Here is a 114267-nt window from a genome sequence, read left to right as displayed (position 1 = left end):
TCCGAGTCCGGCATGGTCACCGACCCGATCACGGTCCACCCCGATGCCACGCTCGCCGAGGCCGACGCCCTGTGCGCCAAGTTCCGAATCAGCGGAGTGCCGGTCACGGATGCCAACGGCAAGCTGCTCGGCATCGTCACCAACCGCGACATGGCCTTCGAGACGGTCCGTACGCGCCAGGTGCGCGAGGTCATGACCCCGATGCCGCTGGTCACCGGCAAGGTCGGCATCTCCGGCGTGGACGCCATGGAGCTGCTGCGCCGCCACAAGATCGAGAAGCTTCCGCTGGTCGACGACGCGGGCATCCTCAAGGGCCTGATCACGGTCAAGGACTTCGTCAAGGCCGAGCAGTACCCGAACGCGGCGAAGGACGCCGAGGGCCGGCTGCTCGTCGGCGCGGCCGTCGGCGCCAGCCCGGAGGCCCTGGAGCGGGCCCAGGCGCTGGCCGGCGCGGGCGTCGACTTCCTGATCGTCGACACCTCGCACGGGCACAACAGCAACGCCCTCGACTGGATGGCGAAGATCAAGTCGAGCGTCGGCGTCGACGTCATCGGCGGCAACGTGGCCACCCGCGACGGCGCCCAGGCCCTGATCGACGCGGGCGTGGACGGCGTCAAGGTCGGTGTCGGACCCGGCTCCATCTGCACCACCCGGGTGGTCGCCGGCATCGGCGTCCCGCAGGTCACCGCGATCTACGAAGCGGCGCTGGCCGCCCGGGCGGCGGGCGTCCCGGTCATCGGCGACGGCGGCCTGCAGTACTCCGGCGACATCGGCAAGGCCCTCGCGGCCGGCGCCGACACGGTCATGCTGGGCAGCCTCCTCGCCGGCTGCGAGGAGTCCCCCGGCGAGCTGCTCTTCATCAACGGCAAGCAGTTCAAGTCGTACCGGGGCATGGGTTCGCTCGGCGCCATGCAGTCGCGCGGCCAGGGCCGCTCGTACTCCAAGGACCGCTACTTCCAGGCCGAGGTGGCCTCCGACGACAAGCTCGTCCCCGAGGGCATCGAGGGCCAGGTGCCCTACCGCGGCCCGCTCTCCGCGGTGCTCCACCAGCTGGTCGGCGGTCTGCGCCAGACCATGGGCTACGTCGGAGCGGCCACCGTCGACGAGATGGAGAGCAAGGGCCGGTTCGTGCGGATCACCTCGGCGGGTCTCAAGGAGAGCCACCCGCACGACATCCAGATGACGGTCGAGGCGCCGAACTACAGCAGGAAGTAGTCCGACACGTGCCAGGGGCGGTCTCGGGGGTTGCCGGGGCCGCCCCTCACGTGTGCGTCGGGGATACTGGTAGCGCACTGGCGCAGATGCAGAAGGAAAGGCCACACACGTGACTGAGATCGAGATCGGGCGCGGCAAGCGCGGCCGCCGGGCGTACGCGTTCGACGACATCGCCGTCGTACCGAGCCGGCGTACGCGGGACCCGAAGGAGGTCTCGATCGCCTGGCAGATCGACGCCTACCGCTTCGAGCTGCCCTTCCTGGCCGCTCCGATGGACTCCGTGGTCTCCCCGCAGACCGCCATCCGGATCGGCGAGATGGGCGGCCTGGGCGTACTGAACCTCGAGGGCCTGTGGACCCGGTACGAGGACCCGCAGCCGCTGCTCGACGAGATCGCCGAGATGGACGAGGCGAACGCCACCCGCAGGCTGCAGGAGATCTACGCGGCTCCCATCAAGGAGGAGCTGATCGGGCAGCGCATCAAGGAGGTGCGCGACTCCGGTGTCGTCACCGCCGCCGCGCTCTCCCCGCAGCGCACCGCGCAGTTCTCGAAGGCCGTCGTCGACGCGGGCGTCGACATCTTCGTCATCCGCGGCACGACCGTCTCCGCCGAGCACGTCTCCGGCGCCGCCGAGCCGCTGAACCTGAAGCAGTTCATCTACGAGCTCGACGTCCCGGTCATCGTCGGCGGCTGCGCCACGTACACCGCGGCGCTGCACCTGATGCGCACCGGCGCGGCGGGTGTCCTGGTGGGCTTCGGCGGCGGCGCCGCGCACACCACCCGCAACGTGCTGGGCATCCAGGTCCCGATGGCGACCGCCGTCGCCGACGTGGCCGCGGCCCGCCGCGACTACATGGACGAGTCCGGCGGCCGGTACGTGCACGTCATCGCGGACGGCGGCGTCGGCTGGTCCGGCGACCTGCCGAAGGCGATCGCCTGCGGCGCCGACGCGGTCATGATCGGCTCGCCGCTGGCCCGCGCCACGGACGCGCCGGGCAAGGGCCACCACTGGGGCATGGAGGCCGTCCATGAGGACGTGCCGCGCGGCAAGCTGGTGGACCTGGGCATCGAGGGCACCACGGAGGAGATCCTCACCGGTCCCTCACACACCCCGGACGGTTCGATGAACTTCTTCGGCGCCCTGCGCCGCGCGATGGCGACGACGGGCTACAGCGAGCTCAAGGAGTTCCAGCGCGTCGAGGTCACGGTGGCGGACTCGCAGCACAGCCGCTGACGCCGTTGGCAGTCAAGGGGCCTGATGCACCGCCAGGTGCGTCGGGCCCCTTCGTGCTGCTCCGGCGGCCGCCGGCAGGACGCGCACGAGTGGGGCCCGGCATCGTCCGATGCCGGGCCCCACTCGGTTCGCAGGGTCAGCCCGCGACCTTCTTGGTGATGGTGTAGCCCGCGACACCCGAGATGCCGAGGAAGAGGTAGGTCATGGCCTCCGCCTCTTCCTTCCAGCCTTCGATCAGGTCGCCGAGGTTCGACGTCAGGATCTCGGTGACGGTCAGCGGGTCGGGCGATGCCTCCGACCACCAGCTGATCATCAGGGCGAAGCCGAAGAGCTGGCCGCAGAAGACGGCGACCAGCGCCAGCGGGACTCCGATCAGCGGCAGGATCGGGTTCCGGCCGCCGACCTTGCCGAGCGCGAAGCCGACGAGCGCGCCGACGGCGAGGGCCGCGTAGCCGATCTCCGTGTAGCTGCCGTCCTCGTTCGCCAGCGCGCGCATCACGCCGCCGTAGGCGAGGGCGCCGACGACGGCGGCTGCGAGGCCGGCTGCGAGGCCGAGGCCGAGGTTGTTGCGGACGGGGGCCGGCGGCGGGGCGGGTGCGAACTGGTCGCCACCGGCGAACGGGTTGCCGGACGGCGGCGGGACGGGCTGGCTCATGGTGGAATTCCCCCTGGGATCGAGCGCGTCGCACGATCGTGCGAGCGGCGGTCCCGGAGACTAGCAGTCCGGTCCGACAGAGCGATATTCGGTTGTATGGCCGGTGTGAGGGCGGCGTCAGGTTCCGAAAGGGCGTCAGAGGCGGTGCGCCGCGCCCGCCGGAGTCGCCCCCCTTGTGTCCAGCAGGAGTTGGGCCTTCACGGCGAGGCCCTGGAGATCGTAGGTGCGGTGGTGCTGCACCAGGACCGTCAGGTCCGCGGCGGCGGCCGCCTCGTACAGCGAGTCGGCGCGGGGGACGGGGAGTTCGCCGACGCGCCAGTCCGGGACGTAGGGGTCGTGGTAGCTGACGGACGCGCCCAGATCCATCAGGCGGCGGGCGATCTCGGTGGCCGGGGAGCCCTGCAGGTCGGCGAGGTCCGGCTTGTAGGTGACGCCGAGGAGCAGGACGCGGGCGCCGCGGGCCGACTTGCCGTGTTCGTTGAGGAGGGTGGCGCAGCGGCGGACGACGTACTGCGGCATCCGGGCGTTGATCTCCTGGGCGAGGCCGACCATGCGCAGGGCGCGGCCCGGGGCATGGCCGGGGTCGAGGGGGACGCCGTGGCCGCCGACGCCGGGGCCCGGGCGGAAGGCCTGGAAGCCGAAGGGCTTGGTCTCGGCACAGCGGATGACGTCCCAGAGGTCGACGCCGAGGTCGTGGCAGAGCACCGCCATCTCGTTGACCAGCGCGATGTTGACGTGCCGGAAGTTGGTCTCGAGGACCTTGACGGTCTCGGCCTCACGCAGCCCGCGCGCGCGGACCACCTTGTCGGTCAGCCGGGCGTAGAACGCGGCCGCGGACTCCGTGCAGGCGGGGGTCAGTCCGCCGATGACCTTCGGGGTGTTGGCGTGGCCGTGGGTCCGGCGGCCGGGGTCGGTGCGGCTGGGGGAGTAGGCCAGGTGGAAGTCCCGGCCCGCGCGCAGTCCGGAGCCCTCTTCGAGAAGGGGCCGCAGGAAGTCCTCCGTGGTGCCGGGCTCGACGGCCGACTCCAACAGGACCGTGGTGTGCGGCCGCAGCCGGGACGCGAGCGCCCGTGCGGCGTCGGCGAGCGGCGTCAGGTCCAGCGCGCCGTCCGCGCCCATGGGCGTGGGCGAGCAGATGACGGCGGTGCGTACGCGGCCGAGTTCGGCCGGGTCGGTGACGTTGCGGAATCCGCCGGAGAGCATGCGCCGGATGTCGGCGGCCGTCACTCCGGCGGTGGGTTCCGTGAGCCGGCGTGGGTCGGGGTCGTAGCCGATGGTTTCGATGCCTGCGGCCACGGCGGCCTGGGCGAGCGGCAGGCCGAGGTGGCCGAGTCCGATGACGGCGAGATCGGCGGGCATGGCTGTGGCCGTCCTTCCCGTAGCCGATGGGGACAGTGAGCGCAAGCCCTGTGGGCAGAACGGGCGGGCGCAATGTCAGACTAGGCGTAAATATGACCGTTCTGTCGGATTGCGGGCTCGTGGCCGTCCGAGTGTTATCCACAGGCGGTGGCTGAAGTCGGCGACTGCGGACAGAATCGACGTGTGAGTTCGACGTTGTGAGACCGACCGCAGGAAAAGCACGGGGGCGACGGGAGGCAGCAGTGAGGACAGCGACACTGGGACCCGCGGAGCGCGCGGAAGCGCTGGCCGGGATGGCCGAGCGGGAACTGGACGTGCTGGTGGTGGGCGCCGGCGTGGTCGGGGCCGGCACCGCGCTCGATTCCGCGACACGAGGGCTTCTCACCGGTCTGGTGGAGGCGCGCGACTGGGCGTCCGGCACCTCCAGCAGGTCGAGCAAGCTGATCCACGGCGGCCTGCGCTATCTGGAAATGCTCGACTTCGCCCTGGTCAGAGAGGCGCTCAAGGAGCGCGGCCTGCTGCTGGAGCGGCTGGCCCCGCATCTGGTCAAGCCGGTGCCGTTCCTCTATCCGCTCCAGCACAAGGGCTGGGAGCGGATGTACGCGGGCTCGGGCGTCGCGCTGTACGACGCGATGTCGGTGTCCTCGGGCCACGGGCGGGGGCTGCCCGTCCACCGCCACCTCTCCCGACGGCGCGCCCTGCGCGTCGCGCCCGCCCTGAAGAAGGACGCCCTGGTCGGCGCCCTGCAGTACTACGACGCCCAGATGGACGACGCGCGCTTCGTCACGACCCTGGTGCGTACGGCCGCGAGTTACGGGGCGCAGGTCGCCAGCCGCGCCAGGGTGGTCGGCTTCCTGCGGGAGGGCGAGCGGGTCGTAGGGGCCCGGGTGCTCGACGTCGAGGCCGGGGGGGAGTACGAGATCCGGGCCCGGCAGATCGTCAACGCCACCGGCGTGTGGACGGACGACACGCAGGCGCTGATCGGGGAGCGCGGGCAGTTCCATGTGAAGGCGTCCAAGGGCATCCATCTGGTCGTGCCCAAGGACCGGATCCACTCCACGACCGGGCTGATCCTGCGGACCGAGAAGTCCGTGCTGTTCGTCATCCCGTGGGGACGGCACTGGATCGTCGGCACCACGGACACCGGCTGGGACCTCGACAAGGCGCATCCGGCCGCCTCCAGCGCCGACATCGACTATCTGCTGGAGCACGTCAACGAGGTGCTGGCCGTGCCGCTCACCCGGGACGACGTCGAAGGGGTGTACGCGGGGCTGCGGCCGCTGCTCGCCGGCGAGTCGGACGCGACGAGCAAGCTGTCGCGCGAGCACACGGTGGCGCACCCCGTGCCGGGCCTCGTGGTCGTGGCCGGCGGCAAGTACACGACGTACCGGGTGATGGCGAAGGACGCCGTGGACGCGGCGGTGCACGGCCTCGACCAGCGGGTGGCCGAGTGCGTCACCGAGGACACGCCACTGCTCGGCGCCGAGGGGTACCGCGCCCTGTGGAACGCCCGGGCGAGGATCGCCGCGCGGACCGGCCTCCATGTGGTGCGGGTGGAGCACCTGTTGAACCGCTACGGCGCACTGGCCGAGGAACTGCTCGCCCTCGTCGCCGAGGATCCGACGCTCGGCGACCCGATCGCCGGAGCGGACGACTATCTGCGGGCCGAGATCGTCTACGCCGCGTCGCACGAGGGGGCCCGGCACCTGGACGACGTGCTGACGCGGCGCACGCGCATCTCGATCGAGACGTTCGACCGGGGGACGCGCAGCGCCCGTGAGTGCGCCGAGTTGATGGCTCCGGTCCTCGGCTGGGAGAACGCGCAGATCGAGAAGGAGGTCGAGCACTACGAGAAGCGGGTGGAGGCGGAACGGGAGTCGCAGCGGCAGCCGGACGACCTGACCGCGGACGCGGCCCGGCTGGGGGCGCCGGAGATCGTGCCGCTCTGACCGGGGCCCGTCGACGCCGGGGCCGTGCGGGTCCCGGCGTGGTCCTGGTGTCCCGCGCAGGCGGCCGGGCACGGTCCTCCGCCGACCCTGATACGGCGTAAACCGGCCCGGTGCGGGTCCTGTTGGGCGAACCGGGCAGAGCCCCGACCAGTACGGGGGTGGGTTTCACCCGGGGTGACGGCGTGGTGGGTGGCGCACCCGTGCGCGTCCCGGGTGCCACTGGGTGGACCCGGACGACGTACCGGTCCCGGAGTGAGAGACAATGGGCGCTCTTCCAGGGCGGGTTACCGCATCGCGCGGAGAGCGGCAGGCGCGGGCGAAGATCAGGGATCGCAGAGGGGACGCATGTCGGAGGCTGAGCAGTCGCGGGAGCCCCAGCGGGGGGCCGGCTTCACCGGCGGGGATGCGGGTTCTGCCGCGGGCGCGGAAGCCGGCCCGGCCGGTGGGGGCGCCGGTTCCGGCTCGGGCGGGGCAGCCTCGGGCACGGCCGTCTCCACCTCGGCCCCGAAGGCGGTGCGCGAGGACGAGGACGCTGTGGCCGCTGCGGAGGCCACGGGAGCCGGCAGCACGGACCGCGCCGAGGAATCGGGCCCGGACGCGGGTGCTGCCGCGGCTCCGGACACGAGTGTCGACGTCTCCTCGGACAAGGGCGCTTCGGAGCTTGGTGCGTCGGACGCGAAGGGCAGCGACGACGGGGCCGAGGGCGGTTCTGCCGGCGGGAGCGTGACAGAGGCTCAGGACGCCACTGAGGCGCCCGGGACGTCGGCGCGCGAGGCGCCCGCCGCGCGCGCCTCGGCCACCTCCGGCGACGCGCCGGGTGCCGTGGCGGCGCCGGGCAAGGGCACGGCCCCGACGGACGACGCAGCGGTGGCCGGAGTACAGCCTTCCGCGGCGGGCGGCGAGGAGCCGCAGGACGCGAAGCCGGCCTCGCAGCAGGCTTCAGACGTGAAGCCGGTCGGCCCGAAGCCGGTCGGCCCGAAGCCGGTCGGCCCGAAGCCGGCCTCCCCGAAGCCGGTCGGCCAGGCGTCGGAAGACGCCAAGCCTGCCGCCCCGGAGCCGCAGGACGCCAAGCCGGTTCTGGCGAAGGCGGCTTCGGCGGAGCAGCCGGGCCGTGCCGGGCGCGCGGCCGCGGTCGCTGCCGCGAGTGGTGGCAAGGCGCGCGGGGCCACCGGGAGCGACGGGCGGCTGCTCGCCGGACGTTACCGGCTCGGCGGCGTTCTCGGGCGCGGCGGCATGGGCACGGTGTGGCGGGCGGTCGACGAGACCCTCGGCCGCACGGTCGCCGTCAAGGAGTTGCGCTTCCCCAACAGCATCGACGACGACGAGAAGCGCCGGCTCATCACGCGCACCCTGCGCGAGGCCAAGGCGATCGCCCGTATCCGCAACAACAGTGCCGTGACCGTCTACGACGTCGTCGACGAGGACGACCGCCCGTGGATCGTCATGGAGCTCGTCGAGGGCAAGTCCCTCGCCGAGGTCGTACGGGAGGACGGCATCCTCACGCCGCGCCGGGCCGCCGAGGTCGGCCTGGCGATACTCGACGTGCTGCGCTCCGCGCACCGCGAGGGCATCCTGCACCGCGACGTGAAGCCGTCCAACGTGCTCATCGGACGCGACGGCCGTGTCGTGCTCACCGACTTCGGCATCGCCCAGGTCGAGGGCGACCCGTCGATCACCTCGACGGGCATGCTCGTCGGCGCCCCGTCGTACATCTCGCCCGAGCGGGCCCGCGGCCACAAGCCCGGCCCGGCGGCGGACCTGTGGTCGCTCGGCGGTCTGCTCTACGCGAGCGTCGAGGGCACCCCGCCGTACGACAAGGGTTCGGCGATCGCGACGCTGACCGCCGTGATGACCGAGCCGCTCGACCCGCCGAAGAACGCGGGCCCGCTGGAGGAGGTCATCTACGGCCTGCTCGCCAAGGATCCCGCCCTGCGGCTGGACGACGCCGGTGCCCGCGCTCTGCTGACCCAGGTGGTGAACGCGCCGGAGCCGCCCGCGGTGCCCGAGCCGTCGCCCGAGGCGACGCGTGTCGTACCGCTGCCGCCCCCGCCCGCGGCGGCCCCCGCCGTTCCGAAGGACCCGGCCGCCGACCGGCTGCGGGGCGCGCTCCGTTCCGTACGCAACGCGGCCGCCGCCGTGAAGACGGAGTCGAAGCAGGAGCCCGCCCCGGCCGGCAGGCCCGCCCCGGCGCGCGCTCCGCTCACCGACGTCGTGCCGCGCCGCACGCTGGTGATCATCGCGGTCGTGGCCGTGCTCGCCGTACTGTCCACGGTGCTGGTCTTCGCCTTCAACGGTGACGACGACCCGGCGAACCAGGGCAAGGGCAAGGACGACACGGCCGCGTCCGCCGGCTCCACCGCCGGTGGTGGGGAGGACAAGGCCACCGCGGGTACGGGCAGCGACGCGAGCCCCGGCGGCGACGACGACACCGGCGAGGACGACGACGCGGGCAAGGACGACTCGGACGGCGGCACCGGTTCGCCCGACGGCACGCCGTCCGGCAAGCCCAAGGGCGACGACACGGTCGGCGGCGGCGCCCTGCCGGCCGGCTATGTGATGGTCTCCAACGACCGCTGGCACTTCACCATGGCCATGCCCAAGAACTTCAAGCTCACGGGTGTGGCGGGCCAGAACTCGGGCGGCAAGTTCAGCGTGGACGGCGGGACCCCGCGGGTCCAGGTGGACTTCAACAACAGCCCGAAGGACGACGCGGCCGCCGCATGGTCGGCCGCGGTCGCCGGTGTGAGCGCCACGAGCAACGGCTACAAGCACCTCGGCATAGGCCCGGTCGAGTACAAGGGCTATCCGACCGTCGCGGACTGGAAGTTCGAGCGCAACGAGAACGGCCAGCGGGTACGTATCCTCAACAGGGGCTTCAAGGTCGACGCGCGGCGCGGCTACTCGATCATGGTCACGTGCAAGGCGAGCGAGTGGGACGGCGAGGCGTGCAGGACGCTGCGTGAGACGGCGTTCGCCACGTTCAGCCCCAAGGATTGACCGAGGGCACGTATCGTGAGAGGTCGCGGACGGTACGCAGCCACAAGGGGCCGCTGAGCGACCGGAATTGACGGCTTCGTGCGTGGTTCCGGTTCCGACCGGGACAGCGCGCTGGTGGGGAGGCGTCGTGGAGGACTATGCGGGCAGGGTGCTGGCCGACCGCTACCGCCTGCCGTTGCCGCCCTCCGACGCGTACGAGTTCGCGGAGACCCGTGCGTTCGACACGTACAGCGGGCACGAAGTCCTGGTGCGGCAGGTCCCGTTGCCCGAGGTCGTGGACGCGGAGGTGCTCGACGGGGACGGCCTCGCCCAGGCCGCCGTGCCCCGGCAGGCCCGGGGCGGCGGCAGAGGCGGCACGACGCGCCGGCCCACGGACCCGGCGGTGCTGCGGGCCGTCGAGGCGGCGCAGGCGGCCGCGCAGATCCCCGACCACCCCCGGCTGGACCAGGTCTTCGACGTCTTCGCCGAGGACGGCTCGCTGTGGATAGTGAGCGAGCGGGTCTCGGCCCGGCCGCTGGCCGCACTGCTCGCGGAGAAGCCCCTCACCCCGTACCGGGCGGCCGAGATCGCCTCCGACGTGCTGACCGCGCTGCGCGTCCTGCACGCGCACGGCTGGACCCACCGCAACATCACCGTCCGCACGGTGCTCGTCTGCGACGACGGACGCGTCGTGCTGACCGGGCTGGCGTCCGGCGCGGCGGAGGAGGCGCTCTGCGGGTACTCGCCCGTGCCGGAACCCGAGCCGGAACTGGAGCCGGAGCCCGAACCGGCGGCTGAGTTCGCGGACGCCGCCGACGTTGTGGCCGAGCCCGGCGGCGGCCCGGCTCCCGGGGGCTCCGGGCATCTGGAGCTGCCCCAGCAGGGCCGACCGCAGGCCGGGGTGCCGGACGTGCGCGCCGCCCGGGCCGGCGCGATCGCGGCGTACCGCGCCGGGGCGCGGGCCGGGGCGCGTACGGGCGAGGACCGGCGCCACGCGGAGGACCCGGACGCGGCGCGCCGCCGCGACCCTCTGGAGCAGGACGGCCTCGACCCCGACTGGTGGGCGCGCCGGCCCGACGAGGGGCGCCGCGGCCTGCTCGGGCTCGGGGTTCCGGACGAGGACGACGACGCGGAGTTCGAGGAGCCGGACTTCGGCGTCCCGCGTCGGACCGACGCTGCCGACGCGGGCCGTGAGGACCACGACCGGTACGACAGCGACCACGACCGGTACGACCCCGACGACCTGTACCGCCACGACGGCCGGCCGGCCCGCGACCCCGGCGCCGAGGGCCGCGACGACCCGGACGGGCAGGGCTCCGGCCGGGCCCGGCTCGCGGGCACCTGGCACGACGCGCCCTTCCCCGGCCGCGAGGGCCCCGGCTCCCTGCCCGTCGCGGGCGGCGGCGGCCCCCGTGGCATCGGCGCCCGGCCCGCGCTGCCGGGTGCGCGCGACCACGACCCGTACCGCGACGACCCGTACGGCGTGCGCCGGGCGGACAGCGAGCGCGGCGGCGTGCGGCCCGCGCTGCCCGTCGCCCGCGCCGACAGCGGCCCCGGCAACAGGCACTCGGGCGGACCACGGCCCGCTCTCCCCCCGGCGCGTACGGAGAGCGCGGCCGGCGGGAGCTGGCACGGCAGCGGTGACGCCATGCGCGCCGACGCGCAGCGCCGTCCCGTGGCCGGCAGCGCGGCGCCCTCCGGCCACTGGGACGGTGCCGTCGCCGGCGACGGCCCGCCCGCGTACAGCGGCCCCGCCACCCCGCTGGCCGCCGAGCGCGCCCGCCAGGCGCGGATCACCGTCGTCGGCGCCGTCACCGAGCGGTGGGCGCCCGAGCAGGCCGGGCCGGTGCACGAGAACTGGCAGCTCGCCGCGCCGGTCGGCCCGGCCACCGACCTGTGGGCGCTGGGTGCGCTGCTGTACCGGGCCGTACAGGGCCACGCGCCCTATCCGGAGGAGAGCGCGGCCGAGCTGGTCCAGCTGGTGTGCGCCGAGCCGCCCGCGTTCGCCGAGGAGTGCGGCCCGCTGCGGCCGGTCGTCGAGTCGCTGCTGCGCCAGGACCCCACGGAACGCCCGGACTTCGAGGAACTGCGCGGCTGGCTGCGTTCACTGGTGCGCTCCGCCCCGGAGCCGGAGGCGGGGATGGACGTCGTGCCGCTGCCGGCCGGGGCGGTCGACGGATCACGGCTGCCGATCGTGCGCCGGCGGGGCGAACTCGTCCGCAGACGCCGGTCCGGCAGGGCGGACACGGCGCACGGCCGCCACCGCCACAAGAAGCCGAAGGGGCGCGAGCGCGGCGGGGCCCGCGCCGAAGTCCCTCCGCCCGCACGGGCGTACGAGGAGCCGTACGAGGTGCCGCCGCGCGACACGCCGTACCGGGAGCCGTACGGGAATCCGGGACGGCGGCCGCGCGCCCTCGGCCGTACGCTCCTGCTGCTGATCCTGCTCGCCCTGGCGGCCGCGGTCGCCTACGCGGTGCTGTTCATGCCGAAGTCCGGCGAGGAACAGCAGCCGCAGGAGCAGAACACGGGCGGGCAGCCGTCGCAGGCCGGTCCGAGTCCCGGCCGCACGGGCGGCGAGGACAGTCCCGCGCCCACTCCCAGCGGCACCCCCGGTTCGCAGCAGCCCCAGACGTCCGCCCCGGCCGGCGACCTCCCCGACGGGTATGTGCTCCGCGACGACCCGGAGGGCTTCCGGATCGCCGTCGACAAGACCTGGCAGCGCCGGCCGATCAACGACGCCGGTCAAGTCCGCTACACCGGCGGCGACTTCGCCTTGATCGTGGTTCCCGGCCGGGACACCGTGCAGGCGAACGGCGACGACCCGCTGGCCTATCAGCGGGACAAGGAGCCGGAGCTCCAGCCCTTCCGCGACTCGTCGTGGGCCAGCGCGAGCGGGCTGCGCCGTATCGAGGTGGGCGGAAGGACCATGGCGGAGGGGCAGTTCACCTGGCAGGACAGCAACGGCCGCGAGGTGTACGTGCGCAACTTCGCGTTCGCCGTCGACGGCTCGTACCACGTGGTCCAGGTGATCGGACCGGACGCGGAGCGTGACAAAGTGACCGAGATCTTCGAGCAGGCAACCGGCAGTTACCGCCCCGGCCCCTGAGTACGCGGCCGCGCACACAACGCGCATCACAGTGCGGTCACTTGAGGCGCCCGAGGTTCCGTGGCCGTACCCCCCGTCCGTAATCTGGCACTCCAAGGAACGGGGCGGGGTACGTGGAACACACTCGAAGTTCAGGCACCGGTCTGCTGCTCGCCGGGCGCTACCGGCTGGGCGAGACCCTCGGACGCGGCGGGATGGGCAAGGTCTGGCGCGCCCATGACGAGGTGTTGCACAGGGTGGTCGCCGTCAAGGAGCTGACGGCGGGGTTGTACGTGTCCGAGGCCGACCGGGCCGTCATGCACGCCCGGACCCAGAAGGAGGCGCGGGCGGCGGCGCGCATCAGCCATCCGGGGGTCGTCACCGTCCATGACGTGCTCGAGCACGACGCGCGGCCGTGGATCGTCATGCAGTACGTGGACGGGCCCTCGCTGGCGGACGCCGTCAAGGAGCCGGGGCGGATCGACGAGCGGGAGGCGGCGCGGATCGGTCTCGACGTCCTGCGGGCGCTGGGCGCCGCGCATGCCGCCGGGGTGCTGCACCGGGACATCAAGCCCGCCAACGTACTGCTGGCCAAGGACGGCCGGGCGCTCATCACGGACTTCGGGATCGCGGCCATCGAGGGGGACTCGACGATCACCAGGACGGGCGAGATCGTCGGGTCGATCGACTATCTCGCGCCCGAGCGGGTACGGGGCCACGACCCGGGTCCCGCCTCCGATCTGTGGTCGCTGGGTGCGACGCTGTTCACCGCGGTGGAGGGGACGTCGCCGTTCCGGCGTTCGTCGCCGCTGGCGACGATGCAGGCCGTGGTGGACGAGGAGCCGCCGGCGCCCGTGCGCGCGGGGCGGCTCGGGCCGGTGATCATGGCGCTGCTGCGCAAGGACCCGGCCGCGCGGCCTTCCGCGGCGGAGGCCGAGCGGATGCTGACCGAGGCCATGGAGGGGCGGGCGCCAGACGCCACGGAGGTGGTGCGCCACCCGGTGCGGGTGCCGACGCAGCGGATGGCGCAGCCGGCTCCTCCGCAGCCGCAGCAGCAGTCGGGCACGGCACCGGGGTTCGGTACGCCGCAGTTCCGGACGGAGCCGCTGGGCGGGCCCGGCACCGGCCGTCGCGGCGGCCGGATACGCACGGCGCTGATCGTCGTGGTCCTGGCGGCCGTGGTCGGCGGCGGCGCGGGCCTGGCGATGCAGTACGCGGGCAAGGACGCCGGGGACGGCGGCAACCGGTCGGCGGACAAGCCTTCGGCCGACAAGCCCAGGCAGAGCCCGGGCACGGACGCGTCCGGACTGCCGGAGGGCTGGGAGCGCGTCGACGACCCGGAGGGCTTCGCCCTCTGGGTGCCCGACGGCTGGCGGCGCCAGATGGACGGCAACCAGATCGACTACACGCCGGACAACGGCCGGCACCGCATCCGCATCAGCATCGATCCGGCACCCGACCACGAGAACCCGTACATGCACATGCTCGACATGGAGAAGAGCCTGGAGAAGCGGCTGCCGGACTACGGCCGTGTGCTGCTGCACCCCAACACCTTCCGGGACCAGCCGCTCTCCGCACTCTGGGAGTTCACCTGGACGGAGGGCACCGAGCACCCCGGCCCGCGGCGGGCGATCGACCAGATGTACTACGAGGACGACGGCACGGAGTACGCCCTCTACATGTCCGGCCCCGCGCAGGACTGGACGACGACACGTGAGCAGTTCGACATCATGCTGCGCGGATGGCGGCCTCCGAGCACTGGATAGGCCCTGATCAGGGCTTATGTGCCAGTGATCGCTGGCGCGGTCGTGCACACCTGGTGAAAAGGTGTTACCGACGGGTACCCAAAGTGCTTCGCTACGCCTACTCTCGCCCCCATGACGGACTCGCAGGCCACCGCCACCGCCCTGGGCACCAACCCGACCGCCGCCGCCCCGGCCGGCGCGCGCACCGCCGCCGACGTGGTGACCCCGGAAGTGGTCGCCCGGCTCACCAAGGGCGTCACCGGCTCCGGCCGCACCGCCAACCACACGCCGTTCACCGGCGAACGACTGGCCGAGCTCCCCGAGTCGACGCCCGAGGACGTGGCCGCGGCCTTCGCCCGCGCCCGCGCCGCGCAGACGGCGTGGGCCGCCACCCCGGTCCGGGCCCGTGCGGCCGTCCTGCTGCGCTTCCACGACCTGGTCCTCGCCCGCCAGGCGGAGGTCCTCGACCTGATCCAGCTCGAGACCGGCAAGGCCCGGCTGCACGCCCACGAGGAGGTGTTGGCCGTCGCCGTCGCCGCCCGCCACTACGGGCGCAAGGCCCCCTCGTACCTGAAGCCCAAGCGGCACACCGGCGTGGTCCCCGTGCTCACCAGGACGACCGAACTGCGCCACCCGCGCGGTGTGGTGGGGCAGATCGCGCCCTGGAACTACCCGCTGGAGCTGTCCGTCGGTGACGCGCTGCCCGCGTTCGTCAGCGGCAACGCCGTCGTCATGAAGCCCGACACCGAGACGGCGCTCACCGCCCTGTGGGCGCGCGACCTGCTGATCGAGGCGGGCCTGCCCGCAGACGTGTTCCAGGTCGTCCTCGGCGAGGGCCCGGTCGTCGGGCCCGAGGTCGTGAAGCACGCCGACTACGTCTCCTTCACCGGCTCCACCCGCACCGGCCGCGAGGTGGCGCAGGGCGCGGCCGCCCGCCTGGTGGGCGTCTCCCTCGAACTGGGCGGCAAGAACGCCATGCTGGTGCTCCACGACGCCGACGTGGAGAAGGCCGCCGCCGGCGCCGTACGCGCCTGCTTCTCCTCCGCGGGCCAGCTCTGCATCTCCATCGAGCGGCTGTACGTGCACGAGTCGATCGCCGACGACTTCATCGAGCGGTTCGCCGCCCGTACGAAGGCCATGCGGCTCGGCAACTCCCTCGCCTACGGCGCCGACATGGGCTGCCTCGTGGGCGAGCGCCAGCTCGAGACCGTCACCCGCCATGTCGAGGAGGCCGTCGCCAAGGGCGCCAGGCTCGTCGCGGGCGGAGTCGCCCGCCCCGACATCGGTCCGCTCTTCTACGAGCCCACCATCCTCGACGGCGTCGAGGCGCCGATGGCCGTCTGCACGGAGGAGACCTTCGGCCCGGTCGTCGCCGTCTACCGCTTCACCGACGAGGACGACGTCATCGAGCGGGCCAACGCCACTCCGTACGGCCTCAACTCCAGCGTCTGGACCAAGGACGGCCGGCGCGGTCACGCCGTCGCCGCCCGGCTGCGCTCCGGCACCGTCAACATCAACGAGGGCTACGCACCGGCGTACGGCAGCGTCCAGTCCCCGATGGGCGGCATGAAGGACTCCGGCCTCGGCAGGCGCCACGGCTCCGAGGGCATCCTCAAGTACACGGAGGCGCAGACCGTGGCCCAGCAGCGGCTCATGCCGCTGGCCCCGTCGTTCGGCATGGACGACGAGAAGTACGCCGCGTTCATGAGCACCAGCCTCAGGGCGATGAAGGCTTTGCGCCTGCGCTGACAGGCCCGTCCCCCGCTGACCCGCCGCCCCCCGTCCCCTGACGCCCGCACATTTCACGAGGAGAGCCATGTCAGAGGTACCCCCTGCCCGGAACCAGGACGCGGGCGCCGGCGAAGCGTACGACTACGACGTGCTCGTCGTGGGCTCCGGCTTCGGCGGCTCCGTCTCGGCGCTGCGCCTCACCGAGAAGGGCTACCGGGTCGGCGTGCTCGAGGCCGGCCGGCGCTTCACCCGCGAGTCCCTGCCGAAGAACTCCTGGGACCTGCGCAACTACCTCTGGGCCCCGGCCCTCGGCCTGTTCGGCATCCAGCGCATCCATCTGCTCGGCAAGGTGATGGTGCTGGCCGGAGCGGGCGTCGGCGGCGGTTCGCTCAACTACGCCAACACGCTCTACGTCCCGCCCGCGCCGTTCTTCAACGACCCGCAGTGGAAGGACATCACCGACTGGCAGGACGAGCTGAAGCCGTACTACGACCAGGCCCGGCGGATGCTCGGCGTGCGGCTCAACCCGACGACGACGCCCTCCGACGTGCATCTGAAGGCGACCGCGGAGGCGATGGGCGTCGGCGACAGCTTCCACATGGCCCCCGTCGGCGTGTTCTTCGGCGACGGCGAGGACGCCGACGGCACGGTGAAGGCGAGGCCCGGAGAGGAGGTCGCCGACCCGTACTTCGGCGGCGCGGGCCCCTCCCGCACGGCGTGCAGCGAGTGCGGCGAGTGCATGACCGGCTGCCGGCGCGGCGCGAAGAACACCCTCAACGAGAACTATCTGTACCTCGCGGAGAAGGCGGGCGCCGTCGTCCACCCGATGACGTCCGTCGTCGCCGTCACCGAGGACTCCCGTGGCGGCTTCGCGGTCCGGACCCTGCCGAGCGACAACCGGCGCAAGGGCAAGGGCCGTACGTTCACCGCCCGCCGGGTCGTCATCGCCGCCGGCACGTACGGCACGCAGACGCTGCTGCACCGGATGAAGGACGGCGGGATGCTGCCGCATCTCTCGTCACGGCTCGGCGAGCTGACCCGCACCAACTCCGAGGCGCTGGTGGGCGCGCAGACCGACAACCGGCGCTACCGCAAGCGCCACGGCGCGGACAAGGTCGACTTCACCCGGGGCGTGGCCATCACCTCGTCCATCCACCCCGACGAGAACACCCACATCGAGCCCGTCCGCTACGGCAGGGGCTCGAACGCGATGGGCGGCATGACCGTCCTCCAGGTCCCCTACCGGGTCAAGGGCCGGGTCGCCGGCTGGCTCGGCAACATGGCGAGGCACCCCTGGCTCGCGATGCGCGCGCTCTCCAACCGGCGCTGGTCGGAGCGGACCATCATCGGTCTGGTCATGCAGTCCCTCGACAACTCGCTGACCACGTACCGCAAGCCGAAGGGCATCGGAAAGGGCCTGCTCACCGCCCGCCAGGGCCACGGCGCGCCGAACCCGACCCAGATCCCCGAGGCGACGCGGGCGGCCTCGCTGCTCGCCGAGGAGATCAACGGCTTCGCCGGCTCGAACATCGGCGAACTGATGGGCACCCCGCTCACCGCGCACTTCCTGGGCGGCTGCCCGATCGGCGACTCCCCGCAAACCGGCGTGATCGACCCGTACCACCGGCTGTACGGGCACCCGGGCATCTCGGTCGTCGACGGCGCCGCGGTCTCGGCGAACCTGGGCGTCAATCCGTCGCTGACCATCACCGCCCAGGCGGAGCGGGCGATGTCCTTCTGGCCCAACAACGGCGAGGAGGACCCGCGCCCGGCGCAGGACGCGCAGTACCGGCGGCTGTCCCCGGTCGCACCGAAGTCCCCGGCCGTTCCGGACGAGGCGTTCGGCGCGCTGAAGCTTCCGTTCCTCGGCATGCCGGCGGTCCCGCCGAAGAAGTGACCCCGCTCCGGACGCGCTCCGGACCCGCTCCCGACCCGATTCGGTCGCACGAAGGCCGCTGCACCCCCCTCCGAGTGCAGCGGCCTTTGTGGCTTCGGGAGCCTGAGCGTGAACGTCAGGCGTCAGCCGTTACGCGGTGGCGTCACCACGGCGGCGCTTCATGGCGAAGACCACACCGGCGCCGGCGAGGACGGCGATGCCGCCGATCGCGCCGATGACGGGCAGGCTCGAGTCAGAACCGGTCTCGGCGAGGTTGCCGGTGACCGGGATCGGCTTGGCCTCGCCCTGCGGCTTCACGTCCCTGTCCGGCTTCTCGCCGGTCGGCTCGGAGTCGTCGACGTCACCGGCGTTGCCACCGGCCTTGACGATCGTGAACGGGTAGACGGCGCCGTCCTCGAAGCACTCGAACGTCTCGTCCTCGGCGCCGTTGTCGTAGCCGCCGACGGCGACGGTCACGCCGGCACCGGCGGGCGCGGCCTTGTCGATCCGCACGCGAAGGTCGATGGTCACCTGCTCGCCGGCGTCGATGGGGAACGCCCCGAAGAACAGGCCGTTGTTGATCCCCGAGCCGTCGAGGTCGTTGACCCACTTACCGGTCTCTGCGTCCTTGTACTCGAACTGCGCGTACTTCTCGACGAGCCTCTCGTCGAAGTCCTCGACCGACTTCCCGTACGTCGCGATGGTGAAGACTTCCAGCGTCTCGATGTCCGTGTCGCCGGTGTTCTTCACGTCGAACGTGAAGTTCTTCCAGCCGCTGCCGGCCACGATCTTGTTCGGGAAGCCGCCCAGGCTGACGTCGATGCTCGCCTCGGCACAGGCCGGGAACTCCTCGGAGTCCTCGTCCTCGGGGATCTCCCCGTCCTCCGGGGTCTTCCCGTCGGTGGTGCCCTCGTCCGGGGTCTTCTCTTCCAGGGTTCCCCCGCCGGGGGTGTCGGCCTCCGGCTTGTCCTCGGTCTCGTCGTCCGGCTTCGTCTCACCGGCAGTGCCGGCGTCCGGAGCGTTCTCGTCCGGAGTGGTTCCCTCAGGCGTCTGCTCGCCGGAGGTGTCCGGCGTCGTGGTGTCCGGCGTCTGCTCGCCGGTGGTGTCGTCGGCCGGGTCTTCGGTGCCCGGGGTGTCGGAGCCCGTCTCGGTGGAGACCGGGGGCGTGCTGGTCGTCGCGTACGCAGCCGGCGCCGCCAGGAAGGTGGCGGGTGCGATGACGGCCGTCGCGGCAGCGATGGCCATGGCGCGGCGAAGCTTCATTGAGACCTCAGTGAAGTCTGGGTACCGCCGGAGCGGCACGGAGGCTGAATTGGGACCCCCAGCCGCACCTGGGTGCGAACACATGAGGTCGTTGTTACGCATGCATGACCTGCGACCAGGGTGATTGGTTGCACGCGAACTCACAGGATCTTTATGTGACCTGTGCCACGGCTCGCGCTCCTGGCCGGAACGAGATGAATCCGTGATCGGCCGCCGTGCAACGTTCCGTGCGGGCGTGCGGTCACATGATCGAGGTGTCACCCCGAGTGGCTCCCGTTGTACCGGAGGAAGAGAGTGGACATCAGACGCGTATCCGTACGTTCTTCGTGGCGCCGGAAGGCACTTGCCGGCCTGGCTGCCATGGCGGTCGCCGCCGTGGGGGTCACGGGAACCGCGCACGCTGAGGAAGCCCCGGTGCCGGTCACCATCAAGGGGACCGGCAAACTCGACCTGTCGTTGAGCGGCGGCAACGTCGATCCGACCGAGCACAACGTCGAGATCAGGGTCGAGGGCCCGGGAGGGTACGACCCGGACGTCGAGCCGAACCCGGCGCCGATCCCGTCGGAGGGCTACTCCATCACCATCGACGCCACCGAACTCGCGGGTTTCGCCGATGTCGAGCTGCCCTGTGAGGCGGACGGGCTGATCGCGGTCTGCACGTCCGACACCCTCTACCCCGGTGACGTGCTCAACCCGGACTACGACCTCCGGGTCGAGGTCACCGACGAGAGCAAGGCCGGCGACTTCGGCAGGATCAAGGTGACCGGCCAGGGCAACGGCCTCACCTTCGACGAGCACACCGTCGACGTGCTCGTCGGCGGCCCCGAGCTCCGGATGAAGCAGCTGCCGGCCGAGCCCGCGGGCTTCGCCGCGGGCGACACGTACGCGGCGCCGCTCGGCTTCCGCAACGTCGGCAGCATGGCGGCCGACGGCGTGGTGCTCCGCCTCTCGGGCAGCCGCGGACTGTCGTTCCCCGTCACGTACGAGAACTGCGAGTACGCCGAGGAGAACAAGGACGACCTGGTCCGCTACCGCAAGGTCGTCCTCTGCTCCTTCGAAGGCACTTTCGGGCCCGGTGAGAGCTGGCAGCTCAGCGAGCCCGTGAAGGTGAAGACCGCGGCCTTCGCGCTGCGCGACACCCTTTCCTACCGCTTCACGGCCGTCTCCCCGAAGCAGGCGGAGCAGCTTCGCACGGGCCTCGCTCTCCGCGCGGGGACCGGTGCCGCGCTCACGCTGAAGCCGGCGCAGGAGGCCAGGACCGGCGAGTACGTGCGGTACGCGGAGCTCGACTTCCCCACGAAGAACACCTATGACCTCGACCTGTCCGGCGGCCGCGCCGACGGCGCCAAGGGCGAGACGGTCAAGGTCGACGTCCGGCTGAGCAACCACGGTCCGGCGTGGATCGGTGCGCTGCGCTCGGGCGGCGAGCCGTTCACCTTCAGGGTCAACGTGCCCGAGGGCGCGAAGGTCACCAAGAGCCCTGCTTCCTGCCGGGCGCTGAACACCGCGACCGGCAAGGACGAGTCCCAGTACCTGTGCTGGGCCGGCACGCCGATCATGGAGACCGACCAGCGCGAATATCCGTTCGAGTTCCGCATCGGCAAGGTCGTCGAGGGCGCCAAGGGCCGTATCCACTTCCCGGAGTTCCCCGGGAAGGAGGACGACCCCGCGGAGGGGAAGCCCGCCAACGACGACGGCTGGATCGTGCTGAACGGCACCGGTGACGAGGAGACCCCGGGCGACACCGGCGGCTCGACCGGCGGTTCGGGCTCGACCGGCGGCTCCACGGGCGGTACCACCGGTGGCTCGACCGGTGGTTCGACCGGCGGCTCCGGTGACGACGGCGGCACCACCGACGGATCGTCCGCCGGCACCACCGGTGGCAGCTCCGCCCAGGGCGGCCTGGCCTCCACCGGCTCCACCGCCCTGCTGGCCGCGGGCGGCGCCGCTGTGGCGCTCGCCGCGGGCGGGGTGCTCTTCGTGGCGGCCCGTCGCCGCCGCTCCGTCTGACCCGCGCCGACGTCGCGAAGGGCCCCGTGGACATCGCGTCCGCGGGGCCCTTCCGGTCGGCACCGGCGTCAGGGCAGCGCCGGTGCCGGGGCGCGGCGCCGGGGGGGTGTGCGCCGCGTGGGGAGAGGCCGCCGGTCCGGCGCGAGGGTGGCGCGCACGGGCGGCTGTCGCCTTCGTCAAGGTGGTTGTGCGGAGGGGGACCAGCTCGGCTCGTGTCTGCTGGACGGGCTGCGCCGGGCGCAGCCGTGGGGACCGGATGCGGTCGGTGCCGGGCGTCCCCGGCGCCGACCATGGTGACCGGGCTGCTGTCCCCTGCCGACCGGTCACGCACGCTGTGGCGAGGTCCCACGACGCACCTTCGGTACGTCACACGCCCCAGCGGAGCCACGCGTGGTTTCCTTCAAGGCCGCCCCTGGCTGGCACGGACAACGGGACCAACGAAGACCGGCGGGGTGCGTCACGCGCCGTACGGGTGAGGATGCGCCCGAACGCAGATACGCAGGCGTACGCGGACGGGGCCGGCCGTCCGGTCAGACGCGGCCCCGGCACAGCTCCAGCATCGTCATCGCGATGGACGTGCCCGGCCTGCCGAGTGCGTCCCGGTAGTGGGCCAGCACCTCCATCTCGCGCGCCAGGTTCACCCGGCGGCCGCCGGAGGCGATCCGGGCGTCCTGGATGACGGCGGAGACCGCCATCCGTTCCTGGATCAGGCCGATGATCCTGTCGTCGAGCGCGTCGATCCGCTCACGCGCGCCGCTGATCACAGCGGCGGCCGTCTCGGTGCGGGCGCCGGTCTTCTCGGTCTCGGTCACGGACATCTGAACGGACATCTGAGGGGCTCCTCGGTGAAGTGGTTGCCCCGGCCCGGCGCGGCCCGGAAATGCCGAAGCGCCCCGGGCCTTGTCGGCCCGGGGCGCCTGGGAAGTCGCTGTCAGCTGATCAAGCAGCGCGACCATGGCAGCCGGACGGGCCGGTGCCATAGGTAAAGACGAAGGTCAGCTGCTTGTGCATGGCGTCAGTATGGACCGCTTCCGGCCGCGGAGGCCAAAACCGGTTCGGATGGTGAGACGAAAAGTGTGCCCGGCGCGCCGGTAGAATCGACAAAGCAGACCCTTTTCCCCGCCGGAAGGCAGCCCCCGTGCCCGCAGCACCCTCCGCCGCCCCCGACGTCGTGCTCGTTGTCGACTTCGGTGCGCAGTACGCCCAGCTCATCGCCCGCCGTGTCCGTGAGGCCCGGGTCTACAGCGAGATCGTCCCCTCGACCATGCCGGTGGCCGAGATGCTGGCCAAGAACCCGAGGGCGATCATCCTCTCCGGCGGACCCTCTTCGGTGTACGCGGAGGGCGCCCCGCGCCTGGACCGTGCGCTCTTCGAGGCGGGTGTCCCCGTCTTCGGCATGTGCTACGGCTTCCAGCTGATGGCGACGACGCTCGGCGGCACCGTCGACAACACCGGCGCGCGGGAGTACGGCCGTACGCCGCTCCACGTCTCCAAGAGCGGCTCGACGCTCTTCGAGGGCACCCCGGACGAGCAGTCGGTGTGGATGTCGCACGGCGACGCCTGCTCCGCCGCCCCCGAGGGCTTCACCGTCACCGCCTCCACGGACGTCGTGCCGGTCGCCGCCTTCGAGAACGACGAGAAGAAGTTGTACGGCGTGCAGCACCACCCCGAGGTGATGCACTCCACCTACGGGCAGCAGGTGCTCGAGCACTTCCTCTACCGCGGCGCCGGCATCGAGCCGAACTGGACCACGGGCAACGTCATCGAGGAGCAGGTCGAGGCGATCCGCGCCCAGGTCGGCACCAAGCGCGCCATCTGCGGTCTGTCCGGCGGCGTGGACTCCGCGGTCGCCGCGGCACTCGTACAGAAGGCCATCGGCTCCCAGCTGACCTGCGTGTACGTGGACCACGGTCTGATGCGCAAGGGCGAGACCGAGCAGGTCGAGAAGGACTTCGTCGCGGCCACGGGCGTACAGCTCAAGGTCGTCGACGCGCAGGAACGGTTCCTGAAGGCGCTCGCCGGGGTGTCCGACCCCGAGGAGAAGCGGAAGATCATCGGCCGCGAGTTCATCCGGGTCTTCGAGCAGGCCCAGGCCGACATCGTGGCCGAGGCCGAGCACGGCGAGGACGTCGCCTTCCTCGTCCAGGGCACGCTCTACCCGGACGTCGTCGAGTCCGGCGGCGGCACCGGCACCGCCAACATCAAGTCGCACCACAACGTGGGCGGCCTGCCCGAGGACCTCGAGTTCGAACTCGTCGAGCCGCTGCGCCAGCTCTTCAAGGACGAGGTCCGCATGGTCGGCCAGGAGCTCGGCCTGCCGGACGAGATCGTCCAGCGCCAGCCGTTCCCCGGCCCGGGCCTCGGCATCCGGATCGTCGGCGAGGTCACCCGCGAGCGGCTCGACCTGCTCCGCGAGGCGGACGCGATCGCCCGCGAGGAGCTCACGGCGGCCGGCCTGGACCGCGACATCTGGCAGTGCCCGGTCGTGCTGCTCGCCGACGTCCGCAGCGTCGGCGTCCAGGGCGACGGCCGCACCTACGGCCACCCGATCGTGCTGCGCCCGGTCTCGTCCGAGGACGCGATGACGGCCGACTGGACGCGGATGCCGTACGACGTACTGGCGAAGATCTCGACCCGCATCACCAACGAGGTCGCCGACGTGAACCGCGTCGTCCTCGACGTGACCAGCAAGCCGCCGGGCACCATCGAGTGGGAGTGACCCCTCCCGCAGGTCAACGCCGACGCCGTCGCTCATTCGTTTGAGCGGCGGCATCGGCGTTTGCCGTGGGTAGGCTGATCGTACGGAGCAGAATCCCGTCCATGGGAGGAACCATGATCGCTGAGGTCACGAACACCTGGCCGGTGCCGCCGCAGGACGGATACACCGTGGACGACCTGCTGACGCTGCCCGACCTCCCGCCGCACACCGAGCTGATCGACGGGAGCCTGGTTTTCGTGAGTCCGCAGCGTTACTTTCACAGCCTTGTGATCGACTTGCTGGTGGGAGGACTGCGCCGTACGGCCCCGCCGACACTGAAGGCAGCGCGCGAGATGACCGTCGTGCTCGACAAGCGCAACGGCCCCGAGCCGGACGTGTCCGTGATCCGTGCCGAGGCCGTCACCAGCCGCAGCCAGACGTACTACACGGCCGCCGACGTCCTCCTTGCCGTGGAGGTGGTCTCCCCGGACTCGGAGGCCCGCGACCGACACCGCAAGCCGCAGCTCTACGCAGAGGCCGGTATTCCGCACTTCTGGCTGGTCGAGATGGGCGGGGCGGACGACCACCCGGTCGTCCACGTCTTCGAGCGCTCGGAGGTCACCAAGTCCTATGCCCTGACCGGCATCCACCACGACCGGCTGAAGCTCTCCGTCCCGTTCGACATCGACATCGACCTCGCGGACATCGACAACCTCTGACGGTCCTGACGGCTCTCCTCCGACGGCTTCCCTCCGGCGGTCCTCCTTTGTCACAGACTGTGTCGCCAGCCTGGTGAGCCGCTCGGCCGCCGCGTACGTATGGTCGGTGGACGGGTCGACTGAAGGCGGGACCAGCGATGACACACACGCACCGGGCGGCGTCGGACTACGGAATGCCCGACGACGGGCCGCGGGGGCTGCGGGAGCAGGCCGGACGGTATGCCCTGCTGCCGTTGCGGATCTTTCTCGGCGTGACGTTCGTCTACGCGGGCCTCGACAAACTCACCGACAGTGCCTTCATGTCGGCCACCGGCACCGGCTCCATCGGGGAGCTGATGGCCGGCGTGCGCGACACGTCCGCGATCCCCGCCCTCGTCGACCTGGCGCTGAAGAACCCGGAGGGCTTCGGCTACGCCATCGCCTTCGGAGAGCTCGCCGTCGGCATCGGCACGCTCCTCGGGCTGCTGGCCCGGCTCGCCGCTCTCGGCGGGGCGTTGATCTCGCTGAGCCTGTGGCTGACCGTCAGCTGGCAGACCGACCCGTACTACTACGGCAACGACCTCGCCTATCTGATGGCCTGGCTGCCGTTGGTGCTCGCGGGCGCGTCGCTGTTCTCCGTCGACGCCCTGATCGCGGCACGGCGACGGCGCACCCCGTAGTGCAGCGCGGCCACCGTGCCCGCCAGCCAGAGGCCGCCGAACACGATCGGGAACGCCACCCACCAGGGCGTGTGCCAGGCGCCGCCGGCGTCGCCGCCGTAGAGCAGGGCCGCGGTCAGTACGCTCAGGCCGGCGATCAAGCCGGCCGGGCGGAAGCCGTGCAGATACGCGCGGCGGGCTTCCGGTGCGGACTCATGACGTGGCACGGGTCACCTCCACATGTCCGACGCCCACTTCGAGCTCCAGCTCCAGCGTGCCCGCCGGTTTCGCCCCTTCGGGCGGGGCCAGCGTGCGCCGGCGGTCCTGGCTCGGGCCGACGTCGACGTCCTGCGCCGTCTCGTCGGGGAGCCGGATGTCGCCGACGCCGACCTCGGCGTCGATCTTCACCGTGGCGTCCTTGGGCAGGACGATCCTGAGCTGGCCGGCCCCGATCTCGGCCCGGGTAGACAGCGTCGTGCCGGCGGGAACGGCGACGGTGGACAGGTCGAGCGTGCCGGCTCCGGTGCCCAGCTCGTAGAACGGTTCGACGGCCGTGACCGACGCGGGCCGCCAGGTCCGCTCGCCCCAGGTCGTGCTGATGTCCTTCGGCAGCGCGGAGGCCCCCGCGAGCAGCACGGCCGTGACCATCGTCAGCAGGACGGTGCCGAAGCCGGTGCGCCCCAGGACCGAGCCGACGAGCAGGCCGAGCCCGAACACCGCCAGCGCGGCCACCAGGCCGATCTGCAGGGCCGTGCCCAGGGGTTGGCCCTCCCAGCTCAGCCCGGTTCCGAGGCCGCCCGCCAGCAGCGCCAGCAGGAAGACCGGTCCGCCGATGCCCCGCGGGCCCCGGTTCTGCCGGGGCACGGGGCCGTGCCCGGTGCGGGCCCGCGGTGCCGCGGCCTCCGCGACCGCCGACTCCGGGCCCCACAGATAGCCGGTCGGTACCGGCCCGGTCGTGCCGTCCTTGACGATCGGGTCGCGCCACCAGGAGGGGCTTTCCGGCACGGGCGGCGCCTTGGTCTCCGGCGGGGCCTCCGCGACCGCGTGGGCCGTCGCCGTGTCCCCCGGCGTGCCGTCGTGCACCGCCAGCCGGCGGCGCTGGGACCACACGGCCGCGCCGGCGACCGCCAGGGACAGCATTGCCGCGAAGAAGAGGGCTCCGCCGTTGCCCAGCATGGAGAGGAAGAGCCCGCAGCCGATCAGCGCGAGGAGCACGGCGGTCAGTGACGCGCCGTCGACCCGGCCGGTCAGCAGCCGGCGGAACTCGTTCTCCTCGTCGTCCTCCGACGGGAGCAGCAGCCAGGCGAAGCCGTAGAAGATCAGCCCGATGCCGCCGGTCACGGACAGCACGCCCACCGCGATCCGGAAGATCACCGGGTCCACGTCGCAGTACCGGCCCAGTCCGCCGCACACACCGGCCACCACCTTGTGGCGGGGGGAGCGGCGCAGCTGCGGTGTCTCGGGGGGCGGGACGGTCGGCTGCTCTGTCATGAGTCCATGGTGACGGCCCGGGCGGGGCGACGGGAGCCCGGACGACCCTGGCCCTTCCCTGATATCCGGCCCTGAGACGGCCACGGGATTTCAGGGCCGGTCAGGGACGGTTCAGGGGCGACCCTGATACCGCGCCGGGGCCCCGCGTGTGACGATCGGAGCATGCCAGTCGCCACTCCGGGAACCACCGGCTCCTCCCACGCACCCCTGCCGGAGGAGCCCGCGCTGCGCAGGCTCTACCGCAGCGCCGACGGGCGGATGCTCGGCGGAGTGGCCCGCGGCCTCGCGGGTCATCTGGGGCTTCCCGTCGTCTGGGTGCGGCTGGTCTTCCTCGGACTGTTCCTGGCCGACGGACTCGGCGCGGTGCTCTACGCGGTGTTCTGGATCGTCGTGCCCCTCGGGGTCGGCGGCCGGACCCCGGAGCCGCGCTCGGTGTTCGAGACCACCCCCGACGGGCGCCGCAGACTGCGCAAGCCCGACAAGGGGCAGCTCTTCGCGATGCTCGCGCTCCTCTTCGGCGCCGCCGTCTTCATCGGCAACGTCGACATGCGGGGCAGCAACCGCTACGTGTGGCCGACGCTGCTCATCGGCGCGGGCGTCGTCCTGGTCTGGCGGCAGGCGGACAACGCGCGCCGCGCCCGCTGGACCGACGTCGGCCGTCGCCGGCGGCTGCTCCAGCTGGCCCGGGCGCTGGCCGGTGTCGCGCTCGTCGGCATGGGCCTGACCGTCTTCATGGTGGTGCGCGGCTCCGCCGCCCAGCTGGGCAACGTGCTGACCGCCGCGGTCGCCGTCATCGCCGGGGTCGCGCTGCTCGCGGGGCCCTGGCTGGTGCGGATGACGCAGGACCTCTCCGAGGAGCGGACGATGCGCATCCGGGCGCAGGAGCGGGCCGAGGTCGCCGCGCACGTCCACGACTCCGTGCTGCACACCCTCACCCTGATCCAGCGGAACGCCGACGACGGCGGAGAGGTCCGCCGACTCGCCCGCGCCCAGGAGCGGGAGCTGCGAAACTGGCTCTACCGGCCGGAGGGCACCGGCAAGGAGGAGGACGAGGAGCCCGGCACCCTCGCGGAGGCGGTCAAGAGGACGGCCGCCGAGGTCGAGGACAAGCACGGCGTCCCACTCGAGGTCGTCGTCGTCGGCGACTGCCCGCTCGACGAGAAGCTGGCGGCACAGATGCAGGCCGCGCGCGAGGCGATGGTCAACGCCGCCAAGTACGGTGGCGCGGGAGGGGCGGTGCAGGTGTTCGCGGAGGTCGAGGGCCGTACGGTCTTCGTGTCCGTACGGGACCGGGGGCCCGGCTTCGACCTGGACGCCGTGCCGGAGGACCGGATGGGCGTCAGAGAATCGATCATCGGCCGTATGCAGCGCAACGGCGGGACGGCGCGGCTGCGCTCCGTGCCGGGGGACGGCACGGAAGTGGAGCTCGAGATGGAGAGGGCGGACGGATGACCGAGGCCGCAGAACAGACCGAGGAACGTCGGGTGCGGGTCGTGCTCGTCGACGACCACCGGATGTTCCGCACCGGTGTGCAGGCCGAGATCGGGGAGACCGAGCGGACGGGCGTCGAGGTCGTCGGTGAGGCCGCCGACGTCGACCAGGCGGTCACCGTGATCACGGCGACCCGGCCGGAGGTCGTCCTGCTCGACGTGCATCTGCCCGGCGGCGGCGGGGTCGAGGTGCTGCGCCGCTGCGCCCCGCTGATGGGCGCCGCGGAGAACCCGGTGCGCTTCCTGGCACTGTCGGTGTCCGACGCGGCGGAGGACGTGATCGGCGTGATCCGGGGCGGCGCCCGCGGCTATGTCACCAAGACCATCACCGGCGCGGACCTGGTCGACTCGGTCTTCCGGGTGCAGGACGGCGACGCGGTGTTCTCGCCGCGGCTGGCCGGCTTCGTGCTGGACGCGTTCGCCTCCACGGACGCGCCGCCGGTCGACGAGGACCTGGACCGGCTGACGCAGCGGGAGCGGGAGGTGCTGCGGCTGATCGCGCGCGGGTACGCGTACAAGGAGATCGCCAAGCAGCTGTTCATCTCGGTGAAGACCGTCGAGTCGCATGTCTCCGCCGTGCTGCGCAAGCTCCAGCTCTCCAACCGGCACGAGCTGACCCGGTGGGCGACGGCCCGCCGCCTGGTGTGACGGGCCGCCGGCCGGTTCAGCTCAGCGACATGTCGGTCTTGTCGCCGACCCGGGTGTAGCCGACGGCGGCGTAGACGCGTTCGACGTCCGCGTCGCCGGGCTCCAGCCAGACCGTGCGGCAGCCCTGCTCGAAGGCCCGGGCCGTCAGATAGGCGGAGAGGGCGGCGCCGATGCCCCTGCGGCGGTGGGAGGCGGCGACCGCGAGGCCGGTCAGCTCGCTGAGGCCGTCGACGGGGATCGAGCAGCTGCCCGCGGCGACCGGGGCGCCGTCCGTGTCGTCGGTGGCCAGCGCCGCGGCGCCGCCGCCCTCCGTGACGCGCCGCAGGGCCGCGATCTGGCCCTCCGTCACCTCGCCGTCCATGCCGTAGCCCGCGTGCTGCACGGCGGCCGCGGCGCGGTGCCCGGCCTCGTCGGTCAGCACCGTGGGGGTGATGCCGGGCACCGGGGGCGGCGTCACCAGCGCCTCGGGGGAGCAGGCGAGCAGGGGGGCGCGCCGCTCGACGGTGAACCCGGCGGCGAGCAGGGCCGGTTCGAGGGCGGGGGCGCAGGACGGCAGGAACTCCAGGCGCGGCAGCCGGTCCCGTTCGCGGAACACCTCGACCAGTGCCTTGATGTCGCCGGGCGTGGGGTTCACGCCGTGGTCGGGGACGGCGTAATTGACGGGCGGGATGGGCCAGTCGGCGTCGTAGCGGACCGTGAAGGGGCCGACGCGTACGTGGCCGGGCGAGCGGCGTGCGAGGGTGCGCACATAGTTCTGGACGTCGACGTCCACGTGGTCTCCTGCCGGTCGGGCAACGGGGGGCGGGCCCCCGGGACCCCGGGATGGTGCCACCCGGACCGGAGCCCCCGCTATCGGATTACCGGCACGGCCGTCACGCGGGACGGGTCGCCCCCGCGAACGGCATCTCGTCGATCGGCGCGATCCGCACCGGAGCGCCGGGCCGCGGCGCGTGGATCATCCTGCCGCCGCCGATATAGAGCCCGACGTGCGAGACGCCCGAGTAGAAGAACACCAGGTCGCCCGGGGCGAGTCGGGAGCGGGGAACGCGCTCGCCGGCGTTGATCTGGGTGTACGTGGTGCGCGGCAGCGACACCCCGGCGGCGCGCCAGGCGGCCTGGGTGAGGCCCGAGCAGTCGTAGGAGCCCGGCCCCGTCGCGCCCCACACGTACGGCTTGCCGAGCGCCCTGTACGCGTACGCGACGGCCTGGGCGGCCCGGCTGTTCGGGGCCCGCAGCGGGCTCCGGGGGGCGTCGGCGCGGTCGGCGCGGGCGGGCGCCCGGGTGGAGCCGCCGTCGTTGTACGCGGCGCGCTGCTCGGCGGTGAGCCTGGCCAGCAGCCGTTCGGCGGCCGCGAGTTTGCCGCGCACCGTGGCCTTGTGACCGGCCAGTTCCTTGCGGCGGGCCTCCAGCGTGGCGACCTTCTCCGCGGCCTGCTCCTTGAGGTCTGCCAGCTCCCTCAGTTGGCGCCGGACCCCGGCGATCGTGGCGGCCTGCCGGGCGCCGACCCGTTCGGCGCGGGCGGCGCGCTCCAGGTAGTCCTCCGGGTCGGAGGTGAGGGCGAGGCGCAGTCCGGGATCCATGCCGCCGTCGCGGTACTGGGCCGTGGCGACCGAACCGAGCGCGTTGCGGGAGGCGTTGAGCCGCTCGGTCCTGCGCGCGGCCTCGTCGCGCAGCGCGTCGAGCGACCTGCGGGCGCTCGACGTCTGCTCCTTGGCGCCGTTGTAGTTCTCGGTGGCGGCCTCCGCCTCCCGGTACAGCTTGTCGACCCGGATCTTGACCTGAGCGGGGGTGAGGCGGGGCTCGGCCTGGACCGTGCCCTCGAACGCGGTGCCGGTCGCCGCGCCGGCGAGGGCGAGGGTGACCGCGGTACGGGCGGCCGGCCCGCCGAACAGGCGCGGCCTTGGTTTCCGGTGGGTTGCCACGAGGGCTTCCACGTCCTTCCGTCGATCGCTGCCCGCCGTTCGCGTCCGGCGGCGGGCCGCACAGGGGAGCGGCCCACCGCCGGACATCCCGGCGGTGGCGGCCGAGTGCCGTCCGGCTGTACGACGGCTGGTGGGGAGTCGGCCACCTGAGGAAGGACGCTAGACGCCGCGGTCACGGGGGCGGGGCGGAAGGACCGCAAAGTACCGAAGATGGACGCTTGGGACCGGTTGCCGACCACCCGATGGACGTCACGGTTCCGCATTGCCGCGGCCTGCCGACCGATGCGGCGGAGCGGGCCCACCTGCCCGACGGGCGGTGGTATGGGGAGGGTTAGGCTCCGGCCATGGACGTACTCATCAATGTCTTCGTCGCCCTGCACATCATTGGTATCGCCTCGCTGCTGGGCGGATTCCTGACCCAGATGAAGGCGATGGGGGAGGGCACGGCCCGCTTCAACCCGGCGATGCTGCACGGCGCGCTGACCATGCTGGTCACGGGCGTGGCGCTGGTGGGTCTGAACCAGGCGGACGACCAGACGGTGAACAACCTCAAGATCGGCGTCAAGCTGGCGGTCCTGGTGGTGATCCTCGGCCTCGTCTACGTCAAGCGGGACGAGGAGAGGGTCGACAAGGCGCTGTTCGGCGCGGTCGGCGGCCTGACCATGGTCAACATCTTCATCGCCACCCTCTGGACCTGATCCGGGCCGGACATACCGGTGCCCGGGCGGCTCGGCCGCCCGGGCACTCGTGCGACCGGGGTCAGGCGGGGCGGACGCTGCCGTAGATCGGCATGTAGAAGATGGACTCCTCGCGGACGTTCGTGCCCGGCTTGGGGGCGTGGATCATCTTGCCGTCGCCGATGTAGATCCCGACGTGGCTGATGTCGTCGTAGAAGAAGACCAGGTCGCCGGGGAGCAGATCCGCCGTCGCGACGCGGGTGCCGACCTTCACCTGGTCCCAGGTGGTGCGCGGCAGGTCCACGCCGGCCGCCTTCCAGGCGGCCGCGGTGAGGCCGGAGCAGTCGTACGAGCTCGGGCCCGTCGCGCCCCACACGTACGGCTTGCCGATCTGGGCGCGGGCGAAGGCGAGGACCTTGTCGGCCTTGGCCGCGTAGGTGCCGTCGTCCGTGCCGGTCCCGGTGCCGGTGTCCGTACCAGTGTCCGTCCCCGGGTCGGTGGTGCCGGGGTCCGTGCTCGGGGCCGTCTCGCGCTCCTGGGCCTGCCGCTCGGCCTCCGCCCTGGCGGCGGCCTCGGCCGCGGCCTTCGCCTCGGCCTTGCGGCGGGCCTCCTCCTCCTTCTTCCGCTCGATCGCGGCGAGCCGTGCCTTCTCCTCCGCCGTCAGCGTCGACAGCAGGGTGCGCGCCTCCGCGAGCTTGGTCTGCACCGTCTGCTTGCTGGTGCGCAGCGCCTCCTGGGAGTCCGTGAGGGACTCGAGGCGCTTCGTCGCCGCCGCGCGCTGCTTGGCCGCCGCCGCCCGCTCGGTCTCGTACTCGCTGACCGCGGTGCGCTGCTGGGCCGTCATCCGGTCCATCAGCTGCGTCTGGTCGAAGTACGCCTGCGGGCTGTCCGCGAACATCAGCGCGGCGGTGGGCGTGACGGAACCGGTGCGGTACTGCGCGGCCGCGTAGTTGCCGAGCTCGCGGCGGGACTCGTTCAGCTTCTCGGTGCGCTTGGCCGCCTCGTCGAGGAGCTGGTCCACCTCTTGGCGCTTCTCCGCGGTGGCTTCCTTCGCCTTGTTGTACTCCTGCGTGGCGCTGCCGGCCTGCCGGTACAGGTCGTCGACCTTCTTCTGCACCTCTTCGATGCTGGGCTTCGGCTCGGCGGGCGCGGCCGTCGCGCTCTGCGTGGAGAGCAGGGTCACACCCGCGAGGGCTGCCGTGGTGAATCCGACGGCGGAGGACGGTTTGGTGCTTCGGCTGCGGGGCTTGCGATGCGACGCCAAGGCCGGCATCTCCTTCTTCCGTGGACCGCCTACCGGGTTAGCTGTCGGGTTCGGGCGAACGGAAGGTGCCCTACGGACCGAGTGGCGCGCGGTCCGATTCACCCCGGTGGTACTGGGTCCTCCCGTGTCGAGGACGGTGTCGGGAGGGTGGGTCCCCGGTTCCGGACTCCGTTGCCGGAGGCCGGATTCGGCGCAGGCCGCCCGTTCGGCGTGGTTCGCCGGGAGGGGTGCGGGCCGCCTGGTCGAGCACGCTAGCCAACTCGTGCAGCCGCTGTGAAGGTTGATGTTCGATATGTCCGATACATTTTCGTGACCTTTTTCGGCGGATGGTCCCCGGCCCGGCTCCGGAGGCGGATTCGTCGCCTGGCGGAATCGCGCCGTCACCGACCGTCGCCCGCCGCCGGTCTTCGGCGTGCGGCCACGGTTGTCGGTGCGGCCGCCTAGACTCGTTAGGCGATGAGCAGCCTCTTTGACGACAGCTTCCTGGCGGACCTTCAGCCCCAAGCGGACGAGCATCCGCCGCCGCCCGAGGATTCGGCTCCGGAGCAGATCCCGGACGACCTCTTCCAGGGCGCCTTCGACGTGCCCCCGGCCCGCGACGGGTACTACCGCGACGGCGCGCCGCGCCCCGTGGTGGACCCCGCCGCGCTCCTCGACGGGCTGAACGAACAGCAGCGCGCCGCTGTCGTGCACACAGGGTCACCCCTGCTCATCGTGGCCGGCGCCGGCTCCGGCAAGACGCGGGTGCTCACGCACCGCATCGCGCATCTGCTCGGGACCCGCCATGTGCACCCCGGCCAGATACTGGCGATCACCTTCACCAACAAGGCCGCCGGCGAGATGAAGGAGCGCGTCGAGCAGCTGGTGGGCCCGCGCGCCAACGCCATGTGGGTCATGACCTTCCACAGCGCGTGCGTGCGCATCCTGCGCCGCGAGTCCAAGAAGCTGGGCTTCACCTCGTCGTTCTCGATCTACGACGCCGCCGACTCGAAGCGGCTGATGTCGCTGGTCTGCCGCGATCTGGACCTCGACCCGAAGAAGTTCCCGCCGAAGTCCTTCAGCGCCAAGATCTCGAACCTGAAGAACGAGCTGATCGACGAGGAGACCTTCGCCGACCAGGCCCAGGCCGGTTTCGAGAAGACGCTCGCCGAGGCGTACCGGATGTACCAGGCGCGGCTGCGCGAGGCCAACGCCCTGGACTTCGACGACATCATCATGACGACGGTCCACCTCCTCCAGGCCTTCCCGGACGTCGCCGAGCACTACCGCCGCCGCTTCCGGCACGTCCTCGTCGACGAGTACCAGGACACCAACCACGCGCAGTACACGCTCGTGCGCGAGCTGGTGGGCACCGGCTACGAGGACCTGGACCCGGCCGAGCTCTGCGTCGTCGGCGACGCCGACCAGTCGATCTACGCCTTCCGCGGCGCGACCATCCGCAACATCCTCCAGTTCGAGGAGGACTACCCGGACGCGACGACGATCCTGCTGGAGCAGAACTACCGCTCCACCCAGACGATCCTGTCCGCCGCCAACGCCGTCATCGAGCGCAACGAGTCCCGCCGCCCCAAGAACCTGTGGACCAACGCGGGCGAGGGCGCCCAGATCACCGGCTACGTCGCGGACACCGAGCACGACGAGGCCCAGTTCGTCGCCGACGAGATCGACCGGCTCACCGACCAGGGCGAGGCGAAGGCAGGCGACGTCGCCGTCTTCTACCGCACGAACGCCCAGTCGCGTGTCTTCGAGGAGATCTTCATCCGCGTCGGCCTGCCCTACAAGGTCGTCGGCGGGGTGCGCTTCTACGAGCGCAAGGAGGTCCGCGACGTGCTGGCCTATCTGCGCGTCCTGGCCAACCCCGAGGACAACGTTCCGCTGCGCCGCATCCTGAACGTGCCGAAGCGCGGCATCGGTGAGCGCGCGGAGGCGATGGTCGACGGCCTCGCGCTCCGCGAGAAGATCACCTTCCCGCAGGCCCTCAAGCGGGTCGACGAGGCGTACGGCATGGCGGCCCGCTCCGCCAACGCGGTCAAGCGGTTCAACGTGCTTATGGAGGAGCTGCGGACCATCGTCGACTCGGGCGCCGGCCCGGCCGTCGTGCTGGAGGCCGTGCTCGAGCGGACCGGCTATCTCGCCGAACTGCAGGCGTCCACGGACCCGCAGGACGAGACCCGTATCGAGAACCTCCAGGAACTGGCGGCCGTGGCGCTCGAGTTCGAGCAGGAGCGCGGCGAGGAGGAAGGCGCCGGGACGCTCGCCGAGTTCCTCGAGAAGGTGGCGCTCGTCGCCGACTCCGACCAGATCCCCGACGCACCTGCTGAATCTGCTGCTGACGCAGCGGGCTCCGAGGACACCGGTGTCATCACGCTGATGACACTGCACACCGCCAAGGGCCTCGAGTTCCCCGTCGTGTTCCTGACCGGCATGGAGGACGGCGTCTTCCCGCACATGCGGGCGCTGGGGCAGGCGAAGGAGCTCGAGGAGGAGCGGCGCCTGGCGTACGTGGGCATCACCCGCGCCCGCGAGCGGCTCTATCTGACCCGCTCCTCGATGCGCAGCGCCTGGGGCCAGCCCTCGTACAACCCGCCCTCGCGGTTCCTCGAGGAGATCCCGGTCCAGCATCTGACATGGAAGCGGACGGGCCCGATGGCCGCGCCCGCCGGGCCCACGTCCGGCATCGCGTCCTCGCTGTCGTCCTCGCGTTCGCGCGGCGGCGCCTCGGGCTTCGCCACGCGGCGCACGAGCGACAAGCCGGTGATCTCGCTGGTGGTGGGCGACCGGGTCACACACGACCAGTTCGGGCTGGGGACCGTGGTCGAGGTGAAGGGCGCGGGTTCGGAGGCGCAGGCGACGATCGACTTCGGGGACGAGAAGCCGAAGCGGCTGCTGCTGCGGTACGCGCCGGTCGAGAAGCTCTGACACGCCGCTGAGAAGGGTCTTGTCGACGACGAAGCCGGCCCCCGCGGGGGCCGGCTTCGGTGGTTCGTGGACTTGTGGCGGCTTCGGTCAGCCCTGGGTGGGGTCGATGCCGTTGCTGCGCATCCACGGCAGCGGGTCGATGGCCGCGCCGCCGCCGGGCCTGACCTCGAAGTGCAGGTGGGGGCCCGTGGAGTTGCCGGAGTTGCCGGAGTAGGCGATGACGTCGCCGGCCTTGACCCAGCCGCTGCGGATCTTGGTGCTGCTCAGGTGGCAGTACCAGGTCTCCGTGCCGTCCGCCGCCGTCACGATGGCCATGTTGCCGTAGGCGCTGTTCCACTGGGTGCGGACGCTGCCGTCCGTGGCGGCCATGACCGGAGTCCCGTACTGGACGGGGAAGTCGATACCGGTGTGCAGCGACATCCAGTTGACGCCGGACTGCCCGTAGTACGCGCTGAGCTGGTGCAGCTTCACCGGCAGCATGAACTTGGGGCGCAGCGCCTCGCGGCGTGCGGCCTCCTCCTCGCGCTTCTTCTTCTCCGCCGCCTGGCGTTCCTTGAGGTCGATGCGCTCCTGGGTGCGGGAGGCGCGGTCGCCGAAGTCACGGGCGTCGGCGCTGAGCGCGGCGAGCTGGGTGTCCATGGCGTTGTTGGCGGCGACCGGCTCGACGGAACCGGGGTCGGGGGCCGCCACGTTGCTCTTGTCGTCCTTCGTCTCACCGCCGAGGCCGCTCACGGACGCGGCGGCGACACCGGCCACGCCCATCACGCAGGCGGACGGCACGGCGACGCTGAGGAGCGCGGACCGCTTCGCGGGCGTGCGGCGGCGGCCGCGGCTGCCGCCGGAACGGCGCACCGGGCGGGGCTCGACGGGGGCGGCCGGCACGACGGGCACGGAGGCCATCGTCTGGGTCATCGCGTTGTGGTCCGCGCCGTCCGCGTCCTCGTCCCCGGCTTCGGCGTGTTGGGGCTCGGCGTGCTCGGCGCCGTCCGCCGGCTCGTACTCGGCCTGTTCGTACTCGGCCGGCTGGTACTCCGCCGCGGGCGCCGGTTCGTACTCCGTCGCGTAGTCGGCCTCCGGGCCGGTCCCGTGCTCGGACGCGGACTCCGTCTCGAAGGGCACGGACTCGTACCCGTTGTCGCCGTACGCGTCCGGTGTCTCGTAGGCGGCGTATGCGTCGTGCGCGACGTACGTGTCCTGCGTCGCGTACTCGGCGGGCTGGGCGAACCCCTGGTCAGGAACGAACTGTTGGGGGACGAGGCCGTCCGGCGTGGCGGTCGCGGAGTTCCACGCGGTGGCGTCGTAGCTGCCGGTCTCGAAGGCGCCGGGGGTCCACTGGCCGGTCGCGTCGTAGGCGAAGGTGGCCGCGGCCGTCTCGTACTGGCCGGTCCCGCCCGCCTCGTTCCAGGCGTTCGCGTCCCACTGACCGGTCGACTCGTACTGGCCGCCGGCGGCGTCGTACTGCCCGGTCGTGTCGTACTGCGCGTACTGCTGCTCGTAATCCTGGTCCTGCTGGGGCTGTTGGGCCTGGAGCGTCATGTCGCCGTAGGCCTGGTGCCCGCCGGCGCCGGTGTCCCACTGGGACGCGTCGTACTGGCCGCTGTGGCCCGCCTCGTAATTGCCCGGAAGGGCCCCGAAGAGCGGATCTGAGTCGAAGCTGCCGGTGGCGTTGCCGCCGTACCCGGCGTGGGCGTGCTGGTCGTTCACCAACTTCTCTCTCGCCTCGACAGCAGGACCTGTTTTCTGGAACCGCCCGTTTGCACAGGGGGTCCCAGGGGGAAGCAGTGGCGCGACTGTACCCGGCGGTACGCGACGGCGACAATCTTCGGTGGCATCTACGCAATCAGGAAACGGGCATTCGGCCGCGTTTCGGCGGTCCATAGCCGGAGCCTTGGCCCTACGTTCGAGAACTGTTCGATCGATCGGTGCCGGTCGGTCGGTTCACGCGACGGATGCGGGCGCGGACGCGGAACCGGGGGAAGTGGAACGGGAACCGTCCATGTCCGACACGCCCGATTCGAGCGCCTCGCGGATACTGTCGGCGACCGCGGGGTGAACGGGCAGTGCGAGATGGCCGATTCCGCTCACCCGCACGTTCTGCACGAGAAGGTCGGGATGGTCGACCTTGGCCGTCTCGACCGGCACCGTGATCCGGTCGAGATCGCTCCAGAAACTGACGAACCGGGTGCGGCAGTCCGGCGCGGGCAGCCGCAGCTCCTCGATCACCGGCGAACCCGGCCGCATCTGCCGCACGATCGGATGCGCGCTCGCGAGCGGCGCGACGGTGGTGCCCGAGTGCGGGGTGCCGAGCGTGACCAGGGTGCGGACGCGCCGGTCACCGCCGAGGCGCTGCACGTAGTAGCGCGCGATCAGCCCGCCGAGGCTGTGTCCGACGACGTCGACCTCGTGGTGTCCGGTGCGCGCGCAGATCTCCTCGACATGGCGGCCGAGCAGATCCGCGGCAGCCCGGATGTCGCAGGTGAGGGGCGAGTAGTTGAGGCATTCGACCGGGTGGGGGCCGCGCCGGGCGAGCGCCCGGCGCAGCAGCACGAACACCGAGCGGTTGTCGGCGAAGCCGTGCAGCAGCACGGTCGGCACGGCGGCGGGCGACCTCGGCAGAGTGGGCGCCGGGCGGGTGCGGCGGCGGCGCTCCGGAGTGAGGCCGGTGGGGTAGAGGAGCAGATGTCCGGCGAGGATCACCAGCTCAAGTGCGGTGGCCCGCAGCAGCGCGGCGGGCAGACGTGGGGTCCTCACGACGACCTCCCGTACGGCACGGCGGGGGCGGCTCTCCCCCGCGTGCCCTCATGGGAAGCGCGCACGACCGGGCCGGGGCGCGGTGCGGTCGACTCCGCGCCTCGGCGTCGCCGTACCGCCGTGCCGTGCGGCTGGCGGCGCGGTGGTACGGCGACCTGTGGTGGACCTGCGGCGGCTTCCCGTGCGACCGTGCCTGCGGGGCCGCGCGGGGGCGTGCGCGGGATCCGAAGCAGAAACGACGCTCGGCGAAAATGTCCCACGTGTGATTTCCCCCTCCCCGCGTGCCGCGAAACGGCCCCGTGCGGGATGCTGGAGATAACGTTCGTTCACTTCCCCGTGTCCCGGTACGGCTGCGGGGAGCCAGGAGGCAGTGATGGGTGTGACTGGTCCGATCCGCGTGGTGGTGGCCAAGCCGGGTCTCGACGGCCACGACCGCGGCGCCAAGGTGATCGCGCGGGCGCTGCGCGACGCCGGTATGGAGGTCATCTACACCGGGCTCCACCAGACGCCCGAGCAGATCGTCGACACGGCGATCCAGGAGGACGCCGACGCGATCGGTCTCTCGATCCTCTCCGGCGCACACAACACGCTCTTCGCGAAGGTCATCGCACTGCTGAAGGAGCGCGACGCGGCGGACATCAAGGTCTTCGGCGGCGGGATCATCCCGGAGGCGGACATCGCTCCGCTGAAGGAGCAGGGCGTGGCGGAGATCTTCACGCCGGGTGCGACGACGGCGTCGATCGTGGACTGGGTCAACGCGAACGTCCGCGTCCCGGCGTAGCCCTCGGGCGGGCGGCGGACCGGGCCCACTTCCGGGCGCGGCGCGGCCCGGGGCACGTCTCGGGGCGGGGCCTGGTCCCGGGTGCGTTTCCGGGCGTGGCCGGTCCTGTGCGTTCGGGGTTCGGGTGCCGCGTGTTTGGGCGGGCCCGGTCCGGGTTGCGTTTCCGGGCGCGGCCCGGTCCGATGTCGTTTGGCGTCCGGGTGCCGCTCCGGGGGCATGTCCGGGACTGCTTTCTCGTACTTGCCTCGCCCAAGACTTACGACGCCTTACGTCCCGGACACGCCCCCTGCGCGTCCCCCTGCCCCGGGGCGGCCGTTTCGCCCCCGCCGGTGGGCGTGTGCAGGTGGGAGAAGTCCCCCGCCCCGCCCCTTCCCGAAACTGGGGCTCCGCCCCAGACCCCGACGAGGCGCGCCGGGCGGCCGGCTGGCCGTGCGGGCTCCGCCCCGGACGGCCGATACGGTGCGCACGGCTGTCGGCACCGAACCGGGTCTGGACGGCCCGAGACCCCGCACCACCCACCGGACAGGGCAGACCCACCCCGGGGCACGCCGCGCCCCCGACGGGGCCGGGGCCGCCTGCTCCGACCGGACGGGGCACCGGGCTACCCGGTCAGTTCCTGGGACATCGTCGCTCGGAGGCGCAGCGTGGAGACGAGGCGTTGGAACGCCTCGGACCAGTAGCTGCCCGCTCCCGGGGACGCGTTCTCCTGGTCGTCCGGGGTGGCCGTGAGGATCTCCATGCGGGTGGCCTCGTCCGGGGACAGGCAGCGTTCGGCCAGGCCCATGACGCCGCTGAAGCTCCAGGGGTAGCTGCCGGCGTCCCGGGCGATTTCGAGGGCGTCGACGACCGCCTGTCCGAGTGGCTCAGCCCACGGCACCGCGCACACGCCGAGGAGCTGGAACGCTTCCGGCAGGCCGTGTGCGGCGATGAACCGGGCGACCCAGGCGGCGCGTTCGTCGTCCGGGAGCGTGGCGAGGAGTTTCGAGCGCTCGGCCGGGGACGTCGTGCCGGGCCCGGTGGACGGCGACGTGGCGGGGGAGCCGAGCAGAGCGCGGGACCAGTCGGCGTCGCGCTGCCGGGCCGCCGCCCGGCACCACGCGGCGTGCAGTTCGTCCGCCCAGCCGTCGGAGACGGGCAGCGCCACGATCTCGTCGGGGGTGCGCCCGCCGAGCCGGCCCGGCCAGACGGAGAGTGGCGCGGCCTCGACCAGTTGGCCGAGCCACCAGGACCGTTCGCCGCGTCCGGACGGCGGCGTCGGGGCGATGCCGTCCCGCTGCATGTCGGCGTCGCATTCGTGGGGCGCCTCCACGGTGATGGCTCCCGCGGTGTCACCGCTGCGGTCGATCGCGACGCAGGACACGGCACGGGCGGCCATGCGGCCGGCGAGCGCCGAGTGGGGCAGCGCGGAGAGGAGTTCCGCAGCCGTGGAGCGGACGTTGCGGCTGCGGTCGGACAACGCCTGCTCCAGGAACGGCTCGTCCGCGTCGGAGAGCCCGGTCCGCAGGGAGTCGAGGAACATCAGCCGGTCCTCGGCCCGTTCGGTGGACCAGGTCGTGCCGAGCAGCGCCCGGGCGGCGTCGGCGTCATGAGCCCGTACGGCGGTGAGCAGCGCGACCCGTTCCGCGAACAGGCCCTCCTCCCACAGAGTCCGTACGGCCTCCGCGTCGTCGACGGCGGGCAGGGCGGAGCCCGCGGATCCGCCGCGCAGCGCGTACTTCCACTCCGCGTTGAGCCGGGCGAGCCACAGCCCGCGCGGCCCGGCGAACTCCAGCGCCTGCGGGCGCAGGTCCGTGCGGCCCCGGGCGGCGTCGAGCAGCGCGGGGAGGACGGACGCGGGCGCCCGGTAGCCGTGATCGTTGGCGGCGGCGAGCCATTGGGGCAGCAGTTCGGTGAGGTCGGGGGCGGTGCCGCGCCGGCCGCCGGCGCCGGAGGGCCCGGCACGGTCGGCCAGCAGCTGGACGAGCCGCCGCCGCGCCGGCTCGGGCAGGGCGGGGCGGGCGTCGTGCGGCGCGGGGTCGGGCGCGGTGCCGGCCGGTGCCGCGGGGCGCAGGCCCGCCCGGCGCCGTACGGTGTGCAGCGCGGCGGCGTCGAGCAGGGCGACGGGCGCGTCCTTGCTGGCGGGTGTCAGGCCGGCCGGCGGTGTCCGGCGGTCGGTGCCGAGCAGCGCCGAGGTGACGATCTCTTCCCACGGTGACGTACTGGCCGTGCGGATCATGGGTTTCCCTCCCGTTCCTGGGCGTTCAGATCAGCGGGACCGTCTCCGACATGTCCGCGGGCCACGCGGTCAGCGGCATGAACCCCTGGTGGCCGAACTCGCCGAAGACGGTGACCGGCCGGCCACCGGCGAGCGCGACGAGCTTCCACAGCCCGGGGCGGGCGAGCGCGGCGGGCGCGACGGGCAGCGCGTCGCTGCCGTCGGCGTCGACGAGCTGCCATCCCTCCCCGTCGGGCACGGGTATGACTTCGGTGAGGGTGACCGGCCAGGAGTCCAGCCACGGGTCGTCCCGCAGGGCCTGTCCGTACGCGTCGACCGCACCGGCGCACGGTCCGCCCGGCGGCGGTGCGTCGATGGCGACGGGCAGCGTGAACTGCTCGCCCAGTTCGGCTCTCGGGCCGCTGCCGGTGTGCGGGGTGACCTCGGCGTCGATCATCAGCCCCACGGGCAGCGCGAGTTGTGGCGCACGGCCCGCCGCGCCGAAGGACAGCAGCAGCGCGGCCCGCCGGGAGGTGCGCCCGTACAGCCAGATGCGGCGGGTGGTGAGCTTGCCGTCGGAGGACTCGTACTGGGCGAGGATCAGCCAGCGGTCCCGGACGGCCGGCCCCTCGGCGGCGGAGGAGAGCCCGACCCTGGTGCGGACCGTCGCGGTCAGCGGTTCCGGCAGACCTTCCCGCCCCAGCCAGGCGGAGTCCAGCAGATGGATCAGGGAGCACTCCTCCAGGAGCCGTACCGGCCAGCCGGGCCCCGAACCCGGTATCGCCCCCAGGTCCCGTACCCGCGCGGCGAGTCCGGGGGCCTGGGCGTCGACCATGCGGGCGGCGGTCTCCTCCCACAGTCCGTACCCGGACTGCTCGGCCGCCGCGAGCCCGCCGCGCAGCAGATCGGCGAGGCGCTGTTCCAGCTCGGTGGCGCCCGCGGTGATCCGCTCGGCGCGGCGCTCGGCCCGCCGCCGGGCGGCCTCCGGGTCGGCGCTCTTCGCGCCCGTCCCGGCGTCCTGCTGTTCCTTGCCCGCGGCGCGTTCCCTGCGCGCCGACAGCCATTCCTCCGCCCAGTCCGGCACGGAGCCGGAGCCGGGCACGGCCTGTTCGTCGCAGGCCCAGAGCAGCAGCAGCCCCAGCGCGTGCTTGCACGGGAACTTGCGGCTCGGGCAACTGCACTTGTACGCGGGACCGGTGGTGTCCACGACGGTCTGGTACGGCCTGCTGCCGCTGCCCTTGCACAGACCCCATACGGCCCCCGCCGCGTCGCAGCCCGCGGCGGACCAGGGCCCGGCCGAGCCCAGCTTGCTTCCCGCCTTGCGCGACGCGTCGTCAGGAGCCAGTGACAGCACCTGCTCGGTCGCCCAGCGGGCGCCCTGAGCCATGGCGTGCGACGCCGTTTCCCCGTTTGTCAGAAGCATGGGAACGACGCTACGGCCGACCACTGACAATCGCCCCTGACACCCGATCGACCCGCTCCCGCACGTCGGCGGCGCGGTGCGCCGGCCCCGGCCGGCCGGCCGCTCGGACCGGTCGCCGGCGCGGGTGGCGAGACCCGCCGAACCCTCGGGAAAACGCACCTGACCTGCGGTCATGTCGCTGCGGCGGGGCGGCTGTCAGTGGCATGGTGCACGGTTGTTCTCACAACGGGTCGAACGATCTGGAGGGGGATTCCATGACCGTGTCAGAAACCGCCGGGACCACCGGAGCCGACGCCCTGCGGCCCCACGCGGAGGACGCTTTCGCCGACGAACTGCGGGCGCTGGCCGCGCTCGACGACCGGCCGCGGCCGGTGAACTGGCGCATGTCGCCGTGGGCCGTCGCCACCTATCTGCTCGGCGGCACACTCGCCGACGGCACCGTGATCACGCCGAAGTACGTGGGGCCCCGCCGGATCGTCGAGGTCGCCGTCACCACGCTCGCCACCGACCGCGCCCTGCTGCTCCTCGGCGTGCCGGGCACCGCGAAGACCTGGGTGTCGGAGCATCTGGCCGCGGCCGTCAGCGGCGACTCCACCCTTCTGGTGCAGGGCACGGCCGGCACCCCGGAGGAGGCCATCCGCTACGGCTGGAACTACGCGCAGCTGCTGGCGCACGGCCCCAGTCGCGACGCGCTGGTGCCCAGCCCGGTCATGCGCGCCATGTCCGAGGGCATGACCGCGCGGGTCGAGGAGCTGACCCGTATCCCGGCCGACGTGCAGGACACACTCATCACGATCCTGTCGGAGAAGACGCTGCCCGTGCCCGAGCTGGGGCAGGAGGTGCAGGCGGTCCGCGGTTTCAACCTCATCGCGACCGCCAACGACCGCGACCGCGGGGTCAACGACCTCTCCAGCGCCCTGCGCCGGCGGTTCAACACCGTCGTGCTGCCGCTTCCGGAGACGGCCGAGGCGGAGGTCGACATCGTCTCGCGGCGCGTCGACCAGATAGGGCGCTCGCTGGACCTGCCGGCCGCGCCGGAGGGCCTGGAGGAGATCCGCCGCGTGGTCACGGTCTTCCGGGAGCTGCGCGACGGCGTGTCCACCGACGGCCGCACGAAGATCAAGTCGCCGTCCGGCACGCTGTCGACGGCCGAGGCGATCTCCGTCGTCACCGGCGGCCTCGCGCTGGCCGCGCACTTCGGTGACGGCGTGCTGCGGCCGGGGGACGTGGCGGCCGGCATCCTGGGCGCGGTCGTGCGCGACCCGGCAGCCGACCGGGTCGTCTGGCAGGAGTACCTGGAGACCGTGGTCCGCGAGCGGGACGGCTGGAAGGACTTCTACCGCGCCTGCCGCGAGGTGAGCGCATGACCGGCCCGCTCCTGCTCGGAGTCCGCCACCACGGACCGGGCTCGGCCCGGGCGGTGCGGGCCGCGCTGGAGGCGGCCGCGCCCGCGGCCGTACTGATCGAGGGCCCGCCGGAGGGCGACGCCCTGCTGCCGCTGGCCGCCGACGAGCAGATGCGTCCGCCGGTCGCCCTGCTCGCCCACGCCACGGACGACCCGGGCAGGGCCGCCTTCTGGCCGCTGGCCGAGTTCTCCCCGGAGTGGGTGGCGATCCGGTGGGCGCTGGCCAACGGCGCCGCGGTGCGCTTCATCGACCTGCCCGCCGCGCATTCGCTCGCGATGACCGACGAGTTCCGCGACGAGCGGGAGACGCCGGCGGCGCAGAAGGAGGAGGGGCCCGAGGAGACGGCGGACGTGCGGATCGACCCGATCGCGGTGCTCGCCGCCACCGCCGGGTACGACGACCCGGAACGGTGGTGGGAGGACGTCGTCGAGCTGCGCGGCGGCCACGGCACGCGGGCGTCAGCGGCCTCCCCGGACGCCACGACCTCCCCGGACGCGACGGGCGGCGCCGGCGAGGCGGCCGATCCGTTCGCGCCGTTCGCCGCGCTCGGGGAGGCCATGACCGCCCTCCGGGAGACGTACGGCCACGGCGGACACGACAGGGACCTCGTCCGCGAGGCGTACATGCGGCTCCAGCTCCGCGCGGCCAGAAAGGAGTTCGGGGACGGCGCGGTCGCCGTCGTCTGCGGCGCCTGGCACGTCCCGGCGCTGGAGACGAGGACGACGGTCACCGCCGACAAGGCGCTCCTCAAGGGGCTCCCCAAGGTCAGGACCGAGATGACCTGGGTGCCCTGGACCCACCGCAGGTTGGCCCGCCGCTCCGGGTACGGCGCGGGCATCGACTCGCCCGGCTGGTACGGCCATCTCTTCGGCGCGCCCGACCGGCCCGTCGAGCGCTGGATGACGAAGGTCGCCCGGCTGCTGCGGGACGAGGACCGCATGGTGTCGTCGGCCCATGTCATCGAGGCCGTCCGGCTCGCCGGGACGCTGGCCGTCATGCGGGGCCGGCCGCTCGCCGGGCTGACCGAGACGGTCGACGCCGTCCGGGCCGTGATGTGCGAGGGCTCCGACGTGCCGCTCGACCTCGTCAGGGACCGGCTCATCGTCGGGGACGTCCTCGGCGAGGTGCCCGACACGGCGCCCGCCGTGCCGCTCCAGCGGGATCTGACCCGGCAGCAGCGCAGCCTGCGGCTCAAGCCGGAGGCGCTCGAACGTGAGCTGGATCTCGACCTGCGCAGGGAGAACGACGCCGCCAGGAGCCGGCTGCTGCACCGGCTGCGGCTCCTCGCGGTCGGCTGGGGCGAGCCGGCCACGGGCCGGGGGAGCACCGGCACGTTCCGGGAGAGCTGGCGGCTGCGCTGGGAGCCCGAGCTGTCGGTGAAGGTCGCGGAGGCCGGCGTCTGGGGCACCACGGTGCTTTCCGCCGCCACCGCCAAGGCCGAGGCGCGGGCCGTCTCGGCGACGGCGCTCGCCGAGGTCACCGCACTTGCCGAGCAGTGCCTCCTCGCGGAACTGCCAGACGCGCTCCCCGTGGTGATGAAGGCACTCGCGGACCGGGCCGCTCTCGACGCCGATGTCGGCCACCTCGCCCAGGCGCTGCCCGCGCTGGCCCGCTCGCTGCGGTACGGCGACGTGCGGAGCACCGACACGGCAGCGCTCGGCGAGGTCGCCGCGGGGCTCGCCGAGCGGATCTGCGTCGGCCTGCCGCCCGCCTGCACCGGGCTCGACGCGGACGGGGCGGCCGAGATGCGCGAGCACCTCGACGGCGTGCACACCGCCGTCGCCCTCCTCCCGGACGCCGGCGGCGGCATGGGCGAGCGCTGGCGGTCCGTGCTGCACAAGCTCGCCGGCCGCGACACCGTCCCCGGAGTGATCCGCGGCCGCGCGGCCCGGCTGCTGCTGGACGAGGGGCGGCTCGCGGAGGACGAGGCCGCGCGCCTGATGGCGCTCGCGCTCTCCCCGGGCACGGAGCCGGCCGAAGCGGCGGCCTGGATCGAGGGGTTCGTCGGCGGCGCGTCCGGGGGAGGGCTGTTGCTGGTCCACGACGAGCGCCTGCTCGGCCTCGTCGACGCGTGGCTGTCCGGCGTGCCGGCCGGCGCGTTCACCGACGTGCTGCCGCTGCTGCGGCGCACCTTCTCCGCGTACGAACCGGGGGTGCGCCGCACGCTCGGGGAACTCGTCCGGCGCGGACCGGGGGCGGCGGCCGGACCGGCGCGGACGGATGCCGGTGCACCCGGCTTCGGGCCCGGCCTCGACACGGCGCGCGCGGACGCGGTGACCCCCGTGCTGCGGATGCTGCTCGGAATCGACGACAACGACCTGGCGGGGGTGGCCCGATGACGGCGAGCACCGGCGTGAACATGAGCGAAGCGACCGCCGGGGACAGCGGCGCGAGTGCGGACGACGAGCGGCTGCGGCGGTGGCGGCTGGTGCTGGGCGGAGAGTCCGGCGCGGACGGCACGGGCCGCGCACTGACCGGCACGGACGCGGCGATGGACGGGGCGCTCGCCTCCCTCTACGGCAGCGGCGCGGGCACCGGCCCCGGCGGCGGACGCGGGAACCGCGGCGGCGCCAGGACGGCGGGGCTCGGCGCGTCCGCGCCGTCCGTCGCCCGGTGGCTGGGCGACATCCGCACCTACTTCCCCAGTTCGGTCGTCCAGGTCATGCAGCGCGACGCGATCGACCGGCTCGGTCTGTCCACCCTGCTGCTGGAGCCGGAGATGCTCGAGGCCGTCGAGGCGGACGTGCATCTCGTCGGCACCCTCCTCTCGCTCAACAAGGCCATGCCGGAGACCACGAAGGAGACCGCCCGTGCCGTCGTGCGCAAGGTCGTCGACCAGTTGGAGAAGAAGCTCGCCACCCGCACCCGGTCGACGCTGACCGGTGCGCTCGACCGCTCGGCGAGGATCAACCGGCCGCGTCACCGCGACATCGACTGGGACCGCACGATCCGGGCGAACCTGAAGAACTACCTGCCGGAGTTCAACACCGTCGTCCCCGAGCGGCTCATCGGCTACGGCCGCGCGTCCCAGTCGGTGAAGAAGGAGGTCGTGCTCTGCATCGACCAGTCGGGCTCGATGGCGGCGTCCGTCGTCTACGCGTCGGTGTTCGGCGCCGTGCTGGCCTCGATGCGCTCCATCGCGACCCGGCTCGTCGTCTTCGACACGGCGGTCGTCGACCTCACCGACCAGCTCGACGACCCGGTGGACGTCCTGTTCGGCACCCAGTTGGGCGGCGGGACCGACATCAACCGGGCGCTGGCGTACTGCCAGTCGCAGATCACCCGCCCCGCCGACACCGTCGTCGTACTGATCAGCGACCTCTACGAGGGCGGAATCCGCGACGAGATGCTGAAGCGGGTCGCGGCGATGAAGGCGTCCGGAGTGCAGTTCGTCACTCTGCTGGCGCTCTCCGACGAAGGCGCGCCGGCCTACGACCGGGAGCACGCGGCAGCCCTCGCGGCCCTCGGAGCACCGGCGTTCGCCTGCACGCCGGATCTTTTTCCGGACGTCATGGCGGCGGCCATCGAGAAACGGCCGCTCCCCATACCGGACATGGTGGCTCATCAGTGACAGTAGGGGACATGACGTCTCATCGGTAACGAGGGACTTGCGTAGCCCCGGGAGCCTCGTGCGAGCATCGCGTGCATCCCGGCTGAAGCCGACCCGAGAGTGAGCCCCCTCCACCGTGACCGCCGCAGCGCTCCGCCCCGCTGCCGTCCCGCGCGCGCTGCGCCGGGCGGTGTCCGGGCCGTGGACGCTGCGGGTCCTGCTGATCCTCGGGGGAGTCCTGACGCTCGGTCTTCTCTTCGGCGCTCCCGCGTACGCGGCCGAGGCCGGGGCCGGCGCCGCGGCTCCGGCCCGGGCCGATGTCCGGCCGGAAGGCACCGCCGACGCGTCGGCGGAGTCCCGGTCGGCCGGAACGCAGGCACAGGCGCAGGGCCAGGTGTCCACGGAGACCGGGGTCTCCGGCTCCGTGGAGTCCGAGTCCGCCGGACCGGCCGCACGGCTCGAGACCGACGAGCCGGCGGCCGCCGGGCACGCAGATGAACCGAGGCGCGTGGCCGACCGGTCCGCACCCGCTGTCGGCACCGCGACGGCCGTGCCTCCGGCGACTGCCGCGGGCGTCGAGCCGACCGTGGAAGCGGTCCGCGAGGCGACCCGTCCGGTCCCCGACGACGTGACGGGCCCGACCCGGCAGCTGATCGGCGCCGTCGCCGGTCCACTGCCTGCCGCACCACTGCCTGCCGCACCACTGCCTTCCGGCCCGCTGCCGGGCCCCGGCGGCGTCGTCGTCCCCGGCGACGGTCCGGCGGCAGGGCCCGCGCCGGGCTACGCGCCGTTCACCACAGAGCCCGGGGGCAGTGCCCTGGCCATGCGCCCCGCTCACGCCTCGGCCGACGCCGGGCACGCTGTTGCCAAGGGCATCGGCCGGTACTGCGGCGAGCGGAGCGGCCACCCCGGTGCGGCGCTGCTCGCGTCCGCCGACTCCCCGGCGCACTCGCCCGGGCCCGGCCCGGTCGACCCGTGCGAGCACCGGCAGGGCGTGGTGCAGCACTCGGGCGAGACCCACACGCCTCGCGCCGGCGACCAGCCGGCGGCGACGTCCGACGCAGGCGCGGCGGACGCGTTCGGCTCGGCTCCCGGCTGTCCGGCGGCGGAGCCGCCGACCCGCGACAGGCCGCGCGACGTACTCGAATTCCCCGGCTAGGGCAGGCCTTTCCCCCGCCTCGACCTGCCACGCGGGGGTGGGCAGGTCTGCCCGCCACTCCGGAGCCCTTCCGCTCCTCCGGATCGCCGAACGAATTCGAAGGAACCGCCAAGCATGCACAAGAACATCCGCCGCTCGATCGCCGTCGCCGCCACGGCCACCGGTATGTGGGCCCTCGGGACCGCCGTGGCCAGCGCCGACGAGGCGCCCGTCTCGGTGCCGCTGTCCACCCCGGACCAGATCACCGACGCGGCCGACGCCGTCGACGCCTCCCTCGGCATCGACGGCGACGGTGCCTCGGCCGGTGTCCAGGTCACCGACCAGGGCGTCGTCGGTGTCGAAGCGCAGCACGGTCTGCCCTCGACCGGCCTTGAGGGCCTGACGTCCGACATCCAGGACCAGACCCGCCAGTACGTCGAGGGCACCGTCCCCTCGTACGAGACTCCGTCCCTGCCGGACGCGCAGCTCCCCGACGCCCAGCTCCCGTCCGTCGGCACCCCCTCCGTCCCGTCCGTCGGCATCCCGTCGGTCGAAGCCCCCTCCGTCGACTTCCCCTCCGCCCCCTCCGTCGACATCCCGGCCGCCCCCACGGTCGACGCCGACATCGACTACCTCTTCGGTCCCCTCTCCGCCTTCGTGCAGGAGCTCGAGCAGGCCCCGGCCGGTGCCGAGGCCCGTGCCCAGGGCGCGGTGGAGGCGTCCGGCCCGATCGTCGACGAGACCTCCGCGGCCGTGCTGCCGCCCATCCTCGCGACCGCCCTCGCCGGCGCCCAGCCGGTCGCCGCCCAGGCCGCCGGCGACGCGGGCTACTTCGCCCAGGGCGTCGCCGCCGACGCGCAGCCGTTCGCGGAGGGGGTCGCCGGCCACGCCCAGCCGTTCGCCGGCGGCGTGGTCTCCCAGGTGCAGCCCTTCGCGACGGGAGTCGCCGACGAGGCGCAGCCCTTCGCGGCCGGTGTGGTCTCCGAGGTGCAGCCGCTGGTCGACACCGTGGCCGGCCACGTCCAGCCGCTCGCCGAGGGCGTCGCAGGCAGCGCCACCGGCCTGGCGTACGGCACGACCGGCCAGGTGGACCCGTTCGCCGCCGGTGTGGTGTCCGAGGTCGAGCCGTTCACGCACGACTTTGCGACGAACGTCACGGGCGACGCCGCGCCGCTCGTCGGGAACGCGGTCGGCGGGGTGCAGGGCGTCGTGTCCGACGTGACCCCGAGCTACCTGCCGTACGGCATCTGAGCGACGACCCGGTCAGGCACCCGCCAGGTGCCTGACCAGCGGGCCGGCACCGGGCCGGGACGCCCCCGAGGTTCAGGGGGCGTCCCGGCCCTCCGTCGTCACGGAGGCGCGCCGGACGCGGTCCGGGCGCCACGCCGGGGCGGCCGTTGTGACCGTAATCACCGCTCAGGTGTGATCTGCGATTTAGGGGCGCGCGTCCGGCGGGGATAACCTGCCAGGCGGACATGCCGCGCCCACGGACACCGTGTGTGCCTCCCTTGTGACAAGAGCAGTCACGTTGCCCTTCGCGGCACGCCCACGCAGAAAACGAACCGCGATCATCAGAAAAGGGACGGACTGCGCGTGGACCTGTTCGAGTACCAGGCGAGGGATCTCTTCGCCAAGCACGGTGTACCGGTGCTGGCCGGTGAAGTCATCGACACGCCTGAGGCGGCGCGCGAGGCCACCCAGCGGCTGGGCGGCAAGTCGGTCGTCAAGGCGCAGGTGAAGGTCGGCGGCCGCGGCAAGGCCGGCGGCGTCAAGCTGGCGGCCACCCCGGACGAGGCCGTCGCCCGTGCGACGGACATCCTCGGGATGGACATCAAGGGCCACACGGTCCACAAGGTGATGATCGCGGAGACCGCTCCGGAGATCGCCGAGGAGTACTACGTCTCGTACCTCCTGGACCGGACCAACCGCACCTTCCTGGCCATGGCCTCCGTCGCTGGCGGCATGGACATCGAGGAGGTCGCCGCGACGACCCCCGAGAAGCTGGCGAAGGTCCCGGTCGACGCCAACGAGGGTGTCTCCATCGAGAAGGCCCGGGAGATCGTCGCCCAGGCCCAGTTCCCGGCCGAGGTCGCCGAGAAGGTCGCCGAGGTCATGGTGACCCTGTGGAAGACCTTCATCGCCGAGGACGCGCTCCTCGTCGAGGTCAACCCGCTGGCCAAGGTCGTGAGCGGCGAGGTCCTCGCCCTCGACGGCAAGGTCTCGCTCGACGAGAACGCCGACTTCCGCCAGCCGGAGCACGAGGCCCTCGAGGACAAGGCCGCAGCCAACCCGCTCGAGGCTGCCGCCAAGGCCAAGAACCTCAACTACGTCAAGCTCGACGGCGAGGTCGGCATCATCGGCAACGGCGCGGGTCTGGTCATGTCGACCCTCGACGTCGTCGCCTACGCCGGTGAGGCCCACGGCAACGTGAAGCCCGCCAACTTCCTCGACATCGGCGGCGGCGCCTCCGCCGAGGTCATGGCGAACGGCCTCGAGATCATCCTCGGCGACCCGGACGTCAAGTCCGTGTTCGTCAACGTCTTCGGTGGCATCACCGCCTGCGACGAGGTCGCCAACGGCATCGTCCAGGCGCTGCAGCTGCTCGCCTCGAAGGGCGAAGAGGTCACCAAGCCGCTCGTCGTGCGCCTCGACGGCAACAACGCGGAGCTGGGTCGCAAGATCCTCTCCGACGCCAACCACCCGCTGGTGCAGCGCGTGGACACCATGGACGGAGCGGCCGACAAGGCCGCCGAGCTCGCTGCTGCGGCCAAGTAAGGGAAGAGGGACTGTAGAACCATGGCTATCTTCCTGACCAAGGACAGCAAGGTCATCGTCCAGGGCATGACCGGTGCCACGGGCATGAAGCACACCAAGCTCATGCTGGGTGACGGCACCAACATCGTCGGCGGCGTGAACCCGCGCAAGGCCGGCACGTCCGTCGACTTCGACGGCACCGAGGTACCGGTCTTCGGCTCCGTCGCCGAGGCGATGGAGAAGACGGGCGCCGACGTCTCCGTCCTCTTCGTGCCGCCGGCCTTCGCCAAGGCCGCCGTGGTCGAGGCCATCGACGCCGAGATCCCGCTCGCGGTCGTCATCACCGAGGGCATCGCGGTGCACGACTCCGCCGCCTTCTGGGCGTACGCGAAGTCCAAGGGCAACAAGACCCGCATCATCGGCCCGAACTGCCCCGGTCTCATCACCCCGGGCCAGTCGAACGCCGGCATCATCCCGGGCGACATCACCAAGCCCGGCCGCATCGGTCTGGTGTCGAAGTCCGGCACGCTGACCTACCAGATGATGTACGAGCTCCGGGACATCGGCTTCTCCTCCGCCGTCGGCATCGGTGGCGACCCGGTCATCGGCACGACGCACATCGACGCCCTCGCGGCGTTCGAGGCCGACCCCGACACCGACCTGATCGTCATGATCGGTGAGATCGGCGGCGACGCCGAGGAGCGTGCGGCCGACTTCATCAAGGCCAACGTCACCAAGCCGGTCGTCGGCTACGTCGCGGGCTTCACCGCCCCCGAGGGCAAGACCATGGGCCACGCCGGCGCCATCGTCTCCGGCTCCTCCGGCACCGCGGCGGCCAAGAAGGAGGCCCTCGAGGCCGCGGGCGTCAAGGTCGGCAAGACGCCGACCGAGACGGCCAAGCTGGCGCGCGCCATTCTCGCCGGCTGACCTTTCGCACCACATGTGCGGGCCCGCACCCGGATGACCGGGGGCGGGCCCGCACGCGTATCTCCTGGCCGGCCGCGCGTACGCCCGCGCTCAGTCCGCCATCGGCGCCAGGCGCTCCGGTCCGGAGCCCGGCCCCTCGCGGAGCTTGTCGCGCAGTGACTTCTCCTTCGCCGTCAGCGTGTGCGGGCCGTGCTGCGGTCCGGGCACGCCGTCGATCTGCCGGGTCGCCGACGCCGGCGGTTCGTACTGGCGCGGGGCGGTGGCCATGGTGAAGACGGTCGCCGCCGCCATCAGCGCGGTCGCCGTGGCGACGGTCCGCGTCCACGTCCGGGCCCGGCGTTCGCAGCCGCCGCGGACGGCGGACGCGGGGGCCGTGAGCGGCTCGGACCCGGCATCGGCCAGGGCCGTCAACCGGTCCCGCAGCACGCCCGGGTCGGCCAGTTCGGGGAGCCGTTCGGTCATGGCCTCGCGCGCGTGCAGCAGACGGTTGGCGGTGGCCCGGTTGCTGGCCTCCGTCTCGGCCGCGGTCTCCGGCAGGCCGAGCCCCAGGCCGTCGTGGAGCAGCAGGGCGCGGCGGTACGCCGGGGGCAGCTCCTGCAGTGCCTCGAACAGCGTTCCCAGGGGATCGCCCCGGGGCGGTTCGTCGGGGTACCGGTGGACGGCCCGCAGCCGGTTCCAGGGGGACATGGCGTACTCGTACGCGACGGCCCGCACCCAGCCCGCCGGGTCCCGGTCCACGGCGACCTCCGGCCAGCGCTGCCAGGCGAGGTCGAACGCGTGCTCGACCGACTCGAGGGCGAGCCGGCGCCGGCCGCCGAGCAGATACGTCTGGCGTACGAGCCCCGGGGCGGCCGCCTCGTACAACGCGTCGAACGCCTCCTCCGGTCCGGGCGCGGACCTCGGCGGGACGACCGGGACGGTGACCGGGGCGGCGACAGGGACGGCGACCGCCACAGGCGTGGGTTCGGGCTCCGGCGCCGGGCCCGACGGAGCGGCCGGGTCGACCGGCGACGGCGGTTCGGGCTCCGGACCCGCGGGCGCCGGTACGGGCTCCGGGCTCGCGGGCGCCGGTTCGTCCTGCGCGGCGAACGACGCCAGCAGCCTGGCGTACGCCTCGCGCTTGCGTCCCCTGGGATTCGTCCGCCCGGTCTCCCAGGAGCGGACCGTCGCCCGGGTGACGCCGGCGGCCGCCGCGACGGCGTCCTCCGAGAGCGACGCCGCCTCCCGCAGCCTGCGCCGTTCCTTCGGAGGCGGCAGGGGAGTGCCGGATGCGGAGCGGGTGGTGCTCTTGGTCATGATGGGCCCCCAGCGGCACAGCACTCGACGAAAAAGCACATAAACGTATCTTGAGCGACACATCGGTCATTGGCCCGTTACATGGATAAAGTGCGTGTCGTTGGCAGCATGGCCGCGTGACCCAACTGACCGAACAGAGCCCCTCGATGCCGCACGCCCCGGTCGCCGTCCAGGGCGGCACATCGGTCGCGCTCGTCGCGTCGCTGGTGCGCGGCGCGACGGCCGCCGGACTGGGGCTCGGTCTGATCACCGTGTTCGTGATGGTGATGTGGATCAGCTCGCCCTTCCCGGACAGCGACCCGGGCGACGCCCTGCACGTCGCGGCCGCGCTGTGGCTGCTCGCCCACGGCACCGAACTCGTCCGGGCGGACACCCTCACCGGAGCCCCCGCGCCGATGGGCGTCGTACCGCTGCTCCTCGTCGCCCTGCCGGTCTGGCTGGCGCACCGCGCGGCGCGCGACGCGCTGGAGCCGGACCCGGGCCGGCCGAGGCCGTCCGCGTGGAGCGCGCCGACCATGGTCGCCAGCGGGTATGTGCTGGTCGGAGCGCCGGTCGTGCTGTACGTCGCGGGCGGCTCGTTCGCCGCGGACCCGCTGAGCGCGCTGGTCCACCTGCCGCTCGTGGCGCTTCTGGCGGCGGCCTCCGGGGCCTGGAGCGCGAGCGGGCGTCCGCTCGGCCCGCTGCCGTCATGGGCACCGCCGCGGCTGCGGGTCGCTCTCGCCCGCAGCCGGGTGGCCGCCGCGCTGCGGGCCGCCCTCGCCGGGGTGCTCGCGCTGCTCGCCGGTGGCGCGGTCCTGGTCGTGATCTCGGCGGTCTGGCACGGGCGGGCGGCGCACGAGTCGTTCATGGCGCTGTCGGGGGAGTGGTCGGGCCGGGCGGCGATCGCGCTGCTGGTCCTCGCGCTGCTGCCCAACGCGGCGGTCTGGGGCGCGGCCTACGGCCTGGGCCCGGGCTTCGCCCTCGGCACGGGGGCGACGGCCACACCGCTCGCCGTGACCGGCACGCCCGCCCTGCCCGACTTCCCGCTGCTCGCGGCGGTGCCGGGCCAGGGCCCCGGCACCCCGCTGCACTGGGCGGCCGCCGCGGTGCCGGTCGTCGGGGCGGCGGTCGTCGCCTGGTTCACGGTGGGCGCGGCCGCCCCTCGGTACGGGGCGCGCGAGACGGCCTGGCGGCCGGGCGGGACGGCGCTCACGGCGCTGCTCGGGGCGGTCGGCTGCGCCGGGCTCATGGCCCTGCTCGCCGCGTCGTCCGGCGGCCCGCTCGGCACCGGCCGGCTCGCCGCGTTCGGGCCCGTGTGGTGGACGGCGGGCCTCGCGGCGCTGGTCTGGACGGCCGCTCTGGGCGTCCCGCTGGCGCTGGCGCTGCGGGCCTGGCGGCTGCGGACGCCGTCGCCGGGGCGGTGGCGGGGGCTGCTGCGCCGCCGGCCCGCGGAGGCCGCCGTCGAGCCCCCGGCAACGGTGCCGGAGCCTGACCTCGGTACCGAGCACGCCGAGACCGGCGGGGCTGACGGGGCTGCCAGGGCTGGCGGGTCCGATGAGACCGACGACGACCTGTACGACTTCCTGCCGACGGAGACCTGGGCCGAACGCGGGCCCCGCCAGGACCGCTGGGCGGCGCTGAAGGAGTCCTCCGGCGGCCTGATGCCGGACTTCCCGCCCGCACCCGCCCCGCTGCCCGAGTCCGAGCCCCCGCAGGAGCCCGCGGCGGACGACGGCCCCCGGTGAGACACCACGACGGCCCGGGGCAGAGCGCACCCGGGCCGTCGTGAAAGGTTGTCACGCCTTGGAGGCTCGCTACTCCTTGACGCCGAGGATGCCCCGCAGCGGCTCCGGGAGTTCCTCGTTGCAGGCGAGCTGGCCCGACTTGGTCAGCGCGTCGTTCAGGCAGGTGTAGTAGTCGCGGTAGACGAGCTGCGCCGTGAACGACGCGGCCACGATCAGCAGCGCGAGGCTCGCCATCACCAGGCCGCTCACCGCCGACGTGATCTGCGGCCGGTTCGAGGCGGCGGGCGCGGTCCCGGGAGCCTGCGACGGCGGGGGCGGGGCGTTCGGCGGCGTGCCGCCGGTGGTCAGGGCGTCGGCGCTCGTCCGGCCCGCGGGCTTGGCGCGCAGGGAGCTGATGCTCCAGTACAGGGCGAGCGCCCCGAGCAGCAGGGCGATCTCGGGGAAGTCGAACAGCGCGAAGAAGAACGCCCACATACCCGACAGCAGGGCGTACCGGGCGCGGCGCTGAGCGGGGTCCGTCGGGTCCCAGCGCAGACCGCCGGGGCCGCCCGGACCGCCGGGCCCGCCCTTTCCGCCCGGGCCGTTCTGCCCGGAGCCCGGCCGGCCGCCGAAGCCGCCGCCCGCGGAGCGGCCGGGCTGACGGCTGCTCCACCGGCCGCCCCGGCCCGGCCGAGAGCCGCGGTCCGAGTCGTCGGAGTCGGAACCGGAGCCGGAACCGGATCCGTCGGAGGACGACGAGTCGTCGTTCGACGCGGGCCGGCGCGGCTGCCACGGCTGTTCCGGGCTGCCCTCGGGCGGCGGCGCGAAGGGGTTGTTGTCGTCCGTGGACTGGCGCTCCCGCGGCAACAGGAGGTCCGTACGGCGGCGTCGGTCCGGCATCTGGTGAACGTCTTCCCCTCGTCATGCCCGTGATCGGGTCCGTCTGGGTGCGGTCCCGCCCCCAGACGCTACCTTCCGGCCGCGGCCCCGTCCCGTGGGGGCCGTTCTGTGTGCCGGTATCGTTGCTGACGGTCGAGCTCTTCGTAGAGTTCCCCGTATCAGGGGATGCGACTCGTTTGTACGACCGCACAAAGTCGCACCGTAAGCCGCACCGTAACGCGAAAAGAGTTCTTCCCGTGGCTCCCGCCCGCCTCGTCGTCCTGGTCTCCGGATCGGGGACGAATCTCCAGGCCCTGCTCGACGCGATCGCCGCCGATCCCGAAGGCTTCGGCGCGGAAGTCGTCGCCGTCGGCGCGGACCGCGGCCAGATCGCCGGTCTCGAGCGCGCCGAGCGCGCCGGGCTGCCGACCTTCGTCTGCCGGGTGAAGGACTTCGCCACCCGCGAGGAGTGGGACGCCGCCCTCACCGAGGCCACCGCCGCGTACGAGCCCGACCTCGTCGTCTCGGCCGGCTTCATGAAGATCGTGGGGAAGGAATTCCTCGCACGGTTCGGCGGGCGCATCGTCAACACGCACCCCGCGCTGCTGCCCAGTTTCCCCGGTGCCCACGGAGTGCGGGACGCGCTCGCGTACGGCGCGAAGGTCACCGGATGCACCGTCCACTTCGTCGACGACGGCGTCGACACCGGACCGATCATCGCCCAGGGCGTGGTCGACGTACGGGACACGGACGACGAAGACGCTCTCCACGAGCGCATCAAGGAAGTCGAGCGCACGCTGCTCGTCGAGGTCGTGGGGCGTCTCGCCCGGCACGGCTACCGCATTGAGGGACGAAAGGTTCATGTCGGTGAATAAGTCGGGTACCAGGCCCATCCGTCGCGCACTGGTCAGCGTCTATGACAAGACGGGTCTTGAGGAGCTTGCCCGCGGGCTGCACGAGGCGGGGGTCGAGCTCGTGTCCACCGGCTCGACCGCCTCGAAGATCGCCGCCGCCGGGGTCCCCGTGACCAGGGTCGAGGAGCTGACCGGCTTCCCCGAGTGCCTGGACGGCCGCGTCAAGACGCTGCACCCCCGTGTGCACGCCGGCATCCTCGCCGACCTGCGTCTGGACGCCCACCGCGAGCAGCTCGCAGAACTGGGCGTGGAGCCGTTCGACCTGGTCGTGGTGAACCTGTACCCGTTCAAGGAGACCGTCGCCTCCGGCGCGAGCCCCGACGAGTGCGTCGAGCAGATCGACATCGGCGGCCCGTCCATGGTCCGCGCCGCCGCCAAGAACCACCCGTCCGTGGCAGTCGTCACCGACCCGGGCGCGTACGCCGCGGTCCTCCAGGCGGTCAGGGAGGGCGGCTTCTCGCTGGAGCTGCGCAAGCGGTTCGCCGCCCAGGCGTTCCGGCACACCGCCGCGTACGACGTGGCCGTCGCCTCCTGGTTCGCGTCCTCGTACGCGCCCGCCGACGACAGCGACTTCCCCGACTTCCTGGGCGCCACCTGGGAGCGCGAGAACGTGCTGCGCTACGGCGAGAACCCGCACCAGCCCGCCGCGCTCTACACCTCCGGCAGCGGCGGCCTCGCGCAGGCCGAGCAGCTGCACGGCAAGGAGATGTCCTACAACAACTACACGGACACCGACGCCGCGCGCCGGGCCGCGTACGACCACTCCGAGCCCTGCGTCGCGATCATCAAGCACGCCAACCCGTGCGGCATTGCGATCGGCGCGGACGTCGCGGAGGCGCACCGCAAGGCGCACGCCTGCGACCCGCTGTCCGCGTTCGGCGGCGTCATCGCCGTGAACCGCCCGGTGTCCGTGGCGATGGCCGAGCAGGTCGCCGAGATCTTCACCGAGGTCATCGTCGCGCCCGGTTACGAGGACGGCGCGGTCGAGGTCCTGGCCAAGAAGAAGAACATCCGCGTGCTGCGCGCCGAGGGCGCCCCGGCGAACCCGGTCGAGCTCAAGCCCATCGACGGCGGCGCGCTCCTCCAGGTCACCGACCGCCTCCAGGCCGACGGCGACGACCCGGCCGGCTGGACGCTCGCGACCGGCGACGCGCTGTCCGCCGACGAGCTGGCCGAGCTGGCGTTCGCCTGGAAGGCGTGCCGCGCGGTCAAGTCCAACGCGATCCTGCTCGCCAAGGACGGCGCCTCCGTCGGCGTCGGCATGGGCCAGGTCAACCGGGTCGACTCCGCCAAGCTCGCGGTCGAGCGGGCCGGTGAGGAGCGGGCGCGGGGTGCGTACGCCGCCTCCGACGCGTTCTTCCCGTTCCCCGACGGTCTGGAGATCCTCACCGGGGCCGGCGTCAAGGCCGTGGTCCAGCCGGGCGGTTCGGTCCGTGACGAGCTGGTCGTCGAGGCGGCGAAGAAGGCCGGCGTGACGATGTACTTCACGGGGACGCGGCACTTCTTCCACTGACGCGCCCGTCGGCCCGCCGCGTCGAGCGGCGGGCCGCCCCTGGTGGCCCGGCCCGGACAAGGGCCGGGCCACCGGTGCGTACGGGCACGGGCGCCGCCTGCCGGCCCTCGCGGGTCAGGTCCTCTTACGCAGTGCGCCCCAGGTGTCGGGGCCGACCTCGCCGTCGACGAGGAGCCCCTTGTCGCTCTGGAAGCGCTTGACCGCGGCGGCGGTGTCCTCGCCGAACTCGCCGTCCACGCCCGCGCTGCCGACGCTGTAGCCCCGCTTGGAGAGCATGCACTGCGCCTGCACGACGCGCTGCCCCTTGTCGCCGTAGCGGGTGATCGCGGTGCCGGAGTAGTAGGTGCACTGCGAGAGCCACGCCGGGGTGGCGGGCTCGGCCGTGGTCCTGGCCGGGCTCGGGGCCGGCGGCGCGCTGCTCGGGGCCGTGCCGCCGCCGCTGTCGGGCGTGGTGGCCGCCGACGGGGCGGGCGCGTCCTCGGCGCCGCCCCGGCCGGTCCCCGCGGAGTCGTCCGGCTTCTCCCGCGCGTCCTCCTCCTCGTCCTTGTCCTTCTTGCCCTTGTCCTTTTCGTCGTCCCGGTCCTGGCCGGCGGACGGGGAGGCGTCGGTGACACCGGGCCGCGGTGCGGCCGGGTCGCTGCCGGGGCCGGAGCTGTCCACGGCGGTCGGCGACAGGGCGGCGGAGTCGGTGCCCGCCGGGCGGGTGAGCAGAAAGACGCCCAGGGCGACGGCGCACACGGCGAGGCCCGAGCCGACCGCCAGATACAGCTTCCCGCCGCGGCGGCGGGGAGCCGGAACAGCGCCGGGCACAGGTGTGGGCGGGCCGTACGCGCCGGGCAGGGGCGCGGGTGTATAGGGCAGAGGCGTGGGCGGGCCGTACGCGCCGGGCGGGGTCGGCGGGCCGAAGGCGGGACCGGCCGCGGGGGCGGCCACCTGCTGCGTGGGCGCGCGGAAGTGGCCGGTCTGCCGGGCGGGAGCGCACTCCAGCACCTCGCAGCCCTGCTGCCGGGCGAGCAGCCGGGAGGCCAGCGGCTCCTCCCACGCCGGTGCGCACGGGCGCGCGGCGGCCGCTTCGACCAGTTGCCGCGGGGTGGGCCGGCCGGCGGGGTCCTTCGAGAGGCAGGTCGCCAGCAGGGCGGCCAGCGCGGGGTCCGCGGCCCCGAGCGCGCCCATGACCTCCGCCCTGGGCTCCTCGAACGCGACCCGGTGCATGACGTCCACCCCGGTGCCGTCCCCGAACGGGGCGTGCCCGGTGGCCGCGTAGACGATCGTGCCCGCCAGCGAGAAGACGTCGGACGCGGCGTCGCAGCGGCCGTCCCTGAGGTACTCGGGCGCCATGAAGGCGGGCGTGCCGACCCGGCTGCCCGTGGTGGTGATGGCGCTGCTGTCGGCGGCCTGCGAGATGCCGAAGTCGATCACGTGCGCGCCGCGCAGCGACAGGATCACGTTCGACGGCTTGAGGTCCCGGTGCACGACCCCGGCGGCGGACAGGGCCTCCAGCGCCCGCCCCAGCTCCGCGATCAGCCGCCAGACCGCGGCCGGTGTGAGCGCGCCGCAGTCGCGGACCGCGTCGGCGAGATTGAGACCCGGCAGGTACTGCGTGCCCATCCACAGCAGCGTGTCCTGGAACGCGGTGCCCAGCAGGGCGGGCGCGTGCGGCGCGCCGACCCGGGCGTGGACGGCGGCCTCACGCTGGAACCGCCGCCGGAACTCGGCGTCCTCCGCGTACTCGGGCCGGATGACCTTGACCGCGGCGAGCCCGGGGCTGTCGTCGGCGGGGCGCGCGAGATAGACCCGGCCCATCCCGCCGCTGCCCAGCAGCCCCAGTGGTACGTACGGCCCGATGAGCGCCGGGTCGGCGGGCCCGAGCGGGGTCGCGCCCGCCCGAGCCAGTGCGGCGTCGCCGGACGCCGGTGAGTATGGCGGCGCGGGCCGCTGGTCCGACATGAATCCCCCGTTGTACTGCTCTGCTCGGCGTACGCACCGCGACGCCTGCCGAAGAGGTTACCGAGCGGCGCCGGGCATGTGCCCCGGCGGCGTCGGGAACGAGCCATGGCCGCCGTACTGATGTAGGGCGGCCGGGGCGAGGGCCTGGGGCGCCGACGGGCGGCGGGCGGCCCCGACGGAGACGGCCGCGGCGCCGATCATCAGGCCGACGCCGGCGAGGGCGGACACCATGACCTCGTCGGTGCCGCGCTGGGAGAACATCGCTCCCCGGTCCTCGCAGGTCTCTTTCGGCCGCGGCCGCTCCTGGGTCCCCGTGTTCGTCGTGGTGCACTCGTAGCGGAAGTCGACCACGCTCCGCCAGGTGTTGTCGGGGGCCGCGACGAAGGCGGCGGCGAACATGCCGATCCCGCCGAGGAGGAACAGGATCTGGAAGACGCGGGCGACGGGATGCACGAGTGTGGACTCCACTGCTGGCAAGGCTTTCGCCCTGGGACGTTCGGTGGGCGCCGGGGGCGGGCAGAGCCGGAACGGCGCCGGGAGAACCGGCCGCGGTGGCGTCGCGCGTCACCGCGGCCGGACACGCGAGGCGTCCGAGCGCGGGGCAGGCCCCGTCGCGGCGATTCCCTCCGGTCGTGCCGACCCCCGTGGCGGCACGAAGGCGACTGTGCCGCAGCGTGGCCGGAAGCGGTACCTGAAAAGTTTCAGGGTCCGCGGCCGTCTGGGCCGCCGGCGACCGGCTATACGAAGGACTCGGGTCCGAAGCGTCCCCACGCCACGAAGCCGGCCAGGACGAGATAGACGAGGTCCGCCACCATGTACGTGGTCTCGTGACGCCGCAGGCGGGTGTACGCGGCGCCGGCCATGAGCAGCACCAGGCCGGTCGCGGCCAGCGGTGTCAGCACCGGCGCGATGTCGAGCGCGGGTGGCAGGATCAGACCCGCCGCGCCCAGGACCTCGACGGCTCCGATGGCCTTGACACCGCCCGCGCTGAAGTCCTCGACCCATCGCGCGCCGGCTCCGGTGGCGGCGATCTTCTCCTTCGGCATGATCAGCTTGCCGACGCCGGCGACCAGGTAGGCGGCGGCGAGCAGTCCGGCAATGATCCACAGCGTGAGGTTCATGAGGTTCTCCGTTGTCCGAACTCGTGGACGGCGATGAGTTGACGGCGTCGATTTCACGGCGCTGATTTCACGGCGCTGATGAGAGCGTCGAGCTGTCACCCCTCTGAGACAGGGCAGCCCGGCGGCCTGTGACAGCGGTGAACGTGATGTGCGTCACCTTCCGGGCGCCTGTCGGCGGGCCGGTGAGGCCTCGGCGGATCAGCCCCGCGCCTCGGATACCCTGCGGGACGTCGTGCCCGAGCGCCCTCGAACGGCAGGGCGGACGGGACGGGCCGGCAGGCGTGGTGGGCGAGGTGGAGAGGGGCTCTGTGCCGGGATCGACGGGTGTGACGGACGCGGCCGGCTACCGGCCCCTGCTGTTCTCCATCGCCTACGGGATGACAGGCTCCGTGGGCGACGCCGAGGACATCGTGCAGGATGCGTTCCTCGGCCTGACCCGGGCGCACCGGGCCGGGACCGCGATCGCCGATCTGAAGGCGTATCTGACCACGACGGTGACGCGGCTGGGCATCAACCACCTGAGTTCGGCGCGGGTGCGGCGGGAGACCTACGTGGGCGACTGGCTGCCCGAGCCGGTCGTCGTGACCCCCGGCCGGCCGGGGCCCGCGGAGCACGCCGAGCTGTCCGACTCGCTGTCGATGGCGTTCCTCGTACTGCTGGAGACCCTGTCCCCGGTGGAGCGTGCGGTGTTCGTGCTGCGCGAGGTGTTCGGGTACGGCTACCCCGACATGGCGAGGGCCACCGGCAAGACCGAGGTGAACTGCCGGCAGATCTTCGCCCGCGCCAGGCAGCGCATCGCCGCCGGGGAGCAGGTGCACGACAGCGCGCCGCCCCGCGAGCGGCGGGCGGAGGGCGAGGAGCTCGCCCGCCGGTTCTTCGAGGCCGCGGAGGGCGGCGACATGGACGCGCTGCTCGGGATGCTCGCCCCGGACGTGGTGCTCCACGGCGACGGCGGCGGCAAGGTGCGGGTCTTCGGCAAGCCGCTGGCCGGGCGGCCGCGCGTGGTGCGGCTGCTGCTCGGCGTCTTCCGCCGGGCCGGGAATCTGGGCATCTCCCAGCGGACGGCCCGCGTCAACGGCCGGCCGGGCGCCGTCAGGTACGACGCGGAGGGCCGCGTGGTCAGCGTGGTCGAGCTGGGCATCGCCGACGGCGTGGTCCACACGATCCGCTCGGTGGCCAACCCCGACAAGCTCGGCCATCTCGGACCGGTGTCCGACGTGGCGCGGCTGCCGGACGAGTGACCCGCCCCCGCCGTACCGGCGCCGCGCTCACCAGACCGCCGACAGGAACGCCCACAGCGTGGACCTGGACGAGCAGCTGTCGACCAGCCGGTGCGAGAGCGGCGCGTAGGTGCCCGCCAGGTTGCCCATGCTGTTCACGGCGCTGCACCCGGTGCGCTGGGCCATCCGGCGGCGGTCGTTGCCCGCGGGGGTGAAGTCCTTGCCCCGGAAGTACTCCACGTCGCGGAGCCTGCGCCCGTCCGCGATGTTGTTGAACGCCGACCGCACCGGCCGGTCGGCGGCCCAGGCGCAGGTCTCCTCGCCCGTCAGCCAGTCGTCGTCGTCCTCCCGCCAACTGCACATCTCGCCGTTCCCGTTGTGCTCGCTGAAGAAGCACACGGAGCCCTCGGGGCAGCGGTGGTACCCGTAGAGCACCTGCCCGTCGGGCCCGGTCGGGAACGACGCCTCCTTGTCCAGGGCCGCGTACACCGGCGACCCGTCGTCGTGCGTGACGTACGCGTACGTGGCCCCGGTCAGCCCCACCGCCGCCAGGACCACGGTGGCGGCGATCGACGCCAGTACGGGGTGCCGGCGCCAGAAGCGGGGGCGCAGCCTCGGCAGCCGGGTCGAGGCGGTGACGCCCGCGGCCTCCTCGACGCGGCGCAGGAGTGCGGCCGTGTCGTGGGCGGCCCGCTCCTTGTGCGTGCGTCCCAGGCAGTCGGTGACGATCTCCCGCCATACCGGGGGCAGTTCGGGGGAGAGCCGCAGCTCCTCCGCGCCCCGGGCGTAGCGGACGGCCGCGTCGCAGCGGGCGTCCGGCGAGCCGCCGGGCAGCGGGTGGCTGCCGGTGAGGGTGAGGTGGGCGAGGACGCCGAAGGCCCAGACGTCGGCCGTGGGGCGCACCCGCGTACCGCGCTCGTCGACCTCGGACCAGAGGAGTTCGGGCGGGGTGTGGTCGGGGGTGGCGAACGCGGGCGCGTAGGCGTGGGTGCCGTGCAGCTCTGCCGCCATGTTGAAGTCGGCGAGGCGGACCGAACCGTCCTTCATCAGCAGGATGTTGGCGGGCTTCAGATCGCCGTGCACCCAGCCGGCGTGGTGCAGCTGGTGCAGGCCCTCGCAGACGTGGGCCAGCAGCGCCGGATCCGGCCGGGGCGCGGACGAGTCGGCCAGCACGTCGTCCAGGGAGGCGGCGGCCTGTTCCAGTACGAGCACGGTGGCGCCGTCGAGTTCCGGGCGCTCGGGGTCGTCGACGGTCAGCACCTCGTACATGCGGATCAGCCGGGGGGAGCTCATCCGGCTGAGCAACCCGATCTCGCGCTCCGCCAGTTCGCGCAGGTGACGCAGCTGGCGAGGGGTGCGGGTGCCGGTGCAGAGGAACTTCAGCGCGGCGGACCCGGGCAGTTCACCGGCCTTCTTCCTTCCCCCGTCTCCGGAGACGTTGCGGGCCGCGTAGACGGTGGAGAAGGCGCCGGACGCGATGGGCTCGCGCACTTCCCAGGCCCCGACGCGGTAGCCGGCCGGGACGGGGACCACCGGGGTCTGTTCCGTCATCGCGTCACCCGGTGGCCGGCCGCGGTGAGCACGATCAGGTCGTCCTCGCGCACCAGGTCGAAACGCAGGGCGAGGGAGACCAGCGACTCCTTCTTGCCGTTGGCGCGCTGTCCCGCCTCCGCACTCTCCGGGCCGGGTCTCAGCCGGAGTTTGACCGTGAGGTAGTCGATGTTCCAGTACACGGACGAGCGGTTCGCCGCCGGCCAGGTCGGCCGCAGCCGCTCCACCACCTGGTCGATGGTGGGGAGCGGGGCGTGCGGCGCGCCACGCAGCCGGGGTTCGCACAGGGCGGCCAGTACGGCGAAGTAGCGCTTGGTGGGGTCGAGGGAGAACGCAGGGGCGGTGACGGCCGATCCGGGGCCGCCCCCGTGGGCCGGCGGCTCGCCGTAGCGGTGGCGCGGCGCCCACACGTCGAAGCTCAGCAGATCGCCGGCGGCGGGGAGCACCACCCGCGAGAACTCGAAGGGGACGGGCGCGTCCAGCCGGCCCGGCGCGACCTTGACGTGCTCCCCGGCGCCCTCCGGGTTCTCCACGACGTACGTCTGCCGCGCGCTGTGGTTGCTGAGGATCCAGAACGCGCCCTGCGCGGTGATCTCCCCGGCGTTCCGGGACACGCCGTCGTGGCTCAGTACGAGGCCGGAGGCGGGCGCCTCCCGGCCGAAGACGATCCGCTCACCGGGCGCGATCCTGAGGTGTTCACCCGGTCCGTCGCACTCCGGCGGCACGATGATGATGCTGTACATGACAGTCCTCCCCCGGTCCGCGTGTCAGCGTATGCGGTACGGCCGACGGCGCCGAACCTTTGGAGCTCGTGCGTGCCACCTGCGCGCGGCGGGCGGCCCACCGGTCGTGAGGACCGGTGGGCCGCCCGGGGCCGTCGTGCGCGATGGCCGGCAGGGACCGTGCTCCGGTCGATGCGTCAGCGGATGTACGCGACGCGGCTGCTCCGCGGCCGAAGCGGAGGGTCTCGCCCGGCGCCAGTCGGAGCTTTTCGCACGGGGCCATACCCGGACCCGGCACCACGATGATCGTGTACATGAGTCGTCCCCTTCCCCCAGGGTTCCGCCGTGAGGGTAAGGAACGCCGATAGACGTTCGCATGACACCCAGACCGGGACGGAAAGGCCGAAGGCCGTGAACCCCGCAGGTGCGGTGGTCACGGCCTTCGGAGCGGCAGCGGGGCGGGACTTACGCGCGCTGACGGTTGAACCAGGCCGCACCGTCGGCCTTGCCGACGAAGACGGCGATGAGGATCGCCAGCACGGTGTGCACCAGGCCGACGAGGATGAACGGGTAGATACCGAGCACCGCGGTGATGATGCCGAACACCAGGGCGGTGATGCGGATGCCGTTGCCGCCGCTACCGAACTTGGCGCCGAGGACGATGGCGAGCACACCCCAGGCCAGGATGAGCAGCGTGATGAACCACACCGCGCCGACGGACCACTCGGCGAACTGCTGGAACTGAAGGTCGTCCTTGAGGGTCGGGTCGTCCTTCGCCTTGCTGAGGCCCATGGCGAACAGCGCGGCGAAGACCACGCCGATCATCTGGAAGCCGCCGATGATGAACAGCATCACGCGGGCCGCCTTGACACCGCCCGGCATCTCCTGCGGACCGGCCGGGTAGCCGCCGCCGTAGGGCTGGACGGGCGGGGCCTGCGGGTAGCCGTAGCCGGGCTGACCACCCTGGGGCTGGCCGTAACCGGGCTGCTGGGGCTGGCCCTGCGGCTGGCCGTAGGGGTTGTTCTGGTCGCCGAAGCTCATGGCGGGTTTCCTCCGTTGAAATGCGGGGACGACGCGGTCCGAGCGGAGGAACTGCATGGTTATTTGCTGATTTGCCCCCCGGCACTGCCCGCGGCACTGCGCGCCTCATCGTCGTCTGCGTACCGACTTCTTGTCCAGCCGGTATCCCCAGGTGTTGTGCAAGTGCAACCTGCCGGCCATCCGGTGGTCGAGACGTGGGCCGCCCGGATTGGAACCGCGACGGGTGCATCCGTGAAGATGGGGGTATGACTGCCCAGATTCTCGATGGCAAGGCCACCGCAGCCGCGATCAAGTCCGATCTGACCGTCCGCGTGGCGGCCCTCAAGGAGCGGGGTGTCACACCTGGCCTCGGGACCCTGCTCGTCGGGGACGACCCGGGGAGCCGCTGGTACGTCAACGGCAAGCACCGCGACTGCGCGCAGGTCGGCATCTCGTCGATCCAGCGCGAACTGCCCGACACCGCCACCCAGGAGGAGATCGAGGCGGTCGTACGGGAGCTCAACGAGAACCCGGAGTGCACCGGCTACATCGTCCAACTGCCCCTGCCCAAGGGCATCGACGCCAACCGGGTGCTGGAGCTGATGGACCCGGCCAAGGACGCGGACGGGCTGCACCCGATGAGCCTCGGCCGGCTGGTGCTGGGCATCGAGGGGCCGCTGCCGTGCACCCCGTACGGCATCATCCAGCTGCTGCGCCACCACGGCGTGGAGATCAAGGGCGCGAACGTCGTGGTCGTCGGGCGCGGCATCACCATCGGTCGGCCGATGCCGCTGGTGCTGACCCGTAAGTCCGAGAACGCGACGGTGACGCAGTGCCACACCGGCACGCGTGACCTCTCCGCCCATCTGCGCCAGGCCGACATCATCGTCGCGGCCGCCGGTGTGCCGCACCTGATCCGGCCCGAGGACGTCAAGCCGGGCGCGGCCGTGCTCGACGTCGGCGTGAGCCGCGACGAGAACGGCAAGATCGTCGGCGACGTCCACCCGGACGTCGCGGAGGTGGCCGGCTGGGTCGCCCCGAACCCGGGCGGTGTCGGCCCGATGACGCGGGCGCAACTGCTGGTGAACGTGGTGGAGGCGGCCGAGCGCGCGGCGTCGGCGTCGGCCGGGTCTGCGGTCTGACGGGTGGGTGATCCCATGGAGGTACGCACGGGCGACGGCGGCGGCGCACACGGAGCCGGTGACGGGGACCGGGCCGGGGCCGAGCCGGACGAGGCCGCTGTCGGCGCGACCGCCGACCCGGCCGCCGACGAGCCGCGTGAGGCGGAAGACGATCCGACCGCCCGCCCCGCCGGGTCCCGGCGGCCGCCCGCCGTCACGCGTGACACCGCGCGCCCCGAGGGCGGCGGGCGCGCCGCGTCCGGGGACGCTCCCGCACCCGCCCGCCAGTGGCCTCTGCTGAGCGTGTTGTCGCTGGTCGGCGTCGGTCTGGTGTTCATCGGCGCCGACGCGTTCGCCGAAGCGGTCCGGATCGGCACGATCCTGATCGGCGCCGGTCTGCTCCTCGGCGCCGTGCTGCGCCGCGTCACCCCGTCCGTGGGCATGCTCGCCGTACGCTCCCGGTTCACGGACATGATCACGTACGGCCTCCTCGGCACGGTGATCGTCCTGCTGGCGCTGGTGGCGCAGCCGAAGCCGTGGATCGACGTGCCGTTCCTGGAGAACGCGGTTCATTTCACGGTGCGTTAGCGCTCCGGCCCGACCAAGGGCCCCGTACCACGCCGACGGCGCCCGTCCTCTCCCCCGAGGGAGGACGGGCGCCGCCGTGGATCCAAGAGTCATGCACCCGCCAAGACCGTTCAAGGTACGACTGTGGCCTGTGGCACGGAAGTGACCATTCCGCCACGGTGTGATCGTCGTGCTACGGATGCGAGACTGGGCCCCGCACCCGGCGGCCATCGGGTGCGCGGGGGTATATAAAGCTCATTCGGGGGACAAGGGGGAAGTACCGATGCCTCGTTGGAAGGACCTGCCCGAGGGGCTCGACCCGGAGGTGCGCGAGTTCATGGGCCAGCTCCGTGGGCTCGTGGACCGCAGCGGACTGAGCATCGCGGCCGTCTCGGACCGCACCGGGTACAGCAAGACGTCCTGGGAGCGTTATCTCAACGGGCGGCTGCTCGCGCCCAAGGGCGCGGTCGTCGCGCTCGCCGAGGTGACCGGGACGAACACCGTCCATGTGACGACCATGTGGGAGCTCGCGGAGCGCGCCTGGGGCCGCGCCGAGATGCGGCACGACATGACGATGGAAGCGATACGGATATCCCAGGCGCGGGAGGCGCTCGGCGGCGACGGCGCACCGTCGGGAGCGCCCGGCGCTGGACGGTCCTCGGCCGGCCCCGGCTCCGGCCCTGCGGGCGGCTCGGCCGGTCCCGGCCCCGCCGCCGTCACCTGGCCGCACGTCACCGAATCGCCGTACGGGTCCGGCGCGTACGCCCCCGCCCCCGGCACGTACGTCCCGGCGCCCGCTCCCGGCACGTACGCCCCCGCGCCCACTCCGGCTCCCGGCGCGGGTGCGCCCCGCCCGCCGCACCAGGGCGGCGGGTCCGGGCACCCCGGCACCCCCGCCGGCCCGGTCAGGCCCCGCCGCAAGACCCCCTTCGTCGTCGCCGCCGTGGTGAGCGTGCTCATCGTGGGCGCCGGCGGCTGGTTCCTCGTCAACGGCGGCGGCGGTGACGGCCGCCAGGACCGGGCCACGCCGACCCCGTCCGCCGCGCCGACCACCAGCAGCCCGAAGCTCCCCGCCGGCGTGAAGTGCCACGGCGACGCGTGCGACGGCAAGGACCCGGAGACCATGGGCTGCGGCGGCGAGTACGCCACCACGGTCTCCACGGCCACCGTGGGCGGCGCCGTGATCGAGGTCCGCCACAGCGAGGTGTGCGGCGCGGGGTGGGCCCGTATCACCCAGGCCGTGCCCGGTGACGAGGTCCGCATCGCCGTCGGCGGCAAGGCCCGGCAGTCGGCTCTGGTCAACGACGACGACGCGTACACCCCGATGGCGGCCGTACCGGACCCGGCCGACGCGAAGGCGTGCACCACGCTCAAGACCGGGGCGGAGGGCTGCACTTCCGGGCAGTGACGCGCCCCCGGGACACGCCGGGGTGAGACGCGCCACAAGGGGGTGAGGATTGGCCCGGGCGCGTGTCGGATAGCCTGACCGCTGGAAATCTCTTCACGTCAAGATTCAGCCCGGGCGTGGACGAGAGGTCCCGCACGAGGGGCAGTGCCCCCACCCGCCAGCTGTCTTACGGAGATCGCCATGACCCGCACTCCCGTCAACGTCACCGTGACCGGCGCGGCCGGCCAGATCGGCTACGCGCTGCTCTTCCGCATCGCATCCGGCCACCTGCTCGGCGCGGATGTGCCGGTCAAGCTGCGCCTGCTCGAGATTCCGCAGGGCCTCAAGGCCGCGGAGGGCACCGCGATGGAGCTCGACGACTGCGCCTTCCCGCTGCTCAAGGGCATCGAGATCACCGACGACCCGAACGTCGGCTTCGACGGCGCCAACGTCGCGCTGCTCGTCGGCGCCCGCCCCCGCACCAAGGGCATGGAGCGCGGCGACCTGCTCTCCGCCAACGGCGGCATCTTCAAGCCGCAGGGCAAGGCCATCAACGACAACGCCGCGGACGACATCCGCGTCCTGGTCGTCGGCAACCCGGCCAACACCAACGCCCTGATCGCCCAGGCCGCGGCCCCGGACGTACCGGCCGAGCGCTTCACCGCCATGACCCGCCTCGACCACAACCGCGCGATCTCGCAGCTGGCCGCCAAGACCGGCGCCGCCGTCTCCGACATCAAGCGCCTCACCATCTGGGGCAACCACTCGGCGACCCAGTACCCGGACATCTTCCACGCGGAGATCGCCGGCAAGAACGCCGCCGAGGTCGTCAACGACGAGGCGTGGCTGGCCGACACCTTCATCCCGACCGTCGCCAAGCGCGGCGCGGCGATCATCGAGGCCCGCGGCGCGTCCTCCGCGGCCTCCGCGGCCAACGCCGCGATCGACCACGTCCACACCTGGGTCAACGGCACCGCCGAGGGCGACTGGACCTCCATGGGCATCCCGTCGGACGGCTCCTACGGCGTCCCGGAGGGCCTGATCTCCTCCTTCCCGGTCACCTGCAAGGACGGCAAGTACGAGATCGTCCAGGGCCTGGACATCAACGAGTTCTCCCGCACGCGCATCGACGCGTCCGTCCAGGAACTCGCCGAGGAGCGCGCCGCGGTCCGCGAGCTCGGCCTCATCTGACCCGACCGCACCAGCGGTTCCCCCGCCCCCGGCGGCTTCGGCCGCCGGGGGCGTTCGTGCGCCTCGGGGCCTCTTCGCCCGTTCGAGTGACACCTGATCGACAGCGACGCGCGCCGACACCACATGCACTTCTGTGAGAGCAGCGAACGTGCTCAGGGAGGGACGGCTGTGCTGGAGCCGGCGAAGTTGTACACCATCGAGCTCGAACCAGAAGTACGGTCCTGGCTGGAGATGCTGCCGACCGCGGACCACCGTGCCGTCGAACGGTTCGCCGACAGACTGGCCGAGGACGGGCCCCTGCTGCCCTTTCCTTTGTCCAGTCACCTCGGCGACGGACTGCGGGACTGCGCATCGGAGCCTTTCGCGTGACGTACTGGTGCGCGCCGGCACGGCGCATCGTTCTGTTGACCGCATTCCGGAAGAGGAAGATGCGGCAGACTGAAGAGGTGCGCTGAGGGCACAGCGGGCGCGTAAGGCATGTGAAGCGGAGCATCCGCCGGCGGATGAGCCCCACGTCTACAGCAGGGCCGAGGAGGCCTGATGAGCAGGGGATATCACACGAAGTGGAACGTCCCGTCCGAACACCGGGAGGACCCGGCCTATGTGGCCGCGGGGCGGCGTATGGACTTTGCACAGGCCGTGTACGAGCGGCGCTCGGCGCTCGGCTGGACCGCTGAGGAACTGGCAGGCCGCGCGGGGATGCGGGAAGCCGACATCGAGCAGATCGAGGAGAGCGGGACCGACCCGACCCGTGAGCTCATCGAACGACTCGCCACGGCACTCGACGCCGGTGCCCGGATCGACCCCCGGGCGACCCCCGTGTTCGTCTTCGAGGGCCACGTCGCCTGACCGGCTCGCCGACGCCCGGGCCCGGGGCGCGTCCAGCAGACCCCGCCCCCGGCGGCTTCGGCCACCGAGGGCGGGCGCGTGTCGGGCGAGAGCCCGGCAATCCGCCCGGACCCGGAGCACGCGCCGCCGGGATCGTCCCGTTCGCGTCCGCTCATCGGCGATCGGGGGCCGCCGACGGGTCCGGTCGCATCCAGTGGCCGTCGGTGGCCCATCCGAGGAACCGCCGCGCCCGGCCATCGTCGGCTGTGCCGTCGGCGGAGAAGTGCCCGCCCGCGGCAGCCAGTCGCAGCCCTGCCAGCGCCGGGCCGAGGCGGGCGGTGACGTGCGCCGGGTGGCGGATCATGTCCGCTTCCAGATGGTCGAGCACATGGGACTGCCGGTCGGCGGTGCACAGGGACAGATGGAAGAGCATCTGCCGCCACGCGTACGCCGCGTCCTTGATCGTGCCCAGCGGACGCGGGTTGTTGTGCACCCGAGCGGTCAGCCGGCACACCGAGGCGAAGCAGCGAAGGGCCAGTTCGTCCCAGCCCGCATCCGGTGCGACACCGACCCGGTGGACCAGGGTGGCGAGATTGTGGGTGGTGAGGATCTGCGACTGTTCGATGATCCTGCCGTTCGCCGCGACGGAGAAGGACCCGGCGCCGCCGGCTCGCTCCGTGCACAGCCTCGCGAAGCCGGGAGACGTCCGGGCACCGTACGAGCGGCTCAGCGATTCGCCGATCTCGGCGACGGCCATGTTGCGGACGGCGGTGTAGTCGATCCCGTAGTAGCGCTCGTACAGAGTGCCGCGCAACAGCTCGGCGGCGTCCCGGGCCGCGTGCAGGAACTTGGGGCTGAAGGTCCCCATGAAGATGTCCGCGGCCAGTTCCTCGACCAGTGGCGCGCGCACGTCCGCCTGGCGGGCCAGCACGCCGAACTCCCGGACGAGCGGGTTCGGCAGGACCGTGGCGGGAAACGCCTGCACGCTCAGTCCGGCGAGCCGGCGGAGCGCCACCAGGGCGGCCTCCTCGGTCGCCGCGCCGCCTTCACGGTGCACGGCGGCCGCCCGCACCCAGGGCAGCTCCTCCACCCGCACCTGCTGCTGCAGATTCAGCAGCAGCAGCGAGCGGCGGTTGCGGAACGCGCGGTAGTTCGACGCCATCAACGTGCGCAGCGGTTCGTCCCGGTAGCTCTGCGCCGTGGTCGCGGCGACCAGTTGCGGTACGAGTTCCGCCAGAACCTCGGCCGACGGTACGACGCCCCGCTCCACCAGGGTGCCGATCGGTGCGCTCAGCGCGGCCTCGACGACCTGCCGGATCGCCGGCGGCACCGCTGCCCCGGCGGGTACCCCTGTCTCACGGTGCTCCTGCTCGGTGACCGGAGCGACGAGCGGGGACACACGAGCCGCGCCGGCCCCCTGGGGCAGGACCGAGAGGCGGCCCGACACCACCTGGGCCACGGCCTGGTGGGAAGGGAGCGCGGCCTGGCGCGCCTGCTCCTGGCGCAGCGCGGTGTGGCGGCCGGAACCCGGCAGGCCGCGCTTGCGGACCATGGAGGTGACGGCGTGCCGCAGCAGCCCCAGCCGGCGGGCGTCCAACGTGCGTCCGGCCACGGTCTCCTCGAGTGCGACGCGCAGCAGACCCAGGTTTTCCTTGGGATCGCGGTGCTTCCCGCACAGGACGTGCTCTGCCGCCAGCACGTGGTAGCGGCGCAGCAGGGCCTCCCCACGGGCGTGCCAGTCGTGACCGGGCGCGCGGTCGAACGTCCCGTCCGGTCCGGCGGTCTCCAGCCAGTGGGCGAGCAGTTCGTCGGAGAACGGCTGCCAGACGGTGAGTGCCTCCCGCTGTGTCTCCACGGCCCGGTTGGGCCCGCGCCGGGCCAGCGTCTCTGCGGCCTCCGCGACGGTGCGGCGGTGGACGGCCATGACGTCCGGGGCGGGGGAGACGGTGGGCCGGGGCGTGAAGCGCAGCCGGTCCGCGAACGGACGCAGCTCCTCGACGAGTTCGACCGCGGCCCGTATCTCTTCGGCGCGCACCAGCCAGGCCACCGTCAGCAGGGCGGCCTCCTCGGGAACGGCCACCTCGTAGCGGCCGCTGTCCAGCAGCTCCCACAGGCCCGCCAGACCGGTTTCGGTGAGACCGTGGGCGAACAGGGCCGCACGGTTCTCCGGCACACCCGCACGGCGCGCGGCGTCGGTCTCGTACGGCAGGAGCGGGCCGCCGGCGCTCGGACTGCCGGTGGCGAAACCGCCGCGGACGACGTCGAGGGTGACCCAGGCGGGCAGCCCCGCCACCGGACTGCGCGAACCGATGCGCAGCCGCCCGTCGGCCATTCCGGACAGCACGGCACGCCAGCGCCGTCCCCGGTCCTCGGCATTCAGGCGTGTCGCGGCGTCCTCGTGCGTCACCGCGGTGGTGAACGCCTTGGCCAACTGCCCCCAGGCGTAGGACGGCGATGCCGTGACCGGCTGCTGCTGCTCAGCGTTCTCGTTCATAAGCCGACGTGGCGGGTCCCGCCCCCGCGCCCTCCGGGTCCCGAGCCCGGCGCTCTGCTGCTGAGCTACACGTCGATGGCCTCGAACACTAGCCACGCGACAGGACGCCGGACAACGCGGTTTTCCCAGCCGTGAAGCCGGCGCCGCTGGTGGCTCAGCCCGTGACCACGACCGCCGTCGCCACCGTGACCGCGACCATCGCCGCCTGCATGTTGCGGATCGCCTCACGGATGCTGTCGCCCGCCCACTGGCCGTCGGCGATCTCCGTCATCCGCGGCGCGAGCTGCTTGCGCGGCACGTCGGGGAAGGCGAGGCGGTGCAGCTTGGCCGAGTGGATCAGGGCCACCAGGCCCGCCGTACGGTCGTCCGGGGCGGCGTCGTGCAGGACGACGGCGGCCAGGCGCTCGCGCAGTTCGCGCTCGGTGGAGCCGTCCGCCTCCGGGTAGCGCTTCACCGGGAACAGGCCCAGCACCCTGCGCTGCTCCTCGGCCACGAGGCCGCGCTCGCGCAGGCTGTCGATCGTGGCGCCGACGGCCTTGGAGTGGTCCTTCGTCAGCCAGTCGGTGACCTTCCGCGGCTTGCTGCTGCGGGCGGCCCAGGCGGTGAGCTGCTCCAGGCGGCCGTCGAGGAGCGGGGTGCCGGTGGGCGTGGCGTCCGTGATCCTGATCCGCTCGCCGTTCACCGAGACGCGCCCCGCCATGACGAGATCGAGCAGAATCCCGCCCGCCACGGCCCACCCGGCCGATTGCCGGTCCTTCGCCGCCCCGGACTCGTCGTCCAGCGACAGCAGCATGATCTCCTCGGCCAGCGTGACCGCCATGCGTCTTCCCCCTCGGTCGGTTGGTTCCTGATCAGTGGGACGAGCGGGCGGCATCCCCAGTTCCCTCGCGCGAGTTTCCCGCGGCCGAGGGGCGCAGCGGACCGGCTGCAGGCGCGGTCCCCTGCGAGAGCCCAGGCGGCCTGGACACACGACAGTCCCCGGTGGTCCGCATCGATTTCCGTACGCGCCAGTCGTCGCTGACCGCAGGTCTCTCGAGCGGCCCGCCGGGGGCCTGGCCAGAGCCGTGGGACTGGGTCACGCGGGTCGGTGGACGTCTCCTCCGACGGGTGCGGCTCTCTCCGGTCATCTGGTGTAAAGACCAGTCTCCTCCCGATATGTCCGGAGTCAAGGGGATGGAGTGGCTGAAAATCCAGACCTGGGCGGAAGCGGTGCGGCGGCAGTCGTCAGGGCTTGCCGATGTCGACCACCCACACCCCGGTTCCGTCGTAGGCCTCGGGTGCCGTGCTGAGTACCTGGCCGTCGACGGCGCCCGACACGGCGGCGTGCACCGCGTGGGCGTGGCGCCAGTCGATGCCCGAGGCCACGACCTGCTCGACGGCGGTGGACGCGGCGAAGTCCAGCGGGTCGAACTCGAGGCCGGGCAGCGCCCCGACGTGGGCCGCGACGCCGGGCAGTTCCAGGCTCGCCGAGACCAGGCAGAGCGCGGGGACATGGGCGCGCTGTGCGGGGTCGGGCGCTTCGACGACGGCGAGGCCGGAGAGGAAGCGGTGCCCTCTGCGCAGGGCGAGAACCGCGGTGTGATCAAGGATGATCACCTGCGCCTCCCGACGCGGCCGGCCGCGATGTCCGCCCGCCACAGCTGGGCGCGCTGCACGTCGTCGTCAGTGAGATCCCGGCACAGGTTCGCGCGGACATGGGCCAGCCCCCGCGCGGTGCGTTCCGTGCGCTCGGCCTCCGTCGCCGTCTCGGCGGCCAGACGCTCGACGAGGTTGCGGACACTGGTGCCACGTTCTTCGGCCAGCGTCCGCAGTCGGTCGCGGACCTCGTCGCTGATCTTGATCGTCGTGTCTGCCATGACGTGAGAATACATTTGAATACCTCAGCCCGTGGTGGGGCGGCAGCCGCGGCAGTGTCCGGGGATCGTCGATCTGAACGGGCGGCCGCAGTCCTCGCACTCCTGGAGCGGGACGACGCCGACCGGCACGGCGGGCGGCGGCAGCTCGGGTGGCAGCCAGTGTTCGAGGCGGTACGCGAGCAGCCGGGACGGCCGGTGCAGGGTGCCCGCGGGCAGTGCGGCGGCGAGCGTACGGGCGATGTGCGGCCCGGGTGCGTCACGGTCCAGCCACCTCGTGACGGCCGGGACGAGGTCGGCGATGTCCCGTACGGAGAGCGTCAGGCGGGGATCGAGGGACCGCAGCCCGGCGAGGAGCTGTGCGGCGGGCCGGTGGAGCAGTTCGGAGAGGCCCGGCAGGTCGGGGGGCGGCAGGTGGGCTCGGGGCGGGGGCGCTTGGCCCGGGCACCCTCGGGCGTGAGGAACCCCGCCCCCGCATCCCCGGACCACGCACACGATGCGTGCCACCGGACGCGGAGCGAACGCGGGCGACCAGGACGCCCAACACCGTTCGGGATGTCCGCAGCGACCAGGAACGGGTCCAAGACCCACTCCTGCTCACTGAATAGGAACGGTCTATCTGTTCGGCGTCATGTGCGTCATCCGTCTGGAGAACGCGTACTACACGTGCGGGCCGCAGCGGTACGGGTCCTCCTGGCCGGTGGGCGGGCCGAACCTCGAGAACATGCGAGACAGCCTCTTCCCGGTGAGTTCGGTCTGCCGCTGGTCGGACGGGTACGCGTACGACTTCGTGCCGGCCTTCGTGAACCCCGCGATCTTCACGCTGCTGTCCCTCGCGGCGGGCGCGGCCGTCCGCCACGGCCGGAGGGCGCAGGCACCGGCGCCGTAGGCGCCGGACCGGTCGAGGAGGAGCGCCAACTCCGTCCCGGTGATCGGACCGGGGTGGCCCCGGATCGGCTCAGAGTCGTACGGAGAGGTTCCCCACGGTGGCCGTTATGGTCAGCTCGCCACCGATCGCATGGAGGTATGCGGCCATGGTCGCGGTGTCCAGGCGGGCCGTGCCCCGCTCGATCTGACTGACACGTCCTTGGGTGACCCCCATTGCCGCGGCGACTTGAGTCTGTGTGAAGCCCTGGGCCTTGCGGAGAGTGGCAAGCTCGTGTCCGCGCTCCGCGTCGATCATTTCCGCCTTGATGGCGTCGATGCGCTCGCGCTTCTCTGGGGTGATGTCAGCCGTCAGGTCGGCCATGGTGCCGAAATTCATCTGCCCTGCCCTTCCTTCTTCTCCTGCTCCAGTGCCTCGAGGTAGGCAGCGTACTTGTCGTCCGCTTCCTTGATCGCCCTTGGATACCAGGCGGCCCATTGCCTTCCTGTCGCCTTGTTGCCCGCCACAAGGAAGACGGCCCGCCGTTCGGGATCGAAGACGAACAGCATGCGAATGCTTACCGCGCCTCCGTTGCGTGGACGTAACTCCCGCATGTTCCGGTAGCGGCTCTTCTCGATGGCGCCGACTGTCGGACGACGGAGCGCCGGGCCCACTTCCTGAAGCCGTTCCAGGGCCGCTATGACATGCAGATGGCTATCGGGGTCCTCTTTGGCGAGCGTCTTGATCCAGTCCAGCACATCTCCGAAGAAGCGCAGCTCATAGGGTTCAGCCACATCAGGAAAATTAGCAGGAACTAATATTCCTGGCAAGTGGGATGTGCTGCCCTCTGCCCCGTCGCTCCCCGGGGAGGCTCAGTGCCCGACCGGCTGATCCCCGCCCGGCGCCCCCGTGTTGACGTGGACCGAGGCGATGCGGTCGAGGTCGTCGAAGAGTACCTCGACCGTGCCGCCGTCCGGGAGGCCCGCGCTCAGGCGGTCGGCGGCGGTACGCCGCGGGAGGTCGTGGTGGTCGAAGTAGCCGGTGACGGTGCGGCGGGCCGAGCCGGCGATCAGGCTGGTGCCGGTGAGCAGGACGCGGGGCAGGGTGATGGCGTCCGGTTCGGCGCGGGGGACCCGCGGGTCGTCGGGGACCAGGTACGCGCGGCCGTCGGCGCTGGCCTGGACGCCGATGTAGCCGGGGGCGCCGAGCACGCCCATCGCCGTGAAGGCGAGGGTCTCGACGGCGCGGCGGGGGTCGTCGTGGCCGGCGAGGGGGACGAGTTCCTCGGTGAACTCGGGCAGGCCGTGGGCCTGGCCGTACGCGCGGAGCCGTTCTGCCGCCGCGGCGACCGGTGTGCCGCCGAAGCCGGGGTTGGCCCAGGCCCACAGCCATGAGTGCTCATTGACGTCGTAGCTGCCGAGGAGCGAGACCGTCAGCTCGCGCCCGGACTGCCGGTACACGCACTGCTCGAGGTCGGCGCTCCACTCGCCCGCGGGCATGAAGGCGTTGAACGTCTCGAGCTGTTCCGCACCCCAGGCGGCGTGCTGCTCGGTGAGGTGGCGGAAGGGGTCGCTGAAGGTCGTGGCCATGGGCCGACCCTATGGGGGCACGGCGCGCGTCGTCCGGACGCTTCGCGGAGCCGCGTCCGTGAGCCGGGTCACTTTCCGTGAGTCGTTGCGCATGGTTTCGGCCGTGGGGGGCAGGCGGCCAGATCGCTGGGTCGGACGACCGGTGGAACAAAGCGGAAAACGAAGGGCAAAAGGCGACGTGTCGGCAGTGCAGAGGACCATCCATGTGGGCGGAGAGTGGCGGACAGCCGTTTCCGGCGCCACGCGCGAGATCATCGACCCCGTCGACGCGACCGCATTCGCCGTCGTCGCGGAGGGTGGCCTCGCGGACACGGACGCCGCCGTCGCCGCCGCGCGTGACGCGTTCGACAACGGGCCGTGGCCGCGGACCCCGGTCGCCGAGCGCGCGGCACTGCTGCGCCGGGTCGCCGCGCTCCTCGAGCGGGACCGGGAGAAGATCGGCGCCCTGGAGAGCCAGGACGCCGGCAAGACCCTCGAAGAGGGCCGCGTGGACGTGGACTGCGTGCGCGACGCCTTCGTCTACTTCGCGGACCTCGTCATGAACGAGAGCGGCGGACGCGTCGTCGACGCCGGCTCCGACGACGTCCACAGCGTGGTGGTACACGAACCACTCGGTGTGTGCGCCCTCATCACGCCGTGGAACTACCCACTCCTCCAAGCGAGTTGGAAGATTGCCCCGGCTCTCGCCGCGGGCAATACTTTTGTGGTCAAGCCCAGCGAGATCACCCCGCTGACCACCGTCGCGCTGATCGGCCTGCTGGCCGAGGCCGGACTGCCCGCCGGTGTCGCCAACATCGTCACCGGCGCCGGCGACCCCGTCGGCGCCCGGCTGGCCGACCACCCCGACGTGGACATGGTGTCCTTCACCGGGGGGCTCGCCAGCGGTACGAAGGTCGCCCACGCCGCCGCGGAGGGCGTCAAGAAGGTCGCCCTGGAGCTCGGCGGCAAGAACCCGAACGTGGTCTTCGCCGACGCCTGCACCACCCCCGAGGGCTTCGACACCGCCGTCGACCAGGCGCTCAACGCCGCCTTCATCCACAGCGGGCAGGTCTGCTCCGCCGGATCGCGGCTCATCGTCGAGGAGTCGCTCCGCGAGCGCTTCGTCGCCGAGATCGCCCGCAGGGCCGAGAAGATCCGCCTCGGCCGCGGCACCGACGAGGGCGTCGAGTGCGGCCCGCTCGTCTCCGCGCAGCAGCTCGCCAAGACCGAGGACTTCGTCGCCTCCGCCCTCGCGGAAGGCGCCGTCCTGCGGGCCGGCGGCGAAAAGCCCGACGGCCCCGGCTACTTCTACCGGCCCACCGTCCTCGACCACTGCCACCGCTCCATGCGCGTGATCCGCGAGGAGATCTTCGGCCCGATCCTCACCGTCGAGACCTTCCGTACCGAGGAAGAGGCCCTGGCGCTCGCCAACGACACCGAGTACGGCCTCGCCGGCGCCGTCTGGACGGCCGACGCCGGACGGGCCCGGCGGATGGCCCGCCTGATGCGCCACGGCACCGTCTGGATCAACGACTTCCACCCCTATCTGCCGCAGGCGGAGTGGGGCGGCTTCGGCAAGTCCGGCATCGGACGCGAGCTGGGGCCCACCGGACTCGCCGAGTACCGCGAGGCGAAGCACATCTATCAGAACCTCGCCCCGCGCCCCGTGCGCTGGTTCGCGGGCTGAGCCAAGGAAAAGCACACACCATGACCGACCACATCCACGAGTACGACTATGTCGTCGTCGGCGGCGGCACCGCCGGCTCGGTGATCGCCTCACGGCTCACCGAGGACCCCGGTGTCACCGTTGCCGTCATCGAGGGCGGCCCGAGCGACGTCGGCCGTGACGACGTGCTGATCCTGCGCCGCTGGATGGGCCTGCTCGGCGGGGAACTCGACTACGACTACCCGACCACCGAGCAGCCGCGCGGCAACTCGCACATCCGGCACAGCCGCGCCCGCGTGCTCGGCGGCTGCTCGTCGCACAACACCCTCATCGCCTTCAAGCCGCTGCCGTCCGACTGGGACGAGTGGGCAGCGGCCGGAGCCGACGGCTGGGACGCCGCGGCCATGGACCCGTACTTCCACAAGCTGCGCAACAACATCGTCCCCGTCGACGAGGCCGACCGGAACGCGATCGCCCGCGACTTCGTCGACGCCGCGCAGACCGCGCTCCAGGTGCCGCGTGTCGAGGGCTTCAACAAGAAGCCCTTCCACGAGGGCGTCGGCTTCTTCGACCTCGCGTACCACCCGGAGAACAACAAGCGTTCGTCGGCGTCGGTCGCCTATCTGCACCCCTTCCTCGACCGGCCGAACCTGCACATCGCCCTGGAGACCTGGGCGTACCGGCTGGAGCTGGACGGGACGCGCGCGACGGGCGTGCACGTGCGCGCCAAGGACGGCGAGGAGCGGGTCGTACGGGCGCGGCGCGAGGTGCTGGTCTGCGCGGGCGCCGTCGACACACCGCGGCTGCTGATGCACTCCGGCATCGGACCGCGCGCCGACCTGGAGAAGCTCGGCATACCCGTCGTCCACGACCTGCCGGGCGTCGGCGAGAACCTGCTCGACCACCCCGAGTCGGTCATCGTCTGGGAGACCCACGGGCCCATCCCGGAGAACTCCGCGATGGACAGCGACGCCGGCCTCTTCGTACGGCGCGACCCCGCGTCCGAGGGCCCGGACCTGATGTTCCACTTCTACCAGGTCCCGTTCACCGACAACCCGGAGCGGCTCGGCTACGAACGCCCCGCGCACGGCGTGTCGATGACCCCGAACATCCCCAAGCCCCGCAGCCGCGGCCGGCTCTACCTGACCAGCGCGGACCCCGAGGTCAAGCCGGCGCTGGACTTCCGGTACTTCACCGACGAGGACGACTACGACGCGCGCACCCTCGTCGACGGGATCAGGCTCGCCCGCGAGATCGCGGCGCGGGAGCCGCTCGCCGGGTGGCTGGGGCGCGAGGTCTGCCCGGGTCCGGAGGTCACCTCCGACGAGGACATCAGCGAGTACGCGCGCAAGGTCGCGCACACCGTCTACCACCCGGCCGGCACCTGCCGGATGGGCGCCGTCGACGACGAACTCGCCGTCGTGGCACCCGACTTGAAGATCCGGGGCCTCGACGGCATCCGAATCGCCGACGCGTCCGTCTTCCCGACCATGACGGCCGTCAATCCGATGATCGGCGTCCTGATGGTCGGGGAGAAATGCGCTGACCTGCTGGGCGCACAAGCCGACAAGAGGGGCGGGAACCGATGAAGTCAGATCCCACGAAGACCGATTCGACGGAGTCGGAGTCCGGGCCGGAGCCGAGGACGACGGACGCGGGAGTGTCCGTCGCCAAGGCGTCCGACGCGCCCGGACCCGGCGGTGACGCCGCGTCCGGCGAGGAGCCGCCCGTCTTCTCCGTACGCGACCTGTGGAAGGTCTTCGGCCCGAAGGCCGCCAAGGTCCCGGCCGACCCCGAGCTCGCCGCGCTGGCCCCCACCGAGCTGCGCGAACGCACCGGCTGCACCGCCGCCGTGCGCGACGTCTCCTTCGACGTCCGCAAGGGCGAGGTGTTCGTCGTCATGGGCCTGTCCGGCTCCGGCAAGTCCACGCTGGTGCGCTGCCTGACCAGGCTGATCGAGCCGACGTCCGGATCGATCGCCATCGACGGCGAGGACGTGCTCTCCATGGACACCACGCGGCTGCGCGAACTGCGCCGCCACCGTGCCTCCATGGTCTTCCAGCACTTCGGTCTGCTGCCGCACAAGTCGGTCCTCGACAACGTCGCCTACGGCCTGGAGATCCAGGGCATGGGCCGGGCCGCGCGCCGCTCGCGCGCCGCCGACGTCGTCGCGAAGGTCGGCCTGGAGGGCCTGGAGAACCGCAGGCCCGGCCAGCTGTCCGGCGGCCAGCAGCAGCGCGTCGGGCTGGCACGGGCCCTCGCCGTGGACCCCGAGGTGCTGCTCTTCGACGAGCCGTTCAGCGCACTCGACCCGCTGATCCGCCGCGACATGCAGGAAGAGGTCATCCGCCTGCACCGCGAGGAGGGCCGCACGATGGTCTTCATCACCCACGACCTGAGCGAGGCGCTCAAGCTGGGCGACCGGATCGCGCTGATGCGCGACGGCAGGATCGTCCAGCTGGGCACCCCGGAGGAGATCGTGGGCGCCCCCGCCGACGAGTACGTACGCGACTTCGTCCGCGACGTGCCGCGTGAGCAGGTCATGACCGTGCGCACCGCCATGCGGCTCGCCGAGGGCGACGAGGGCGAGGGCGGACCCGCGCTCGCCCCCGGCGCGACCGTCTTCGAGGCGATCGAGGCGGTGGCCCGCACCGGGCAGACCGCCCGCGTCGTCGAGGACGGCCGGTGCCTGGGCGTCGTCGGCCACGCGGACCTGCTGGGGGTCGTGGCGGGCATCACCGCCCCCAAGGGGGTCGCCGCGTGATCCGCAGAACGCGTCCGGCACGCCGCCGGAACACCGACGGGCGGTGGCCGCGATGACCGCCGCCGTGTCCGCGCCCGCCGCGGAGAAGAAGAACATCACCGGCCCGTCGTTCCGCGACGCGCTGCGCCACCCCGTGAAGGGCAAGCTGCTGGTGCTCGCCGCGCTCGCGGTCGTGCTGGTGCCCGCCGGGATCGCGCTGTGGGGCAGCGGCAGCTGGCCCGCGGCGCTCCACATCGACATCTCCGGGCCGCTCGACGACGCCAATCGGTGGGTGATCGACAATCGCGACTCCCACCCGCTCTTCCTCTACTTCCTGCTGCACCTGTCCAACAGCGCCACCGACGCGGTCGGCGGCGTGTACGACGTGCTGCACTCGATGGGCTGGCTCGGCGTCCTCGCCGTCGGTGTCCTCGTCGCCTGGCGCGCCGCCGGACTCGGCCGCGCCGGCGCCAAGGTCGCCGCGACCGCCTTCGGCGCGTTCGCCCTCTGCGGGCTCCTGGGCATGTGGGACGCCACGCTGCTGACCATCGCGCTGATGGTCGTCGCCGTGGCGCTGGCCGCACTGCTCGGTGTACTCATCGGCCTGGCGGCCGGCCTGTCCGACCGGATCAACCGCGCGGTGCGGCCGGTGCTCGACACCATGCAGGTCCTGCCGGCCTTCGCGTACCTGCTGCCGTTCGTGCTGGTCTTCGGCACCGGCACACCGGCCGCGCTGTTCTGCACCGTGATCTACGCCGCCCCGCCCATGGCCCGGCTCACCGCGCTCGGACTGCGCGGCGCCGACCCCTCGGTGCTCGAGGCGTCCGCGTCGCTCGGCGCGAGCCCGTGGCAGCGGCTGCGGACCGCGCGGGTGCCGCTCGCCCGCAAGCAGATGCTGCTCGGCCTCAACCAGACGATCATGATGGCGCTGTCGATGGTCGTCATCGCCGCCCTCGTCGGCGCCGGCGGCCTCGGCGAAGAGGTCTACTCGGCGCTCTCCACCGTCGATGTCGGCAAGGCGCTGACCGCCGGTATCCCGATCGTGCTGATCGCCATCTGGCTGGACCGTACGACGGCCGCGGCCGGCGACCGGATCGGCCAGTCCGACCCCGGCGGCGGACTGCTGCACGGCCGCTCCGCCTGGGGCCTGGTCGCGGCGGGTGTCGCCGTGGCCGTCTCCGCCCGGTTCCTGGTCGGCGGGGCGTGGCCCGAGGCGTGGACGTTCAACATCTCCACGCCGGTGAACAAGGCGCAGAGCTGGATCACCGAGCACGTCTCCTCCGGCATCCCGGTCCTCGGCGGCACCGAGGTCTGGTCGGAGCAGTTCACCCTGTGGATCCTCAACCCGCTGCGGGACGGCCTGCTCTGGCTGCCCTGGTGGTCGGTCCTGCTGATCGTCGCGGCCCTGGCCTGGATCGTCGGCACCTGGGCGACCGCCCTGACCGCCACGCTCGCCATGTCGGCGATCGGCGTTCTCGGCGTCTGGACCAAGTCCCTGAACACGCTCTCGCAGGTGCTGGCCGCGCTGGTCGTCACCCTGGTCGTCGGCGTGTTCGTGGGCGTGGTGTCCGCCCGTGCCGGGCGTCTGGAACGCATGCTGCGGCCGGTGCTCGACGCGATGCAGACGATGCCGCAGTTCGTGTACCTCATCCCGGTCGTCGCGCTCTTCGGCGTCACCAGGGCCTCGGCCATCATCGCCGCCGTCGTGTACGCGCTGCCCGCCGTCGTGCGCATCACCGCCCAGGGGCTGCGCGAGGTCGACCCCGCGGCCATGGAGGCGGCGCGCTCGCTCGGCGCCTCGACCAGGCAGCAGCTCTTCCAGGTCCAGCTGCCGCTCGCCCGCCCGGCCCTCCAGCTCGCCGTCAACCAGGGCGTCGTGCTGGTCCTCGCCGTGGTCGTCGTCGGCGCGCTCGTCGGCGGAGGGGCGCTCGGCTACGACGTGGTCAAGGGCCTGTCCCGCGGCGAGATGGGCCTCGGCATGACCGCCGGCCTGGCGATCGTCTGCCTCGGTCTCGTCCTCGACCGGGTCACGCAGCCCGCGACCCGGAAGCGCCCATGACCGGCGTGGACCACCACGGACCGCCCGCGGACCACCACGGGCCGCCCGTGAACCACCACAGACCCACCACCGACGTCCCCGTCACCAACAGCAGGAGCACCAACATGCGAAACCGCACCAGAACCATCCGCACCGCCACCGCCCTCGTCGGCGCCCTGGGCATCCTCACGCTCAGCGCGTGCGGCGCCGCCGACACCGGCAAGAGCAAGGACGCGGCCGGCGGCGACAAGACCGTCAAGCTGACCGTTCCCTCCTGGGTCGGCGCGCAGGCCAACACGGCCGTCGCCGCGTACCTCCTGGAGAAGGAGCTCGGCTACACCGTCAAGTCGCAGCAGATGGGCGAGGTCCTCGCCTGGGACGCGCTCTCCAAGGGCGACGTCGACGCGATCATGGAGGACTGGGGCCACCCCAAGGAAGAGAAGCGGTACATCGAGGACAAGAAGACCGTCGTCAAGGGCGGCGACCTCGGTGTCACCGGCCACATCGGCTGGTTCGTGCCCAAGTACTTCGCCGACGCGCACCCCGACGTGACGGACTGGAAGAACCTCAACAAGTACGCCAAGGAGTTCGCCACCGCCGAGAGCGGCGACAAGGGCGAGATCCTCGAGGGCTCCCCGGACTACGTCACCAACGACGACGCGATCATCAAGAACCTCGGCCTGAACCTCAAGACGAACTACGCGGGTTCCGAGGCCGCGCAGATCACGGCCATCAAGAAGTACGTCAAGGACGAGAAGCCCTTCCTGACGTACTGGTGGACGCCGCAGTGGCTGAACGCCGAGGTCGAGCTCGTCGAGGTCAAGCTCCCCGAGTACAAGGAGGGCTGCGACGCCGACCCGAAGAAGGTCGCCTGCGCCTACCCGAACACCCCGCTGCAGAAGTTCCTCAACGCCGACTTCGCGAAGAACGGCGGCGACGCGGCGGAGTTCCTGAAGAACTTCAAGTGGTCGACCGAGCAGCAGAACGAGGTCGCGCAGATGATCGCCGGGGAGAAGATGTCCCCCGAGGCCGCGGCCGAGAAGTGGGTCAAGGCCAACGAGTCGACGTGGAAGACGTGGCTGCCGAAGAAGTAACGCCCCAGGTGGGGCCGGGCCAGGGTCCGGGGCGGGCGCCGCGGGCACCACGCCCCCGGCCCGGGCGGCCCACGGCGGCCTGACGCCCGCCGGTCCCGCAACCGGCACTGCGGCCCCGGACCCGACGGGTCCGGGGCTGCCGGCGTTCCTGGCGCGCGCCCGGTACGGGGCGGCGCGTGGGCGCGCTACGGGGCGGCGCGTGGGCGTGGTTCCGGCCCGGAGCGCGGGCCCGGCTCTGGCTAGGCGCTGCGGCGCGTCGACTCCGTCGCCCGGGCCGTCTTCGCCAGGTCCACGGCCGACTTGAGGCTCAGGCCCGGGGCCGCCTCGCGCAGGGCCTTGATCGCCGGGACCGAGTCCGCCGGGCCCCGCACGCCCGCGGCGTCGAGCCGCTGACGTACCCACTGCGCCTGCAGCTCCTCGTACGTCGCCGCCGACGCCTCCGCCACGATCTCCAGGGCCCGCGCGAGCCCCGGACGTTCCTCGGGCGTGGCCCCGTCCAGCGCGGCGCGGACCGCGGCCTCGATGCCGTCCGCGTCCCGCACCACGATCACTGACTGCTCCCGCTTGCCGATGTTGAACATACGGTGATCGTGTCCCGCGACCGGCCTGCGGCTCAACGCAGTTGAGCCACTTCAGAGCTTCGCGGCCCCAGGTCCCCGCCCGTACAGCTCGCGGGCGATGTCCGCCACCGCCGCCTGCGCCCGGCGCTGCAGTCCGGGGCCGAAGGTGATCCGGGTCGCGCCCAGCCGGCCCAGCTCGGCCACCGTCGGGTCGCCCGGGGACGCGGACGCGAACACGTTGATCGGCACGTCCGTCGCGGCCCGCAGCAGCGGCAGCCGCTCGGCCGGGACGGTGATCGGGTAGACGCAGTCCGCGCCCGCCTCCGCATACAGCCGGACGCGCTCGACGGCCTCGGCCGGGTCGTCCACGCCGCGCAGGAACGTGTCGACGCGGGCGTTCACGAACAGGTCCGCACCTGCCGCCGCACGGACCTCCGCCAGCCAGTCGGCGTGCCGGCGCGGGTCCTTGAGCGTCTTCGTCGCACGGTCGGTGTCCTCGAGGTTGCAGCCGACCGCGCCCGTGTCCAGGAGGCGGGCCACCAGTTCCCCCGGCGGCAGGCCGTAGCCGTCCTCGACGTCCGCGCTCACGGGCACGTCGACGGCCCGTGCGATCCGGGCGACGGCCGTGAACATCTCCTCGGCCGGAGTGTCTCCGTCCTCGTACCCCAGTGACGCCGCGACCCCCGCGCTCGGTGTGGCGAGTGCGGGGAAGCCGGCGTCGGCGAAGGCGCGGGCGCTCGCGGCGTCCCACGGTCCGGGCAGTACGAGCGGATCGCCGGCCTCACGGCCGTGGTGCAGGGCGCGGAACGCCTGTGCCTTCGTGGACATCGCGTCCCCTCGGTTCAGCTGCTTCGGTTCACTGCTGCGGTTCAGGGGTTCAGCTCAGTGCTTCAGCGAGCCGGGCGTGTAGTGACCGGGGGTCAGCCGTGCCGTCACGCCGAAGCGGTTCCAGGCGTTGATGACCGTGATCGCCGAGATGAGATGGGCCAGTTCGGTCTCGTCGAAGTGCTTGGCGGCCTGCTCGAAGACCTCGTCGGGGACGAAACCGTCGGTGAGCACCGTCACCGCCTCGGTCAGCTCGAGCGCAGCGATCTCCTTCTCCGTGTAGAAGTGCCGGGACTCCTCCCAGGCGGCGAGCTGGACGATCCGCTCCATCGACTCGCCGGCCGCCAGCGCGTCCTTGCTGTGCATGTCGAGGCAGAAGGCACAGTGGTTGATCTGCGACGCGCGGATCTTCACCAGCTCCAGCAGCGCCGGGTCGAGATGCCTGCGGGACGCCTGGTCCAGCCTGACCATGGCCTTGTAGACGTCGGGGGCGTGCTCGGTCCAGCTGATGCGGGGGACCTGCTCGGGGGCCTTGGGCTCGTTGGTGGTCGTCATGGGTACGACCGTAGAACGGTAGTGGCGCAGCGGTATGGTCCATTTCCATGAAGGATTCCCGGGCCACTTCCGCCTCCGACGGCACCCCGGCCGCCTCTGACGCCTTCCGGGCGGTCGGCGCGGACCTCCACCTCGAACTGCGCGGACCCGGGCTGCGGCAGGGACTGACCGAGGCGCTGCGGGAAGCGGTGCGCGGCGGGAGGCTCGCGCCGGGGGTCCGGCTGCCGTCGTCCCGTACGCTCGCCGCCGACCTCGGGATCGCCCGCAACACCGTCGCCGACGCGTACGCGGAGCTGGTCGCGGAGGGCTGGCTCACGGCGCGGCAGGGGTCCGGTACGCGGGTGGCGCGCCGGTCCGTGCCGCGCAAGGCCGCCACCGGCACGGTCAGGGCCCGCCCGGCGCGCGGCCGGCCCGCGTACAGCCTCCTCCCCGGCAGCCCCGACCTGGCCTCCTTCCCGCGCGCCGAGTGGCTCAAGGCGACCCGCAGGGCGCTCACCGCCGCACCCCACGACGCCTTCGGCTACGGGGACCCGCGCGGCCGCGTCGAACTGCGGACCGTGCTCGCCGACTACCTGGCACGGGCGCGCGGCGTGTACGCCGACCCCGAACGCATCGTGATCTGCGCGGGCTTCGTGCACGGCCTCGCACTGATGGGCAGGGTGCTGCGGCAGCGGCGGGTCAGGGACGTGGCCGTCGAGTCCTACGGACTCGACGTGCACCGCGACCTGCTGACCGACGCCGGGCTGCGCACCCCGGTACTGCCGCTCGACGAACTGGGCACCGATACCGCCGGGTTGGGCGAGAACGAGCTGCGGGGCGCCGGAGCCGTCCTCGTGACGCCCGCCCACCAGTTCCCCGTGGGGCTGCCGCTGCACCCCGACCGGCGGGCGGCGGCCGTCGACTGGGCGCGCCGGACGGGCGGCGTGATCCTGGAGGACGACTACGACGGTGAGTTCCGCTACGACCGCCAGCCCGTCGGCGCGCTCCAGGGCCTCGACCCGGAGCGCGTGGTCTACCTGGGCACGGCGAGCAAGTCGCTGGCCCCCGGGCTGCGACTGGCGTGGATGGTGCTGCCGCCGGACCTGGTCGACGAGGTGCTGGAGGCCAAGGGCGGCGCCGCATGGATGTCGAGCACCCCGGACCAGCTCACGCTCGCGGAGTTCATCGCCTCCGGGGCGTACGACCGGCATGTACGGGGGATGCGGCTGCGCTACCGGCGCCGCCGCGACGAGCTGGTACGGCAGCTCGCCGCCCACGCACCCGGCATCCGGGTGAGCGGGATCGCCGCCGGGCTCCACGCGGTGCTCGAACTGCCCCCCGGCACCGAGCAGTCGGCCGTACGGGCGGCGGCGTGGCAGGGCCTGGCCGTCGAGCCGCTCGGCCGCTTCCGCCACCCGGACACCCCACCCGGCAGAGACGCCCTCGTCGTCGGCTACGCCACCCCACCGGACAGCGCCTGGACGGGCGCCCTGGCCGCCCTGTGCCGGGCCCTGGGGTAGTCCGGGTCACGCCGCGCCGACCGGGCGCCGGGCCGCGCCGCGCACGCACCCGTCAGCCGGTCAGTACCGCGCGGATCCGGTCCAGGCCCCAGTCCAGGTCCTCCTTGCTGATCACCAGGGGCGGGGCGATCCGGATCGTCGGCCCATGGGTGTCCTTCACCAGTACCCCCAGGTCGACCAGCCGCTCCGAGACCTCCCGGCCGGTGCCGTGCTCCGGCGCGATGTCCACGCCCGCCCACAGTCCGCGCCCCCGCACCGCCGTCACCGCGCCGGTGTCCATCAGCAGGCGCAGCTCGCGCTGGAGGTGGTCACCCAGCTCGGCGGCGCGCCGCTGGAACTCGCCGGTGCGCAGCATCGCCATCACCTCCAGGGCGACGGCGCAGCCCAGCGGATTCCCGCCGAACGTCGAACCGTGTTCACCCGGCCGGTGGACGCCCAGCACCTCGGCCGAGGAGACCACGGCGGACACCGGCACCACGCCGCCGCCCAGCGCCTTGCCGAGTACATACATGTCCGGCACCACGCCCTCGTGTTCGCAGGCGAAGGTCGTGCCGGTCCGGCCCAGGCCCGACTGGATCTCGTCCGCGACGAACAACACGTTCCGCTCGCGGGTGATCCTGCGGACGCCGGCGAGGTAGCCGGCCGGCGGGACCACCACACCCGCCTCGCCCTGCACGGGCTCCAGCAGCACGGCGACCGTGTTCTCCGTGACCGCCGACTCCAGCGCGGTCAGGTCCCCGTACGGGACGATCTCGAAACCCGGGGTGTACGGCCCGTAGTCCGACCGCGCCTCCGGGTCGGTGGAGAAGCTGATGAGCGTGGTCGTCCGACCGTGGAAATTGTCGGCCGCCACGACGATCTTCGCCATGTTGGCCGGTACCCCCTTGACCCGGTAGCCCCACTTGCGGGCTGTCTTGACGGCCGTCTCCACCGCCTCCGCGCCGGTGTTCATCGGCAGGACCATCTCCATGCCGCACAACTCGGCGAGCTGCGCGCAGAAGTCGCCGAACCGGTCGTGATGGAACGCGCGGGAGGTCAGCGTGACCCGGTCGAGCTGCGCCTTGGCCGCCTCGATCAGCCGGCGGTTGCCATGGCCGAAATTGAGCGCCGAGTACCCGGCGAGCAGATCGAGGAAGCGGCGCCCCTCGACATCCGTCATCCAGGCGCCGTCCGCCGTGGCGACGACGACCGGCAACGGGTGGTAGTTGTGCGCGCTGTGCGCCTCGGCCGAGGCGAAGGCGGCTGTCGTGCTCGACACGGGTCCTCCGATCGTCGTGGACGGCTCTCTCCCGCAAGGCTGGGCGGGGCGGGCTCGCGGGGGCCCGCTCCGCCGTGCCCGGCCTCCTCTCCATCGTCCCGCTCCGTGCGCGGCTCGCAGTGTGGAACGCCCCGCGCGGCCGCCGGTCCGGCCGCTACTGTGGTGGCCACGCGCGGCGACTGGCGTACGGGGAAGCGACCCCGAGGGAGCCGTGCGCGGGCATTTTGCGCGAGGTGCCGCCCGCCTGGGCACCCCGGGACCACGACCGTCACGGACCGTCCCGGAGGACACCCATGACCCTGCCCCTCTCCCATCCCGCGCTCTCGGCCACCGACCCCGAGCTCGCGTCGCTCGTCGGCGCGGAGGAGCGGCTCCAGGCCGACACGCTGCGGCTGATCCCGAGCGAGAACTACGTCTCGCAGGCCGTGCTGGAGGCATCCGGCACCGTGCTGCAGAACAAGTACAGCGAGGGCTACGCCGACCGCCGGTACTACGAGGGCCAGCAGAACATCGACCAGATCGAGCTGCTCGCCGTCGCCCGCGCCAAGTCCCTCTTCGGCACCGACCACGCCAACGTCCAGCCCTACTCCGGCTCCCCGGCCAACCTCGCCGTCTATCTCGCCTTCGCCGAGCCCGGCGACACCGTGATGGGCATGGCGCTGCCGATGGGCGGCCACCTCACCCACGGCTGGGGCGTCTCCGCCACCGGCAAGTGGTTCCGCGGCGTCCAGTACGGCGTACGCAAGGACACCGGCCTCATCGACTTCGACGAGGTGCGGGACCTGGCGCTCGAGGAACGGCCCAAGGTCATCTTCTGCGGCGGCACCGCGCTGCCGCGCACCATCGACTTCGCCGCCTTCGCGGAGATCGCGCGCGAGGCCGGGGCCGTGCTGGTCGCCGACGTCGCGCACATCGCGGGCCTGATCGCGGGCGGCGCCCATCCGTCGCCCGTGCCGCACGTCGACGTCGTCTCCACCACCACCCACAAGACCCTCCGGGGGCCGCGCGGCGCGATGCTCATGGCCCGCGAGGAGCACGCCAAGGCCATCGACAAGGCCGTCTTCCCCGGCCTGCAGGGCGGCCCGCACAACCAGACCACCGCCGCGATCGCCGTCGCCCTCCACGAGGCGTCCCTGCCCTCCTTCCGCGACTACGCCGCGCAGGTCGTCGCCAACGCCGAGGCACTCGCCGGCGAGCTGCTCGCCCGTGGCTTCGACCTCGTTTCCGGCGGCACCGACAACCACCTGATCCTGATGGACCTCACCTCCAAGGACGTCCCCGGCAAGGTCGCGGCCAAGGCGCTGGACCGGGCGGGCGTCGTCGTCAACTACAACACCGTCCCGTACGACCCGAGGAAGCCCTTCGACCCCTCCGGCATCCGCATCGGCACGCCGTCCCTCACCTCCCGGGGCCTCGGTACGCAGCACATGGCAGCCGTCGCCGACTGGATCGAGCGGGGCGTCGCCGCGGCCGGCAAGGGCGACGAGGACGGGCTCACCGCGATCCGCGCGGAGGTGGCGGAGCTGATGAGCGCGTACCCCGCCCCGGGTCTGACCGCCTGACCGCCTGCCCACGCCCACCCGACCGTCCGACGGTCTCCCTCCGGCCCGGCCGGGGGTCTCCCCTCCGGTGAGCCGGCGCGGGACCCCCGGCCCGGCGCCGGCCCGCCGGAGGGCTCTCCCGCGTCCTCACGCCTTCCGTGCACCGGCTCACGCCTTCCGTGCACCGGCGACCGGAGATCCGTTCCGCACCTGAGAGAATGGTGTGCATGGCCTCATCCCGACCCCGCGCGCTCTCCGGTATCCAGCCCACCGCCGGTTCGTTCCACCTCGGGAACTACCTCGGCGCCATCCGCCAGTACGTTGCGCTGCAAGACACCCACGACGCGTTCTACATGGTCGTGGACCTGCATGCGATCACCGTGCCGCAGGATCCGGCGGAGCTGCGTGCGAACACCCGACTCGCCGCGGCCCAGCTGCTCGCGGCCGGCCTCGACCCGGAGCGGTGCACGCTCTTCGTCCAGAGCCACGTCCCGGAACACGCCCAGCTCGGCTGGGTCATGAACTGCCTCACGGGCTTCGGCGAGGCCTCCCGCATGACCCAGTTCAAGGACAAGTCGGCCAGGCAGGGCGCCGACCGGGCCACCGTGGGCCTGTTCACGTACCCGATCCTCCAGGTCGCGGACATCCTGCTGTACCAGGCCGACGCGGTTCCGGTCGGTGAGGACCAGCGCCAGCACGTCGAGCTGACCCGCGACCTCGCGGAGCGCTTCAACGGGCGCTTCGGACAGACGTTCACGGTCCCGGCGCCGTACATCGTCAAGGAGGTCGCCAAGATCTACGACCTCCAGGACCCGTCGATCAAGATGAGCAAGTCCGCCTCCACGCCCAAGGGCCTGGTGAACCTGCTGGACGAGCCGAAGACCACCGCGAAGAAGGTCAGGAGCGCGGTCACCGACACCGACACGGTGATCCGCTTCGACGCGGCGGAGAAGCCGGGCGTCAGCAACCTGCTCACCATCTACTCCACCCTCACGGGTACGACGATCGCCGATCTGGAGCAGAAGTACGAGGGCAAGGGTTACGGTGCGCTCAAGACCGACCTCGCCGAGGTGATGGTCGACTTCGTCACACCCTTCCGTACCCGTACGCAGGAATACCTGGACGACACGGAGACGCTGGACTCGATCCTGGCCAAGGGCGCGGAGAAGGCGCGCGCGGTCGCGGCGGAGACGCTGGCGGACGCGTACGACAAGCTGGGATTCGTCCCCGCGAAGCACTGACGCAGCAGCACTGAGCCGTGGCTCTGAACCGCAGCACCGAGCCGAACAGAACCGGCAGAGTCCGAGGGCCTGTGTCCAAGGACTCTGGCCACACCGAGGGTGCAGCCGCCACACTGGCGGCTGCACACCCGTTCACAACTCCGTACCGACAGCTTCGGCACCGACACCTGAGGAGAACGACGTGGGGACCGTAACGCTCGGCGTTTCGATCGCGGTCCCGGAGCCCTACGGCAGCCTGCTCCAGGAGCGGCGCGCGGGCTTCGGTGATCCCGCCGCGCACGGCATTCCGACCCACGTCACCCTGCTGCCGCCCACCGAGGTCGACTCGTCCCTGCTGCCCGCCGTCGAGGCGCATCTGCAGGCCGTCGCGGCGGCCGGGCGGCCCTTCCCGATGCGGCTCTCCGGCACCGGGACCTTCCGCCCGCTCTCGCCCGTCGTCTTCGTCCAGGTGGTCGAGGGCGGCGCCGCCTGCACCTGGCTGCAGAAGCGGGTGCGGGACGCGTCCGGGCCGCTGGTGCGCGAGCTCCAGTTCCCCTACCACCCGCATGTGACGGTGGCGCACGGCATCTCCGAGGAGGCCATGGACCGCGCCTACGAGGAGCTGTCCGAGTACCGCGCGGAGTGGACCTGCGCCTCCTTCGCGCTCTACGAGCAGGGCGCGGACGCCGTCTGGCGCAAGCTCAGCACGTACGCCTTCGGGGGCGGCATCGCGAGCGTGCCCACCCAGGGCGCCCCGGTCGACGAGCACGCCACCAGCCTCTGACCCACGCCTTCACTGCGCGCAGCGATTCCGGGCACCGGCGTGCCGCCGGGCCTGCGGCGCGTGACGGTGGGTAGGCGTACTCGCATGGACTGGCTGATCAAGCTCCCCGTCGTCGGCCCGCTCGTGCGGCGGCTGATGCGCACCCATGCCTGGCGGTCGTACGAGACGCTCGACCGGGTCCACTGGACGCGTCTCGCGGCCGCGGTCACGTTCCTCAGTTTCCTGGCGCTCTTCCCGCTGATCACCGTCGCCGCGGCGATCGTCGCGGCCGCGCTCGACCAGCCGGCCCTGGACCGGCTCGACGACAAGCTGTCCGAGCAGGTGCCCGGCATCTCCGACCAGCTCGACATCGACGGCCTGGTCGCCCACGCGGGCACGGTCGGTGTCGTCGCCGGTGCGCTGCTGCTGGTCATGGGCGTCGGCTGGGTCGGCTCGATGCGGGAGTGCCTGCGGGCCGTGTGGGAGCTCGACGACGAGGACGAGGGCAACCCGGTGGTCCGCAAGCTCAAGGATGTGGGGGTGCTGGCCGGTCTCGGCGGCATCGGCCTGGCCTCGTTCGCGGCCTCCGCCCTCGGCTCCATGACGGTCGGCTGGACCGCCGACCGGCTGGGCCTGGCGGACGGCGGGATCGGCGGAGTGCTGCTCCAGCTCGCCGCCGTCGCCGTCGGCGTGCTCGCGACCTTCCTGATCCTGCTCTACGTCCTGACCATGCTGCCCGGGGTCCAGCCGCCGCGCCGCCGCCTGGTCGTGGCCGCGCTGATCGGAGCGGTCGGCTTCGAACTGCTCAAGCTGCTGCTCGGCGGCTACATCAGCGGCGTCGCCTCCCGCAGCATGTACGGCGCCTTCGGCGTCCCGATCGCCCTGCTGCTGTGGATCAACTTCACGGCGAAGCTACTGCTGTTCTGCGCCGCCTGGACGGCGACGCCGAGCAGCGGCGAGGACCGGGCCGCCGACGAGGAGCCCGCCGAGGGCGAGGATCCCGTCAGGGACGCGGCTCCCGGGGGGACCGGTCCGGCAGCGGCCACCGGCGCCTGAGCAGGAACATCGCGGCCCCCAGACCTGCCAGCACGGCGCCGGCGACGCTCAGGGCGACGCCGATGCCGCTCGTGCCGGTCTGCGAGGCGGCGACCGGCTCTGCGGCCTTGTCCTTGCCCGCGTCGTCCTTGACGGGCTCCGGGGCGGGGGACTCGGGCCGCGCCGACGCGGGCGGGACGAGCTCACCGATCGGCGTCACCTTGCCGGCCGCCGCGAAGCCCCAGTCGAGCAGCCTGCCCGCCTCCTTGTAGACGGCCATGCTCTCGTCCGACTCCGGGTGCATGACGGTGACGAGCAGCACCTTGCCGTTCCGCTCCGCGACGCCGGTGAACGTCGAACCCGCCTGCGTGGTGGTGCCGTTCTTGACGCCGGCGATGCCCTTGTACGGGGCCACCCCGTTCGCGCCCGTGAGCAGCCGGTTGGTGTTCTGGATCTTGAACGTCTCGCGCTTCTTGCCCTTCTCCGCCACGCCCGGGAAGTCGGCGCTCACCGTCGAGCAGTACTCGCGGAAGTCCTTCTTCTGCATCCCGCTGCGCGCGATCAGCGTGAGGTCGTACGCGGACGAGACCTGCTTGGGCGCGTCGTAGCCGTCGGGGGAGACGACCGTGGTGTCCAGCGCCTGCAGCTCCGCCGCGTGCGCCTGCATGTCAGCGATGGTCTTCTTCATGCCGCCGTTCATCGCCGCCAGGACATGGACCGCGTCGTTGCCGGACCGCAGGAAGACCCCGAGCCACAGGTCGTGGACCGTGTAGCTCTGGTTCTCCTTGATCCCCACCAGGCTGCTGCCCGCGCCGAGCTCGGCGAGCTCCTCCGGGGCGACCTTGTGGACGGTCGTCTTCGGCAGCTTGGGCAGCAGCGTGTCCGCGAAGAGCATCTTCATCGTCGACGCGGGGGGCAGCCGCCAGTGCGCGTTGTGGGAGGCGAGCACGTCTCCGCTCTCGGCGTCCGCCACTATCCACGACCGGCCGCTGACGCTCTTGGGCAGGACCGGTGCGCCGGGCCCCAGCAGGACCTGGGTGCCTGGTTTGGCGAGCCGGGCGCCGCCGACCGAGGACATGATCGCCGGAGGCTTGGCCTTCTTCCGGTCGGGATTGTCGTCGTGCGTGGCCGCGAAGGCCGGGGCGGCGGTCGTCGCGGGCAGCAGCGCGGCGGCGAGGGCCGCCAGGGCGGCCCTTCGCGCGGTCGTTTTCAGAGCAGGCACGGACGAGAACGTACAGGGCCGCGTTGAAAATATGGAGATCGGCCCGCTGCTGGGCCGGCAGTGACGCCGGGACAGCCCACCCCGGAGAACCCGGTCGGAGGACGGCCGCGATACTTGGTCCATGAAGCTCAGCCGCTCCGTCTCCTGGTTCCTGCTCGTGTTCGGGGTGTGGAGCTGGTTCATCTGGATCACTTTCGTCAAGAACCTGTGGCAGGACGCAAGCGGGCTCGCCTTCGACGACGCGGGTGACCCCACCGGCTACTTCTGGGTCCATCTGCTGCTCGCCGTCACGTCCTTTGTTCTGGGGACGGTCATCGGGGTCATCGGGTTGCGCGGGGTGCGCTCCCTGCGTCGCGAAAGCGGCCAGGGAACAGGCCTGGGAACCGACCCGGGAACAGACCCGGGAACAGGGAACGGCCAGGAGACAGGGAGCCGGTCATGACGGCCGTCGTCGTACTCGTGATCATTCTGGTCTTCGCACTGCTCGCCGCCGTCCACCGGTACGTGTGGCGGCGGCTGGTCCGCGACACGACCGCGCGGGGCACCGCGGCGCGCCGGATCGGTACGGCGGTGGTCTGGGCACTGCCCCTGCTGTCGCTCGCGGCCCTCACCTCCGGCCGGGCCGGAGCGCCGTTCTGGCTGCAGCGGATCGTGGCGTGGCCCGGCCAGCTCTGGCTCGCGGTGCTGCTCTACCTGGTCCTGGCGCTGGTCGTGGGCGAGGCGGTCCGGCCGCTGCTCCGCAGGGCGCTGGAGCGCCGTGCCGCCGCGTCCGGCGATCACCCGGACGAGGCCGCCGCCTCCTCGGCGCAGGCCATGTCCGAGTCCGCCGCCAAGGGCGCGGTCCTCGCCGGGTCCGCCGCCTCGCAGGCCGCGGGCGCCTCCGGTGAAGGGGCCGGTCCGGCGGAGGGCGCGGTCGCGGTCGACGGCGCGACACCGACCGGGCCCGCCGAAAATGCGGCCGCCTCCGCCGAACCGGGTGCGGGCCGCGTCGACGACTCGGTCGGCGCCGGCGTGTCGCGGCGGCTGTTCGTGTCGCGGATCGTCGGCGGCGCGGCGGCCGCCGCCGCGCTGGGGACCGTCGGCTACGGCACGTACGGCGTGCTCCGCGGCCCCAGCGTCAAGCGTGTCACCGTTCCGCTCGCCAAACTGCCGCGCACCGCCCACGGCTTCCGTATCGCCGTCGTCAGCGACATCCACCTCGGGCCGATCCTCGGCCGCTCCCACACGCAGCGCATCGTCGACTCGATCAACGCCACCCAGCCGGACCTCGTCGCCGTCGTCGGCGACCTCGTCGACGGCTCGGTCGCCGACCTCGGGTCCGCGGCGGAGCCGCTCGCGCAGCTCCGCGCCCGCCACGGCTCGTTCTTCGTGACCGGCAACCACGAGTACTTCTCCGGCGCCGACGAGTGGGTCGACCACGTCCGTGAGCTCGGGCTGCGCCCGCTGCGCAACGAGCGCGTCGAGATCGCCCGCGGCTTCGACCTCGCCGGCGTCGACGACGTGGCCGGCGAGAACGAGGGCCAGGGCCCCGACTTCGTACGGGCCCTCGGCGACCGGGACCGCTCCCGCGCCGCCGTGCTCCTCGCGCACCAGCCGGTCGTCATCCACGACGCCGTCGAGCACGCAGTCGACCTGCAGCTGTCCGGTCATACGCACGGCGGGCAGCTCTGGCCCGGCAACCTGCTGGCCGGGCTGGCCAATCCCACCGTCGCCGGGCTGGAACGCTACGGCGACACCCAGCTCTACGTGACCCGTGGCGCGGGCGCCTGGGGCCCGCCGGTGCGGGTCGGGGCGCCGTCCGACATCACCGTCGTGGAGCTCGCCTCGCGCCAGGCGTAGCCCTCGCGCCTCAGTCCTTCTTGCGGGCCGCCACGGTCTGCGCCATGCCCGGCAGGAAGTCCGTGAACAGCTCGTGCACTTCGTGGACGAGCGGGCGCAGCACCCGGAAGCGGGCGAGCGCCACGCCGCGGGCGGTGAGCCGGGCACCGCGCTGGGCGAGGCGCCTGCTGCGCTCGCTGTTCTCCGAGCGGTCGAAGACCCAGTACAGGACCAGGCCCATCTGGGAGAGCCACATCAACTCGGGGAGGATCTCCCGCAGTTCCTCCGCGACCTTCGACTTCGACCCGGCCAGCACCTCCCGGTGGACGTCGATGGCGGCCTCGCGGGCGTGTTCCGACTCGGGGGAGAAGGGGCTGAGCGGGCTCTCCGGGTCGGCCGCGTTCTTGAAGAACTGGGCCGCGAACTCGTGGTACGGCGCGGCGATGTCGAGCCAGGCGGTGAGCACGCCCGCCAGCCGGGCCTCGAGGTCGGTCTCCTTGTCCAGTACGGGCCGCACCGCCGCCTGATGCTCGGCGGCGATCCGGTCGTAGAAGCCCTGGACGAGGTGTTCCTTGGAGCCGAAGTAGTAGTAGGCGTTCCCCACCGAGACCCCGGCCTCTTTGGCGATGGCCCGCATCGTCGTCTTGTCGTAGCCGCGTTCCTGGAAGAGCCGGAGCGCGGTCTCGAGGATGAGCGTGCGGGTCTGTTCGCTCTTCGGAGCCTTCGCTCCGGCAGGGGCGTTCTCAGTCACGGTGCCTGAGCCTAGTCGGGTACCGAGCACCGGTCGTCGCAGGGAGCGGCTCCCGTGGCCCCTGTGCTCCCCGCGGCCCCGGAGCCCGTCGCCTCCCGGTACTTGGCCGCCGCGAGCATCGAGACGCGCACGAACGGGGCGCCGGCCGGGGTGGCGAGCCAGTGGGCCTTGGGCCGGTGCTCGGCCAGGGCCCAGAGGCAGACGATCCACGCGGCCTGGCCCGCGTAGACCTGGCCCCGGTCGCCGATGACGGTGATCTCGCGCATGGTCCTCGCGTGATCGAGCTTCGGATATCTGTGCCGCGCCTCCGCCGACCCCGCGGGCACCAGGCGCAGCGGCACGAGCTGCGGCTGCCGCAGCAGCCAGCTCCGCAGATGTACGCACAGGGAGCAGTCGGCGTCGTAGAGGACGGTGAGCGACCGGACCGCGATGCGCATCGGGTCACGCTCCGGCGGGGCCGCCGGCGGGGGCGGTCCACGGGCCCGCGGGGGCCTGCTGCGTCCAGCCCTGGGGGTGGACCGGCGGGGTGTGCTCGCGTTCCATCACCCGGCGGCGGCGGATCTTGTTGAGCACGTAGACGTTGCCGAGGTGCATGACGCCGAGGACGAGCAGGACGACTCCGATCTTGACCGACAGGGCCTCGAAGAGGCCGCGGGTCTCGGTGATCTCGTCGGCGGACCTGAGGTAGAGCGCGATGAAGCCGAGGTTCACGAGGTAGAAGCCGACCACCAGCAGGTGGTTCACGGCGTCCGCGAGCTTCTCGTCCCCCTTGAGCACATCGGCGAGGAAGATCCGCCCATTCTTGCTGAGGGTGCGGGCGACCCAGGCGGTGAGCCCGACGCTGATCAGCAGGTAGGCGACGTACGCGACAACAGTGAGGTCCATGCCCCACCCTCCCTTGAACATGTTCAAAAGCTGGTGATCCTGACTGTAGACCTGTCTTTGAACATGTTCAAGTGAAGGTCGCGCGGGCTCGCGGCGCCGAAGGGGCGACGGGAAAAAGGGGGAGCGCCCGGGGCGGGCGCGGCCGTAACCTCGGCCCGATGACTCTTACTTATGACGAGGTCGGCGAAGGTCCTCCCGTTCTCCTGCTCCACTCCTCCGTGTGCGACCGGCGGATGTGGGACGCCCAGTTCCACGCGCTGGCGGACGCCGGGCACCGCGTGGTGCGCTGCGACTTCCGCGGCTACGGCGCGACACCGGTGGCCGAGGGCCCCTATACGGACGCCGGCGACGTGCTCGCGCTGATGGACGCCCTCGGTCTCGAACGGGCCGCCCTGGTCGGGTCCTCGTTCGGCGGCCGGGTCGCCCTGCTGGCGGCCGCCGCCGCCCCGCGCCGGGTGAGCGCGCTGGCGCTGCTGTGCGCAGCCCCGCTGCCCGGTCATGAACCGAGCGCCGAACTGGCCGCCTTCGGCGCCCGCGAGGACGAGCTCTTCGAGGCGGGCGACCTGGCGGGCGCGGCCGCGCTGAACGTCGCCACCTGGGTCGGCCCGGACGCCGATCAGGCGGCCAGGGACGCCGTGTACGCGATGCAGCTCCACGCCTTCGAGGTCCAGACGGCCGCCGAGAAGGCCGCGGAGAGCGACGGCGCGCCCTACGTCCTGTCCGGCGGCAGGGTCACCGAGTCGCCCGACTTCTCGGAGTTCACCGCGCCCTGCCTCGCCGTGTCCGGTGCCCACGACCTGCCGGACTTCTCCCGGGCGGCCGCCCGCGTCCCGGAGCTGCTGCCGAACGCCCGCCATCTCGAACTGCCCTGGGCCGGCCATCTCCCCGGCCTGGAGCGGCCCGCCGAGACGAGCGCCCTGCTGACCGGCTTCCTGGCCGGAGCGGCCGGAGCGGCCGGAGCGGTCTGAGGTCTGAGCGGCCGGAGCGGGCCTCCCGGCGCCCCCTGAGCCGGACCCCCGCCGGGCGGCCGCGTGCGGCGCCTCAGGCTCGGCGGATGCGCGGGGCGCCGGTCACGGAGACGACCAGGGAGTACAGCGAGGTCGTGGCCGTGATGAACATGCGGTTGTTCTTGGGGCCGCCGAAGGCGACGTTTGAGACGGCCTCCGGGACGCGGATGCGGCCGATCAGGGTGCCGTCGGGGTCGTAGCAGTGGACGCCGTCGTACATCGCCGCCACCCACAGCCGGCCTTCGTCGTCGAAGCGGATGTTGTCGAACCGGGCGTCGCCGCCCGCCTCGGCGAACACCTTCCCGTCGTCCAGCGTGCCGTCGTCGCGGACGCCGAAGACGCGGATGTGGCCGGCGACGGTGTCGGACACGAACAACTGCCGCTCGTCCGGCGAGAAGACGAGGCCGTTGGGTCCGCCGAAGCCGTCGGCGGCCCGCCGCACGGCACCGGTCGACGGGTCGATCCGGTAGACGTCGCAGCCGTCCATCTCCTGCGCGGCGCGGTCCGCGCGGCCCGAGGGCTGAACGCCGGCGCCCCGCCCGGCCGGAGCTACATGCTGCTCAGCGACCGCGCGTAGTTGATCTGACCCATCACCATCTGGAACGTCTCCGGGCGGTGCGCGGGGATCATCGTAGAGTGGTGCTTGCCGTCGCTGGTGACCGTGGCCTGCACGAAGCCGGTGGTCTGCGGCTCCTTGATCAGCAGGAAGAGCAGCCCCAGCCCGCACAGCCCGGCGAACAGGCAGGCGAGCACGATGGCGTAGACCGGGATCTTCTCCTCGGTGCGCGACAGGTCCGTCGCGTTCCACACGGCGGACTTCAGCGGCAGCGTGCCGGCGGGGGTGACGATCGAGTCCTGGAGGACCATGATGTCGCCGATCGCGACCAGCGGGTGCCCGCCCATCGTCATCGGCGGCACCGGCACCGGGACGCCGGCGGGCTGCGTCTGCGCGTAGGCCGGGGTCTGGTCGTGGGGGTAGCCGTAGCCCGGCGCGGCGGCGGGGTAGCCGTAGGCGGGAGTCCCGGGCGGCTGGGTCGGGCCCCACTCGTACTCGGGCTCGCCGTCCTGGTAGGGATTGGGCGTCGTCATGTTCTCGTCCCCGCTTTCCCGCTGCCTCGGATCGGGCGCGTCCCCCGATCCTGCCAGGTGCGCCGGACCAGGTGAAGCCCGATCCGGCATACGGGCGAGCCCCGGCTCCACCGTGGGAGCCGGGGCCCTTGACGCCGTGTCACATGAGGGGCGGCGGGGTCAGAAGCGACGCGTGATCAGCGCGCGCTTCACTTCCTGGATCGCCTTGGTGACCTCGATACCGCGCGGGCAGGCGTCCGTGCAGTTGAACGTGGTGCGGCAACGCCACACGCCGTCCTTGTCGTTGAGGATCTCCAGGCGCTGCTCCCCGGCCTCGTCGCGCGAGTCGAAGATGAAGCGGTGCGCGTTGACGATCGCCGCCGGGCCGAAGTACTGGCCGTCGTTCCAGAACACCGGGCACGAGGACGTGCACGCGGCGCACAGGATGCACTTGGTGGTGTCGTCGAAGCGCTCGCGGTCCTCTGCGGACTGCAGACGCTCACGCGTCGGCTCGTTGCCGTTCGTGATCAGGAAGGGCATCACGTCGCGGTACGCCTGGAAGAACGGCTCCATGTCCACGACCAGGTCCTTGAGGACCGTCAGGCCCTTTATGGCCTCGACCGTGATGGGCTTCTCCGGGTTGATGTCCTTGATCAGCGTCTTGCAGGCGAGCCTGTTCTTGCCGTTGATCCGCATCGCGTCGGAGCCGCAGATGCCGTGCGCGCACGAGCGGCGGAAGGTGAGCGAGCCGTCGACGTCCCACTTGATCTTGTGGAGGGCGTCGAGGACGCGCTCCTTGGGGTCGATCTCGATCTGGAAGTCCTCCCAGACCGCGTGCTCCGACACCTCGGGGTTGAAGCGGCGGATCCGGAAGGTGGCGGTGATGTACGGGGAGTCGGCGAAGCCGGCTTCCCGCTTCTCCAGGGTCGGGGCAGTCATCAGTACTTACGCTCCATCGGCTGGTAGCGGGTCTGGACGACCGGCTTGTAGTCGAGACGGATCGACTGGGAGCCGTCGTCGCCCACCTCGCGGTACGCCATGGTGTGGCGCATGAAGTTGACGTCGTCGCGGTTCGGGAAGTCCTCGCGGTAGTGACCGCCGCGGGACTCCTTGCGGGCCAGCGCGGAGACGGCCATGACCTCGGCCAGGTCGAGCAGGTTGCCCAGCTCGACGGCCTCCAGCAGGTCCGTGTTGAACCGCTTGCCCTTGTCCTGGATGGACACGTTGAGGTAGCGCTCGCGCAGCTCGGCGATCTTCTCGACCGCGGTCTTGATCGTCTGCTCGGTGCGGAACACCATCACGTTGGCGTCCATCGTCTCCTGGAGCTCCTTGCGGAGGACGGAGACCCGCTCGGAGCCGGTGGAGCCCAGCAGCCGCTCGACCTGCTCGGCGACGAACGACGCCGGGTCCTCGGGCAGGTCGACGTAGTCGACGGTGGCCGAGTAGTCGGCGGCGGCGATGCCGGCGCGCTTGCCGAAGACGTTGATGTCCAGCAGCGAGTTGGTGCCGAGGCGGTTGGCGCCGTGCACCGAGACGCAGGCGACCTCACCGGCGGCGTACAGGCCGGGCACGACCGTGGTGTTGTCCATGAGGACCTCACCCTGGACGTTGGTCGGGATGCCGCCCATGGCGTAGTGCGCGGTCGGCTGGATCGGGATCGGGTCCGTGTAGGGCTCGATGCCGAGGTACGTACGCGCGAACTCGGTGATGTCCGGGAGCTTGGCGTCCAGCTGCTCCGGCGGCAGGTGGGTCAGGTCCAGGAAGACGTGGTCGCCCTCGGGACCGCAGCCGCGGCCCTCGCGGATCTCCGTGTAGATGGAGCGGGAGACGACGTCACGGGACGCGAGGTCCTTCATGACCGGCGCGTACTTCTCCATGAAGCGCTCGCCGTCCTTGTTGCGGAGGATGCCGCCCTCACCGCGGGCGCCCTCCGTCAGCAGGATGCCCATGCGCCAGATGCCCGTCGGGTGGAACTGGAAGAACTCCATGTCCTCCAGCGGCAGACCGCGGCGGTAGCAGGCCGCCTGGCCGTCACCGGTCAGGGTGTGCGCGTTCGAGGTCACCTTGAAGAACTTGCCGGTGCCGCCGGACGCGTAGATCACGGCCTTCGCCTGGAAGACGTGGATCTCGCCGGTGGCCAGCTCGTAGGCGACCACGCCGGACGACTTCTTGACGCCGTCGACCTCGGTGATCAGCTGGTCCAGGACGTAGAACTCGTTGAAGAACTCCACGCCCTCCTTGACGCAGTTCTGGTACAGCGTCTGGAGGATCATGTGGCCGGTGCGGTCCGCGGCGTAGCAGGACCGGCGGACCGGCGCCTCGCCGTGGTTGCGCGAGTGGCCGCCGAAGCGGCGCTGGTCGATGGTGCCGCCCGGGGTCCGGTTGAACGGCAGGCCCATCTTCTCCAGGTCGAGGACGGCGTCGATGGCCTCCTTCGCCAGGATCTCGGCGGCGTCCTGGTCGACCAGGTAGTCACCGCCCTTGACCGTGTCGAAGGTGTGCCACTCCCAGTTGTCCTCCTCCACGTTGGCCAGCGCGGCGGCCATGCCGCCCTGCGCGGCACCCGTGTGGGAGCGGGTCGGGTAGAGCTTCGTCAGCACGGCGGTGCGGCTGCGCTTCGTCGACTCGATGGCGGCGCGCATACCGGCGCCGCCGGCCCCGACGATGACGGTGTCGTACTTGTGGATCTTCATGAGTGGATTACCTCAGCCCCGTGCCTAGCGGATGTTCGGGTCGAAGGTGAAGATCACCAGCGTGCCCAGAAGGATGGTGAACACCGTGGCGGTGTACAGCAGGCCCTTGAGCCACAGACGCGTGTTCGGGCGCTCCGCGTAGTCGTTGATGACCGTGCGGAGGCCGTTGGCGCCGTGCAGCATGGCCAGCCACAGCATCAGCAGGTCCCAGGTCTGCCAGAACGGGGACGCCCAGCGGCCGGCCACGAAGGCGAAGCCGATCTTGGAGACGCCGCCGTCGAGCACCAGCTGGATCAGCAGGTGGCCGATGACCAGGACGACGAGGACCACACCGGACAGGCGCATGAACAGCCATGCGGCCATCTCGAAGTTCCCGCGTGTCGAACGCGGGGTCTTCTTGGTGCGCTTGCGGGGGGCCTCGATGAGCGGGGCCGGGTTGTCCACGTCGTAGACGTGGGCTCCCTCGACGGGACCGACGGCGGAAGTGGTGTCAGTGGACATTTCTGGCCTCAGCTCCCGAAGACTTCGCGGACGGCGTGGCCGAGCACGGGGTAAAGGGCGCCCACCATCAGCACGAACCAGATGGCCATGACGGACCAGAACATCTGCTTCTGGTAGCGCGGGCCCTTGGACCAGAAGTCCACGGCGATGACGCGCAGGCCGTTGAGCGCGTGGAAGAGGATCGCGGCCACGAGGCCGTACTCCAGCAGCGCGACGATGGGCGTCTTGTAGGTGGCGACGACCTCGTCGTACGCCTCAGGAGAGACGCGGACGAGAGCGGTGTCCAGCACATGTACGAACAGGAAGAAGAAAATGAGGACGCCGGTGACTCGGTGAGCCACCCAGGACCACATTCCTTCCCGGCCGCGGTACAGCGTTCCAGCCGGCACGGAAGAACCCTCCGGGAGCGGGGATTGGGGCCATGCCGGCTTGTGGGTGTCGGTCTGGCCCGGCCGGGTACGGTCCACCGGCCCTGGCCATCGTAGCGACGTGTTGTCGGTTCGTTCGCGCGGGGTCCACGGGTGTGATCAAACAGGCAATCAATCAGCCTCGTACGGACCAGTCCCCGGAGCCCGTCGGGGCGCGCCGGGCTGCCGGCCGACGGGGTCCGGGGTGTCGCTCTCCGGGTGGTCGGCCATGGCGTGCGCCAGGCGGGAGCGGACCAGGGCCCGCAGTTCCTCGGCCGAAATCGCCCGCTCCTCGTCCGGCTCGTGGGAAAGTCGGCTCCGGATCCCGGCCAGTACCTGGTCCAGGCACTCGTCGCGCCCGTACGCGTCGAGGCAGATGACGAACGCATGTCCGAATTTGGCCTCGTATGCCGTGTGTGCGGCGGCGAGCGCCGTGTGGGCGGCCTGCGGGGCGCTCGGCGGCAGTCCGGTGGACGACTCGCCGGCCAGCACCGCGTGAACGTCGGCGGGGCTGAGGTCGTATCCGGCCTCGTCGCAGCCGGCGAAGAGGGACTCGAGGTCGGGGTAGGGCCGGTGCTCGACCACGCGGCGGGCCCAGTGGCGGCTGCCGCAGCAGGCGAGGACGACCGCCTCCGCGGCGTCGGCCGGGGCGCTGTTGAAGTGCTCGAGGCCCGGCTGCGCGCGACGCTGGGACGGTATGGCAGAAGGGGCGGCGGCGCTCCGGGTGTGGTGGAGTGTCGGCGGTCGCTGCGGGAGGCCGGCGTGGGATTCGCTGGTCAGCGGGGGCTCCTCGAAGGCAGCGGGGCGGTAGGGAAGGGAGAGAAGGGTGTGTCGTAACGCTATCGACCAGGACGAGAAGCTGTCCGACGGATGCGCGAATTTCACCCGAACGGGAGAGTTTGAGCCGAGGTAGTGGACAAAGGAGGGGGAGCTTGTACGGGGTTTCGCCGCTTATGGGAGGTATCAGAACGATGTGGCTCTCTCGCAGGATCCGTCTGACCGGTGCGATAACCGCCACGGCCGCCGTCTTCTCCATGACGCTGGCCGGCTGCTCCGAGGAAGGCGCCCCCGAACCGGGCAGTGCGCCACCGGACCGGGCGGGCACCACATCGGAGGCCGCCGCCCCGAGCCCGAGCCCCACCCGCACCTATCCGATGTCCGAGGAACCCGCGACCATCCCCTCCGTCCGCGCCCACCAGGCCGCCCGCGGTCCCGGCTGGAGCCGGACCGGCGACAGCGGCGTCGTCGTCGCCAAGGGCAGCGAGGCCCTGTCCGACGAGGGCAGGCTGCTCGCCCAGGAACTGAAGCTCACCTACCGCGGCACGGTCGCCGCCGGGGCCGGCGACGTGGAGCTGGCCCTCGCCGGTGACGGCGCCGCCGAGTCGTACACGCTGACCACCAGCGGCGGCCGGGTGCGGATCACCGGCCCGGACGAGGCCGGGGTCTTCTACGGCACCCGCACCCTGAAGCAGGCGGTGCGCTCGGGCGGCTCGATGCCCGAGGGCGTCGTACGCGACCGGCCCGACCGCCCCCAGCGCGGGCTGAACCTCGACATCGCGCGCAAGCACTTCACCGCCGGGTGGATCGAGGACCGGCTGCGCGAGATGGCCGACCTCAAACTCAATCAGCTCGGCCTGCACTTCTCCGACGACCAGGCCTTCCGTATCGAGTCCGACTCGCACCCCGAGGTCGTCTCCGAGCAGCACCTCACCAAGGACGAGGTCCGCCGGATCCTGGCGCTCGCCGAGCGTCTGCACATCACCGTCTTCGGCGAGATCGACTCCCCGGGACACCTGGGCGCCGTGCTGCGGGCGCATCCGCAGCTCCAGCTCCGCAACACCCAGGGAACGCCCAGGCGGGGCGCCATCGACATCTCCCAGCCCGACGCGGCCCGTATCGTCGACGACCTGCTGCGGGAGTACACGGCGCTCTTCCCCGGCGCCTGGTTCCACGTCGGCGCCGACGAGTACCAGGCCCTCACGGTGAGCGACCCGGCCGCCTCCTACCCGCAGCTCGCCCGCGCCGCCGCGCAGAAGCACGGCGCCGGAGCCACCATCGAGGATCTGGCGGAGGGCTGGCTGAACGACCGCGCCGCCGTGGTCCGCGAGGCGAAGAAGACCCCCAAGGCGTGGAACGACGGCTTCTTCCGCGGCGGCGAGGTCACCGTCGACAAGAGCGTCGAGGTCGAGTACTGGACCGGCAAGGAGATCGGGGCCCGCCCGCCGGTCGAGTATCTGGCCGAGGGCCGGCGGGTGGTGAACCTCAACGACGAGTTCCTCTACTACGTGCTCGGCGAGCCCAACCAGTTCACCTACCCCACGGGCCGCCGCATCTACGAGCAGTGGACACCGCTGGTGCTGCGCGGCACCGAGGCCGTGCCGGAGAAGTACTCCGCCCAGATCCTGGGCGGCCGCTTCGCCGTCTGGTGCGACCTGGCGAACGCACAGACCCAGGACCAGGTCGCGGCCGGCATCCGCCGCCCGCTGCAGGCGACGGCCCAGAAACTGTGGGACCCGCGGCAGCCGGAGCGGAGCTGGCAGTCGTTCGACGAGCTGGCGCGAAAGCTGGGCTGACCGGGCGGGGACGTCACCGGTGGCCCGCGCACCATGCGCAGGTACCGACGGTCGCGGTGTGAGTCCGCCCGGGGGTGTGCGGGCTCACACCGCGGTCACGTCAGGACGGCCAACAGCGCACTGCGCGGGGCCAGTTCCTGTGAAGGGAACGTAACAGAGCGGTGGCGCAACCGTGTGCGAACGCTCGATGTCAACGGTAACGTTCCGGCCACGCTGTGACGCATTCGAGCCAACGGACGCAGTAGGGACAGGTACAAGGGCAAAGTACTGCGTCCGTGACGGAAGGCGTCCGCATGACCTCCAACAGCCTGACGGCCCTGATCGCACAAGCGGATGAGCGGGGCCTGGCCGCGAGTGGGCTCGCGTGTCTGGACCGCTGTCTGCCCGTACTCGCCGCGGAGGACGACACCCTGCGCTCGCTCTGGGCGGGACTCGCCGACGGCGAGGAGAGCTGGGCCGGCGAACTCGCGGCCGTACGGCAGGCCATGGAGGCGATGCCCGCCGACGACGAGGACGCGGCACTGGTCCGCCGGATGCTCGGCGCCGCCCCCTCCGACTGGGCCGCCGGGCCGCTGCGCGAGTGGGCGGACGGCTGCTCCCTCGCCGCCCTCGAGGTGCACCGCCGTTTCGACGCGGGCGGCTGCGGGCCCGACGCCCTGGAAGGCTGCCGCGAGGGCGACGCGGACGGCGCCGGACCGCTGATGGCCGGGGAGCTGCGGAGGCAGGCGCAGATCCTGGAGATGCTCGCGGAACCGGCCGGCGGCAACGGGCTGCGCCACGCGCTCGAGGTGTCGGTGGAGGGCCGCCGCGTGCTGCGCGCCGCGGTCTCGCGCCGGGCGCGCGTCACGGGCTGAGGCGGCGCGGTACGTCCGGCCGCCGCGCCGTCAAGAGCCCGACGGACGCCTCGCCGAAGGTGACGTCCTACCTACGCCTGAAAGCTGACGTGCGTGCGGCTCCTTCCGAAGGGAAGCGCTGAGCTGGGACAAGCCGTCACCACTGCGCGGCCCAGGCCAGGCTCTCGTCCGCGACCTGTTCCCAGCCCTCGTGGAAGCAGGTGCCGTGGTCGCGGTCTGGGTACTCGCGGTACTCGGTGACCGCTTTGGAGCGCAGGTGGCGGCGGTGGTTTTCGAGTACGACGCTCGGCGGGACGATGCGGTCGGCGGTGCCGGCGACCATCAGCAGGGGGGAGCGGGCGTCGTTGCGGTAGTCCACGTAGGTGGCCGCCCGTGCCTTGGGTGTGAGGTTGGCCAGGCCGGCCTGGAAGAGTGGACGGCCGGGCCCGGGGATAGCCCAGGTGGCGCGTTCGCGGGCGGCCTGTTCCGCGGAGACGGTGTTGGCGAAAACGTAGTGGAACTGGCGCTCGGTGAGTGCCACGGTGCGGTTGAGGTTGGCCGGGTTGCCGAGCACGGGCCACGCGGCGCGGAGCGCGGACAGCGGCAGGCCGAGAACGCCGCGCGGCTGGCCGGGGTGGAGTGCGACACCGGCCCGGCCCCAGCCGCGGTCCAGCAGGATCTGGGTGACCAGGCCGCCGAAGGAGTGGCCGATGATCACAGGCTGCTCGGGCAGGGTCCGCAGAAACGCCTCGTAGTGGTCGGCGATCTCCTTCACGCCCAGCCCGGCGGGGGCCTTGTCGTGGTCGAGGGGCTCGCCGAGCTGTGAGACGCCGGGCCAGGCCGGGGCGTGCACGGTGTGCCCTTGTGCGACGTAGCGCTCGATCCAGGGCTGCCAGCTGTGCGGGGTCATCCAGAGGCCGTGGACGAGCAGGATGGCCGGTGCGGGCATGAAGGCTCCCCAAGATCGATGGCCCGTGGAAGACAGACCGTTCTTTCTTCGTAGACTGGACTGCCCGACGGTTGCTGTCAAACCGGCGGGACAAACGTGTCGGTTAGGTTTGCGTCTATGAGCACCGAGATTTCCGTCAAGCCGCGCCAGCGCCTCCTGGACACTGCGGCGGAGCTGTTCTACGCGGAGGGCATCCACGCCGTCGGGGTGGACCGGCTGATCTCCATGGCGGGGGTCACCAAGGCCACCTTCTACCGGCACTTCCACGGCAAGGACGAGCTGGTCCTGGCCTACCTCCACACGCGTGACGAGGGCATCCGCGCTCGGGCGGCGCAGGCGGCCGCGGCCGCGAAGGACCCCGGCCACGTCGTTGAACTGCTGGTGGCGGGCCTTGCCGAAGAGATCTGTGAGCCGGGCTTTCGCGGCTGCGCCTTCATCAACGCCGCTGCCGAGTACCCGGACCCGCAGCACCCGGTCCGACAGCTGATCGCGGCGCACCGCGCCTGGTTCCGCAATACGCTGGCCGAACTGGCCGGCGCCTGCGGCCACCCGACACCGGACGCGGCTGCAGCAGCCCTGGTGCTGCTGCGCGACGGTGCCATGGCAGGTGGCTACCTCGACGGCCAGGACGCGGTTTGCACCCACCTGGGCAGCACCGCACGGTCCCTGCTCCGGGCGAACTGACCCATCGTTCGACCGTCAAACCACTCCGCTCGGCACCCGGCTCCCACCCCCGACTGCGGCCTTCCCTTCAAGAGAGCCACACCCAACTGAGGTTGGCAAAGGCTCAATGATCGCTCTGCCAGTCGCGAGCGGCTGCTTGCGGTGAATTCAAGATGGGCGACTGCGCGCCAGGGACCCTGCCGGGAGGGCGACGCGGATGGCGCCGGGCCGCTGATGGCGGGGGAGTTGCGGCGCCAGGCGCAGATGCTGGAGGTCCTCGCAGAACCGCCCGGCGGCAACGGCCTGCGCCATGCGCTCGAGGTGTCGACCGAGGGCCTCCGCGTCCTGCGCGCCGCCGTCTCCCGCCGGGCCCGCGTCACGGGCTGAGGCGGCGCGGCACGTCCTGCCGGGGAGGGCCGGGCACGCGCGGCCGCCCCCACCAGGGCGGAGGCGGCCGCCGGGCCGGGCGGGTTCAGTGCGCGTACACCGACGCACCCGCCGTGCGGGGCGGGTTCAGTGCGCGTACACCGACGCACCCGCCGTGCGGGGCGGGTTCAGTGCGCGTACACCGACGCACCCGCCGTGCGGCGGATCTCCGGCAGCGCCGAGTAGAGCGTGGCGCCCGGGCAGAGCGTGGCGACACCGTCACGGTGCCCCGAGACGGTGTTCAGCGTGGCCTTCTCACCGGTCTTGTAGACCCCGGTCTCGCCCGCGGCCGTGAGCGTCACCTGCGCCTCGGGGTCGACACCGTGCAGGCCGAGCTTCCAGGCGGAGACATCGGCGACGGCCTTCTTGGCCGCGGCCGTGGGCGTACCGCCGTTCTCGTAGTCGCCGAGGACGGAGATGCCGGCCGAGTAGCCGTTGAAGCCGTAGGTGTGGGCGCCGCGGACCGGCTTGTCGACGCCGCCCGCGCGGCCCTCGAAGACCGTTCCGCACTTGTCGACGAAGAAGTTGTAGCCGACGTCGTTCCAGCCGTTGGTCTTCACGTGATACGTGAGGATCGCCCGGACGATGGCAGGGGAGTCGGCACAGTTGTAGGTGTTGGTCCCCGCGGTGTGGTGGACGAAGACCGCGTCGGCCTTGTCCAGGTAGGCCGGCGGGTCCTCGACGAGTGACTCGTCCGCGCCCCAGTCGGCGCGGCTGACGATCGCCGGTGCGGCGGGCGCCGCCGGTTCCGTCGACCGGCTCGGCTCGGTGCTCGGCTGCGCCGTGGGCTCGGCGGTCGGGTCCTGCGTCGGCTCGGCGGTGGGGCCGGTGGTCGGCTCCTCGCTCGGGGCGGGCGGGCTCGGCTCGGCCGTGGGCTCGGCGGTCGGGTCCTGCGTCGGCTCCTGGGAGGGCGCCGGGGGCGTCGGGTCCTGCGTCGGCTCGGCGGTGGGACCGGTGGTCGGCTCCTCGCTCGGGCTCGGCTCCGCCGTCGGCTCCTGCGGCTCCTCGGAGGGCGCCGGGGCAGTGGGAGAGTCCGGCTGCTCGGTGGGCGGCTCCTCCGCGGGCACGGAGGCGGACGCGGTCGGCTCGGGGGCCGTGCTCGGCGAGGTCTCCCCGCCGGGGGCCGACGTGCTCGGCGCGGCGGTGTCCGACTTCTTCGGCTTGGGCGACGGCTTGCCCTTCCCGTTCTCCTTGCCGTTCCCCTTGCCCTGTCCCTTGTCGCCCGCCGTCTCACCCGGGTCGATCATGTCGAGCCGCAGCGCCTTCGGCACCGCGGTCTCCTTGCCGTCGGCCACCACACGGGCCTCGACGCCGTCCGACGGCCCGACCCACAGCGGTTCCGACGCCCCGCGGACGCCCGAGGAGTCGCCCTCGTCCGACTCCGGCGCCCGGATGTCGAAGTCGAGGTCGTGCCAGTCGGTCCAGACGCCGTCGTCCGCGCCGCGGGTGCGTATCTGCGCGGTGCCCTCGAAGTCGTCGGCGCTGTCGTCCCAGGAGACGCCGACGAGCGAGAAGAGCTGCGTCCCGGTGCGCGGCAGCTCCCGCTTCTTGGTGTCCTTGCCGTCCAGCGCCAGCGTGTGGGCCTTCACCGGACGGGAGTTGTCGCGGGCGCCGGTCTCCTCAGAGCCGGTGACGGCCACGGCCGTCACCCCGGAGGCCCCGAGGACCACGGCTCCCGTCGCCAGCCAGATGGTGCGTTTGGTGTTGCTCGCCCGCCGTGCGCGGGTCCCTCTCGGACTCATGCCATCCCTCGTGAACTTGTACGCGCGTGCTGTGCGCGTTGATCAGCCGATCAGTTGTCTGTGGCGGGCAGCTCGCCCGCGCAGGTGGCGCGGCCGAACTCGCCCGTGGCGGTGGCGCGCTGGACGTGCTGGCCGCGGATGGCGAGCGTGCAGGCGGCCTGGCCGCCCTTCTCGCCCAGGACGACGGCCACGGTCGGCGCCTCGCCCAGCGGCACCTGGACCGTCTTCCTCCACGGGAGTTCGGCGTCCCGGACGACGGTCGCCGCACCGTCCTCGCCGCGGCCGAGGTACGAGATCTCGACCGGGCCCTCGCCGGTGACCTCGTACGTCACCTCGGCGGCCGGCGTGGCGGGGGCCTTCGGCCCGTCCTCCGTGTTGAGCACGCCGTAGCCGACGAGACCGCCGCAGGCGAGCAGCAGGACGGCGGCGATCATCACTCCCGCCCGGCCGCCGCCGCCCTTTTCCGCGTTCTTGTTCACCGCCTCGGTGTCCGCGGTTCGCTCGTCCGTCATTTCCGCGACGGCCGATTTCCGGCTGGTCTGCTCCGTTCCTGTCACCTCCGCTTCCGCGGTTTCCGTGTCCGGCGTTCCGGCGGACTCCGCCTCCGGCTCCGCGCTTTCTGTGGATTCCTTGGATGACATGAACGGGGACCGGCTTTCGGTGAGTCGGATCAATGTCGAAGTGCTCGAACCGGGCGGTTATACACCACGCGGAGCGCACCGCGCGAGCGACCGGACAAAAGGGGTGGAGTGGGGGTGTTTCCGGGGTCGGGTTGCCCCTGAATGTCCGTGGGGTTGACGGGGCGTCACCCGGATGGCCAATAATCCGCTGCCGCTTCCGCGAGCTGGGATTTCTCTGCTCGTGGACGGCGGTGCAGTCATGCTCCAGGCCGGGCGGAACCCTCTGCTCCGGCTCGTTCGGCGTGCCCGCCTCCGCCTATGCGCCGGCGGCCGCCGATGTCGAAAGGTAATGACGTGAAGGTGCCATACGGGAGATACGTCTCCTGTCTGGTGGCCGCGGCGGTGGCAGGCACACTGCTTCCGCAGGTCGCATACGCGGCCCCGCCATCAGAGCCCGGCAAGGACGACGGCAAGGGAATTGTCGACACCGTCGCCGGGTGGTTCGAAGATGCCGCCGAGGATAGCGAAAAGCCGCCCTCGTACGATAATCGAGGAATAGCCGACCGGCAGAAACTCGCCCCGGGAAAGAATGATCCGAAGGCGAAGCGGGTCAAGGAACTGACCTCCCGCCGGACGCCCTCCGCGCGCTTCTGGCAGCTCTCCGACGGCCGGGTCGAGGCCGAGCTGTCCGCCGCGCCGACCTCGTACCGGGACCCGGCCTCCAAGTCGTGGAAGTCCATCGACCCCCAGGTCCGCGCGGTCAGGGCCAAGGGCTTCGACTTCGCCAACATGGCGAACACCGGCCGCAGCTGGTTCGGCTCCGACCCGGACCGGCTGCTGCGTTTCGAGACGGCCGACGGCGACCGGTCGGTCACCCTCGGCCTTCAGGGCGCGGGCGGGAAACTGAAGCCCGAGGCCAAGGGCGCCACCGTCACCTACAGGGGAGCGGCGAATGGCGCCGACCTCTCCTACCAGGTCGGTCCCGGCCGGGTGAAGGAGAACATCACCCTGGCGCGGCGTCCCGCCGGTCCGGTGAAGTACACCTTCACCCTTGACACCGAGGG

The 114267-nt window shown here is 72.3% G+C and carries 99 protein-coding genes, 1 tRNA gene, 2 pseudogenes and 2 riboswitches (1 of these 104 only partly in view); of the genes and pseudogenes, 54 read left to right on the top strand and 48 right to left on the bottom strand.

The features are described 5' to 3' along the window. Both guaB and ACWD01_RS12485 read left to right on the top strand, forming a co-directional pair. On the top strand, positions 1 to 1215 hold the 3' portion of the coding sequence (guaB, locus tag ACWD01_RS12490; protein WP_451160902.1) for an IMP dehydrogenase. It extends 285 nt beyond the left edge of the window; only the last 1215 of its 1500 coding nucleotides appear in the window; the start codon falls outside the window, past its left edge; its stop codon occupies positions 1213 to 1215. 109 nt (positions 1216 to 1324) lie between these two features. Then, a complete protein-coding gene (locus tag ACWD01_RS12485; protein WP_451160900.1) occupies positions 1325 to 2449 on the top strand; it encodes a GuaB3 family IMP dehydrogenase-related protein in 1125 nt (374 codons plus the stop codon). 136 nt (positions 2450 to 2585) lie between these two features. Here ACWD01_RS12485 and ACWD01_RS12480 read toward each other — a convergent pair whose 3' ends face one another. Both ACWD01_RS12480 and ACWD01_RS12475 read right to left on the bottom strand, forming a co-directional pair. Beyond that, positions 2586 to 3104, bottom strand: a complete 519-nt coding sequence (locus tag ACWD01_RS12480; protein WP_451160898.1) for a hypothetical protein — start codon at positions 3102 to 3104, stop codon at positions 2586 to 2588. Positions 3105 to 3239: 135 nt separating this feature from the next. Further along, positions 3240 to 4463, bottom strand: coding sequence for a nucleotide sugar dehydrogenase (locus ACWD01_RS12475; protein ID WP_451160896.1), 1224 nt, complete (start codon positions 4461 to 4463; stop codon positions 3240 to 3242). A gap of 242 nt (positions 4464 to 4705) precedes the next feature. On the opposite strand from ACWD01_RS12475, the gene ACWD01_RS12470 reads away from it, so the two are divergent. The 6 genes from ACWD01_RS12470 (at position 4706) to ACWD01_RS12445 (ending at position 17846) form a co-directional block, all read left to right on the top strand. Beyond that, on the top strand, positions 4706 to 6412 hold the full coding sequence (locus ACWD01_RS12470) for a glycerol-3-phosphate dehydrogenase/oxidase (protein WP_451160894.1): 1707 nt from the start codon (positions 4706 to 4708) through the stop codon (positions 6410 to 6412). A gap of 345 nt (positions 6413 to 6757) precedes the next feature. Continuing rightward, on the top strand, positions 6758 to 9409 hold the full coding sequence (locus tag ACWD01_RS12465) for a protein kinase domain-containing protein (protein WP_451160892.1): 2652 nt from the start codon (positions 6758 to 6760) through the stop codon (positions 9407 to 9409). A gap of 127 nt (positions 9410 to 9536) precedes the next feature. After that, complete coding sequence (locus ACWD01_RS12460) at positions 9537 to 12494, top strand: protein kinase (protein ID WP_451160890.1); 2958 nt, start codon at positions 9537 to 9539, stop codon at positions 12492 to 12494. Positions 12495 to 12607: 113 nt separating this feature from the next. Further along, positions 12608 to 14239, top strand: a complete 1632-nt coding sequence (locus tag ACWD01_RS12455; RefSeq protein ID WP_451160889.1) for a serine/threonine-protein kinase — start codon at positions 12608 to 12610, stop codon at positions 14237 to 14239. 111 nt (positions 14240 to 14350) lie between these two features. Next, complete coding sequence (locus ACWD01_RS12450; protein WP_451160887.1) at positions 14351 to 15967, top strand: succinic semialdehyde dehydrogenase; 1617 nt, start codon at positions 14351 to 14353, stop codon at positions 15965 to 15967. Positions 15968 to 16034: 67 nt separating this feature from the next. After that, positions 16035 to 17846: a GMC oxidoreductase gene (locus ACWD01_RS12445; protein ID WP_451160885.1), complete on the top strand. Its 1812-nt coding sequence runs from the start codon at positions 16035 to 16037 to the stop codon at positions 17844 to 17846. A gap of 129 nt (positions 17847 to 17975) precedes the next feature. Here the strand turns inward: ACWD01_RS12445 and ACWD01_RS12440 are convergent, their stop codons facing one another. Continuing rightward, complete coding sequence (locus ACWD01_RS12440) at positions 17976 to 19088, bottom strand: LAETG motif-containing sortase-dependent surface protein (RefSeq protein ID WP_451160883.1); 1113 nt, start codon at positions 19086 to 19088, stop codon at positions 17976 to 17978. Between the two features lie 414 nt (positions 19089 to 19502). On the opposite strand from ACWD01_RS12440, the gene ACWD01_RS12435 reads away from it, so the two are divergent. Next, complete coding sequence (locus ACWD01_RS12435) at positions 19503 to 21098, top strand: hypothetical protein (RefSeq protein ID WP_451160881.1); 1596 nt, start codon at positions 19503 to 19505, stop codon at positions 21096 to 21098. Between the two features lie 530 nt (positions 21099 to 21628). Here the strand turns inward: ACWD01_RS12435 and ACWD01_RS12430 are convergent. Beyond that, positions 21629 to 21928 carry a chorismate mutase gene (locus ACWD01_RS12430; protein WP_451160879.1) on the bottom strand — a complete coding sequence of 100 codons (300 nt, stop codon included), beginning with the start codon at positions 21926 to 21928 and terminating at the stop codon, positions 21629 to 21631. 308 nt (positions 21929 to 22236) lie between these two features. Between ACWD01_RS12430 and guaA the strand changes: the two genes are divergently transcribed. The 3 genes from guaA to ACWD01_RS12415 all read left to right on the top strand — a co-directional run bounded on the left by guaA (position 22237) and on the right by ACWD01_RS12415 (position 25174). After that, entirely contained in the window at positions 22237 to 23817 is a 1581-nt protein-coding gene (gene guaA, locus ACWD01_RS12425; protein WP_356895303.1) for a glutamine-hydrolyzing GMP synthase, read from the top strand. A gap of 101 nt (positions 23818 to 23918) precedes the next feature. Beyond that, positions 23919 to 24515, top strand: a complete 597-nt coding sequence (locus tag ACWD01_RS12420; protein ID WP_451160876.1) for a Uma2 family endonuclease — start codon at positions 23919 to 23921, stop codon at positions 24513 to 24515. A gap of 137 nt (positions 24516 to 24652) precedes the next feature. Next, positions 24653 to 25174: a DoxX family membrane protein gene (locus ACWD01_RS12415; protein ID WP_451160874.1), complete on the top strand. Its 522-nt coding sequence runs from the start codon at positions 24653 to 24655 to the stop codon at positions 25172 to 25174. Here the strand turns inward: ACWD01_RS12415 and ACWD01_RS12410 are convergent. Beyond that, a complete protein-coding gene (locus ACWD01_RS12410; protein WP_451160872.1) occupies positions 25081 to 25380 on the bottom strand; it encodes a hypothetical protein in 300 nt (99 codons plus the stop codon). The genes ACWD01_RS12415 and ACWD01_RS12410 overlap by 94 nt on opposite strands. Further along, positions 25367 to 26644, bottom strand: a complete 1278-nt coding sequence (locus tag ACWD01_RS12405; protein WP_451160870.1) for a PspC domain-containing protein — start codon at positions 26642 to 26644, stop codon at positions 25367 to 25369. The genes ACWD01_RS12410 and ACWD01_RS12405 overlap by 14 nt, the downstream gene beginning before the upstream one ends. A gap of 162 nt (positions 26645 to 26806) precedes the next feature. Between ACWD01_RS12405 and ACWD01_RS12400 the strand changes: the two genes are divergently transcribed. Continuing rightward, positions 26807 to 28096, top strand: a complete 1290-nt coding sequence (locus ACWD01_RS12400) for a PspC domain-containing protein (RefSeq protein ID WP_451160868.1) — start codon at positions 26807 to 26809, stop codon at positions 28094 to 28096. Further along, on the top strand, positions 28093 to 28782 hold the full coding sequence (locus ACWD01_RS12395; protein WP_451160866.1) for a LuxR C-terminal-related transcriptional regulator: 690 nt from the start codon (positions 28093 to 28095) through the stop codon (positions 28780 to 28782). The genes ACWD01_RS12400 and ACWD01_RS12395 overlap by 4 nt, the downstream gene beginning before the upstream one ends. A gap of 16 nt (positions 28783 to 28798) precedes the next feature. Here the strand turns inward: ACWD01_RS12395 and ACWD01_RS12390 are convergent, their stop codons facing one another. Then, positions 28799 to 29554: a GNAT family N-acetyltransferase gene (locus ACWD01_RS12390; RefSeq protein WP_451160864.1), complete on the bottom strand. Its 756-nt coding sequence runs from the start codon at positions 29552 to 29554 to the stop codon at positions 28799 to 28801. A gap of 100 nt (positions 29555 to 29654) precedes the next feature. Next, entirely contained in the window at positions 29655 to 30704 is a 1050-nt protein-coding gene (locus tag ACWD01_RS12385) for an NlpC/P60 family protein (RefSeq protein ID WP_451160862.1), read from the bottom strand. Between the two features lie 344 nt (positions 30705 to 31048). Between ACWD01_RS12385 and ACWD01_RS12380 the strand changes: the two genes are divergently transcribed. Beyond that, positions 31049 to 31402, top strand: a complete 354-nt coding sequence (locus ACWD01_RS12380) for a hypothetical protein (RefSeq protein WP_451160860.1) — start codon at positions 31049 to 31051, stop codon at positions 31400 to 31402. A gap of 61 nt (positions 31403 to 31463) precedes the next feature. On the opposite strand, the gene ACWD01_RS12375 is transcribed toward ACWD01_RS12380, so the two are convergent. Further along, on the bottom strand, positions 31464 to 32654 hold the full coding sequence (locus ACWD01_RS12375; RefSeq protein ID WP_451160858.1) for an NlpC/P60 family protein: 1191 nt from the start codon (positions 32652 to 32654) through the stop codon (positions 31464 to 31466). Positions 32655 to 32656: 2 nt separating this feature from the next. Next, positions 32657 to 32848, bottom strand: a riboswitch (cyclic di-AMP (ydaO/yuaA leader). Between the two features lie 253 nt (positions 32849 to 33101). Between ACWD01_RS12375 and pcrA the strand changes: the two genes are divergently transcribed. Next, positions 33102 to 35564, top strand: a complete 2463-nt coding sequence (gene pcrA, locus ACWD01_RS12370) for a DNA helicase PcrA (protein ID WP_451160856.1) — start codon at positions 33102 to 33104, stop codon at positions 35562 to 35564. Positions 35565 to 35651: 87 nt separating this feature from the next. On the opposite strand, the gene ACWD01_RS12365 is transcribed toward pcrA, so the two are convergent. Next, positions 35652 to 37268 (bottom strand): M23 family metallopeptidase, encoded by a 1617-nt coding sequence (locus ACWD01_RS12365; RefSeq protein ID WP_451160854.1) that lies wholly within the window; start codon positions 37266 to 37268, stop codon positions 35652 to 35654. Positions 37269 to 37502: 234 nt separating this feature from the next. Continuing rightward, positions 37503 to 38315, bottom strand: coding sequence for an esterase/lipase family protein (locus ACWD01_RS12360; RefSeq protein WP_451160852.1), 813 nt, complete (start codon positions 38313 to 38315; stop codon positions 37503 to 37505). Between the two features lie 373 nt (positions 38316 to 38688). Between ACWD01_RS12360 and ACWD01_RS12355 the strand changes: the two genes are divergently transcribed. After that, entirely contained in the window at positions 38689 to 39096 is a 408-nt protein-coding gene (locus ACWD01_RS12355) for a cobalamin B12-binding domain-containing protein (protein ID WP_356895328.1), read from the top strand. A gap of 601 nt (positions 39097 to 39697) precedes the next feature. On the opposite strand, the gene ACWD01_RS12350 is transcribed toward ACWD01_RS12355, so the two are convergent. Both ACWD01_RS12350 and ACWD01_RS12345 read right to left on the bottom strand, forming a co-directional pair. Continuing rightward, positions 39698 to 41311 (bottom strand): DUF5691 domain-containing protein, encoded by a 1614-nt coding sequence (locus ACWD01_RS12350; RefSeq protein ID WP_451160850.1) that lies wholly within the window; start codon positions 41309 to 41311, stop codon positions 39698 to 39700. Positions 41312 to 41336: 25 nt separating this feature from the next. Continuing rightward, positions 41337 to 42713 (bottom strand): SWIM zinc finger family protein, encoded by a 1377-nt coding sequence (locus ACWD01_RS12345; RefSeq protein WP_451160848.1) that lies wholly within the window; start codon positions 42711 to 42713, stop codon positions 41337 to 41339. A gap of 254 nt (positions 42714 to 42967) precedes the next feature. Here ACWD01_RS12345 and ACWD01_RS12340 point away from each other — a divergent pair, with 254 nt between their 5' ends. From ACWD01_RS12340 to sucD, 7 genes are all read left to right on the top strand, one after another. Further along, positions 42968 to 44080 (top strand): ATP-binding protein, encoded by a 1113-nt coding sequence (locus ACWD01_RS12340; RefSeq protein ID WP_451160846.1) that lies wholly within the window; start codon positions 42968 to 42970, stop codon positions 44078 to 44080. Next, a complete protein-coding gene (locus tag ACWD01_RS12335) occupies positions 44077 to 46458 on the top strand; it encodes a DUF5682 family protein (RefSeq protein WP_451160844.1) in 2382 nt (793 codons plus the stop codon). Before ACWD01_RS12340 ends, ACWD01_RS12335 begins: the two co-directional genes overlap by 4 nt. 20 nt (positions 46459 to 46478) lie before the next feature. Continuing rightward, positions 46479 to 47690 (top strand): VWA domain-containing protein, encoded by a 1212-nt coding sequence (locus ACWD01_RS12330; protein ID WP_451161117.1) that lies wholly within the window; start codon positions 46479 to 46481, stop codon positions 47688 to 47690. Positions 47691 to 47805: 115 nt separating this feature from the next. Next, on the top strand, positions 47806 to 48828 hold the full coding sequence (locus ACWD01_RS12325) for a hypothetical protein (RefSeq protein ID WP_451160842.1): 1023 nt from the start codon (positions 47806 to 47808) through the stop codon (positions 48826 to 48828). 114 nt (positions 48829 to 48942) lie between these two features. Further along, entirely contained in the window at positions 48943 to 50058 is a 1116-nt protein-coding gene (locus ACWD01_RS12320; protein WP_451160840.1) for a hypothetical protein, read from the top strand. Positions 50059 to 50400: 342 nt separating this feature from the next. Continuing rightward, positions 50401 to 51582, top strand: coding sequence for an ADP-forming succinate--CoA ligase subunit beta (gene sucC / locus ACWD01_RS12315; protein WP_356895340.1), 1182 nt, complete (start codon positions 50401 to 50403; stop codon positions 51580 to 51582). Positions 51583 to 51603: 21 nt separating this feature from the next. Beyond that, complete coding sequence (sucD, locus tag ACWD01_RS12310) at positions 51604 to 52488, top strand: succinate--CoA ligase subunit alpha (RefSeq protein WP_451160838.1); 885 nt, start codon at positions 51604 to 51606, stop codon at positions 52486 to 52488. Between the two features lie 90 nt (positions 52489 to 52578). On the opposite strand, the gene ACWD01_RS12305 is transcribed toward sucD, so the two are convergent. Continuing rightward, a complete protein-coding gene (locus ACWD01_RS12305) occupies positions 52579 to 53784 on the bottom strand; it encodes a sigma factor-like helix-turn-helix DNA-binding protein (protein WP_451160836.1) in 1206 nt (401 codons plus the stop codon). 116 nt (positions 53785 to 53900) lie between these two features. Between ACWD01_RS12305 and ACWD01_RS12300 the strand changes: the two genes are divergently transcribed. Continuing rightward, positions 53901 to 55508, top strand: coding sequence for a cell division protein PerM (locus tag ACWD01_RS12300; protein WP_451160834.1), 1608 nt, complete (start codon positions 53901 to 53903; stop codon positions 55506 to 55508). 69 nt (positions 55509 to 55577) lie between these two features. Here the strand turns inward: ACWD01_RS12300 and ACWD01_RS12295 are convergent, their stop codons facing one another. Beyond that, entirely contained in the window at positions 55578 to 56387 is an 810-nt protein-coding gene (locus ACWD01_RS12295; RefSeq protein WP_451160832.1) for a hypothetical protein, read from the bottom strand. A 236-nt stretch (positions 56388 to 56623) separates the two neighbouring features. On the opposite strand from ACWD01_RS12295, the gene purN reads away from it, so the two are divergent. Together purN and purH are read left to right on the top strand one after the other, a co-directional pair. Then, a complete protein-coding gene (gene purN / locus ACWD01_RS12290) occupies positions 56624 to 57241 on the top strand; it encodes a phosphoribosylglycinamide formyltransferase (RefSeq protein ID WP_451160830.1) in 618 nt (205 codons plus the stop codon). After that, entirely contained in the window at positions 57228 to 58793 is a 1566-nt protein-coding gene (gene purH / locus ACWD01_RS12285; protein WP_451160828.1) for a bifunctional phosphoribosylaminoimidazolecarboxamide formyltransferase/IMP cyclohydrolase, read from the top strand. Before purN ends, purH begins: the two co-directional genes overlap by 14 nt. A 114-nt stretch (positions 58794 to 58907) precedes the next feature. Here purH and ACWD01_RS12280 read toward each other — a convergent pair whose 3' ends face one another. The 3 genes from ACWD01_RS12280 to ACWD01_RS12270 form a co-directional block, all read right to left on the bottom strand. Continuing rightward, positions 58908 to 60740, bottom strand: coding sequence for a protein kinase domain-containing protein (locus ACWD01_RS12280; protein WP_451160826.1), 1833 nt, complete (start codon positions 60738 to 60740; stop codon positions 58908 to 58910). Positions 60741 to 60797: 57 nt separating this feature from the next. Beyond that, positions 60798 to 61208 (bottom strand): hypothetical protein, encoded by a 411-nt coding sequence (locus tag ACWD01_RS12275; RefSeq protein WP_451160824.1) that lies wholly within the window; start codon positions 61206 to 61208, stop codon positions 60798 to 60800. A 269-nt stretch (positions 61209 to 61477) separates the two neighbouring features. Continuing rightward, a complete protein-coding gene (locus tag ACWD01_RS12270) occupies positions 61478 to 61861 on the bottom strand; it encodes a DoxX family protein (protein ID WP_451160822.1) in 384 nt (127 codons plus the stop codon). 308 nt (positions 61862 to 62169) lie between these two features. On the opposite strand from ACWD01_RS12270, the gene sigJ reads away from it, so the two are divergent. After that, positions 62170 to 63102: an RNA polymerase sigma factor SigJ gene (gene sigJ, locus ACWD01_RS12265; protein WP_451160820.1), complete on the top strand. Its 933-nt coding sequence runs from the start codon at positions 62170 to 62172 to the stop codon at positions 63100 to 63102. 27 nt (positions 63103 to 63129) lie between these two features. Here sigJ and ACWD01_RS12260 read toward each other — a convergent pair whose 3' ends face one another. The 3 genes from ACWD01_RS12260 to ACWD01_RS12250 all read right to left on the bottom strand — a co-directional run bounded on the left by ACWD01_RS12260 (position 63130) and on the right by ACWD01_RS12250 (position 66395). After that, positions 63130 to 64632 carry a protein kinase domain-containing protein gene (locus ACWD01_RS12260; protein ID WP_451160818.1) on the bottom strand — a complete coding sequence of 501 codons (1503 nt, stop codon included), beginning with the start codon at positions 64630 to 64632 and terminating at the stop codon, positions 63130 to 63132. Then, on the bottom strand, positions 64629 to 65375 hold the full coding sequence (locus ACWD01_RS12255; RefSeq protein ID WP_451160816.1) for an FHA domain-containing protein: 747 nt from the start codon (positions 65373 to 65375) through the stop codon (positions 64629 to 64631). Before ACWD01_RS12255 ends, ACWD01_RS12260 begins: the two co-directional genes overlap by 4 nt. Positions 65376 to 65819: 444 nt before the next feature. Next, positions 65820 to 66395: a hypothetical protein gene (locus tag ACWD01_RS12250; RefSeq protein ID WP_451160814.1), complete on the bottom strand. Its 576-nt coding sequence runs from the start codon at positions 66393 to 66395 to the stop codon at positions 65820 to 65822. 245 nt (positions 66396 to 66640) lie between these two features. Between ACWD01_RS12250 and ACWD01_RS12245 the strand changes: the two genes are divergently transcribed. The 6 genes from ACWD01_RS12245 to ACWD01_RS12220 all read left to right on the top strand — a co-directional run bounded on the left by ACWD01_RS12245 (position 66641) and on the right by ACWD01_RS12220 (position 71489). After that, positions 66641 to 67516 (top strand): bifunctional methylenetetrahydrofolate dehydrogenase/methenyltetrahydrofolate cyclohydrolase, encoded by an 876-nt coding sequence (locus ACWD01_RS12245; protein ID WP_451160812.1) that lies wholly within the window; start codon positions 66641 to 66643, stop codon positions 67514 to 67516. Positions 67517 to 67531: 15 nt separating this feature from the next. Then, on the top strand, positions 67532 to 68083 hold the full coding sequence (locus ACWD01_RS12240; RefSeq protein WP_451160810.1) for a DUF3017 domain-containing protein: 552 nt from the start codon (positions 67532 to 67534) through the stop codon (positions 68081 to 68083). A 262-nt stretch (positions 68084 to 68345) separates the two neighbouring features. After that, positions 68346 to 69470 carry a DUF2690 domain-containing protein gene (locus ACWD01_RS12235; protein WP_451160808.1) on the top strand — a complete coding sequence of 375 codons (1125 nt, stop codon included), beginning with the start codon at positions 68346 to 68348 and terminating at the stop codon, positions 69468 to 69470. 180 nt (positions 69471 to 69650) lie between these two features. Beyond that, complete coding sequence (locus ACWD01_RS12230) at positions 69651 to 70640, top strand: malate dehydrogenase (protein ID WP_451160806.1); 990 nt, start codon at positions 69651 to 69653, stop codon at positions 70638 to 70640. Between the two features lie 168 nt (positions 70641 to 70808). Further along, positions 70809 to 71009: a hypothetical protein gene (locus ACWD01_RS12225; RefSeq protein ID WP_451160804.1), complete on the top strand. Its 201-nt coding sequence runs from the start codon at positions 70809 to 70811 to the stop codon at positions 71007 to 71009. A 171-nt stretch (positions 71010 to 71180) separates the two neighbouring features. Continuing rightward, positions 71181 to 71489: a helix-turn-helix domain-containing protein gene (locus ACWD01_RS12220; RefSeq protein WP_451160802.1), complete on the top strand. Its 309-nt coding sequence runs from the start codon at positions 71181 to 71183 to the stop codon at positions 71487 to 71489. A 151-nt stretch (positions 71490 to 71640) separates the two neighbouring features. On the opposite strand, the gene ACWD01_RS12215 is transcribed toward ACWD01_RS12220, so the two are convergent. From ACWD01_RS12215 to ACWD01_RS12190, 6 genes are all read right to left on the bottom strand, one after another. After that, complete coding sequence (locus ACWD01_RS12215) at positions 71641 to 73962, bottom strand: hypothetical protein (protein WP_451160800.1); 2322 nt, start codon at positions 73960 to 73962, stop codon at positions 71641 to 71643. Positions 73963 to 73965: 3 nt separating this feature from the next. Continuing rightward, positions 73966 to 74037: transfer RNA gene (locus ACWD01_RS12210), tRNA-Pro, on the bottom strand. 79 nt (positions 74038 to 74116) lie between these two features. Further along, positions 74117 to 74782, bottom strand: coding sequence for a GOLPH3/VPS74 family protein (locus tag ACWD01_RS12205; RefSeq protein ID WP_451160798.1), 666 nt, complete (start codon positions 74780 to 74782; stop codon positions 74117 to 74119). A 404-nt stretch (positions 74783 to 75186) separates the two neighbouring features. Next, entirely contained in the window at positions 75187 to 75558 is a 372-nt protein-coding gene (locus ACWD01_RS12200; protein WP_451160796.1) for a hypothetical protein, read from the bottom strand. Continuing rightward, complete coding sequence (locus ACWD01_RS12195) at positions 75555 to 75818, bottom strand: hypothetical protein (protein ID WP_451160794.1); 264 nt, start codon at positions 75816 to 75818, stop codon at positions 75555 to 75557. Before ACWD01_RS12195 ends, ACWD01_RS12200 begins: the two co-directional genes overlap by 4 nt. Before the next feature lie 24 nt (positions 75819 to 75842). After that, positions 75843 to 76322: a hypothetical protein gene (locus ACWD01_RS12190; RefSeq protein WP_451161128.1), complete on the bottom strand. Its 480-nt coding sequence runs from the start codon at positions 76320 to 76322 to the stop codon at positions 75843 to 75845. On the opposite strand from ACWD01_RS12190, the pseudogene ACWD01_RS12185 reads away from it, so the two are divergent. Next, a pseudogene (locus ACWD01_RS12185) lies at positions 76256 to 76423 on the top strand (IS200/IS605 family accessory protein TnpB-related protein); the annotation flags it as partial. The gene ACWD01_RS12190 and the pseudogene ACWD01_RS12185 sit on opposite strands and share 67 nt — an antisense overlap. Positions 76424 to 76446: 23 nt before the next feature. Next, complete coding sequence (locus tag ACWD01_RS12180; protein WP_451160792.1) at positions 76447 to 76704, top strand: hypothetical protein; 258 nt, start codon at positions 76447 to 76449, stop codon at positions 76702 to 76704. A gap of 69 nt (positions 76705 to 76773) precedes the next feature. Here ACWD01_RS12180 and ACWD01_RS12175 read toward each other — a convergent pair whose 3' ends face one another. The 3 genes from ACWD01_RS12175 to ACWD01_RS12165 form a co-directional block, all read right to left on the bottom strand. Then, positions 76774 to 77079, bottom strand: coding sequence for a helix-turn-helix domain-containing protein (locus ACWD01_RS12175; protein WP_451160790.1), 306 nt, complete (start codon positions 77077 to 77079; stop codon positions 76774 to 76776). Next, positions 77076 to 77474, bottom strand: a complete 399-nt coding sequence (locus tag ACWD01_RS12170; protein WP_451160788.1) for a type II toxin-antitoxin system RelE/ParE family toxin — start codon at positions 77472 to 77474, stop codon at positions 77076 to 77078. Before ACWD01_RS12170 ends, ACWD01_RS12175 begins: the two co-directional genes overlap by 4 nt. Before the next feature lie 78 nt (positions 77475 to 77552). Beyond that, positions 77553 to 78269: a DUF6882 domain-containing protein gene (locus ACWD01_RS12165; protein WP_451160786.1), complete on the bottom strand. Its 717-nt coding sequence runs from the start codon at positions 78267 to 78269 to the stop codon at positions 77553 to 77555. A 178-nt stretch (positions 78270 to 78447) separates the two neighbouring features. Here ACWD01_RS12165 and ACWD01_RS12160 point away from each other — a divergent pair, with 178 nt between their 5' ends. From ACWD01_RS12160 to ACWD01_RS12140, 5 genes are all read left to right on the top strand, one after another. Continuing rightward, on the top strand, positions 78448 to 79935 hold the full coding sequence (locus tag ACWD01_RS12160; RefSeq protein WP_451160784.1) for an aldehyde dehydrogenase family protein: 1488 nt from the start codon (positions 78448 to 78450) through the stop codon (positions 79933 to 79935). Positions 79936 to 79955: 20 nt separating this feature from the next. Continuing rightward, positions 79956 to 81503 carry a GMC family oxidoreductase gene (locus tag ACWD01_RS12155; protein WP_451160782.1) on the top strand — a complete coding sequence of 516 codons (1548 nt, stop codon included), beginning with the start codon at positions 79956 to 79958 and terminating at the stop codon, positions 81501 to 81503. Continuing rightward, positions 81500 to 82678: a quaternary amine ABC transporter ATP-binding protein gene (locus tag ACWD01_RS12150; RefSeq protein WP_451160780.1), complete on the top strand. Its 1179-nt coding sequence runs from the start codon at positions 81500 to 81502 to the stop codon at positions 82676 to 82678. Before ACWD01_RS12155 ends, ACWD01_RS12150 begins: the two co-directional genes overlap by 4 nt. A 52-nt stretch (positions 82679 to 82730) precedes the next feature. After that, on the top strand, positions 82731 to 84716 hold the full coding sequence (locus ACWD01_RS12145) for an ABC transporter permease (protein WP_451160778.1): 1986 nt from the start codon (positions 82731 to 82733) through the stop codon (positions 84714 to 84716). Between the two features lie 104 nt (positions 84717 to 84820). Then, entirely contained in the window at positions 84821 to 85789 is a 969-nt protein-coding gene (locus ACWD01_RS12140; protein ID WP_451161115.1) for an ABC transporter substrate-binding protein, read from the top strand. 239 nt (positions 85790 to 86028) lie between these two features. On the opposite strand, the gene ACWD01_RS12135 is transcribed toward ACWD01_RS12140, so the two are convergent. Genes ACWD01_RS12135 through ACWD01_RS12125 form a run of 3 tightly spaced genes read right to left on the bottom strand, consistent with a single transcriptional unit; the run spans position 86029 to position 87729 of the window. Beyond that, positions 86029 to 86370, bottom strand: a complete 342-nt coding sequence (locus ACWD01_RS12135) for a hypothetical protein (protein ID WP_451160776.1) — start codon at positions 86368 to 86370, stop codon at positions 86029 to 86031. Positions 86371 to 86421: 51 nt separating this feature from the next. Continuing rightward, entirely contained in the window at positions 86422 to 87177 is a 756-nt protein-coding gene (locus ACWD01_RS12130; RefSeq protein ID WP_451160774.1) for an isocitrate lyase/PEP mutase family protein, read from the bottom strand. Positions 87178 to 87231: 54 nt separating this feature from the next. Further along, positions 87232 to 87729, bottom strand: a complete 498-nt coding sequence (locus ACWD01_RS12125; RefSeq protein ID WP_451160772.1) for a carboxymuconolactone decarboxylase family protein — start codon at positions 87727 to 87729, stop codon at positions 87232 to 87234. A 47-nt stretch (positions 87730 to 87776) separates the two neighbouring features. Here ACWD01_RS12125 and pdxR point away from each other — a divergent pair, with 47 nt between their 5' ends. Beyond that, entirely contained in the window at positions 87777 to 89228 is a 1452-nt protein-coding gene (pdxR, locus tag ACWD01_RS12120) for a MocR-like pyridoxine biosynthesis transcription factor PdxR (RefSeq protein ID WP_451160770.1), read from the top strand. 52 nt (positions 89229 to 89280) lie between these two features. Here pdxR and rocD read toward each other — a convergent pair whose 3' ends face one another. Continuing rightward, positions 89281 to 90486 (bottom strand): ornithine--oxo-acid transaminase, encoded by a 1206-nt coding sequence (gene rocD / locus ACWD01_RS12115; RefSeq protein WP_451160768.1) that lies wholly within the window; start codon positions 90484 to 90486, stop codon positions 89281 to 89283. Positions 90487 to 90651: 165 nt separating this feature from the next. After that, positions 90652 to 90743, top strand: a riboswitch (ZMP/ZTP riboswitch). Positions 90744 to 90779: 36 nt separating this feature from the next. On the opposite strand from rocD, the gene ACWD01_RS12110 reads away from it, so the two are divergent. The 4 genes from ACWD01_RS12110 to ACWD01_RS12095 all read left to right on the top strand — a co-directional run bounded on the left by ACWD01_RS12110 (position 90780) and on the right by ACWD01_RS12095 (position 95066). Continuing rightward, the gene (locus tag ACWD01_RS12110; RefSeq protein WP_451160766.1) at positions 90780 to 92048 is read left to right on the top strand and encodes a serine hydroxymethyltransferase; all 1269 of its coding nucleotides are present in this window, start codon (positions 90780 to 90782) and stop codon (positions 92046 to 92048) included. Between the two features lie 206 nt (positions 92049 to 92254). Next, positions 92255 to 93268 (top strand): tryptophan--tRNA ligase, encoded by a 1014-nt coding sequence (gene trpS / locus ACWD01_RS12105; RefSeq protein ID WP_451160764.1) that lies wholly within the window; start codon positions 92255 to 92257, stop codon positions 93266 to 93268. A gap of 181 nt (positions 93269 to 93449) precedes the next feature. Further along, complete coding sequence (locus tag ACWD01_RS12100; RefSeq protein ID WP_451160762.1) at positions 93450 to 94031, top strand: 2'-5' RNA ligase family protein; 582 nt, start codon at positions 93450 to 93452, stop codon at positions 94029 to 94031. 84 nt (positions 94032 to 94115) lie between these two features. After that, entirely contained in the window at positions 94116 to 95066 is a 951-nt protein-coding gene (locus ACWD01_RS12095) for a YihY/virulence factor BrkB family protein (RefSeq protein ID WP_451160760.1), read from the top strand. Here ACWD01_RS12095 and ACWD01_RS12090 read toward each other — a convergent pair. Beyond that, a complete protein-coding gene (locus ACWD01_RS12090) occupies positions 95014 to 96267 on the bottom strand; it encodes a D-alanyl-D-alanine carboxypeptidase family protein (protein WP_451160758.1) in 1254 nt (417 codons plus the stop codon). The genes ACWD01_RS12095 and ACWD01_RS12090 overlap by 53 nt on opposite strands. 121 nt (positions 96268 to 96388) lie before the next feature. Here ACWD01_RS12090 and ACWD01_RS12085 point away from each other — a divergent pair, with 121 nt between their 5' ends. Continuing rightward, a complete protein-coding gene (locus tag ACWD01_RS12085; protein WP_451160756.1) occupies positions 96389 to 96709 on the top strand; it encodes an SCO4848 family membrane protein in 321 nt (106 codons plus the stop codon). Beyond that, positions 96706 to 98106: a metallophosphoesterase gene (locus ACWD01_RS12080; protein WP_451160754.1), complete on the top strand. Its 1401-nt coding sequence runs from the start codon at positions 96706 to 96708 to the stop codon at positions 98104 to 98106. Before ACWD01_RS12085 ends, ACWD01_RS12080 begins: the two co-directional genes overlap by 4 nt. Positions 98107 to 98116: 10 nt before the next feature. Here ACWD01_RS12080 and ACWD01_RS12075 read toward each other — a convergent pair whose 3' ends face one another. The 3 genes from ACWD01_RS12075 to ACWD01_RS12065 are packed head-to-tail and all read right to left on the bottom strand — an operon-like array spanning position 98117 to position 99721. Next, positions 98117 to 98836: a TetR family transcriptional regulator gene (locus ACWD01_RS12075; RefSeq protein ID WP_451160752.1), complete on the bottom strand. Its 720-nt coding sequence runs from the start codon at positions 98834 to 98836 to the stop codon at positions 98117 to 98119. Between the two features lie 11 nt (positions 98837 to 98847). Further along, positions 98848 to 99273, bottom strand: coding sequence for a thiol-disulfide oxidoreductase DCC family protein (locus tag ACWD01_RS12070; protein ID WP_451160750.1), 426 nt, complete (start codon positions 99271 to 99273; stop codon positions 98848 to 98850). A gap of 4 nt (positions 99274 to 99277) precedes the next feature. Further along, positions 99278 to 99721 carry a hypothetical protein gene (locus ACWD01_RS12065; RefSeq protein WP_451160748.1) on the bottom strand — a complete coding sequence of 148 codons (444 nt, stop codon included), beginning with the start codon at positions 99719 to 99721 and terminating at the stop codon, positions 99278 to 99280. A gap of 158 nt (positions 99722 to 99879) precedes the next feature. Here ACWD01_RS12065 and ACWD01_RS12060 point away from each other — a divergent pair, with 158 nt between their 5' ends. Beyond that, the gene (locus tag ACWD01_RS12060; protein WP_451160746.1) at positions 99880 to 100689 is read left to right on the top strand and encodes an alpha/beta fold hydrolase; all 810 of its coding nucleotides are present in this window, start codon (positions 99880 to 99882) and stop codon (positions 100687 to 100689) included. 73 nt (positions 100690 to 100762) lie between these two features. Here the strand turns inward: ACWD01_RS12060 and ACWD01_RS12055 are convergent. The 7 genes and pseudogenes from ACWD01_RS12055 to ACWD01_RS12025 all read right to left on the bottom strand — a co-directional run. Further along, positions 100763 to 101209: pseudogene (locus ACWD01_RS12055) on the bottom strand (SMP-30/gluconolactonase/LRE family protein); the annotation flags it as partial. Positions 101210 to 101277: 68 nt separating this feature from the next. Next, positions 101278 to 101817: a hypothetical protein gene (locus ACWD01_RS12050; protein ID WP_451160744.1), complete on the bottom strand. Its 540-nt coding sequence runs from the start codon at positions 101815 to 101817 to the stop codon at positions 101278 to 101280. 159 nt (positions 101818 to 101976) lie between these two features. Continuing rightward, complete coding sequence (locus tag ACWD01_RS12045) at positions 101977 to 102735, bottom strand: succinate dehydrogenase iron-sulfur subunit (RefSeq protein ID WP_356895444.1); 759 nt, start codon at positions 102733 to 102735, stop codon at positions 101977 to 101979. Beyond that, positions 102735 to 104489 (bottom strand): succinate dehydrogenase flavoprotein subunit, encoded by a 1755-nt coding sequence (gene sdhA / locus ACWD01_RS12040; protein WP_451160741.1) that lies wholly within the window; start codon positions 104487 to 104489, stop codon positions 102735 to 102737. Before sdhA ends, ACWD01_RS12045 begins: the two co-directional genes overlap by 1 nt. Positions 104490 to 104513: 24 nt before the next feature. Continuing rightward, positions 104514 to 104990: a succinate dehydrogenase hydrophobic membrane anchor subunit gene (locus tag ACWD01_RS12035; RefSeq protein WP_451160739.1), complete on the bottom strand. Its 477-nt coding sequence runs from the start codon at positions 104988 to 104990 to the stop codon at positions 104514 to 104516. Positions 104991 to 104998: 8 nt separating this feature from the next. Next, entirely contained in the window at positions 104999 to 105379 is a 381-nt protein-coding gene (gene sdhC, locus ACWD01_RS12030; protein ID WP_451160737.1) for a succinate dehydrogenase, cytochrome b556 subunit, read from the bottom strand. Between the two features lie 150 nt (positions 105380 to 105529). After that, positions 105530 to 106282, bottom strand: coding sequence for a 2-oxo-4-hydroxy-4-carboxy-5-ureidoimidazoline decarboxylase (locus ACWD01_RS12025; protein ID WP_451160735.1), 753 nt, complete (start codon positions 106280 to 106282; stop codon positions 105530 to 105532). An 86-nt stretch (positions 106283 to 106368) separates the two neighbouring features. Between ACWD01_RS12025 and ACWD01_RS12020 the strand changes: the two genes are divergently transcribed. Beyond that, positions 106369 to 107970: a beta-N-acetylhexosaminidase gene (locus ACWD01_RS12020; protein WP_451160733.1), complete on the top strand. Its 1602-nt coding sequence runs from the start codon at positions 106369 to 106371 to the stop codon at positions 107968 to 107970. Positions 107971 to 108263: 293 nt separating this feature from the next. After that, on the top strand, positions 108264 to 108824 hold the full coding sequence (locus tag ACWD01_RS12015; protein WP_451160731.1) for a hypothetical protein: 561 nt from the start codon (positions 108264 to 108266) through the stop codon (positions 108822 to 108824). 136 nt (positions 108825 to 108960) lie between these two features. On the opposite strand, the gene ACWD01_RS12010 is transcribed toward ACWD01_RS12015, so the two are convergent. Continuing rightward, positions 108961 to 109752: an alpha/beta hydrolase gene (locus ACWD01_RS12010; RefSeq protein WP_451160729.1), complete on the bottom strand. Its 792-nt coding sequence runs from the start codon at positions 109750 to 109752 to the stop codon at positions 108961 to 108963. Positions 109753 to 109869: 117 nt separating this feature from the next. On the opposite strand from ACWD01_RS12010, the gene ACWD01_RS12005 reads away from it, so the two are divergent. Together ACWD01_RS12005 and ACWD01_RS12000 are read left to right on the top strand one after the other, a co-directional pair. Continuing rightward, a complete protein-coding gene (locus tag ACWD01_RS12005; protein ID WP_451160727.1) occupies positions 109870 to 110436 on the top strand; it encodes a TetR/AcrR family transcriptional regulator in 567 nt (188 codons plus the stop codon). A 213-nt stretch (positions 110437 to 110649) separates the two neighbouring features. Then, entirely contained in the window at positions 110650 to 110802 is a 153-nt protein-coding gene (locus tag ACWD01_RS12000; protein WP_451160725.1) for a hypothetical protein, read from the top strand. A 167-nt stretch (positions 110803 to 110969) separates the two neighbouring features. Here the strand turns inward: ACWD01_RS12000 and ACWD01_RS11995 are convergent, their stop codons facing one another. Beyond that, entirely contained in the window at positions 110970 to 112583 is a 1614-nt protein-coding gene (locus ACWD01_RS11995) for an N-acetylmuramoyl-L-alanine amidase (RefSeq protein ID WP_451160723.1), read from the bottom strand. Positions 112584 to 112633: 50 nt separating this feature from the next. Then, entirely contained in the window at positions 112634 to 113095 is a 462-nt protein-coding gene (locus ACWD01_RS11990) for a hypothetical protein (RefSeq protein ID WP_451160722.1), read from the bottom strand. A gap of 444 nt (positions 113096 to 113539) precedes the next feature. Here ACWD01_RS11990 and ACWD01_RS11985 point away from each other — a divergent pair. Then, positions 113540 to 114267 (top strand): hypothetical protein (locus ACWD01_RS11985; protein ID WP_451161113.1); only part of this gene is annotated, 728 nt, incomplete at its 3' end.

Source organism: Streptomyces sp. NPDC002835, from assembly GCF_053591995.1.
This window is presented reverse-complemented; position numbering and strand designations above follow the sequence as displayed.

Coding starts and splice junctions, on each gene's coding strand:
- ACWD01_RS12215 (WP_451160800.1), bottom strand. CDS start 73,962: ATGAACGAGAACGCTGAGCAGCAGCAGCCGGTCACGGCATCGCCGTCC.
- ACWD01_RS12165 (WP_451160786.1), bottom strand. CDS start 78,269: ATGGCCACGACCTTCAGCGACCCCTTCCGCCACCTCACCGAGCAGCAC.
- ACWD01_RS12375 (WP_451160858.1), bottom strand. CDS start 32,654: ATGCCGGCCTTGGCGTCGCATCGCAAGCCCCGCAGCCGAAGCACCAAA.
- ACWD01_RS12010 (WP_451160729.1), bottom strand. CDS start 109,752: ATGCCCGCACCGGCCATCCTGCTCGTCCACGGCCTCTGGATGACCCCG.
- ACWD01_RS12220 (WP_451160802.1), top strand. CDS start 71,181: ATGAGCAGGGGATATCACACGAAGTGGAACGTCCCGTCCGAACACCGG.
- ACWD01_RS12450 (WP_451160887.1), top strand. CDS start 14,351: ATGACGGACTCGCAGGCCACCGCCACCGCCCTGGGCACCAACCCGACC.
- pcrA (WP_451160856.1), top strand. CDS start 33,102: ATGAGCAGCCTCTTTGACGACAGCTTCCTGGCGGACCTTCAGCCCCAA.
- ACWD01_RS12195 (WP_451160794.1), bottom strand. CDS start 75,818: ATGGCAGACACGACGATCAAGATCAGCGACGAGGTCCGCGACCGACTG.
- ACWD01_RS12245 (WP_451160812.1), top strand. CDS start 66,641: ATGACTGCCCAGATTCTCGATGGCAAGGCCACCGCAGCCGCGATCAAG.
- ACWD01_RS12070 (WP_451160750.1), bottom strand. CDS start 99,273: ATGCGCATCGCGGTCCGGTCGCTCACCGTCCTCTACGACGCCGACTGC.
- ACWD01_RS12140 (WP_451161115.1), top strand. CDS start 84,821: ATGCGAAACCGCACCAGAACCATCCGCACCGCCACCGCCCTCGTCGGC.
- ACWD01_RS12280 (WP_451160826.1), bottom strand. CDS start 60,740: ATGTCGGACCAGCGGCCCGCGCCGCCATACTCACCGGCGTCCGGCGAC.
- ACWD01_RS12000 (WP_451160725.1), top strand. CDS start 110,650: ATGGCGGGGGAGTTGCGGCGCCAGGCGCAGATGCTGGAGGTCCTCGCA.
- ACWD01_RS12050 (WP_451160744.1), bottom strand. CDS start 101,817: ATGACGACGCCCAATCCCTACCAGGACGGCGAGCCCGAGTACGAGTGG.
- ACWD01_RS12240 (WP_451160810.1), top strand. CDS start 67,532: ATGGAGGTACGCACGGGCGACGGCGGCGGCGCACACGGAGCCGGTGAC.
- ACWD01_RS12180 (WP_451160792.1), top strand. CDS start 76,447: ATGTGCGTCATCCGTCTGGAGAACGCGTACTACACGTGCGGGCCGCAG.
- purH (WP_451160828.1), top strand. CDS start 57,228: ATGTCGGTGAATAAGTCGGGTACCAGGCCCATCCGTCGCGCACTGGTC.
- ACWD01_RS12015 (WP_451160731.1), top strand. CDS start 108,264: ATGACCTCCAACAGCCTGACGGCCCTGATCGCACAAGCGGATGAGCGG.
- ACWD01_RS12480 (WP_451160898.1), bottom strand. CDS start 3,104: ATGAGCCAGCCCGTCCCGCCGCCGTCCGGCAACCCGTTCGCCGGTGGC.
- ACWD01_RS12110 (WP_451160766.1), top strand. CDS start 90,780: ATGACCCTGCCCCTCTCCCATCCCGCGCTCTCGGCCACCGACCCCGAG.
- ACWD01_RS12445 (WP_451160885.1), top strand. CDS start 16,035: ATGTCAGAGGTACCCCCTGCCCGGAACCAGGACGCGGGCGCCGGCGAA.
- ACWD01_RS12415 (WP_451160874.1), top strand. CDS start 24,653: ATGACACACACGCACCGGGCGGCGTCGGACTACGGAATGCCCGACGAC.
- ACWD01_RS12045 (WP_356895444.1), bottom strand. CDS start 102,735: ATGACTGCCCCGACCCTGGAGAAGCGGGAAGCCGGCTTCGCCGACTCC.
- ACWD01_RS12060 (WP_451160746.1), top strand. CDS start 99,880: ATGACTCTTACTTATGACGAGGTCGGCGAAGGTCCTCCCGTTCTCCTG.
- ACWD01_RS12270 (WP_451160822.1), bottom strand. CDS start 61,861: ATGAACCTCACGCTGTGGATCATTGCCGGACTGCTCGCCGCCGCCTAC.
- ACWD01_RS12230 (WP_451160806.1), top strand. CDS start 69,651: ATGACCCGCACTCCCGTCAACGTCACCGTGACCGGCGCGGCCGGCCAG.
- ACWD01_RS12350 (WP_451160850.1), bottom strand. CDS start 41,311: ATGATCCGCACGGCCAGTACGTCACCGTGGGAAGAGATCGTCACCTCG.
- sucD (WP_451160838.1), top strand. CDS start 51,604: ATGGCTATCTTCCTGACCAAGGACAGCAAGGTCATCGTCCAGGGCATG.
- ACWD01_RS12345 (WP_451160848.1), bottom strand. CDS start 42,713: ATGCTTCTGACAAACGGGGAAACGGCGTCGCACGCCATGGCTCAGGGC.
- ACWD01_RS12465 (WP_451160892.1), top strand. CDS start 6,758: ATGTCGGAGGCTGAGCAGTCGCGGGAGCCCCAGCGGGGGGCCGGCTTC.
- ACWD01_RS12205 (WP_451160798.1), bottom strand. CDS start 74,782: ATGGCGGTCACGCTGGCCGAGGAGATCATGCTGCTGTCGCTGGACGAC.
- ACWD01_RS12330 (WP_451161117.1), top strand. CDS start 46,479: ATGAGCGAAGCGACCGCCGGGGACAGCGGCGCGAGTGCGGACGACGAG.
- sdhA (WP_451160741.1), bottom strand. CDS start 104,489: ATGAAGATCCACAAGTACGACACCGTCATCGTCGGGGCCGGCGGCGCC.
- ACWD01_RS12320 (WP_451160840.1), top strand. CDS start 48,943: ATGCACAAGAACATCCGCCGCTCGATCGCCGTCGCCGCCACGGCCACC.
- ACWD01_RS12095 (WP_451160760.1), top strand. CDS start 94,116: ATGGACTGGCTGATCAAGCTCCCCGTCGTCGGCCCGCTCGTGCGGCGG.
- ACWD01_RS12065 (WP_451160748.1), bottom strand. CDS start 99,721: ATGGACCTCACTGTTGTCGCGTACGTCGCCTACCTGCTGATCAGCGTC.
- ACWD01_RS11995 (WP_451160723.1), bottom strand. CDS start 112,583: ATGAGTCCGAGAGGGACCCGCGCACGGCGGGCGAGCAACACCAAACGC.
- ACWD01_RS12135 (WP_451160776.1), bottom strand. CDS start 86,370: ATGTTCAACATCGGCAAGCGGGAGCAGTCAGTGATCGTGGTGCGGGAC.
- ACWD01_RS12305 (WP_451160836.1), bottom strand. CDS start 53,784: ATGACCAAGAGCACCACCCGCTCCGCATCCGGCACTCCCCTGCCGCCT.
- ACWD01_RS12340 (WP_451160846.1), top strand. CDS start 42,968: ATGACCGTGTCAGAAACCGCCGGGACCACCGGAGCCGACGCCCTGCGG.
- ACWD01_RS12130 (WP_451160774.1), bottom strand. CDS start 87,177: ATGTCCACGAAGGCACAGGCGTTCCGCGCCCTGCACCACGGCCGTGAG.
- ACWD01_RS12440 (WP_451160883.1), bottom strand. CDS start 19,088: ATGAAGCTTCGCCGCGCCATGGCCATCGCTGCCGCGACGGCCGTCATC.
- ACWD01_RS12400 (WP_451160868.1), top strand. CDS start 26,807: ATGCCAGTCGCCACTCCGGGAACCACCGGCTCCTCCCACGCACCCCTG.
- ACWD01_RS12235 (WP_451160808.1), top strand. CDS start 68,346: ATGCCTCGTTGGAAGGACCTGCCCGAGGGGCTCGACCCGGAGGTGCGC.
- ACWD01_RS12155 (WP_451160782.1), top strand. CDS start 79,956: ATGACCGACCACATCCACGAGTACGACTATGTCGTCGTCGGCGGCGGC.
- ACWD01_RS12255 (WP_451160816.1), bottom strand. CDS start 65,375: ATGTACAGCATCATCATCGTGCCGCCGGAGTGCGACGGACCGGGTGAA.
- ACWD01_RS12250 (WP_451160814.1), bottom strand. CDS start 66,395: ATGAGCTTCGGCGACCAGAACAACCCCTACGGCCAGCCGCAGGGCCAG.
- pdxR (WP_451160770.1), top strand. CDS start 87,777: ATGAAGGATTCCCGGGCCACTTCCGCCTCCGACGGCACCCCGGCCGCC.
- ACWD01_RS12395 (WP_451160866.1), top strand. CDS start 28,093: ATGACCGAGGCCGCAGAACAGACCGAGGAACGTCGGGTGCGGGTCGTG.
- ACWD01_RS12145 (WP_451160778.1), top strand. CDS start 82,731: ATGACCGCCGCCGTGTCCGCGCCCGCCGCGGAGAAGAAGAACATCACC.
- ACWD01_RS12175 (WP_451160790.1), bottom strand. CDS start 77,079: ATGAATTTCGGCACCATGGCCGACCTGACGGCTGACATCACCCCAGAG.
- ACWD01_RS12355 (WP_356895328.1), top strand. CDS start 38,689: ATGGGTGTGACTGGTCCGATCCGCGTGGTGGTGGCCAAGCCGGGTCTC.
- ACWD01_RS12035 (WP_451160739.1), bottom strand. CDS start 104,990: ATGTCCACTGACACCACTTCCGCCGTCGGTCCCGTCGAGGGAGCCCAC.
- ACWD01_RS12085 (WP_451160756.1), top strand. CDS start 96,389: ATGAAGCTCAGCCGCTCCGTCTCCTGGTTCCTGCTCGTGTTCGGGGTG.
- ACWD01_RS11990 (WP_451160722.1), bottom strand. CDS start 113,095: ATGACGGACGAGCGAACCGCGGACACCGAGGCGGTGAACAAGAACGCG.
- trpS (WP_451160764.1), top strand. CDS start 92,255: ATGGCCTCATCCCGACCCCGCGCGCTCTCCGGTATCCAGCCCACCGCC.
- ACWD01_RS12475 (WP_451160896.1), bottom strand. CDS start 4,463: ATGCCCGCCGATCTCGCCGTCATCGGACTCGGCCACCTCGGCCTGCCG.
- ACWD01_RS12150 (WP_451160780.1), top strand. CDS start 81,500: ATGAAGTCAGATCCCACGAAGACCGATTCGACGGAGTCGGAGTCCGGG.
- ACWD01_RS12295 (WP_451160832.1), bottom strand. CDS start 56,387: ATGCCGGACCGACGCCGCCGTACGGACCTCCTGTTGCCGCGGGAGCGC.
- ACWD01_RS12020 (WP_451160733.1), top strand. CDS start 106,369: ATGTGGCTCTCTCGCAGGATCCGTCTGACCGGTGCGATAACCGCCACG.
- ACWD01_RS12430 (WP_451160879.1), bottom strand. CDS start 21,928: ATGTCCGTTCAGATGTCCGTGACCGAGACCGAGAAGACCGGCGCCCGC.
- ACWD01_RS12125 (WP_451160772.1), bottom strand. CDS start 87,729: ATGACGACCACCAACGAGCCCAAGGCCCCCGAGCAGGTCCCCCGCATC.
- ACWD01_RS12080 (WP_451160754.1), top strand. CDS start 96,706: ATGACGGCCGTCGTCGTACTCGTGATCATTCTGGTCTTCGCACTGCTC.
- ACWD01_RS12405 (WP_451160870.1), bottom strand. CDS start 26,644: ATGACAGAGCAGCCGACCGTCCCGCCCCCCGAGACACCGCAGCTGCGC.
- ACWD01_RS12260 (WP_451160818.1), bottom strand. CDS start 64,632: ATGACGGAACAGACCCCGGTGGTCCCCGTCCCGGCCGGCTACCGCGTC.
- ACWD01_RS12420 (WP_451160876.1), top strand. CDS start 23,919: ATGGGAGGAACCATGATCGCTGAGGTCACGAACACCTGGCCGGTGCCG.
- ACWD01_RS12380 (WP_451160860.1), top strand. CDS start 31,049: ATGGACGTACTCATCAATGTCTTCGTCGCCCTGCACATCATTGGTATC.
- ACWD01_RS12335 (WP_451160844.1), top strand. CDS start 44,077: ATGACCGGCCCGCTCCTGCTCGGAGTCCGCCACCACGGACCGGGCTCG.
- ACWD01_RS12005 (WP_451160727.1), top strand. CDS start 109,870: ATGAGCACCGAGATTTCCGTCAAGCCGCGCCAGCGCCTCCTGGACACT.